The organism is Streptomyces sp. R41, from assembly GCF_041053055.1.
GTDB lineage: Bacteria > Actinomycetota > Actinomycetes > Streptomycetales > Streptomycetaceae > Streptomyces.
The window spans coordinates 1,361,209-1,476,551 of the sequence record NZ_CP163443.1; the positions used below are offsets into that span (position 1 = coordinate 1,361,209).

84 protein-coding genes, 4 pseudogenes and 1 riboswitch (1 of these 89 running past the window's edge) are annotated in these 115,343 nt (G+C 71.3%); of the genes and pseudogenes, 28 read left to right on the forward strand and 60 right to left on the reverse strand.

Going from position 1 to position 115,343, the window contains the following annotated elements; all coding sequences use genetic code 11:
* A complete protein-coding gene (locus AB5J53_RS06570) occupies positions 1 to 543 on the reverse strand; it encodes a GNAT family N-acetyltransferase (protein ID WP_369244666.1) in 543 nt (180 codons plus the stop codon).
* 70 nt (positions 544 to 613) lie between these two features.
* Between AB5J53_RS06570 and AB5J53_RS06575 the strand changes: the two genes are divergently transcribed.
* The 3 genes from AB5J53_RS06575 (at position 614) to AB5J53_RS06585 (ending at position 4,654) form a co-directional block, all read left to right on the forward strand.
* Entirely contained in the window at positions 614 to 1,000 is a 387-nt protein-coding gene (locus tag AB5J53_RS06575; protein WP_369244667.1) for a VOC family protein, read from the forward strand.
* A 260-nt stretch (positions 1,001 to 1,260) separates the two neighbouring features.
* Positions 1,261 to 4,335: a BTAD domain-containing putative transcriptional regulator gene (locus tag AB5J53_RS06580; RefSeq protein ID WP_369244668.1), complete on the forward strand. Its 3,075-nt coding sequence runs from the start codon at positions 1,261 to 1,263 to the stop codon at positions 4,333 to 4,335.
* Positions 4,336 to 4,495: 160 nt separating this feature from the next.
* The gene (locus AB5J53_RS06585; RefSeq protein WP_369244669.1) at positions 4,496 to 4,654 is read left to right on the forward strand and encodes a hypothetical protein; all 159 of its coding nucleotides are present in this window, start codon (positions 4,496 to 4,498) and stop codon (positions 4,652 to 4,654) included.
* 100 nt (positions 4,655 to 4,754) lie between these two features.
* On the opposite strand, the gene AB5J53_RS06590 is transcribed toward AB5J53_RS06585, so the two are convergent.
* From AB5J53_RS06590 to fabG, 18 genes are all read right to left on the reverse strand, one after another.
* Positions 4,755 to 6,605: a BTAD domain-containing putative transcriptional regulator gene (locus tag AB5J53_RS06590; RefSeq protein WP_369244670.1), complete on the reverse strand. Its 1,851-nt coding sequence runs from the start codon at positions 6,603 to 6,605 to the stop codon at positions 4,755 to 4,757.
* A 109-nt stretch (positions 6,606 to 6,714) separates the two neighbouring features.
* Positions 6,715 to 9,630: an amino acid adenylation domain-containing protein gene (locus tag AB5J53_RS06595; RefSeq protein WP_369244671.1), complete on the reverse strand. Its 2,916-nt coding sequence runs from the start codon at positions 9,628 to 9,630 to the stop codon at positions 6,715 to 6,717.
* Positions 9,627 to 20,561 (reverse strand): amino acid adenylation domain-containing protein, encoded by a 10,935-nt coding sequence (locus tag AB5J53_RS06600; protein WP_369244672.1) that lies wholly within the window; start codon positions 20,559 to 20,561, stop codon positions 9,627 to 9,629. The genes AB5J53_RS06595 and AB5J53_RS06600 overlap by 4 nt, the downstream gene beginning before the upstream one ends.
* 72 nt (positions 20,562 to 20,633) lie before the next feature.
* Positions 20,634 to 20,849, reverse strand: a complete 216-nt coding sequence (locus AB5J53_RS06605; RefSeq protein WP_369244673.1) for an MbtH family protein — start codon at positions 20,847 to 20,849, stop codon at positions 20,634 to 20,636.
* A gap of 241 nt (positions 20,850 to 21,090) precedes the next feature.
* Complete coding sequence (locus AB5J53_RS06610) at positions 21,091 to 23,580, reverse strand: FtsX-like permease family protein (RefSeq protein WP_369244674.1); 2,490 nt, start codon at positions 23,578 to 23,580, stop codon at positions 21,091 to 21,093.
* Positions 23,580 to 24,350 (reverse strand): ABC transporter ATP-binding protein, encoded by a 771-nt coding sequence (locus tag AB5J53_RS06615; RefSeq protein WP_369244675.1) that lies wholly within the window; start codon positions 24,348 to 24,350, stop codon positions 23,580 to 23,582. Before AB5J53_RS06615 ends, AB5J53_RS06610 begins: the two co-directional genes overlap by 1 nt.
* The gene (locus tag AB5J53_RS06620; RefSeq protein ID WP_369244676.1) at positions 24,343 to 25,683 is read right to left on the reverse strand and encodes an MFS transporter; all 1,341 of its coding nucleotides are present in this window, start codon (positions 25,681 to 25,683) and stop codon (positions 24,343 to 24,345) included. The genes AB5J53_RS06615 and AB5J53_RS06620 overlap by 8 nt, the downstream gene beginning before the upstream one ends.
* Complete coding sequence (locus tag AB5J53_RS06625) at positions 25,680 to 26,606, reverse strand: ornithine carbamoyltransferase (RefSeq protein ID WP_369244677.1); 927 nt, start codon at positions 26,604 to 26,606, stop codon at positions 25,680 to 25,682. Before AB5J53_RS06625 ends, AB5J53_RS06620 begins: the two co-directional genes overlap by 4 nt.
* A gap of 45 nt (positions 26,607 to 26,651) precedes the next feature.
* The gene (locus tag AB5J53_RS06630; RefSeq protein WP_369244678.1) at positions 26,652 to 31,514 is read right to left on the reverse strand and encodes an amino acid adenylation domain-containing protein; all 4,863 of its coding nucleotides are present in this window, start codon (positions 31,512 to 31,514) and stop codon (positions 26,652 to 26,654) included.
* A gap of 83 nt (positions 31,515 to 31,597) precedes the next feature.
* Positions 31,598 to 32,614, reverse strand: a complete 1,017-nt coding sequence (gene sbnB, locus AB5J53_RS06635; protein ID WP_369244679.1) for a 2,3-diaminopropionate biosynthesis protein SbnB — start codon at positions 32,612 to 32,614, stop codon at positions 31,598 to 31,600.
* On the reverse strand, positions 32,608 to 33,624 hold the full coding sequence (gene sbnA, locus AB5J53_RS06640; protein WP_369244680.1) for a 2,3-diaminopropionate biosynthesis protein SbnA: 1,017 nt from the start codon (positions 33,622 to 33,624) through the stop codon (positions 32,608 to 32,610). The genes sbnB and sbnA overlap by 7 nt, the downstream gene beginning before the upstream one ends.
* 46 nt (positions 33,625 to 33,670) lie before the next feature.
* Entirely contained in the window at positions 33,671 to 35,095 is a 1,425-nt protein-coding gene (locus AB5J53_RS06645) for a condensation domain-containing protein (protein ID WP_369244681.1), read from the reverse strand.
* Positions 35,096 to 35,097: 2 nt separating this feature from the next.
* Positions 35,098 to 35,358, reverse strand: a complete 261-nt coding sequence (locus AB5J53_RS06650) for an acyl carrier protein (RefSeq protein ID WP_369244682.1) — start codon at positions 35,356 to 35,358, stop codon at positions 35,098 to 35,100.
* A 51-nt stretch (positions 35,359 to 35,409) separates the two neighbouring features.
* The gene (locus AB5J53_RS06655; protein ID WP_369244683.1) at positions 35,410 to 36,411 is read right to left on the reverse strand and encodes a beta-ketoacyl-ACP synthase III; all 1,002 of its coding nucleotides are present in this window, start codon (positions 36,409 to 36,411) and stop codon (positions 35,410 to 35,412) included.
* Between the two features lie 7 nt (positions 36,412 to 36,418).
* Positions 36,419 to 37,411: a TauD/TfdA family dioxygenase gene (locus tag AB5J53_RS06660; RefSeq protein WP_369244684.1), complete on the reverse strand. Its 993-nt coding sequence runs from the start codon at positions 37,409 to 37,411 to the stop codon at positions 36,419 to 36,421.
* Positions 37,412 to 37,426: 15 nt separating this feature from the next.
* The gene (locus AB5J53_RS06665; protein WP_369244685.1) at positions 37,427 to 38,362 is read right to left on the reverse strand and encodes a TauD/TfdA family dioxygenase; all 936 of its coding nucleotides are present in this window, start codon (positions 38,360 to 38,362) and stop codon (positions 37,427 to 37,429) included.
* Positions 38,359 to 39,156: a thioesterase II family protein gene (locus AB5J53_RS06670; RefSeq protein ID WP_369244686.1), complete on the reverse strand. Its 798-nt coding sequence runs from the start codon at positions 39,154 to 39,156 to the stop codon at positions 38,359 to 38,361. Before AB5J53_RS06670 ends, AB5J53_RS06665 begins: the two co-directional genes overlap by 4 nt.
* Entirely contained in the window at positions 39,153 to 39,905 is a 753-nt protein-coding gene (fabG, locus tag AB5J53_RS06675; protein WP_369244687.1) for a 3-oxoacyl-[acyl-carrier-protein] reductase, read from the reverse strand. The genes AB5J53_RS06670 and fabG overlap by 4 nt, the downstream gene beginning before the upstream one ends.
* Positions 39,906 to 40,078: 173 nt before the next feature.
* Here fabG and AB5J53_RS06680 point away from each other — a divergent pair, with 173 nt between their 5' ends.
* Entirely contained in the window at positions 40,079 to 40,843 is a 765-nt protein-coding gene (locus AB5J53_RS06680) for a VOC family protein (RefSeq protein WP_369244688.1), read from the forward strand.
* On the opposite strand, the gene AB5J53_RS06685 is transcribed toward AB5J53_RS06680, so the two are convergent.
* From AB5J53_RS06685 to AB5J53_RS06700, 4 genes are all read right to left on the reverse strand, one after another.
* Positions 40,840 to 41,367, reverse strand: a complete 528-nt coding sequence (locus AB5J53_RS06685) for a cupin domain-containing protein (protein WP_369244689.1) — start codon at positions 41,365 to 41,367, stop codon at positions 40,840 to 40,842. The genes AB5J53_RS06680 and AB5J53_RS06685 overlap by 4 nt on opposite strands.
* A gap of 20 nt (positions 41,368 to 41,387) precedes the next feature.
* A complete protein-coding gene (locus tag AB5J53_RS06690; RefSeq protein WP_369244690.1) occupies positions 41,388 to 43,964 on the reverse strand; it encodes a cellulosome protein in 2,577 nt (858 codons plus the stop codon).
* 93 nt (positions 43,965 to 44,057) lie between these two features.
* A complete protein-coding gene (locus tag AB5J53_RS06695; protein ID WP_369244691.1) occupies positions 44,058 to 44,705 on the reverse strand; it encodes a MarR family winged helix-turn-helix transcriptional regulator in 648 nt (215 codons plus the stop codon).
* A complete protein-coding gene (locus AB5J53_RS06700) occupies positions 44,702 to 46,345 on the reverse strand; it encodes an FUSC family protein (RefSeq protein ID WP_369244692.1) in 1,644 nt (547 codons plus the stop codon). Before AB5J53_RS06700 ends, AB5J53_RS06695 begins: the two co-directional genes overlap by 4 nt.
* A 190-nt stretch (positions 46,346 to 46,535) precedes the next feature.
* On the opposite strand from AB5J53_RS06700, the gene AB5J53_RS06705 reads away from it, so the two are divergent.
* From AB5J53_RS06705 to AB5J53_RS06720, 4 genes are all read left to right on the forward strand, one after another.
* Positions 46,536 to 47,081 (forward strand): DUF5134 domain-containing protein, encoded by a 546-nt coding sequence (locus tag AB5J53_RS06705; RefSeq protein WP_369244693.1) that lies wholly within the window; start codon positions 46,536 to 46,538, stop codon positions 47,079 to 47,081.
* A 133-nt stretch (positions 47,082 to 47,214) separates the two neighbouring features.
* Positions 47,215 to 48,150: a M56 family metallopeptidase gene (locus tag AB5J53_RS06710; RefSeq protein WP_369244694.1), complete on the forward strand. Its 936-nt coding sequence runs from the start codon at positions 47,215 to 47,217 to the stop codon at positions 48,148 to 48,150.
* Positions 48,151 to 48,733: 583 nt separating this feature from the next.
* Positions 48,734 to 49,402, forward strand: coding sequence for a phosphatase PAP2 family protein (locus AB5J53_RS06715; protein WP_369244695.1), 669 nt, complete (start codon positions 48,734 to 48,736; stop codon positions 49,400 to 49,402).
* A gap of 32 nt (positions 49,403 to 49,434) precedes the next feature.
* On the forward strand, positions 49,435 to 50,133 hold the full coding sequence (locus tag AB5J53_RS06720) for an HAD family hydrolase (protein WP_369244696.1): 699 nt from the start codon (positions 49,435 to 49,437) through the stop codon (positions 50,131 to 50,133).
* 21 nt (positions 50,134 to 50,154) lie between these two features.
* Here AB5J53_RS06720 and AB5J53_RS06725 read toward each other — a convergent pair whose 3' ends face one another.
* A complete protein-coding gene (locus AB5J53_RS06725; protein ID WP_369244697.1) occupies positions 50,155 to 50,400 on the reverse strand; it encodes a DUF2630 family protein in 246 nt (81 codons plus the stop codon).
* 237 nt (positions 50,401 to 50,637) lie between these two features.
* Here AB5J53_RS06725 and AB5J53_RS06730 point away from each other — a divergent pair, with 237 nt between their 5' ends.
* Entirely contained in the window at positions 50,638 to 51,417 is a 780-nt protein-coding gene (locus AB5J53_RS06730; protein ID WP_369244698.1) for a TetR/AcrR family transcriptional regulator, read from the forward strand.
* On the opposite strand, the gene AB5J53_RS06735 is transcribed toward AB5J53_RS06730, so the two are convergent.
* Positions 51,405 to 52,907 (reverse strand): LVIVD repeat-containing protein, encoded by a 1,503-nt coding sequence (locus AB5J53_RS06735; RefSeq protein WP_369244699.1) that lies wholly within the window; start codon positions 52,905 to 52,907, stop codon positions 51,405 to 51,407. The genes AB5J53_RS06730 and AB5J53_RS06735 overlap by 13 nt on opposite strands.
* Positions 52,908 to 53,100: 193 nt before the next feature.
* Between AB5J53_RS06735 and AB5J53_RS06740 the strand changes: the two genes are divergently transcribed.
* A complete protein-coding gene (locus AB5J53_RS06740; RefSeq protein ID WP_369244700.1) occupies positions 53,101 to 53,751 on the forward strand; it encodes a DUF305 domain-containing protein in 651 nt (216 codons plus the stop codon).
* A gap of 9 nt (positions 53,752 to 53,760) precedes the next feature.
* On the opposite strand, the gene AB5J53_RS06745 is transcribed toward AB5J53_RS06740, so the two are convergent.
* Positions 53,761 to 54,225, reverse strand: coding sequence for a DUF6214 family protein (locus tag AB5J53_RS06745; protein ID WP_369252088.1), 465 nt, complete (start codon positions 54,223 to 54,225; stop codon positions 53,761 to 53,763).
* Between the two features lie 213 nt (positions 54,226 to 54,438).
* Between AB5J53_RS06745 and AB5J53_RS06750 the strand changes: the two genes are divergently transcribed.
* Positions 54,439 to 55,788 (forward strand): FAD-dependent oxidoreductase, encoded by a 1,350-nt coding sequence (locus AB5J53_RS06750; RefSeq protein WP_369244701.1) that lies wholly within the window; start codon positions 54,439 to 54,441, stop codon positions 55,786 to 55,788.
* Positions 55,789 to 55,917: 129 nt separating this feature from the next.
* Positions 55,918 to 57,273: a nucleobase:cation symporter-2 family protein gene (locus AB5J53_RS06755; RefSeq protein ID WP_369244702.1), complete on the forward strand. Its 1,356-nt coding sequence runs from the start codon at positions 55,918 to 55,920 to the stop codon at positions 57,271 to 57,273.
* Here the strand turns inward: AB5J53_RS06755 and AB5J53_RS06760 are convergent.
* The 11 genes and pseudogenes from AB5J53_RS06760 to AB5J53_RS06810 all read right to left on the reverse strand — a co-directional run.
* Positions 57,265 to 57,381, reverse strand: a pseudogene (locus tag AB5J53_RS06760) (transcriptional regulator); the annotation flags it as partial. The gene AB5J53_RS06755 and the pseudogene AB5J53_RS06760 sit on opposite strands and share 9 nt — an antisense overlap.
* 33 nt (positions 57,382 to 57,414) lie before the next feature.
* Positions 57,415 to 58,353, reverse strand: coding sequence for an L-tyrosine/L-tryptophan isonitrile synthase family protein (locus AB5J53_RS06765; RefSeq protein ID WP_369244703.1), 939 nt, complete (start codon positions 58,351 to 58,353; stop codon positions 57,415 to 57,417).
* A gap of 80 nt (positions 58,354 to 58,433) precedes the next feature.
* Positions 58,434 to 59,633, reverse strand: coding sequence for a cytochrome P450 (locus AB5J53_RS06770; protein ID WP_369252090.1), 1,200 nt, complete (start codon positions 59,631 to 59,633; stop codon positions 58,434 to 58,436).
* A gap of 48 nt (positions 59,634 to 59,681) precedes the next feature.
* On the reverse strand, positions 59,682 to 61,508 hold the full coding sequence (gene asnB, locus AB5J53_RS06775; RefSeq protein WP_369244704.1) for an asparagine synthase (glutamine-hydrolyzing): 1,827 nt from the start codon (positions 61,506 to 61,508) through the stop codon (positions 59,682 to 59,684).
* Positions 61,509 to 61,793: 285 nt separating this feature from the next.
* Positions 61,794 to 63,284: an MFS transporter gene (locus AB5J53_RS06780; RefSeq protein ID WP_369244705.1), complete on the reverse strand. Its 1,491-nt coding sequence runs from the start codon at positions 63,282 to 63,284 to the stop codon at positions 61,794 to 61,796.
* Between the two features lie 3 nt (positions 63,285 to 63,287).
* Positions 63,288 to 64,133, reverse strand: coding sequence for an ABC transporter ATP-binding protein (locus tag AB5J53_RS06785; protein ID WP_369244706.1), 846 nt, complete (start codon positions 64,131 to 64,133; stop codon positions 63,288 to 63,290).
* Positions 64,130 to 65,149, reverse strand: coding sequence for a FecCD family ABC transporter permease (locus AB5J53_RS06790; protein WP_369252092.1), 1,020 nt, complete (start codon positions 65,147 to 65,149; stop codon positions 64,130 to 64,132). The genes AB5J53_RS06785 and AB5J53_RS06790 overlap by 4 nt, the downstream gene beginning before the upstream one ends.
* A 74-nt stretch (positions 65,150 to 65,223) precedes the next feature.
* The gene (locus AB5J53_RS06795) at positions 65,224 to 66,303 is read right to left on the reverse strand and encodes an ABC transporter substrate-binding protein (protein WP_369244707.1); all 1,080 of its coding nucleotides are present in this window, start codon (positions 66,301 to 66,303) and stop codon (positions 65,224 to 65,226) included.
* Positions 66,304 to 66,478: 175 nt separating this feature from the next.
* On the reverse strand, positions 66,479 to 67,102 hold the full coding sequence (locus AB5J53_RS06800) for a sigma-70 family RNA polymerase sigma factor (RefSeq protein WP_369244708.1): 624 nt from the start codon (positions 67,100 to 67,102) through the stop codon (positions 66,479 to 66,481).
* A gap of 132 nt (positions 67,103 to 67,234) precedes the next feature.
* Positions 67,235 to 67,930: a hypothetical protein gene (locus AB5J53_RS06805; RefSeq protein ID WP_369244709.1), complete on the reverse strand. Its 696-nt coding sequence runs from the start codon at positions 67,928 to 67,930 to the stop codon at positions 67,235 to 67,237.
* A 159-nt stretch (positions 67,931 to 68,089) separates the two neighbouring features.
* Positions 68,090 to 69,082 (reverse strand): GlxA family transcriptional regulator, encoded by a 993-nt coding sequence (locus tag AB5J53_RS06810; protein ID WP_369244710.1) that lies wholly within the window; start codon positions 69,080 to 69,082, stop codon positions 68,090 to 68,092.
* 149 nt (positions 69,083 to 69,231) lie between these two features.
* On the opposite strand from AB5J53_RS06810, the gene AB5J53_RS06815 reads away from it, so the two are divergent.
* On the forward strand, positions 69,232 to 69,822 hold the full coding sequence (locus AB5J53_RS06815) for a cysteine hydrolase family protein (RefSeq protein WP_369244711.1): 591 nt from the start codon (positions 69,232 to 69,234) through the stop codon (positions 69,820 to 69,822).
* Positions 69,823 to 69,947: 125 nt separating this feature from the next.
* Here the strand turns inward: AB5J53_RS06815 and AB5J53_RS06820 are convergent, their stop codons facing one another.
* Positions 69,948 to 70,253, reverse strand: a complete 306-nt coding sequence (locus AB5J53_RS06820; RefSeq protein ID WP_369244712.1) for a hypothetical protein — start codon at positions 70,251 to 70,253, stop codon at positions 69,948 to 69,950.
* A gap of 406 nt (positions 70,254 to 70,659) precedes the next feature.
* Here AB5J53_RS06820 and AB5J53_RS06825 point away from each other — a divergent pair, with 406 nt between their 5' ends.
* Entirely contained in the window at positions 70,660 to 71,067 is a 408-nt protein-coding gene (locus AB5J53_RS06825) for a hypothetical protein (RefSeq protein WP_369244713.1), read from the forward strand.
* 14 nt (positions 71,068 to 71,081) lie between these two features.
* Here AB5J53_RS06825 and AB5J53_RS06830 read toward each other — a convergent pair whose 3' ends face one another.
* The 4 genes and pseudogenes from AB5J53_RS06830 to AB5J53_RS06845 all read right to left on the reverse strand — a co-directional run bounded on the left by AB5J53_RS06830 (position 71,082) and on the right by AB5J53_RS06845 (position 75,393).
* Positions 71,082 to 71,600, reverse strand: a complete 519-nt coding sequence (locus tag AB5J53_RS06830) for a copper chaperone PCu(A)C (protein ID WP_369244714.1) — start codon at positions 71,598 to 71,600, stop codon at positions 71,082 to 71,084.
* Positions 71,597 to 73,886, reverse strand: a pseudogene (locus AB5J53_RS06835) (heavy metal translocating P-type ATPase). Before AB5J53_RS06835 ends, AB5J53_RS06830 begins: the two are co-directional and overlap by 4 nt.
* Entirely contained in the window at positions 73,883 to 74,128 is a 246-nt protein-coding gene (locus tag AB5J53_RS06840) for a hypothetical protein (RefSeq protein ID WP_369252093.1), read from the reverse strand. The pseudogene AB5J53_RS06835 and the gene AB5J53_RS06840 overlap by 4 nt, the downstream one beginning before the upstream one ends.
* Positions 74,129 to 74,223: 95 nt before the next feature.
* Positions 74,224 to 75,393 (reverse strand): RNA-guided endonuclease InsQ/TnpB family protein, encoded by a 1,170-nt coding sequence (locus AB5J53_RS06845; protein WP_369244715.1) that lies wholly within the window; start codon positions 75,391 to 75,393, stop codon positions 74,224 to 74,226.
* Between the two features lie 11 nt (positions 75,394 to 75,404).
* Between AB5J53_RS06845 and AB5J53_RS06850 the strand changes: the two are divergent.
* Positions 75,405 to 75,581: pseudogene (locus AB5J53_RS06850) on the forward strand (transposase); the annotation flags it as partial.
* A gap of 169 nt (positions 75,582 to 75,750) precedes the next feature.
* Positions 75,751 to 76,092: a hypothetical protein gene (locus AB5J53_RS06855; RefSeq protein WP_369244716.1), complete on the forward strand. Its 342-nt coding sequence runs from the start codon at positions 75,751 to 75,753 to the stop codon at positions 76,090 to 76,092.
* Here the strand turns inward: AB5J53_RS06855 and efeB are convergent.
* Together efeB and efeU are read right to left on the reverse strand one after the other, a co-directional pair.
* Entirely contained in the window at positions 76,023 to 77,300 is a 1,278-nt protein-coding gene (gene efeB, locus AB5J53_RS06860) for an iron uptake transporter deferrochelatase/peroxidase subunit (RefSeq protein WP_369244717.1), read from the reverse strand. The genes AB5J53_RS06855 and efeB overlap by 70 nt on opposite strands.
* Positions 77,301 to 77,373: 73 nt before the next feature.
* On the reverse strand, positions 77,374 to 79,506 hold the full coding sequence (gene efeU, locus AB5J53_RS06865; RefSeq protein ID WP_369252094.1) for an iron uptake transporter permease EfeU: 2,133 nt from the start codon (positions 79,504 to 79,506) through the stop codon (positions 77,374 to 77,376).
* Positions 79,507 to 79,951: 445 nt separating this feature from the next.
* Between efeU and AB5J53_RS06870 the strand changes: the two genes are divergently transcribed.
* Positions 79,952 to 81,847, forward strand: coding sequence for a phosphatidylglycerol lysyltransferase domain-containing protein (locus AB5J53_RS06870; protein ID WP_369244718.1), 1,896 nt, complete (start codon positions 79,952 to 79,954; stop codon positions 81,845 to 81,847).
* On the opposite strand, the pseudogene tatA reads toward AB5J53_RS06870, so the two are convergent.
* The 3 genes and pseudogenes from tatA to AB5J53_RS06885 all read right to left on the reverse strand — a co-directional run.
* A pseudogene (gene tatA, locus AB5J53_RS06875) lies at positions 81,756 to 81,968 on the reverse strand (Sec-independent protein translocase subunit TatA); the annotation flags it as partial. The gene AB5J53_RS06870 and the pseudogene tatA sit on opposite strands and share 92 nt — an antisense overlap.
* A 90-nt stretch (positions 81,969 to 82,058) precedes the next feature.
* Positions 82,059 to 84,683, reverse strand: a complete 2,625-nt coding sequence (gene mgtA / locus AB5J53_RS06880) for a magnesium-translocating P-type ATPase (RefSeq protein ID WP_369252096.1) — start codon at positions 84,681 to 84,683, stop codon at positions 82,059 to 82,061.
* A gap of 43 nt (positions 84,684 to 84,726) precedes the next feature.
* On the reverse strand, positions 84,727 to 85,113 hold the full coding sequence (locus AB5J53_RS06885; RefSeq protein WP_369244719.1) for an ArsR/SmtB family transcription factor: 387 nt from the start codon (positions 85,111 to 85,113) through the stop codon (positions 84,727 to 84,729).
* A 230-nt stretch (positions 85,114 to 85,343) separates the two neighbouring features.
* Between AB5J53_RS06885 and AB5J53_RS06890 the strand changes: the two genes are divergently transcribed.
* Positions 85,344 to 87,401 (forward strand): HEAT repeat domain-containing protein, encoded by a 2,058-nt coding sequence (locus AB5J53_RS06890; protein WP_369244720.1) that lies wholly within the window; start codon positions 85,344 to 85,346, stop codon positions 87,399 to 87,401.
* Positions 87,402 to 87,610: 209 nt separating this feature from the next.
* Here AB5J53_RS06890 and AB5J53_RS06895 read toward each other — a convergent pair whose 3' ends face one another.
* The gene (locus tag AB5J53_RS06895) at positions 87,611 to 88,516 is read right to left on the reverse strand and encodes a nuclease (RefSeq protein ID WP_369244721.1); all 906 of its coding nucleotides are present in this window, start codon (positions 88,514 to 88,516) and stop codon (positions 87,611 to 87,613) included.
* Positions 88,517 to 89,592: 1,076 nt separating this feature from the next.
* Complete coding sequence (locus AB5J53_RS06900; protein ID WP_369244722.1) at positions 89,593 to 90,171, reverse strand: hypothetical protein; 579 nt, start codon at positions 90,169 to 90,171, stop codon at positions 89,593 to 89,595.
* 272 nt (positions 90,172 to 90,443) lie between these two features.
* On the opposite strand from AB5J53_RS06900, the gene AB5J53_RS06905 reads away from it, so the two are divergent.
* The 4 genes from AB5J53_RS06905 (at position 90,444) to AB5J53_RS06920 (ending at position 94,464) form a co-directional block, all read left to right on the forward strand.
* Positions 90,444 to 91,529 carry a WD40/YVTN/BNR-like repeat-containing protein gene (locus tag AB5J53_RS06905; protein ID WP_369244723.1) on the forward strand — a complete coding sequence of 362 codons (1,086 nt, stop codon included), beginning with the start codon at positions 90,444 to 90,446 and terminating at the stop codon, positions 91,527 to 91,529.
* 183 nt (positions 91,530 to 91,712) lie between these two features.
* Positions 91,713 to 92,390: a uracil-DNA glycosylase gene (locus tag AB5J53_RS06910; RefSeq protein WP_369244724.1), complete on the forward strand. Its 678-nt coding sequence runs from the start codon at positions 91,713 to 91,715 to the stop codon at positions 92,388 to 92,390.
* A complete protein-coding gene (locus tag AB5J53_RS06915) occupies positions 92,387 to 93,373 on the forward strand; it encodes an N-acetylglucosamine kinase (RefSeq protein ID WP_369244725.1) in 987 nt (328 codons plus the stop codon). Before AB5J53_RS06910 ends, AB5J53_RS06915 begins: the two co-directional genes overlap by 4 nt.
* Positions 93,374 to 93,540: 167 nt before the next feature.
* Entirely contained in the window at positions 93,541 to 94,464 is a 924-nt protein-coding gene (locus tag AB5J53_RS06920; RefSeq protein WP_369244726.1) for a sirohydrochlorin chelatase, read from the forward strand.
* An 86-nt stretch (positions 94,465 to 94,550) separates the two neighbouring features.
* Here the strand turns inward: AB5J53_RS06920 and AB5J53_RS06925 are convergent, their stop codons facing one another.
* The 3 genes from AB5J53_RS06925 to AB5J53_RS06935 form a co-directional block, all read right to left on the reverse strand.
* Positions 94,551 to 95,597 (reverse strand): lactonase family protein, encoded by a 1,047-nt coding sequence (locus AB5J53_RS06925; protein ID WP_369244727.1) that lies wholly within the window; start codon positions 95,595 to 95,597, stop codon positions 94,551 to 94,553.
* Between the two features lie 114 nt (positions 95,598 to 95,711).
* A complete protein-coding gene (locus AB5J53_RS06930) occupies positions 95,712 to 97,085 on the reverse strand; it encodes a nitric oxide synthase oxygenase (RefSeq protein WP_369244728.1) in 1,374 nt (457 codons plus the stop codon).
* Between the two features lie 182 nt (positions 97,086 to 97,267).
* A complete protein-coding gene (locus tag AB5J53_RS06935; RefSeq protein ID WP_369244729.1) occupies positions 97,268 to 98,761 on the reverse strand; it encodes an FUSC family protein in 1,494 nt (497 codons plus the stop codon).
* A gap of 240 nt (positions 98,762 to 99,001) precedes the next feature.
* On the opposite strand from AB5J53_RS06935, the gene AB5J53_RS06940 reads away from it, so the two are divergent.
* The 3 genes from AB5J53_RS06940 to AB5J53_RS06950 are packed head-to-tail and all read left to right on the forward strand — an operon-like array spanning position 99,002 to position 103,402.
* On the forward strand, positions 99,002 to 99,478 hold the full coding sequence (locus AB5J53_RS06940) for an Lrp/AsnC family transcriptional regulator (RefSeq protein WP_369244730.1): 477 nt from the start codon (positions 99,002 to 99,004) through the stop codon (positions 99,476 to 99,478).
* Between the two features lie 45 nt (positions 99,479 to 99,523).
* Positions 99,524 to 100,219 (forward strand): HAD family hydrolase, encoded by a 696-nt coding sequence (locus AB5J53_RS06945; protein WP_369244731.1) that lies wholly within the window; start codon positions 99,524 to 99,526, stop codon positions 100,217 to 100,219.
* Between the two features lie 30 nt (positions 100,220 to 100,249).
* A complete protein-coding gene (locus tag AB5J53_RS06950) occupies positions 100,250 to 103,402 on the forward strand; it encodes a carboxyl transferase domain-containing protein (protein ID WP_369244732.1) in 3,153 nt (1,050 codons plus the stop codon).
* A 165-nt stretch (positions 103,403 to 103,567) separates the two neighbouring features.
* On the opposite strand, the gene AB5J53_RS06955 is transcribed toward AB5J53_RS06950, so the two are convergent.
* From AB5J53_RS06955 to AB5J53_RS06975, 5 genes are all read right to left on the reverse strand, one after another.
* Complete coding sequence (locus AB5J53_RS06955; RefSeq protein ID WP_369244733.1) at positions 103,568 to 104,500, reverse strand: NADP-dependent oxidoreductase; 933 nt, start codon at positions 104,498 to 104,500, stop codon at positions 103,568 to 103,570.
* A gap of 68 nt (positions 104,501 to 104,568) precedes the next feature.
* The gene (locus tag AB5J53_RS06960; RefSeq protein ID WP_369244734.1) at positions 104,569 to 105,753 is read right to left on the reverse strand and encodes an XdhC family protein; all 1,185 of its coding nucleotides are present in this window, start codon (positions 105,751 to 105,753) and stop codon (positions 104,569 to 104,571) included.
* A complete protein-coding gene (locus AB5J53_RS06965) occupies positions 105,746 to 107,869 on the reverse strand; it encodes a xanthine dehydrogenase family protein molybdopterin-binding subunit (protein WP_369244735.1) in 2,124 nt (707 codons plus the stop codon). Before AB5J53_RS06965 ends, AB5J53_RS06960 begins: the two co-directional genes overlap by 8 nt.
* Complete coding sequence (locus tag AB5J53_RS06970) at positions 107,866 to 108,858, reverse strand: xanthine dehydrogenase family protein subunit M (RefSeq protein WP_369244736.1); 993 nt, start codon at positions 108,856 to 108,858, stop codon at positions 107,866 to 107,868. The genes AB5J53_RS06965 and AB5J53_RS06970 overlap by 4 nt, the downstream gene beginning before the upstream one ends.
* Positions 108,855 to 109,433 (reverse strand): (2Fe-2S)-binding protein, encoded by a 579-nt coding sequence (locus tag AB5J53_RS06975; protein ID WP_369244737.1) that lies wholly within the window; start codon positions 109,431 to 109,433, stop codon positions 108,855 to 108,857. The genes AB5J53_RS06970 and AB5J53_RS06975 overlap by 4 nt, the downstream gene beginning before the upstream one ends.
* 241 nt (positions 109,434 to 109,674) lie before the next feature.
* Between AB5J53_RS06975 and AB5J53_RS06980 the strand changes: the two genes are divergently transcribed.
* Positions 109,675 to 110,334 carry a TetR/AcrR family transcriptional regulator gene (locus tag AB5J53_RS06980; RefSeq protein WP_369244738.1) on the forward strand — a complete coding sequence of 220 codons (660 nt, stop codon included), beginning with the start codon at positions 109,675 to 109,677 and terminating at the stop codon, positions 110,332 to 110,334.
* Positions 110,335 to 110,397: 63 nt separating this feature from the next.
* On the opposite strand, the gene AB5J53_RS06985 is transcribed toward AB5J53_RS06980, so the two are convergent.
* From AB5J53_RS06985 to AB5J53_RS06995, 3 genes are all read right to left on the reverse strand, one after another.
* Positions 110,398 to 111,027: a dihydrofolate reductase family protein gene (locus AB5J53_RS06985; protein WP_369244739.1), complete on the reverse strand. Its 630-nt coding sequence runs from the start codon at positions 111,025 to 111,027 to the stop codon at positions 110,398 to 110,400.
* Between the two features lie 145 nt (positions 111,028 to 111,172).
* Positions 111,173 to 112,138 (reverse strand): aldo/keto reductase, encoded by a 966-nt coding sequence (locus AB5J53_RS06990; protein WP_369252098.1) that lies wholly within the window; start codon positions 112,136 to 112,138, stop codon positions 111,173 to 111,175.
* Positions 112,139 to 112,342: 204 nt separating this feature from the next.
* Positions 112,343 to 113,707 (reverse strand): FAD-dependent oxidoreductase, encoded by a 1,365-nt coding sequence (locus AB5J53_RS06995; protein ID WP_369244740.1) that lies wholly within the window; start codon positions 113,705 to 113,707, stop codon positions 112,343 to 112,345.
* 281 nt (positions 113,708 to 113,988) lie between these two features.
* On the opposite strand from AB5J53_RS06995, the gene AB5J53_RS07000 reads away from it, so the two are divergent.
* A complete protein-coding gene (locus AB5J53_RS07000) occupies positions 113,989 to 114,807 on the forward strand; it encodes a DUF2182 domain-containing protein (protein ID WP_369244741.1) in 819 nt (272 codons plus the stop codon).
* 296 nt (positions 114,808 to 115,103) lie between these two features.
* Positions 115,104 to 115,277, forward strand: a riboswitch (cyclic di-AMP (ydaO/yuaA leader).
* Positions 115,278 to 115,285: 8 nt separating this feature from the next.
* A protein-coding gene (locus tag AB5J53_RS07005; RefSeq protein WP_369244742.1) for a C40 family peptidase crosses the window boundary here: on the forward strand, positions 115,286 to 115,343 show its 5' end (the start). Its footprint extends 1,190 nt past the window's final position; 58 of the gene's 1,248 nt are visible here — the first part of the coding sequence; the start codon lies at positions 115,286 to 115,288; its stop codon lies off the right edge, out of view.

The following is a 115,343-nucleotide window of genomic DNA, read 5'->3' on the forward strand; positions in this document are numbered from 1 at the left end:
TCACGCCAGCGGCTTGACCAGCAGCTCGAACTGCAGGTCGTCGCGCTGCGGAATGCCGAAGCGCTCGTCGCCGTACGGGAAGGGCGTCATCTTTCCCGTACGGCGGTAGCCGCGCCGCTCGTACCAGGCGATGAGGTCGTCGCGTACGGAGATCACGGTCATGCACATCTCCGCGACACCCCAGATCTCCCGCGCGTGCCGCTCCGCCTCCGCGATGATCACCTTGCCCAGGCCCCCGCCCTGCAGCGTGGGGCTGACCGCGAACATGCCGAAGTAGGCGTGGTCGCCGCGGTGCTCGAGCTGGCAGCAGGCGACGACCGCGCCGTCCCGCTCCACCGTCAGCAGTCGGCTGTCGGGCGAATTGATGACGGCGAGCACGCCCTCGGGGTCGGTCCGCTGCCCTTCGAGGATGTCCGCCTCCGTGGTCCAGCCGGTGCGGCTGGAGTCTCCGCGGTACGCCGACTCGATCAACGCGACCAGGGCGTCCACATCGGAGTCGGTGGCATCGCGGAAGGTCAGTCCGGTGGAAGCGGCGGTGTCCATGGAGCGTTTCTCCGTTCGGTGGCGCGGCTCGGGCACCGACGAGCGTAACCCTCCCCTAGGCTCCGGCTGCATGGTGCATGTACTGAGCAGCCGGACCCTCCTGCGCCCCACCGACCCGGAGCGCTCCCGGACCTTCTACGGCGAACAGCTGGGCCTGGCCGTCTACCGCGAGTTCGGCACGGGCCCCGAGCGCGGGACCGTCTACTTCCTCGGCGGCGGCTTCCTGGAGGTCGCGGGCCGCTCCGAGACGCCGCCCTCCCCCGCGCTCAAGCTGTGGCTCCAGGTCGCGGACGTGACGGCTGCGCACGAAGAGCTGACGGCCGCCGGTGTCGAGGTGCTGCGGCCGCCGGTGAAGGAGCCGTGGGGGCTGATCGAGATGTGGATCGCGGACCCGGACGGGACCGAGATCGTGATCGTGGAGATCCCCGCCGAACACCCGCTGCGCTACCGCCCCTGAGGGCATCTCCAAAAGGATTGAACTCTGTTCAGGAAAAGCTGAGCCTTGTTCAGGAATCGACTTTCGCCCGGATTATTGAGCCGCAAACAAAGCCCTTAACTCAACATCAACCTTACTGACGCGTATTCAGAAACAACCAAATCCAGCCCTTCCGCTGGAATTAACAATTCCACATCCAGTGGTGCATAGAATGGATCAACCATGGCCCGTCACGGGGCACCCGCGAGCTCCGGCAGGGACTTCGGAGCAGGGGAGGGCAAGTGGAGAAGCCGCTGCGCTTCAAGATTCTCGGTCCGCTGAGCGTGCTCGCGGACGACGGACAGGTGAAGGTGGGCGGGCCGCGCCACCGGACCATTCTGGCACTGTTGTTGCTGAATCCGGAGAGGACCGTATCGGTCGACAAGCTGGTCGACGCGGTCTGGGGAGACCAACCGCCCGCCACGGCACGTACACAGGTATCGATTTGCATAGCCGCCTTGCGCAAATCATTCAGGAAAGCTGGAATCGCCGAGGAAGTCATCGTCACGGCCCATCCGGGATATCTGCTGCGCGCCAGTGGACATCTGCTGGACAGCCTCGAATTCTCGGCGCTCGTCTCCGCTGCCGAGCGCGCCGTGCAGGAGAAGCGGCTGTCCGATGCTGCCCGGCACTACGCCGAGGCGTTGCGGCTGTGGCACGGTCCCGCGCTGGCGGGCGTGACCGGAGCGGCGGTGGAGGACGAGGCGCGGCGTCTGGAGGAGTTACGTCTCAACACCTATGACGACGCGATCGCCGTCGAGCTGGAACTCGGCCATCACCAGAGAATCATTCCGGAACTCGATGCCACGGTGCGCGCGCACCCCATGCGTGAGCGCACCCGGCACCATCTGATCACCGCGCAGTACCGTTCCGGCCGCCGTGCCGAGGCCATGGAAACGTTCCGCCTCGGGCGCCGCCTGTTCATCGATGAGCTCGGCCTCGAACCGGGCCCCGCTCTACGCGAGTTGCACGACGCGATCCTGCACGACGACGTATCTCCGGCCGCGGGCGAGCGGGGGCCGTCCGCCGCGGAGCACGAGCAACCGCGGGATCCGGTGGGCAAGCCCTTCGAACTTCCCCCGGACGTACCGGGATTCACCGGACGTGTACGGGAAATGGCACTGCTGGACGCCCTGCTCGAGCGCACCGACGAGGTGCGCGGGCCGACGGCCGGGCTCATCACCGGAGTCGGCGGACTGGGCAAGACCTGCCTGGCCGTGCACTGGGCGCACAGCGTCTCCGAACACTTCCCCGACGGTCACCTCTTCGCCGACCTCCGCGGATACGACGAGAACCACGAGCCGGCCCCGGTCGGCGAGGTCCTCGGCCGGTTCCTGCGCTCGCTGGGTGTACCGGGCGACCGGATCCCGGTCGGTCTCGAGGAGCGGGCCTCGCTGTATCGCAGCATCCTGGCCGAGCGGCGGGTGCTCGTGGTCCTCGACAATGTGCATTCCTACCCGCACATCGTGCCGCTGCTGCCGAGCAGCCCCGGCTGCTGTGTGCTGATCACCAGCCGGGAGCAGCTCGCCGAGCTGGTCGCCTGGCCGCCGCAGTGCCGGGTGCAGCTGGGCCGGCTGACCGGACCCGAGGCGGTGGAGCTGCTCGGCCGCATCGTCGGTGAGCGGCGCGTCGCCGACGATCCCGCGTCCGTCGCCCGGGTCGCGGAGCTGTGCGACCGACTGCCGCTGGCCCTCAGGATCGCCGGGGCGCGACTCGCCGCCAAGCCGCACTGGACGGTGGCGCGGCTCGTCTCCCTGCTCAGCGACGAGCGCCGCCGGCTGGACGAGCTGAGCGAAGGCGAGTCACAGGTCAGGGCGGGCTTCGCGCTGAGCTATCGGTGCCTGAGCGACGAAGCGGCCCGGCTCTACCGGCTCCTCGGGCTCCTGGAGGTACCGGACTTCGCGCCCTGGCTGGGCGCCGCGCTCGTCGACGCGGATCCCGCGACGGCGGAGCGGCTCCTGGAGCAACTGGTCGACGCCCAGTTCCTGGACGTGACCGGCGCGGACGCGATGGGCCGGCCGCGCTACCGCTTCCAGAACCTCTTGCGGCTGTACGCCCACGAGCGCGCCCACGGCGAGGAGTCCGAGCAGGAGCGGCGGACCGCCCGTGAACGGGTCTTCCGCAGCGCGCTGTCCCTGGCGGAACTGGCCCACCGGCGCTTCTACGGGGGTGACTTCAGCGTCCTGCACGGCACGACCCCGCGCCGCCCGCTGCCCGACGACGTCGCCACAGATCTCGCGGCCCGGCCGCTGCGGTGGCTGGAGGCGGAGCGGCTCACCCTGTCCGCGCTGGTGGAGCAGGCGGCGGAGCTCGGTCTGGACGAACTGGCCTGGGATCTCACCATGTCCACGGTGGTGCTCTTCGAGACCCGTGACCACACCGACGACTGGCGTGCCTGCGCGGAGCGCGCCCTCGCCGCGACGCGGGCCGCCGGGAACGTCCGGGGGCAGGGCGCGATGCTGCACATCCTGGGTGCGCTGGAGATGCGGCTGCGGAGGTTCCCGGAGGCCGACGAGTGCTTCGCCGCCGCGCTGGCGCTGCACACACGGGCCGGGGAGCGGCACGGGCGGGCGCTGGTGCTGCGCAGCATGGCGATGATCGACGAGATGCGCGGCGAGCTGACGAGAGCGATGAGCCGCAGCACCGAGGCACTGGAGGTCTTCCGCGAGGTGGGTGACCTCTCCTCGGAGGCCCATGTGCTCAACAACATGGCGCAGATCGAGCTCGACCGCGGTCATGTCGACCGGGCGGCCGAGCTGGGCCGGGAGTCCGTCCGGGTCGCCGAGGCCATCGGTGACGGCGGCTCGCGCAGTGTCGCGCTCGCCACCCACCGGCTGGGCCGGGTGCTGCTGGCCCAGGGCCGTTTCGCGCGGGCCGAGGAGGCCCTGCTGCGCATGGTGCGGATCGTGCAGGACAACGCCGACATGCTGGGGCTCGCGCACGGGCTGCTGGCGCTCGGGGAGGTACGGCTCGGGGCGGACCGCCCGGAGCAGGCCCGGATGACGTTGACGCAGGCCCTCGACGCGGCGGAGCAGGTCAGCAATCCGCTGGTCGAGGGGAAGATCAAGCTGGTGCTGGGCGAGGCCTGCGGGAAGTGCGGTCACCGTGCCCGCGCGCTGCGGTATCTGGCGGAGGCCCGGGACTGCTTCGCCCGTATCGATGTGAAGCCCTGGCTGGAGCGAGTCGACCGCGCCCTCGAAGCGCTGGGCTCCGAAAGGGCTCCGGCACTTCCGGCGCAGACGTCCACCGCGGGCGGGTCACCGGATCGTGCGAGCACGGCGCGGGCTGCGGCCGCGACGTCGGGACGACGCCGCTGAGGGGTGCGGCGGCAGGCCGGACTGCCGGCGGAGTGCGGGACGAAGGCGGATCGATAGTGGCCCGAAGCCGCATGTCTCTAGTTTCGATTGCGAACGAAGGGGACGGCGCCGGGCGCTTTCCCCTCACCCGCACCCGCTACGGCAAGACTCGGGAGTCGCAATGCAGAACATCTGGAGCACGACGGCCAGGCAGATAGTGATGGTCTGGATCATCGCGCTCTGCGCGCTCGGCGCGGCAGGTTCCCTGGCCGCCGCCTCCACCGGCGCCGGCCCGGCCAGCACGACGGTCGTCAGCCCCGACGAGGAGGACTGGCACTGAGGTACCCGCCGTCGACTGACCGGTCCGGCTCCGCTGCTGCGGAGCCGGACCTGTGTCGGCCCGATTCAGGCCGGATGTGGAGCCGTTGGCAACGCTGTCATCAGTGCGCCGCGGTGGACCGTTCCCGTTCGCGATGTGCACTCGCGAGGGATTCGGCGAAGAGCAGCACCAGTTCGTGGAAGCGGTACAGCGGACGGCCGAGGCGGTCGACGCCGCAGATGTCGAGCAGCGCCGCGTCCACCAGGTGCTCCAGGCTCTCCTCCGCCGCGGACTCGGGCTCGGCGAGATGCCGGGCAGCGCGCTGGGCGGGGAACGGCTCCGTGCCGATCCCCGCCAGGCGGACGAGCGTACGCCCGGCCTGTCTCGGCAGCTGCCGCAGCGACGGGAGCAGCGCGCGACGCAACTCCAGCCCTCCGTAAGAGAGTTCGCGCAGCCGCTGCTCGGGATCGGCGAGCCGGGAGGCCAGCCAGGAGACCGGCCAGTGCGAGCGCGCGGCCAGTCGGCTGCCCGCTATGCGCACCGCGAGCGGCAGTCCTCCGCAGTAGGTGAGCACCTCGTTCGTGGCGTCGGGCTCGGCGAGCAGCCGCCTGCGGCCGACTCCGGCCGCCAGCAACTCATACGACGTGTCCCGCTCGAAGGGGGTGAGGACGGTGGTGCGTGCCTGGGCCACCCGGGTCAGCCTCGCCCGTCCGGTGATCAGGACGGCGGCCGCGGCGGACCCCGGCAGCAGCAGGTCCAGCTCCCGGCTGTCGACAGCGCCGTCGAGGACCACGAGCAACCGCCTGCGCGCCGTGCGGGTGCGGTAGCGGCGGATCAGTTCGTCGAGGTCGGCGGTGCGCCCCGTGCCGTCGACCGGTGCGCCCAGGGCGCGCAGCAGGACCGTCAGGACCTCCCCCAGCTTCTTGGGGCGGCCGTCGGGGTGGGCCAGTTCGGCGAAGAGCTGGCCGTCGGGGAAGTGCGCGGCGCTGCGGTGCGCGGCCCGTACCGCGAGGGCGGTCTTACCGACCCCCGCCATGCCGGTCACGAGCAGGGCACGCGGCCCGTCACCCTTGCGCGATTCGGCCAACTGCTCGCACAGCGCGGCCAGTTCCTCCTCGCGCCCGATGAAGTCCTCGATGTCCGGAGGCAGTGTCGCCGGACGAGGCTCGTAGGGATCGCGCGGATCGCCGTCGCCGTACGACGCGGAGACCACCGTACGGGCCGGGGCTCCCTTCTTCGTGCCGAGGCTGCCCACGAGGACGGCCTGGTAGGTGGCGCCGAGGGCTTCGCCGGGCTCGATGCCCAGCTGCTCGTCGAGCACTTTGCGGCCCTCGTGGTACGTGTGCAGCGCGTCGGCCTGCTGGCCGCAGCGGTAGAAGGCCGTCATGAGCTGGGCGCGCAGCTTCTCGCGCAGCGGGAACTCGGCGACCAGGCCGGTCAGTTCGGCGGTCAGCTGCTCGTGCCGGCCGAGCTCCAGATCGGCCTCGACGCGGCTTTCCAGGGCGTGCAGCCGCAGCTCTTCGAGGCGGGCCAGCTCGGCGCCCGCCAGGTACTCCGTCACATTGCCGAGCGCGGCGCCCCGCCACAGCCCGAGCGCCCGGCTCAGCTGGGTGCTGGCCTCCAGATGGCGCCCGCGGCCGAGCGCCGTGCGCCCCTCCCGGTCCAGCTGCTCGAACTCCAGGAGGTCGACCGTGCTGTGCGGCGCCCGCAGGACGTACCCCGGCGGGCGCCGGTCGATCTCGACTTCGTCGCCCAGCAGTTTGCGCAGGCGCGACATGTAGGTGTAGATCTGCGCTCCGGCCGTGGCGGGCGGCTCCCACCCCCACAGCATGGAGCTCAACCGTTCGTCGGACACGACGCGCCCCCGGGCGAGCAGCAGGCTCGCGAGGACCGTGTGCACTTTGGATCCGGACAGTGCGATTCTTTCGCCACCCTTGCGGGCTTCCACCGGGCCGAGGACTTGGAAGTCCATTCGGCACCCCCCGTTCTGACATCTGCGGAACTTGGCTCGGTGGAGAAACTATGAAGGACCGTTATTCCTGCGTTATCCGTCGCCTTCTTTGGCTGGCCGGTGCCTTGCGCTAGGCGGAGATGATCCTTCCGAGCGCGGCGGCGACGGCCCGGTGGAGCTCCTTGCCGTTGTCCGAATTCGTCATCACCACACAGCCGGTACCGGACCGCAGCCGCACCGAGGTGAGCGCGCGGAAGCCGGCGGTCTGTCCGCCGTGGCCGAACTCGGGCTCCCCCGGCGTGCCGTCGACCACCGTGCCCAGACCGTAGAAACTGCCGGGAAACGCCTCCGTGAGCATGACGCCCGCGAGCCGCGCGGACAACAGCTCGGACAGGCCTTGGTGGGCGCGGCGCAGCGCCCCGGCGAAGACGGCCAGGTCGGCGGGCGTGGACCACAGACCGCTGCCCGCCCGCACCGGACGCACCCGGTGGCCGCCGGACAGTTCACGTCCGTGCTGGTCGTGTCCGGCCGCGGCGTCCGGTGCGCCGGGTGCCCCGAAGCCGCTGTCCCGCATGCCCAGCGGCTCGAACACCAGCTCCTGGAGGGCCTTGTCGAAGTCCTGCCCTGTGATGTCGGTCAGGAGCTGTTCCACGACCGCCCACTGGGCGCCGTCCTTGCGGAACAGTGAGCCCGGCTCGTGCTCCGCCCGGATCTCGTCCAGGATGCGGGAGAGGTCCGGCATGGCCTCGTCGGGACGCCACCAGGTGGCCTGGGCGCCCGCGAGGCCCGAGGTGTTGGTCAGGCACTGGCGCAGCGTGACGGGCCGCCCGCCGGCCGCCCTGGGCAGCGCACGGCCGATGAGGAGGCCGTCCAGGTCCGCGTCGAGGTCGAGGACGCCGCGGTCGACGAGCCGCAGCGCCGCGTACGCCGTGAGGTGCTTGCTGATCGAGCCCGCCTGGAACCGGGTGCGCAGGGTCACCGGCGCGCCCGTGTCGGCGGAGCGGACTCCGTGGGCGTGGACGCCGACGGGTTCGCCGTCCCGCACGAGGGCGATGGCGGCGCCCGGGATCCGGTGCTCCGCCATGACCCGTTCGATATCGGCCGCGGAGAGGGGTTCGGTGGCGACTGTCGTCATCGTCGTCGTCTTTCCCGTGGGTGTGGTCGTTCCCGCTGGGTCGAGTGCCCTCGCGAGGTCCTCGATCGTGCCGTTGTCCAGGAGCATGCGCAGGGTGATGCCGAGGCCCGCGCGGCGGGCCGCCGCGAGGACATGGACGATCCGCATGGAATCGGCCCCGAGATCGGCCAGCCGGTCCCGGACGCCCACGTCCGGGACGCCCAGCACCTCGGTACAGACGTCCGCCAGGAGCTGTTCGGTCGGCGTGCGGGGCGCGACGTACGCCCGGTCGGCGATCAGCGCGGACCGGCCGGGGGCCGGGAGCGCCTTGCGGTCGATCTTTCCGGCCGCGCTGAGCGGCAGTTCGTCGAGGAGGACGAAGGCGGCGGGCACCATGTACGCGGGCAGTTCCGCCGCGAGCCCGCCGCGCAACGCCTCCTGGTCAGGGCCCGAAGCGCGGTCCACCGCGACGTACGCGGCGAGCCACTTCTCGCCGCCGGCGTCCTCACGGACCACGACGACGGCGTCCCGCACGCCCTCCCGGCTCAGCAACCGCTCCTCGATCTCGCCGAGTTCGATGCGATAGCCGCGGATCTTGACCTGGTGGTCCTCCCGGCCCAGGTACTCCAGTTCGCCGTCCGCGCGGTATCGGGCGAGGTCGCCGGTCCGGTACATGCGGGAGCCGGGCGCCCCGCCGAACGGCTCGGGCAGGAACCGATCGGCCGTGAGCGCGGGGCGCCCCACATAGCCCCGGGCCACACCGGCGCCGCCCAGATACAGTTCGCCCACCACACCTACCGGGACGGGCTGCAGCGCCGGATCGAGCACATAGGCCCGCATGTTGTGGATCGGCCGGCCGATCGGCACGGTGTCCACGTCGGGCTCGACCTCCCAGCCGGTGGCCCAGATGGTCGTCTCCGTCGGCCCGTACAGGTCGACGAGTCGGTCCACCTGCCCGTGCAACTCCCGGGCGAGGGGGAGCGGGCACGCTTCGCCGGTCGTGATCGCGGTGACCGGGCGGTGCTCGAACCCCGCCGCCCTGAGCAGCTTCCAGCCGGCCGGGGTGGCCTGGACATGGGTGACCTCGCGGCCGTCGATCAGCCCCAGCAAGGCCCCTGAATCACCCGTCTCCTCGTCACCGGCGAGCACGACCCGGCCTCCGGTGATCAGGGGCAGGTACAGCTCGGCGGCGGAGATGTCGAACGACAGCGAGGTGGCCGCCAGCCAGATGTGTTCGGGTCCGGCCCCGAATCGCTCCCGCATCGAGAACAGCAGGTTCAGCAGCGAGCGGTGCGCGATCTGCACGCCCTTGGGGCGGCCGGTGGATCCGGAGGTGAAGAGCGTGTACGCGAGACTGTGCTGCAGCCCGTCCGGCGCACCGAGGTCCGGCGCGGAGTCCGGCTGCCGCGCGATCGCCTCCCGCTCGCGTTCCACATCGAGGAGTACGCCGTCGTAGTCGTTCGGCGGATCGGCATGCGTGCGTACGCCGCCGTCGAGGGGTGCCCCGCCGAGGCCGGGGCCATCGAGGGGTACGTCCCCGGCGTCGCCGGCGATCCGCTGCGCCAGCTCCGTCTCCGTCACCACCAGCCGGGCGCCCGCCGCGCGCAGCATGTAGCCGAGCCGCTCGCGCGGCAGCGCCGGGTCCAGGGGCAGGTGGGAGCCGCCGGCCTTCCAGATGCCGAGCAGTACGGGCAGTAGACCGCGGCGGCGGCGCAGCAGCACGCCGACCACCGATTCGGGTCCGACGCCCGCCGCTCGCAGCCGGTGCGCGACACGGTTGGCCCGGCGGTCGAGTTCGCCGTACGTCAGTGTCCCGTCCGCCGCCTCGACGGCCACGTCGTCCGGGCGGGCGGCGGCGGTGTCCGCGAACACTTCGTGGACGCGGCGCGGTCCTTGTCGGGGTTGGCTCGTTCCCGGTCGGGGATTGCTCATTCCCACTCCACCTCGGTGTCGTTCCAGTCCTGGAGGATCTGCGTGCGCTCCGCCTCCGGGACGACCGTCGCCTGCGCGTCACCGTCCGGGCCGACGGCCATGGCCTCCAGCACGGCCCGGTACATTCCGGCGAGCCGTTCGGCGTTGGCCCGGCTCAGTCCGGTGCTGATCGCGCGCAGGACGAGCCGTCCCGGCACATTGGCGAGGGACAGCGTGAACTCGTTCGAGCTGTCGCCCGCTCCCGCCTGTACGTCGACCGTGCCGGTGTCGACCTGGTGGAAGTCCTGGTAGCGGAACATGACGTCGAACAACCGGCGGCCGCCCGCGAGCCGCTGCACGGCGGGCAGCGGATGGCGCCGGTGCCCGTACACCTCGGCCTCGCGGTCGAAGACCTGTCGGACGAGTTCGCCCCAGGTGCGGGCGCCCCGCCGATGGGCGAACGGCAGTGTGTTGAGGTACATGCCGTACACCCGCTCGACGCCTGGCACTTCGGGCCGCGCGCTGTACAACACGCCCGTGTGGAAGGCCTCTTCGTGCGTGAGGGTGCTCAGCACCTTCAGATGCGCGGCCAGCAGCACCGCTTTGAAGGAAGTCCCCGTCTCCGCGGCCAGCGCCCGCAGCGCGGGTTCGATGTCGCGGAACTCCACCGAGAGCTTGAAGTCCTCACGCGGCAGACCGAGCCCGGTGCCCCAGTCCGCCGGCAGGCTCCACGGAGCGTGTTGTTCGACGATCCGCCGCCAGTACGCGCGGTCCTTCTCGGAGTCCAGCGAGGCGAGTTCGGCCGCGATGAAGTCCGCATACCGCACAGGCGCTGGCTGCGGGGTCTCCGGCTCCTCCCCCACCGCATTGGCGTGGTACAGCCCCAGCACCTCCATCAGCAGGGACTGCTGGCTCCAGCCTTCGGTGATGGCGTGGCAGTGCGTGAACCCGAGGTGCCAGGCCTCGTCCGACTCGACGAGCGCGGAGATCCGCAGCAGCGGCGCCCGTTTCAGATCGAACAGCTCGCCGCGCTCCCGTGCGATGTGGGCCCGCCGCGCCTCCTCGAACTCCTCCGCGGAGCTGCCCCGCAGATCCCGTACGACGACTGAGGCGTCGGCCGTCGCGTGCACGAGCTGGAGCGGCACCTCGAAATCCTCCAGCTCGATGGAGGTACGCAGCATCTCGTGCCGCTCCACGACCGTGCGTGCCGCATGGGCCAGCGCGTCCTCGTCGAAGGGCCGTCCGTCCTTGATCCGGAACGTCGACGTGTTGTGGTACTTGTTCAGGCCGTCGTCGGCCAGCATCTCCAGCACCATGCCGAGCTGGACCTGCGAGAGGGGGTAGGCGTCGACGACGTCCTCGGGCAGGGAGTCCCGGACGCGTGCGGAGACCAGCGCGAAGGGTGCCACGGCCGTGGGCGCCGACCGGTCCACCTCGTCCGTGCCGCCGTCGGCGCCGAGCGCCGTCGCGAGTCCTGCCACGGTCCGGTGGCGGAACACATCACTGACCGCCGCCTCGAAGCCTTCGACGCGCAGGGCACCCACCAGGGCGATCGCCTTGATGGAGTGCCCGCCGAGATCGAAGAAGTTGTCCTCGACACCGACCTTGTCCAGACCCAGGACCTGACCCCAGATCGCGGCGATGCTCTCCTCGGTCTCCGAGCGGGGGGCGACGTACGTGTCCGTGGTGGTGGCCTCCGCGTCCGGCAGGGCACGCCGGTCCAGCTTGCCGTTCGCCGTCAGCGGGATCCTGTCCAGGGCGACGAACACGGAGGGGATCATGTATTCGGGGAGCGTGCCGTTCAGCCACTCCCCGAGGGCGTCCGGGTCACCGCCGACGATGTAGGCCACCAGGCGCTGGTCGTCGGTGACGGTCACGGCCGCGTCCGACACGCCCGGGTGAGTGGTCAACGCCGCCCGGATCTCGCCGAGTTCGATGCGATAGCCGCGCACCTTCACCTGATCGTCGATACGGCCGACGAACTCCACCGCACCGTCGGCACGCCACCGCACCAGGTCACCGGTGCGATACATCCGGGCTCCCGGCTCACCGTACGGGTCGGGCAGGAACCTCTCCGCCGTCCGTATCGGATCACCGACATAGCCGCGCGCCACGCCGGCGCCGCCGACGTACAACTCCCCTACGACACCGACCGGGACGAGCTGACGGCGTGCGTCCAGCACGCGCATCGTCATGTTCGGCAGCGAATGTCCGATCGGGACCACGCCCTCGTGAGCCTCCCGGACCGGGAAGACACAGGTGCCGACGGTCGCCTCGGTCGGGCCGTACTCGTTCAGGAGTCGTCCGGCGCCGAGCAGCCGGCGCCAGCGCTCGACAAGGGCTCCGGGAAGCGCCTCACCCGCCACCACGATCCGCGTGGTCAGCTCCCTGATCTGATCGTCGCCCAACTGGCCGCCGATCACCTCGAGATGACCCGGCGTCAGCTTCAAGAAGGAGAACGGGCCGGCCTCCACCAGCGCCTGACCCAGCTCGGTCAGCTCACCGTCGAACAGCCACACCCGCTGCCCGGCAGCCAGCGGCGCCCACACATTCGGCACCACCAGATCGAACGCCACCGACGAGAACACCGGAGCACCGCCCGAACCACAGGACGCCAACTCCTTTACAGCCCAGTCCACATGGTTCGCGAGACTGCGATGTGTGACCTGCACACCCTTCGGCCGACCCGTCGAACCCGACGTGAAGATCGTGTACGCCAGGGAGTCCAGGTCCACCGGCTCCAGCGGCCCCGCCGCTGCCGGGTGGTCCCCATCCGCTCGTACGACCTCCACGGTGAAGCGGTCCGCGTACTCGGCCGACGTCACCGCCACCGACACCCCGGCGTCCGCCAGCATGCCCCCGATGCGCTCCCTCGGCAGTACCGGGTCAAGAGGCACATAGCCGGCACCGGCCCGCCACACCGCCAGCAACGCCACCACCAGGTCCACCGAACGGTCCAGCAGCACCGCCACGGAGGATTCCGGACCCACGCCCGTGTCGCGCAAGCGTTGCGCCAGGCGATTCGCCCGGTCCTCCAGCTCGCCGAACGTCAGGCGAAGCCCCTTCGCCTCCACCGCCACCGCACCCGGCGACTCGGCCGCCCGCTCCGCGATCAGCTCCGGCACCGGCACCTCACGTACCGGTGTCGCTGTGTCATTCCACAACGAGAGCATCAACTCCCGCTCACCACTGGGCAGATACGTGGACTCCGCGCCCCCGTCCACGTCCTGGACCATGGCTTCCAGGACCGCCCGGTACATCGACGCCAGCCGGTCGACGGCAGCCGGGGTGAGGCGGCGGGGATCGGCCGTGAGGAGCAGACCGCTCGCGCGGGCCGCTATGGCGAGGCCGAACTCGGTCGCGCCCTCGCCCATGCCGGAGTCGGCGTCGACGATGTCGGACTCGGCCTGGGCGTCCTGGAGGTCGAGGTAGCTGAAGCGGACGTCCAACAAGCGGGATTCGTCGGCCAGTTCGCGCTGCATCACGGGCATCGGGAAGCGGCGGTGGGGCCAGAGGGCCGCTTCCTGGTCGTAGACCTGGCGGACTAGTTCGCGCCAAGTGCGGGCGCCGCGCCGGAAGGCGAACGGCACGGTGTTGAGGTACATGCCGTACACGCGTTCCGCGCCCAGGATCTCCGGGCGACCGCTGCAGACGAGGCCGGTGTGGAAGGCCTCCTCCGGGGTGAGCAGGCTCATCACCTTCAGATGAGCCGCGTGCAGCACGGCCTTCAGCGAGGTGCCGGTGTCGCTCGCGGCGGCGCGCAACGCCGGCGCGAGGTCGGCGAGCGGAACGCGGACGGTGTGCGCCGGGCGGGGCGTCTCGTCACCGCTCCATCCGGAGGGCAGTTCGAACTTGGCGTGGCCCTCGATGACACCACGCCAGTAGCCGCGGTCCTCGTCCGAATCCAGGGAGGCCCGCTCGGCCGCCACGAAGTCCGCGTACCGCACGGCGGGCGCCTCGGGCGCGGGCAGCGACTCGCCGGCCCGCACCCGTAGGTAGCCCTCCACGATCTCGCTGAGCAGCGAACGGTGGCTCCACCCCTCGGTGATGGGGTGGCAGACGCTGACCGACAGCCACCAGGCCTCGTCCGACTCCACGAGGGCCGAAATCCTCAGCAAGGGCGGGCGCTCCAGGTCGAAGGTGGCGGCGCGCTCCTCGACGACATGCTCGCGACGAGCGGCCGCCTGGCTCCGCTCGTCCTGCCCCCGCAGATCGTGCACGGTGACCGGAATCTCCGCGCTCGGGTGGATGAGCTGCAGCGGTACGGAGTAGCCCTCCAGCGCGAACGACGCCCGCAGCATCTCGTGACGCTTCACCAGCGCCCGCGCCGCCTGCTCCAGCGCATCGGTGTCGAAGGCCCGGCCGTCCCTGATCCGGAACGTGGTGGTGTTGTGGTACTTGTTCAGGCCGTCGTCGGCCAGCATCTCCACCAGCATGCCGAGCTGCACCTGGGCCAGCGGGAAGGCGTCGGCCAGCCCCTCGGGGAGCCTCGCCCTGTCCTCCTGCGAGATCAGGGCGAAGGGTGCCACGACGGAGGGATCCGCCTCGGGCGTACCGGCACTCGCGCCGAGCGCCGTCGCGAGTCCTGCCACGGTCCGGTGGCGGAACACATCGCCGACGGCTGCCTCGAAGCCTTCGGCGCGCAGGGCACCCACCAGGGCGATCGCCTTGATGGAGTGCCCGCCGAGATCGAAGAAGTTGTCCTCGACACCGACGTTGTCCAGACCCAGGACCTGACCCCAGACGGCGGCGATCTTCTCCTCTGTCTCGGTGCGGGGTGCGATGTACGAGTCCGTGGTGGTGGCTTCCGGGTCCGGCAGGGCGCGCCGGTCCAGCTTGCCGTTCGCGGTCAGCGGGATGCTGTCCAGCTCGATGAAGAGGGACGGCACCATGTAATCGGGCAGCATCGGCGCCAGCGCATCACGCAAGCCTTCGCCGCCACCTACGACGTAAGCCACCAGGCGCTGGTCGTCGGTGACGATCACGGCCGCGTCCGACACGCCCGGGTGAGTGGTCAACGCCGCCCGGATCTCGCCGAGTTCGATGCGATAGCCGCGCACCTTCACCTGATCGTCGATACGGCCGACGAACTCCACTGCACCGTCGGCACGCCACCGCACCAGGTCACCGGTGCGATACATCCGGGCTCCCGGCTCACCGTACGGGTCGGGCAGGAACCTCTCCGCCGTCCGTATCGGATCACCGACATAGCCGCGCGCCACGCCGGCGCCGCCGACATACAACTCCCCCAGGACCCCGACCGGGACGGGCAGTTGGCGCGCGTCCAGCACGCGCATGGTCATGTTCGGCAGCGGGCGCCCGATGGGCACGACACCCTCGTGGGCCTCCTCGATCGGGAAGACACAGGTGCCGACGGTCGCCTCGGTCGGGCCGTACTCATTCCACAGACGGCCATCGCCCAGGAGCCGGCGCCAGCGCTCGACAAGGGCTCCGGGGAGCGCCTCGCCCGCCACCACGATCCGCGTGGTCATCTCCCTGATCTGCTCGTCGCCCAACTGTCCTCCGATCACCTCGAGATGACCCGGCGTCAGCTTCAGGAAGGAGAACGGGCCGGCCTCCACCAGCGCCTGACCCAGCTCGGTCAGCTCACCGTCGAACAGCCACACCCGCTGCCCGGCAGCCAGCGGCGCCCACACATTCGGCACCACCAGATCGAACGCCACCGACGAGAACACCGGAGCACCGCCCGAACCACAGGACGCCAACTCCTTTACAGCCCAGTCCACATGGTTCGCGAGACTGCGATGTGTGACCTGCACACCCTTCGGCCGCCCCGTCGAACCCGACGTGAAGATCGTGTACGCCAGGGAGTCCAGGTCCACCGGCAGCGACAGCAGGTCCGCCTCCGGGTGATCCTCGTCCACCCGTACGACATCCACGGTGAAGCGGTCCGCATACTCGGCCGACGTCACCGCCACCGACACCCCGGCGTCCGCCAGCATGCCCGCGATGCGCTCCTTCGGCAGCACGGGGTCCAACGGCACGAATCCGGCACCGGCCCGCCACACCGCCAGCAACGCCACCACCAGATCCGCCGAGCGGTCCAGCAGCACGGCCACCGACGACTCGGCGCGTACACCTCGCGAACGCAGCACGCCCGCAAGGCGGTTGGCCCGGGCGTCCAGTTCACTGAAGGTCAGGCGGACGCCGCCCGCCTCGACCGCCACCGCACCCGGCGACTCGGCCGCCCGCTCCGCGATCAGCTCCGGCACCGACACCTCACGTACGGAGGCGGCCGTGTCGTTCCAGGAGGACAGCACCAACTCCCGTTCGCCGCCCGGCAGGACCGCCTGCTCGGCGTCGCCGTCCGCGTCCGCGGCCATGGATTCGAGGACCGAGCGGTACATGGAAGCGAGCCGGTCGACGCCCGCGCGGCCGATGACGTGCCGGTTGGCGGTGATCACCATGAAGCCGGCGCGGGTCGAGACGCCGAGCAGGAACTCGGTGGGGCTGTCGTCGATGGTCGCAGCGTAGTCGATCAGGTCCTGGTCGACCTGGCGGAAGTTCTGGTAGCTGAAGCGGACGTCCACGAGGCGTTCGCCGACGCCGAATTCGCGTTGCATGGCGCCGAGCGGGTAGCGGCGGTGCGGCCAGACCTCGATCTCCTGGTCGAAGACCTGGCGGACGAGTGCGCGCCAGGTGCGGGCGCCGCGCCGGAAGGCGAAGGGCAGGGGGTTGAGGTAGACGCCGTGGACGCGTTCGGCGCCGACGGCCTCCGGGCGGGCGTTGGTGACCAGGCCGGTGCGGAAGGTCTCCTCGGGGGTGAGCCGGCTCATCACCTTCAGGTGGGCGGCGTGCAGCACGCTCTTGATGGGGACCTGGGCCTCGCTCGCCAGGGCGCGCAGCCCGGCTTCGAGGTCGTGGTACGGGACCCAGGCGCGGTGCAGGCCACGGGGTGTGGTGAGCGGGTCGTCGCCCCATCCGGCGGGCGGTACGAACTTGGGGTGGTCCTCGACGATGCCGCGCCAGTAGTCGCGGTCCTCGCCGGAGTCGAGGGATTTCAGCTCGGCCGCCACGAAGTCCGCGTAGCGCACGGCTGCGGGTTCGGGCTCCTGGAGCGGCTGCCCGTCACGCAAGGCGCGGTAGGTGGTGACGAGTTCCATCAGGAGGGAGTGATGGCTCCAGCCCTCCAGGACCGCGTGGCACTCGGTGAGGGTGAGCCACCAGCTGCCGTCGTTGCGGGTGTGCGCGGTGAAGCGGATCAGCGGGGGCCGGGTCAGGTCGAAGAGTTCGGCGCGTTCCTCGGTCATGAAGGCGCGCAGGGACTGTTCGGCCGCTTCGGCGTCGAGGGCGGTCAAGTCTCGTGTACGGACGGGCGAGTCGACCTGCGACGGGTCGTGGACCAACTGCAGCGGCACCGAGTACCCGTCCAGCGCGAACGAGGTGCGCAGGATCTCGTGGCGGCCGATGACGACCTGCACGGCCTGCTGAAGTGCCTCGGCGACGAAGGGTTTTTCGTCGAGGATCCGGAAGCAGGTCGAGTTGTGGTAGTGGTTGCGGCCGTCGTCGGCGAGCATCTCCACGACCATGCCGAGCTGCACCTGGGCGAGCGGGTAGGCATCGACGACGCCCTCCGGCAGGCGCGCGCGGTCCTCGTCCGTGAGGAGGGCGAAGGGTGCGACGCCCGGTTCCGGGCGGGCGGGGGCCGGGCGTCCGGTGAGGAACTCGACGAGCTCGGCCGGTGTGCGGTGCGCGAAGACGTCGCGGACTGTCACGTCGTACTCGGCGTCGCGCAGCGCGGCCGCCAGGGCGACGGCGCGAAGCGAGTCGCCGCCCAGGTCGAAGAAGCTGTCCGTCACGCCGACCCGGCCGACGCCGAGGACCTCGCGCCAGACCTCGGTCATCCGCTCCTCGGCGGCCGTGCGCGGAGCCACTTGGGTCCGCCCGACGGTGAGCGCGCCCCGGTCCGGCGCGGGCAGAGCGGCCTGGTCGAGCTTGCCGTTGACGGTGAGCGGGATCTTGCCGAGGGCCAGGAAGGCGGTGGGGATCATGTAGGCGGGCAGCGTGCGGGCCAACAGGGCGCGCAGTTCGCTGGGGGCCACGACGGCCTCGCCCGCGAGGACGACGTAGGCGACGAGCCGCTTGTCTCCGGGGGTGTCCTCGCGAGCGACGACGACCGCGTCGCGCACCAGCGGGTGGGCCGTCAACGCGGCCTTGATCTCCCCGAGTTCGATGCGGTGGCCGCGGATCTTGACCTGGTGGTCGATGCGGCCGAGGTAGTCGAGACCTCCGTCGAGGCGTCGGCGCGCGAGGTCGCCGCTGCGGTAGAGGCGGGAGCCGGGCGGGCCGTACGGGTCGGGTACGAACCGCTCGGCGGTGAGCCGTGGGCGGCCCAGATACATGCGGGCGACACCGGGGCCGCCGACATGGATCTCGCCGGGGACGCCGACGGGCACCAATTCGCCGTGCGTGCCGAGGAGTTGCACCTGGAGGTCGTGCAGCGGAACGCCCACGTCATTGCCGTGGTCGGCCTCGAGGTCGGCGTCGGTGACCGGATGGTAGGTGGTGTGTACGGTGGTCTCGGTGATGCCGTACATGTTGACCAGCGCCGTCCGGTCGAGTCCTCGGCGTGCGACCCACGGGCGCAGGGCCGGCATGTCGAGGCGTTCGCCGCCGAACGTGACGACGCGCAGGGCGAGTTCGTCGATCAGCGGGTGACCGTCGGCGGCGAGGGCGACCAGGCCTCGGAACCCGGACGGGGTCTGGTTCAGGACGGTCACGCGCTCGGTGGCGAGCAGGCGCAGGAAGTCCTCCGGGGACCGGGCGGTGTCCGGGGGTACGACGACCAGGCGGCCTCCGTACAGCAGGGCGCCCCAGAGCTCCCACACCGACATGTCGAAGGCGTAGGAGTGGAAGAGTGTCCACGCGTCGTGCTCGTCGAAGCCGTAGTGCTCCTCGGTGACGGTGAACAGGCGCAGCACATTGGCGTGGGTGAGGCCGACGCCCTTGGGGCGGCCGGTGGAACCCGAGGTGTAGATGGTGTAGATCAGGTCGTCGGGGCGGACGCCGGAGGCGGGGGCGGTGGTGGGCGCGGCGGCCAGAGCGGCGATGTCTCGCTCTCCGTCCAGGTTCACCAGGCGGCCGTCGTGGGCAGCGGCGAGGTGCTCGGCGTGGGCGTCCGAGGTGACGACGATCCGGGCGCCGGCGTCCTTGAGGGTGTAGGCCAGGCGCTCCGCCGGATGTTCGGGGTCCAGCGGGAGGTAGGCCGCGCCGGACTTGAGGACGCCGATCAGGGTGGGGACGAGGTCGATGCCCCGGTCCAGACTGACGGCGACCAACTCTCCCGGTCCTGCGCCGAGTTCGCGCAGATGGTGGGCGAGCCGGTTGGCGCGGGCGTCGAGTTCGGCGTAGCTGAGCCGCTGTCCGCCGAAGACGACCGCCGTCGCGTCCGGGGCGGCGGCGGCCCGCTCCTCGAAGAGTTCGTGGACGCAGCGGTCCGGTGCCGGGAAAAGGCGCGGCACGGGCGCGAGGACGGCCAGGTCGGTGTCGTCCAGCAGATCGAGCAGCGACAGGGCGCGATCCGGGTCGGTGGCGGCGGACTCCAGCAGGCGCACGTAGTGGCGGGCGAGCCGCTCGGCCGTGGCGCGGTCGTAGAGCGCGGTGCTGTATTCCAGCGTGCCGTGCACGGAGCCGTCCGCCCGCTCGCCCAGCTGGAGGGTGAGGTCGAAGCGGGAGACGCGGGAGGTGGCGCGCAGCGGTTCGGCGGTCACTCCTGGGAGCCGGAACGCCGCGGTGCGCTCTTGGTGCAGGGTGAAGGCGACCTGGCACAGCGGGGTGCGGGACATGTCGCGTTCGGGCTGGAGCTCGTCGACCAGCCGGGCGAAGGGATACTCCTGGTGGTCGAAGGCGTCCAGGACCGTGGCGCGGGCACTGTCGAGCAGGGTGCGGAACGAGGGGTCGCCCTGCCAGCGGCCGCGTAGCACCAGGGTGTTGATGGCGTAGCCGACGAGCTGTTCCAGTTCGGGGCGGCCGCGCCCGGACACGACGGTGCCGACGGGGATGTCGGTGCGTCCGGTGTACCGGGCCAGCAGCGCCTGGTAGCCGGTGAGCAGGGTCGTGAACAGGGTGGCGCCGTGCGCGGAGCCGAGGGCGCGCAGCCGTTCGGTGAGCTCGGCGGGGAGGGTGACGGGCACGGCGTCGCCCGCCCAGCTGCGGGTAGCCGGGCGGGGCCGGTCGGCCGGCACCTCCAGGGGCGTGATGCCCTCCAACTGTTCGCGCCAGTAGGCGAGATGGGGGTCGAGGGTGCCGTCGGCGAGGCGGGAGCGCTGCCAGGCCGCATAGTCGGCGTACTGGAAGTCGATCGGGGGGAGCGGATCGGACCTGCCTGCCGCGAACTCCTCGTACAGAGCGGCGAGTTCGCCGAGCAGCAGGCCGACGGACCATTCGTCACAGGCCACGTGGTGCAGCACCACGGCCAGGATGTGGTCGTCGTCCGCGAGGCGGATCAGCCGGGCGCGCAGCGGCCGGCCCCGCTCCAGGTCGAAGGGGCGGCCGGGTTCGGCCTCGGCCAGACTCAGTGCCTGCCGCTCCCGCTCCGCCGCGTCGGCCAGCTCCGTCAGATCGTCCACCGGGAGGTCGAACGTACCGGGCGGGTCGATGAGTTGGACCGGCTGCGCGCCGTCGAGACGGTAGCGGGTGCGCAGGATCTCGTGCCGGGAGTGCAGCGCCTCGAAGCCGCGGCGCAGCACGCCCGCGTCGAGCGGTCCCCGCAGCCGCAGGACGACCGGGACGCTGTACTCCCAGCTGTCCGGGTCGAGGCGACTGAGGAACCACATCTGCTGCTGGCCGTGGGAGAGGGCCAGCGGGCCGTCCCGGTCCGCCCGCCGCAGTGCGGCGCGCCGCCCCCTGCGGGCACCGGCGAGCCGGGCGCGCACCAGTTCCTCGCGCTGATCCCCGGCTTCCTGGCCCGTACGAACTCCGCCCGTGCTCATGCTGAGCGCTCCTCCCCCACCGTGTGCTTCTCGGTTTCCGGCCGTAGTGCTGTGTGCGTGCGCGTGCGCTTGTTACGCGGTGGCCTGCTCCATACGGCGGCGCAGGCTCGCCGGGCGCAGGTCCGTCCAGACCTCCTCGATGCGGTCCAGGCACTCCTGCCGGGTCCCCTCGGTGCCTTCCGCGTGCCAGCCCGCGGGCAGGTCCCGGTCCGCGGCCCAGAGGGAGTACTGCTCCTCGTCGTTGAGCACCACCCGGTACACGCGGTCGTCGGTCTGCTCGTCAGCCATGTCGGCTCTCCCTCTCGGAGGTCTGTTCGGACAGCGGACCGGGATACGAACCCGGATCCGCCGTCAGCTTCCGGTGGGGGCCTATACCGGGCCTCTACGCGAACTGTCGGACGCGTCCAAGGCGTGTAGGGGCACAAAGAAGCGCGCGACCCGGTCCCCACGGGGGGAGGGACCAGGCCGCGCGCGGTCTTTCGGCAGGGCGTTCGCGTTTACGCGCGGGCACCCGACCAGTTGGACGATGTCATTCGCGGGCGCCGACCAGTTGGACGATCCGGGAGCGCAGCGCCGCCGATACCGGGAGCACCGTGCCGATGACGGCGAGCACCGTGGAGACGGCGGCGATGCCGACGACCACGAGCCAGGGCGCCACGATCGGGGTCGTACCGAAGAGCTGGAGCAGTGCCGCCCACAGGGCCGCGATGTTCACCGCGGACGCGAGCAGGGCGAGGACGATGCCGATGCCGGCCACCAGCAGCGATTCGGCGACGAAGAACCGTACGACCTGCTTGGGGGTGGCCCCCGCCAGACGGAGCACGGCCAGGTCGCGGCGCCGGTCGGAGGTCGCCATGAGCAGGGTGTTGAGGATCGCGATGAAGCAGAACAGCACGACGATCACGGCGGTGGAGCGCTGCCGCACTTCGATCAGGTGACGGGCGTACGCGCTCTCCGAGGCGACCAGCTCGTCGCGGGTCAGGAAGCGCGCCCCCGTGCCCTGGACGGCCTTCGCGATGGCCGCGGTGGCGGCTGCTTTGTCCGTACCGGGATCGAGGGTGATGTAGGCGCGGCGGGCGAGGCCGTCGCGGGCGTAGGCGGCGGACGGGGCGAAGCGTTCCGGAAGGTACGCGACGTCCTCGCCGCGCATGGCCTTGTAGACCGCCGCGACCTTCAGTGTGGCTTCCTCGCCGTCGCCGAGCAGGATCTTCTGCGTGGTGCCGGCGTCCCAGCCCCACAGGTCGGGGGCGGCGATGCTGTTGTCGTCGAGTTTGTCGAGGGAGCCCTGGGTGATGCTGAGGTCCATGGTCCGCTTGAGCGCGGAGGTGTCCACGACCATGCCGTCGTTCTCGTCGTAGCGGTCCTCGTCACGGGTGTAGACGGTGGTGAGGAGGGGCGCCGCGATCTGCACGCCGTCGATCTTCTGGACCCGGTCGACGACTTCGGGGCTGATGCCCGGGGTGCCGTCGGGGGCGAGCGCGTACTCGGAGGCGACCTGGTTGCGCAGTCCGTGGTCGCGGGCCGCGCCGAGCGAGTCGGTGGCGGCGAGCAGGGACAGGGCGAGGCCCACGGTGAGCAGGATGGGTGCCGCGGTGGCGGCGGTGCGCCTGCGTGAGGTGAGCACGCTCTCGCGGACGAGCATCGCGGTGGGCCCGGCGGAGTTGCGGAAGGGCCACATCAGCAGGCGGGCCAGCGGGCCGATGGCGAGAGGGGCGATGACGGCGGCGGCCAGCACCGGGACCAGCAGTTCGGTGACGTAGGTGTTGGGCGAGAGGATCGTGGCCGGTTTGCCGACCGCGATCCACGCGGCGAGTCCCACGCCGCCGCCGACGCCGAGGGCGCCGATCAGCAGGCGGCCCGGCGTCATACCGGAGTCGTCGACCGCGGCCTCGCGCAGTGCCTCGACGGGCCGTACCCGTCCGGCGCGGTGCGCGGCGGCGGCCGCTCCGCACAGCGCCACCAGCACACCGACGAGGAACGCGCCGGCCAGCGGGGCGGTCACCGTCCAGTGCAGTGAGGGCGTGACGCGGAACCAGGGCGGCGAGATGTCGAGGTCGATGAGCATGTCGGTGAGCAACTGCGCCCCGTACAGGCCGAGAGCCGTACCGAGCGCTGAGGCCAGGGTGCCCACGAGCAGGGCCTCGCCGCGGACCATGCGGCGGACCTGCTTGGGAGTGGCGCCGACGGTGCGCAGCAGGGCGACCTCGCGGCGTCGCTGGATGACGGCGAAGGCGAAGGTGGACGCCACGACGAAGACGGAGGTGGTGCCCGCGACGGACGCCATCACCGGGACCAGCGTGATGGTGTTGTCGAGGGTCTCCCGGTCCTCGGCCTCGCTGGCGTCGGCCTTGTGCCGGTCGTCGCCGGTGAGGACCTCGGCGCCCTTGCCGACGGCGCCGCGCACCTGGTCGATCGGGCCGAGCGCCACCAGGGCCTGGATGCGCGGGGAGATACGGGCGGCCTCGGCGTCGCCGAAGAACACCGCGTTCTCCCAGTCGACCGGGGCGACCGTGCCGGACACCGTGTACGTGGCGACTCCGGCGGCGGTCATCACGGTGACCTTCTCGCCGGTGTGCGCCTGGTCGGAGGGGACGACGATCTCCCGGTCCCCGGAGGGCTGTTGACCGCTCGTCAGCTTGTAGCCACCGAAGCGCGCGACCGCCCAGGGGTGGCCGACCTGGTTCTTCGGGCCGTCGTGGAGCTGGGCGTAGAAGGCCCGGTCGACGACGGTCTCTCCGGTGGCCGAGACCCGGTTCAGCAGGTCCTGCGACACACCCTCGGCCTCGGGCAGCGAGCGGACGCCGAGGTCGTGGTGGGCGGGGTCCCAGTCGGGGTCGGTCGGCAGCACCACGGCCGAGGCCTGGGCGAACCGCTCGGGCGGGCGGTCGGGCAGATCGAGCATCGTCATCAGCAGGACGCCCATCGCGGCGACCTGCGCGACTCCGAGCACGAGCGCCACGATGGTGCCGAGGAACGACACCCAGCGCGCCCGGAGGGTCTGCAAGGCGATGCCGAGCACTACGACACCGCCAGATCGGTCATGCGAGCGGCGACCGCCTCGGCTGTCGGCGTGGTCAGCTCGCCGACCAGCGCGCCGTCGGCGAGGAACACCACGCGGTCCGCGTACGCGGCGACGTTCGGGTCGTGCGTGACCATCACGATGGTGGTGGGCTCGTCGAGCTCGGGATCGTCGGCGCCCTGGCCGCCTGTCACCGGGCTGCCCACCAACTTCCGCAGCACTTCGAGCAGTTCGCGGCCGGTGGTGATGTCGAGCGCGCCGGTGGGCTCGTCGGCGAAGAGTACGGCGGGACGCGTGACGAGCGCGCGGGCCACCGCCACCCGCTGCTGCTGACCGCCGGAGAGCTGGCTCGGCCGCTTGCCGGCCTGGTCCTCGAGGCCGACCTGGGCGAGCGCCCGCAGCACGGTCTGCCGACCGGGCTTGCGGCCGGCCAGCCGCAGCGGCAGCCCGACGTTCTGTGCGGCGGTCAGGGAGGGCAGCAGGTTGAACGCCTGGAAGACGAATCCGGTGGACTCCCTGCGAAACTCGGTCAGTTGGGTCTCGTTCAGGCCGCCTATGTCGGTGCCGTCGATGAACACCCGCCCGGACGTGGGCCGGTCGAGTCCGGCGGCACACTGCAGCAGCGTGGACTTGCCGGATCCCGAGGGTCCCATCACGGCCGTGAAGCTGCCGCGGGGGAAGGACAGGTCGACCTCGCGCAGCGCGCTGACCGCGCCACTGCCCGAGCCATAGGTCTTGGTGAGCGACTCCAGCCGCACTGCGTCATCCATCGATTCTCCGTAGCGTCATGGTGGTGGGGGGACCGGCCGTCAGCTCCCGCTGAGGTCCGGACGCCTCGTCCTGGGCGCTCCGGTCTTCGAGCTCCGCCCCGGGGCGGGTGAACACGACGGTCGCCACCACGGCGAGCAGGGCCATCACTCCGGATGCGATGGCCAGTGTCCCGCGCGTACCGACACCTTCGAGGAGGTAGCCAGTGCCGAGCGCGCCGAGCGAACTCGCCCCGGAGACAAGGAGCATGACGACGCTGCCGACCCTCCCCTGCATGGCGTCCGGCGTGATGCGCACCTGATGGGACATACCGGAGACCGTAACAGCGGCTCCTATATGCGACGTTATGAAGAAGAGAATCCCAAGTGTCACAGGATGCAAGAGAAATACAGTTCCGGGCATGATCAGAGCCCAGGCGACATGCGCGTACATCATCACGCGCCGCATCGGCAGCCGCCTGCTCAACCACCCGCCGGTGAAGGCTCCCAGAAGTCCTCCGACACTGCCGGCCGCCATGATCAGGCCGACCGTGCTCGCGGGTCTGCCCTGCTCCCTGACCAGCACGGCGACGGTGAGGATGAGCCCCTGGAAGACCAGGTTGCTGCCCGCGATGATGAGCAACGCCGAGCGGAAGTAGGCGCGTTGCCACACCCAGCGCAGTCCGCTGGAGATCTCCTCCCGCATTCCCCGGGCGCTCTTGGTCTTGCCGGAACGCTTGTTGTGGGGGATCCGCAGCCGGGCGAGTGTCAGCAGGGACATCAAGTACAGCCCGGTGCTGGACAGGAACGGCACCCAGGCCGACAGGCCGAACAGCACACCGCTCGCCGGGTGCCCGACGAAGTTCACGGCCCGGGAGCGCGCCTCGTTCTGCGCCATCGCGGTGGACACCTGCTGGGGCGGTACGACCCCGCGCACGGCGGCCCGTTCGGACAGCTGGTAGAAGACGGTGAGGCTGCCCTGGACGAAGGCGACGATCGCAATGTGCCAGACGCGCACCTCGTCCCCGGCGAGCGAGACGGCGACCGACCCGATGGCCAGTGCCCGGCCCGCCACGCACACGAGCATCACCCGCCGTCTGTCCCAGCGGTCCACCAGCACACCGGCGGGCAACTGCATGACCAGCATGGGCAGCAGCGCGGCGAAGCCGACCAGGCCCGCGGCGCTCTTCGACCCGGTGTGCCAGAGCACCAGCAGGGTGAAGGCCATGGTGGAGGAGCGTTCCGCCATGACCGACAGCGCGGAACCGCCCCACAGCAGCCGGAAGCGCCCGTTGCTGCGCAGCGGTGGCAGCTTCTCCTCGCCGTCGTCCCGCGCCTCAAGTTCCGTACTGGTCATCGTCCGTCCGCCCAGCACCACTCCAGGACCGCCATCGCGCTGTGCAGCTTGTGCGTGGCCTGCGTGAAGGCGATGCTCGCCGGCCCGTCGAGGATCTCGGCGGTGACCTCCTCGCCGCGGTGGGCGGGCAGGTCGTGCAGGAAGACGGCCTTCGGGCTGGCCTCCCACAGCGCCCGGGTGACCTGGAACGGCGCGAAGACCTCGCGCCAGTCCTCGGTCGGCTTGCTGGTGCCGGTGGTCTGCCATCGCGTGGTGTAGACGGCGTCGAGGTCGGCGGGCAGCGCGGTCATGTCGTGCCGCTCGACCACCTTCGCCCCACTGCGGACCGCCTGCTCCGCCGCCCGGGCGAGAACCTCGGGCGCGACCCCGTAGCCGGGCGGCGTGCGCAGCTCCAGCTCGGTGCCGGGGAACCGGGTGAGGGCCAGCGCGAGAGCGGCGGCGCTGTTGTTGCCCTCGCCGACGTACAGCAGCCGCAGGCCGTCCACCCGCCCGAAGTGCCCTTGCAGTGTGGTCAGATCGGTGAGCGCCTGGGTCGGATGCTCCTCGGCGCTCATCGCGTTGACCACCGACATGTGCCCGGCGGCCGCCCAGGTCCGCAGCTCCGCGGTGGCGTCGGCGGTCCGGGCCACCAGCAGGTCCAGCATCCCGGCGAGCACCCGCCCGGTGTCCTCGCTGGTCTCACCGGTGTTGGTCTGCAGATCACCGGGCCCGAACGTCACTGTCTGCGCGCCCAGGCGCAGCGCGCCGGCCGTGAACGCGGTACGGGTCCGGGTCGACGTACGCCGGAAGTAGACCCCGACGACGGCGCCGTCCAGTGTCTTCGCCCGCGCTCCCGAGGCGAATTCGACGCCTCTCGCCACGATGCCGCGCAGCTCGCCGTCGGTCAGGTCGGTGATGGAGATGAGGTGTCGCGCGGATCCCATGGCGATGGGTTCCCTTCTTGTGGGCCTGGTGATGGTGCAGTGGGCTCAGCGGGCGTCGGTCAGGAGCGCGTCGATCTCGGCTCGCACCCGGTCCTCGATCTCCACGGCGAGCTGCGCCACGGTGGGGCGTTCGAAGGCGACCCGCACCGGCAGATCGAGGTCGTACTCCGTCTGCAGTCGCGAGATCAGCCGTACGGCGAGGATGGAGTGTCCGCCGAGATCGAAGAAGTTGTCCTCGACGCCGACCTTGTCCAGGCCCAGGACCTGACCCCAGATGGCCGCGATGCTCTCCTCGATCTCGCTGCGTGGCGCGATGTACGTGTCCGCGGCGCCGGCCTCCGGATCCGGCAGGGCGCGCCGGTCCAGCTTGCCGTTCGCCGTCAGCGGGATGCTGTCCAGCTCGATGAACGTGGACGGGATCATGTACTCGGGCAGCACGGGCCCCAGAGCGTCGCGAAGGTCGTCGACGCCACCGACGACGAAGGCGACAAGTCGCTGGTCGTCGGTCACGATCACGGCCGCGTCGGAGACCTTCGGGTGGGCGGTCAACGCGGCCCGGATCTCACCGGGTTCGATGCGATAGCCGCGCACCTTCACCTGGTCGTCGATGCGGCCCAGGAACTCCACGGCGCCGTCGGCGCGCCAGCGCGCCAGATCACCGGTCCGATAGATCCGGGCGCCTGGCTCGCCGTGCGGATCGGGCACGAACCGCTCCGCCGAGCGCGCCGCGTGACCGGTGTAGCCGCGCGCGACGCCGACGCCACCGACGTACAACTCCCCCACGACGCCCACCGGGACCGGACGCAGCTCGGCGTCCAGGACCCGCATGTGGACGTTGGGCAGGGGGCGGCCGATGGGTACCACACCGTCGTACGACGTCTCGACCGGGAAGACACAGGTGCCGACGGTCGCCTCGGTCGGGCCGTACTCGTTGAATATCCGCCCGTCGCCGAGGAGTTGACGCCAGCGCTCCACCAGAGCGCCAGGCAGCGCCTCGCCCGCGACCACGATCCGTGTCGTGAGCCCGCGAATCTGCTCGTCGCCCAACTGACTTCCGATGACGTCCAAGTGACCTGGTGTCAGCTTCAGGAATGAGAACGGGCCTGCCTCCGACAGCGCCTTCCCCAGCTCCGTCAGCTCACCGTCGAAGAGCCACACCCGCTGCCCGGCCGCCAGCGGCGCCCACACATTCGGCACCACCAGGTCGAAGGCGACAGACGAGAACACCGGCGCGCCGCCCGATCCGCAGGAGGCCAACTCCTTGACAGCCCAATCGACATGGTTGGCGAGACCGCGGTGCGTGACCTGCACACCCTTCGGCCGACCCGTCGAACCCGAAGTGAAGATCGTGTACGCCAGTGAGTCCAGGTCCACCGGCGCCGGCGGCCCCGCCTCGGGGTGATCCTCATCGGCACGTACGACATCGACCGCGAAGCGGTCGGCATACGCCGCCGAGGTCACCGCCACCGACACCCCGGCGTCCGCCAGCATTCCCTCCACCCGCTCACGCGGCAGCACCGGGTCGAGCGGCACATACCCGGCACCCGCCCGCCATACCGCCAGCAACGCCACCACCAGATCCACCGAACGGTCCAGCAAGACCGCCACCGAGGACTCGGCAGCCACACCCCGCGAACGCAGCACGCCCGCAAGGCGATCGGAACGCGCCACCAGTTCACCGAACGTCAGCCGGACGCCCTCCGCCTCGATCGCCACCGCATCGGGCGACTCGACCGCCCGCTCAGCGATCAGCTCCGGCACCGACACCTCACGCACCGGCGTCACCGTGTCGTTCCACGCCTTGAGCAGGCGGCGTTCCTTGACGGAGGTGATGTCGACGGCAGAGAGGGAGGCATCCGCGTCGGCGGCGACCGCTTCGAGGAGTTGGACGAAGTGGTGGGCCAGACGCTCGACGGTGTCATGGTCGAAGAGGGCCGTGGCGTATTCGAAGGCGCCGATCAGGGAGCCGTCGGACTGCCGCCAGACGAAGAGGGTGAGGTCGGTCTTGGCGACGCGCCAGGCGCCCTGGAAGGCGTCCATGAGGACGTCGTCTGCGGCCACCGAGGTCTCGCCCTCGTCCTGGAGGTCGAAGGCGACCTGGTAGAGCGGGGTGCGCGAGAGGTCACGGTTGGGCTGTAGCTCGTCCACCAGGCGTTCGAAGGGCAGTTCCTGGTGGGCGAAGCCGGCCATGGCCGTGGCCCGGACCCGCTGAAGCAGCTCGGCGAAGGTGGGATCGCCGGTCAGATCGCAGCGCATCACCAGGGAGTTGAGGAAGAAGCCGACCGTGCCCTGAGTCTCCGGGCGGGTCCGGCCCGTCACCGGGCTGCCGATGCCGAAGTCGTCCTGGCCGCTGTAACGCCCGAGCAGCGCGCCGAAGGCGGCGAGCAGGGTCACGTACGGGGTAGCGCCGTGCCGGCGTCCGATGCCGGTGAGGGCGTCGGCGAGTGACGCGGGCACGGAGAACCTGACGCCGGAGCCGTGCGCGTCGCGCTGCGCGGGCCGGGGGCGGTCGGTGGGGAGCCTGAGTTCCGGCAGGCCTGCGAGGGCCTGCTTCCAGTGGTCCAGTTCGCGCGACGACGAGATGTCGGAGGCGTGGGCCGCCTGCCAGGACGCGAAGTCGGCGTACTGCACCGGAAGTTGGTCGAGTTCGGGGGTACGGCCCTCGGTCGCCGCGGCGCACAGTTCGCGCAGCTCGCGGTCGAGGACGACGGTCGACCAGCCGTCGGTGGCGATGTGATGGGCCGTCACCAGCAGGACGGGTCCGCCCTTCGGGACGCGGACCAGGAACGCTCGCCACAGCGGGCCGTCCGTGAGGTCGAAGCCACGGGCGAACTGCTCGCCGAACAGCCGCTCCAGGTGCGCCTCGGAGGCGTCCTCGACACGGAGCTCGACGGTGCCCGGCGCGACGACCACCTGGCGGGGTTCCTCGCCCTCGACGACGTACCGGGTGCGCAGCGACTCGTGCCGGGCCTCCAGCGCGTCGAGGGCGGACTGCACGACGTCGCGCGTGGTGCCGACGGGCAGTCGCAGGAAGAACGGGGCCACCCACTCGGGGCTGCCCGGGTGCATGCGGTCAAGGAACCACAGCCGGTGCTGGCCGAAGGAGAGCGGCAGCGGCTCGTCGCGGCCGACCGGCGTCACGCCCGGTAGGGCGGGACGGGCGTCCTCCAGGAGCTTGGCCTGCGCCTCGACCGTGAACGCGCCGAACAGGCCGCGCAGTTGGATGTCGTCACCGGACGCCTTGCGCAGGGCGTCGGCGAGCCGGGTGAGGACGAGGGAGGAGCCGCCGAGCGCGAAGAAGTCGTCGTGCGCGCCGACCTGTTCGACCTGCAGGAGCTGCTCCCACACCTGGGCGACGAGCCGCTCGGCGGGGGTGCGCGGTGCGATGTACTCGGCGCTGTGTGTCTGCTCGAGGACCGGGTCGGGCAGCGCGCCGCGGTCCACCTTGCCGCTGCTGGTCAGCGGAAAGGCGTCCAGCGGCACGAAGAGCGAGGGGATCATCGGCTCGGGCAGCCGGCCGCGCAGGAAGGTGCGCAGCTCGTCCCGGGGGATGCGGCGGCCCGTCGTCAGATACGCGACGAGCCGCTTGCCCTCCCCGACGACGCGGGCGTCGACGACGGCACCCCGTACATCGGGGTGGGCGTTCAACGCGGCCTCCACCTCCGCCGGTTCGATGCGCACCCCGTTGACCTTGACCTGGTGGTCGGCGCGGCCGAGGAAGTCCAGGGAGCCGTCGGAACGCCACCGCACCAGGTCGCCGGTGCGGTACATACGGCTGCCCGCGGTGCCGTGCGGGTCCGGCAGGAAGCGCTCGGCTGTCTGTCCGGGACGGCCCGCGTAGCCGCGCGCCGTGCCCTCGCCCGCCGCGTACAGCTCCCCCACGACGCCGATCGGCACCGGGTCGAACTCGGTGTCGAGGACGTAGACGCGCATGTGGTCCATGGGCCGTCCGATGGGGACCGCCTCGGTGTGCAGCTCGGGGTCGAAGAGCTGGGCGGTGACGTCGATGGAGCACTCGGTGGGGCCGTAGGTGTTCCAGACCCGGGCGCCGCCCGGTTCGGCGAGGCGACGGCAGAGTTCGCCGTCCAGCGGCTCGCCCGCCGAGCACACCAGACGCAGCTCCGCGCAGTCCGCCCAGCGGGACTCGGCGACCAGCAGGCGCAGCACGGACGGCACGCCCTGGAGGACGGTGACGCCCGAGCCTGCGACCGTTGCGACCAGCAGGGCGGGGTCGGCCTCGGCACCCGTCGGTGCCATGACGACCGTGGCGCCCGCGGCGAGCGGCGTGAACAGCTCCCAGGCGGCGGCGTCGAAGGTGAGCACCGTCTTCTGGAGCACCCGGTCCGCGGCCGTCAGCCCTTGGTTGCCGAGCGACCAGGCGACGCGGCCCGCGATGCCTCCGTGCTGCACGAGCACGCCCTTGGGACGCCCGGTGGAGCCCGAGGTGTAGGTGAGGTAGGCGGCGTGGTCTGCGGAGACCTCCACGCGCGGTGCCGTATCGGGGAGTCCGGCGAGGGTGTCGGCCTCCTGGTCGAGGACCACGACGCCGCCGGGCAGCAGCTCCTCGAACGCGTCGGCGTCGGCGGCGGTCGTCACCACCGTGCCCGCGCCGCTGTCGGCGACCACCCAGGCCGTACGCTCCTGCGGATGTCCGGCGTCCAGCGGCACATAGGCCGCGCCCGCCTTCCAGACGCCGAGCAGCGCCGCGACCAGGTCGTGGCCGCGCGGCAGGCAGACGACGACCCGGTCCTCCGCGCCGACGCCGCGGGCCGCGAGGAGGTGCGCGATCCGGTTGGCGCGCCGGTCGAGCGCTTCGTAGCTCAGCGGCCCCTGGGCGCCGTCGACCGCGACGGCGAGCGGAGTCGACACGGCCTGGTGGGCGATGAGTTCGTGCAGCGGGACTGTCATCTCTTCTCCAGGGAAGGTCATCACGTACGGCGGTGCGGCGGCCCCGCGCGGCAAGGGCGGGTCTGCGCGGCGACGGCGGGCTGCTACGCGGCGGACGCCGGCAGGAAGTCCGCGATGTCGGCGCCCAGGCCGCCGGCGCGGGCCCGGTCCCGTACGAAGCGGGCGAGTGCGAGGTCGAGGACGCCGAGCCCGAAGGGCGAGTACACGAGCGGCCTGCCGGGGCGCGGGTCGAGCGTCGCGGTGCCGCGCAGCAGCGCGCCGATGCTCGCGTCGATGAACTCCCGTCCGCCGGTGGCGAGTTCGGCGAGGTGCACCGAGGTGTTCTCGCGGCACACGTGGTCGGGGTCGTCGACGACATTGTGAGCGCCGAGCACAGCACGGACCGTCAGATCGCGCAGCGAGACGTGCAGCACGACCGTGCCGGGCGGGCAGGCGTCGAGCCCGGTGTGCGGGGTCGCGGCGGTGGTGGCGATGGACACCAGGTCGTGTGCGGCCAGCGCCTCGTCGAGCGTGGCGCAGTGGCGCACGGTGGCCGACGGCAGCAGCCGCGCGTTGTCCTGCGTGAACCGCCTGGCCCGCTCGGGGTCCGTGTCGTACACGGTGAGCCGGTCGAGGCCGGGGTGTTCGACGGCGAGGAAGCGCAGCACCTCGCGGTTGATGACGCCGCAGCCGATGAGCGTGACCCCGGAAGGCCTGCGGCCGCCGAGCAGCATGCGGGCGCCGACGGCGGCCGAGGCGGCGGTGCGCTGCGCCGAGATGAGGGAGCCCTCGATGAGCGCCTCGGGCTGCCCGTTGCGCAGGTTGTTGAGCAGGATCGCGGCGCTGGCGCGCTGCACTCCGGAGGCGATGTTGCCGGGGAAGGAAGCGATCCACTTCATCCCGGCGATGTCGTCCTCGCCGCCTTCCGCGCTGCCGCCGAGGTATCCGGGCAGGCCGATGATGCGGTCCCGGGGCCGGTCGGGAAAGCGCAGGAAGACGGAGTGCGGCAGGCTGGTGCGGCCCTCGTCGTGGCGCCGGTAGGCGTCGGCGACGAGGTCGACGACCTCCTTCTCGCGCCCTTCGAGGAGCCCCGCGACCGTCTGGTGGCCGATGATCAGCATGTTCCCACCGCCATGGTGTGCTCCGGTTCCTTCCACAGGTGGCTCACCTCGCCGAACTGGCGGCGCACCCATTCGTCGTCGTAGATCGTGTCGAGATAGCGGTCGCCGCGGTCCGGGAAGATCAGCACGCAGGTGCTGCCCGCCGGTATGCGGTCCGCGAATTTGCGCAGTGCGGTGGTGACGGCGCCCGACGAGCCGCCCGCGAGGATCGCCTCGCGCTGCGTCAGGGTCCGGCAGCCGACCACGCAGTCGAGGTCCGAGACCAGCACCACCTCGTCGGCGAGCGTGGGGTCGAAGAGTGCCGGGCGGACGGCCGCGCCGTGCCCGGGCAGCAGCCGCGGCCCCGGCGGACCGCCGAACAGCACGCTGCCGAGCGCGTCGACGCCGACCAGCGTCGTGGACAGGCCCCGCTCGCGGATGTACTCGGCACAGCCGGTCATGGTTCCGCCGGTGCCGGTGGCGCAGAACAGGTAGTCCACCTGGTCGTCCAGCGCCTCGGCGATCTCCCGCATGGTCCGGGTGTGCGCCCTCGGGTTGAGCGGATTCGCGTACTGGTTGGGCCAGTACGCGCCGGGCAGGGCGGCCACCAACTCCCGTACCCGGGCGAGCCGGGCCGGCAGATAGGCGCCGGTGTCCGGGTCGGGTTCGGTGACCATGTCGACGGTGACCTCGTACGCCCGCAGGATCGCCAGGTTCTGCCGGGTGGTCTTGGGATCGACCACACAGATGAAGTCGATCCCGTAGTAGCGGCAGATCTGCGCGATCCCGATGGCCAGGTTGCCCGAGCTGGACTCCACGACCGTGGACCGGCCCGGGATCAGCTCGCCGCCCCGGATCCGGCCCAGGAGCATGGACAGCGCGGACCGGTCCTTGACGCTGCCGCCCGGGTTGAACCCTTCGAGCTTGGCGAGGACCCGGGAGGGGAAGCGGGGCAGCAGACCGCCCAGCTCCACCAGATGTGTGTCGCCGATGGCGTCGAGGATGCCGTCGAGCACCGGTCGTGGCGTCATGACCGCAGGCTCCTGCCGGGTTCGTGGTCCATCACGAGGTGGTCGGTCACGGAGTGCCGCCGGGTCCGCCGCTGCCGAGGGCGAGGAGCGCCCGGCGTTCCGCGTCGTCGGTCAGCGGGATCCGGGAGACGCGCTGGTCGGGATCGTCCGCGGCCGCCTCGACGAAGCGGACGAAGAGGTCGAACAGCCGCTCCGCGGTGGCCCGTTCGAACATGTCCGTGTCGTAGCGCAGGGCCACCGTCAGCCCGTACACGTCGCGGGTGATCTCCAGGGAGAGGTCGCACTGGCCTTCCAGATGCGGGATCTCCAGATACGTCGTCTCGATGCCCGCCACGGTCATCGGCTCGCCCGAGGCGGCGCCGCCCATGCCGGGCCCGAACCGGTCGGTGGCGACCATCGTCACCGAGATCCGGTACAGCGGGCCGGCCGTGGCCGCGTCGCGGGCGACCAGCGGGTACGGGTAGGAAACACGCGCGGTCGCCTGCCGGACCCGGTCTGCCGCCCGGTCCATCGCGTCCGCGAGGGTGGTCTCCCGGTCGAACCGGCCGCGGATGAGCACCGGGTTCACGAAGTAGCCCACGACCTCGGCGGCGGACGAGCGCCGTGTGGACGCCGGGCAGGCGAGCAGGAAATCGCTCTGGCCGCCCCAGCGGTGCAGCAGCGCCTGGAAGGCACCGAGCGTGAGGGCGAACGGGGAGACCCCGCGCCGGGCGGCGGTGCGCAGCACCTTGACCGAGAGCCGGTCGGGCAGCCGGCGCAGCAGGCTCGCGCCGGCCTGCGAGGAGACGGCGGGGCGGGGCCGGTCGGTGGGCAGTTCGGCGGCCTGCGCACCGGCGGCCTCCTCCTGCCAGAACTCCGCCTGCCGCTTGCCGCGCGAGGAATCGAGGAGCACCTGCTCCCGCTCCACGAAGTCGTCGTAGGCGACGGGGAGCGGTTCCCAGCCGGGCTGCTCCTCGCCGGTCGCGAAGGCCTCGTACGCCTGGAGCAGGTCGCGCCACAGCAGCCACTGCGAGAAGGCGTCAGTGGCGATGTGGTGGGTGACGACGAGTGCCACGGCGTCGTCGCGGCGGCGCAGCAGTACGGCGCGGAAGGGGCCCTCGGTGTCCAGTCGGAAGGGCCGTCGCACCTCGGCCTTCACGAGCTCGTCGAGCTCCTCGTCCGTGGCGTCCGGCACGTCTTGGACCCTCAACTCGCCGAGTGCGCCGACCTCTTGGACGATGCGGCAGGGCTGTCCGTCGGTCTCCGTGTAACGGGAGCGCAGCATCGGGTGGCGGTTCGTCAGGGCGCGTACGGCGCGGCCGAGGATCTCCGGGTCCGGCGCGGGCGTCATCCGGGCCCCGCCGGCGAGGTTGTACGTCGCGCTGTCGGGGGCCAGGCGCTGCAGCAGCCACAGCCCTTCCTGGCCCACCGACAGCGGGAGCGGTGTGTCGAGGACGGTTTCCACCGTCCGCCCCCCGTGGTGAAGTTCCACCGTCAGACCTCCGCTTTCGCCGTGGCGAGGAAGGCGACGACGTCCCGCACGCGCAGCAGGTCGGCGACCGTCTCGTCGGGCACCGAGAGGCTGTAGTTCTTCTCGACGGCCGCCAGCAGGTCGACCCGCGTGAGCGAGTCCATGCCGAGCTCCTCGAAGCTGGAGTCGGCGTCGATGTCGCCCTCCAGGTCGGGGGCGGTGCGCTGGACGAGGGCGATGACCTCGGCGGTCAGGGCGGCGGTGGTCAACTCGTGCGTGGTCATGTGAGGTTCCGTCTCTCGGGTAAAGGGCGTGTGGATGGGAGTGGGGCCCGGTCAGGGCATGCGGACGACTTGACCCGCGTAGGTGAGCCCGGCGCCGAAGCCGAGCAGCAGCACGTGGTCGCCCGGGGTGGAGCGGCCGCTGTCGTAGAGGCGGCTGAGCGCGAGCGGCACCGAGGCGGCGGAGGTGTTGCCGGTGTCGACGACGTCGTTCACGACGCGCTCGGGCGGCAGCTCCAGCTCCCGGGTGAGCGTCTTGATGATGCGGTTGTTGGCCTGGTGCGGCACGAACCAGTCGATGTCCCCCATGGTGATCCCGGCCGCCGCGCAGGCGCGGTGGGCGACGTCCGGCATGGTCGCGGTGGACCACTTGTAGACGAGCGGACCGTTCATGGCGACGTACTCACGCCCGTCGGGCCGCTCGGTGAGGCCGAGGACGCTGTGCCGGGCGCCGTCGCTGCCCCACACCGCGGGGCCGATGCCGGTGTGCTCGGAGCGCGAGACGACCGCGGCGCCGGCGCCGTCGCCGAAGATGACGAAGGTGTCGGGGTCGTTCGGGTCGATCCAGTCACTGGTGCGTTCCGCGCCGACCACGAGGACGTGGCGCGCCTCGCCGAGCCGCACGGCATTGGAGGCCATCGCCATCGAGTAGGTGAAGCCCGCGCACACGGCGTTCAGGTCGTACGCGCCCGAGTTGGGCAGTCCGATACGGCTGGCCACCTCCGGGGCGATGCCCGGCATACGGCGCTTGCGGGTCGCGGTGGCGACGACGGTCAGGTCGACCTCCGCGGGGTCGATGTCGGCCATGACGAGGGCCTTCTCGCCCGCGGCGACCGACATGGTGACCAGGTCCTCGGCCTCGCTCGCGTGATGCCGGGTCTTGATCCCGGTCCGCTGCTCGATCCACTCGGGGGAGACCGTCGTGAGCGGCGACAGCTCCTCGTTGGACAGCAGCCGGGTGGGCCGGTAGGCGGCGATGCCGGTGATCCGGGACCCATGGGTCGGCGGGGTCAGATAGGTCTCCAACGGGGCCTTCTCAGCCTCGGGTTGTGACATGACGTCCTCAACTTCCCCCGTCCGACGCGGCGTCGGACGGCTCGGCCATGGCCACGGCGATCCGCCGGGGCCCGGTGAACGGCTCGCGCGCGTGCGCGGTGAGCATGTTGTCGACGATCAGCACGTCGTCGCGCTGCCAGTCGAAGCGGACGGAGCCCGCCCGGTAGACGGCGCGCAGATGGTCCGTCACCTCGTCCGGGATGGCTCCGCCGTCGCCGTAGTAGGTGTTGGTGGGCAGGTCCTCGTCGGGGAAGATCGCCCGCAGTCCGGCGCCGACCTCCTCGGCCACGGTGGTGACGTGGAAGAAGGTGGCGTGGTTGAACCAGACGCGTTCGCCGGTCACGGGGTGGCGGTGCACGGCCGCGCGGTTCGCGGTGGTGCGCAGTCCGCCGTCGGGCCGCCACTCGGCGACGATGTCCCGCTCCTTGCAGTACGCGATCACGGCGTCCTGGTCCGTGGTGTTGAACGCCTCCTGCCAGGGCACGCCGAAGCCGGTGTGGAAGTTGCGCACGACCTGCCAGCCGCGCCGCTCGAACTCCTCGCGCACGTCCGGGTCGAGGGCGGCCAGCACGCGCCGGGTGTCGGCGAGCGGGGTGGCGCCCTCGGTGGTGGGCGGCTCGGCGCAGTAGAAGTACAGGACGCCGGGCCACACGGCCTGGTAGGAGTTCTCGTTGTGCAGGAAGATCTCCTCGCCCTGCGGGTAGTCGGTCGAGGTGTAGACCTGCCCCTTGATGGTGCTGCGGGGCGAGGAGCGTTCCGCGTACGCCAGCGGCGGCGTGCCGGAGAAGGCGCGCACCACGGCGTCGAAACCGTCGACTCCGCCGATGGCGTAGCCGCGCAGCAGGACGGCGCCCCGCTGGATGAGCAACTGGCGCAGCTCGTCACGGTGTTCGGCGACGTCGTCGAGGACGGACGCGCCCTCGGCGGCGGCGCGGTGCAGCGCGGGTGCCGTGCCGGTGCCGGCCCAGCCGGGCAGCACCTCTTCTTCAGTGGTCGTCATCGTGGAACCCCCGGCTCAGTCGGACATCGCGACGAGGACCCGGCGGTCACCGGTGAACGGCCGTCGCCCGTGGGCCAGCAGCACGTTGTCGATGAGCAGCAGATCGCCGCGGCGCCAGTCGACGTCGACGGCGACGGACAGGCCCCGGTCGCGGATCTGGGTGACGTACTCGGCGGGGATGGGGCTTCCGTCGGCGAACTTCACCATCTGCGGCAGCTCGTCCTCAGGGAGGATCGCGGCGAGTTCGGCGGCGGTGTCGTCACCGAGCCCGGCGGGGTGCCACTGGTCGGCCTGGTTGAACCAGACCTCGACGCCCGTGACCGGGTGCCGGGTGGTGGACGGGCGCACCGACTCGACACGCAGGCTGCCGTCGCGGCGCCAGGTCCACTCGGCGCCGGTGCCGGTCAGGAACTCCTCGACGTCGGCGCGCTCCTTGGTCTCGAAGGTGTCCTGCCAGCTCTTGCCGAGGCCGTACCCGTCATGCAGGTTCTGCACGTAGCGCACCCCGCCCGCGAAGGCCTCGCGCACCTCGTCGTCGAGCGCGGCCAGCCAGCGGGCGGCGTCGGTGACCGGGGTCGCGCCGCCACCGCCGGGCGTCACCTCGCAGTAGAAGGCGAGCCGGGTCGGCCAGGCGTGGGCGTAGCTCATCTCGTTGTGCATCGAGATGGTGTACTCCTGCGGGTACTCCGTGGACGTGTACACATTGCCGCCGACCTTGGTGCGCGGCGAGTTGCCGTGGACGTACGCCAGTCGGTGCGGCAGCAGCCGGTCGAGCGCCTTGTCGAGCGCCTCGGGCGTGATGCCGAACCCGCGGAAGACCAGGCCCTTCTCGCGGACGAGGAGGTCGTCCAGGCCGGGGTCGAGGGTGTCGATCCGGGCGAGCAGTTCGTCGGCGCCGCCACCGTCCGCGGCCTCGATCTCCAGCGGCGCCCAGGTCTCGGTGTTGGTCATGGAGCTGTCCTCGCAGTCGTGACGGTCGGGTGGGCGAATGCGGCGGCCCCGAAACGGGACGGGTCGAGCCGCGCGGCGATGTCCGCGGTCAGCTCGGCCTCCCGCGGGGCCAGGTAGAAGTGGTCGCCGGGGAACGACCGCAGGTCGAAGCCGCCGGTGGTCAACTCGGCCCAGGCCGTGACGTGTTCGACGTGGCAGCCGGGATCGGCGAGACCGATGTACGCGGTGACCGGGGCCCGCAGCTGTGGCGGGGGCTCGGGGGCGTAGGTCTCGATGAGGCGGTAGTCGCTGCGCAGCACGGGCAGCAGCAGTTCGCGCAGTTCGGGTACGCCGTAGGGGTCGCCGCCGAGGGTGCCGAGCCGTCGGACCGAGGCGAGCAGGACGTCGTCGGCGGCCCGGTGCAGGGCAGTGCGGGGCGCGCGGTTCGGGGCGCCCCGCGCGGACAGGAACGCGTGCACGGGCCCGGGGCCGGTCTCTTCGAGGCGGGCGGCGACCTCGTAGGCCACGGCTGCGCCCATGCTGTGCCCGAACAGCGCGAGCGGCACGTCCCGGTACCCGGCCAGTGCCCCGGCGACCGAGTCGGCGAGCTCGTCCATGGACTCGACACACGGCTCGGCCATCCGCTCCTGGCGTCCGGGGTAGCGCACGGCGAGCAGTTCGACATCGCCCGGCAGCCGGATCGACCAGCCGTGGAAGAGCTGGGCATTGCCGCCGGCATGCGGGAAGCACACCAGCCGCACCCGGGGGGTCCGCGCCGCGGGATAGCGGCGGAACCACAGGTCGTCCGAGGTCACAGGGCCATGCCTCCGTCGACGCGCAGCACCTGGCCGGTCATGTACGCGGCCTGCGGGGAGACCAGGAACGAGGCGAGGGCGGCGACCTCGTCGGCCTGCCCGAACCGTCCCAGCGGAATACGGGTGAGCGCGCCCTTCACGACGTCCTCGGGCAGTCCCGCGACCATCTCGGTCTCGATGAATCCGGGGGCGACGGCGTTGGCCCGTATCCCGTAGCGTCCGGCCTCCTTGGCCAGCGACAGGGTGAGGCCGATGATGCCCGCCTTGGACGCCGAGTAGTTGGCCTGGCCCGCGTTGCCCGCGACCCCGGCGACCGAGGAGAGGGTGACGACGGCTCCCGCACGCTCGCGGATCATCGGCCGGATGACGGAGCGCAGCAGGTTGTACGTGCCGCTCAGGTTGGTCCCTACGACGGAGTGCCAGTCCTCGTCACCCATGAGGGCGAGTGGCCGGTCCCGGGTGATGCCCGCGGACGTCACCACGGCGTCGGGGGTGCCGAGCTCCGCCTCCACCGCGGTGACGAACTCCTGAACCTCCTGGCGGACGGCGACGTCCACCCGGCTGACCAGCGCCCGGCGCCCCGCGTCCTCGATCTCCTTCTGCACGAGCTGGGCCGCCGCCTCGTCCGACCGGTAGCAGATCGCGACATCGAAACCGTCCTGCGCCAGTCGTACGGCGACGGAACGTCCGATGCCCCGCGACCCCCCGGTCACCACCGCCACCCGTGCCGCGCTGCCTTCCCGTCCCATGTCCGAGCCCCCTCATTCGTTCGAGTGAGTCGAGCGTGGGTTCGGTCGCTATATGGGGCCTATACGGTGTCCAGCACGGCCTTCCGAGGACGGGTGCCGAGCCCGGCGCCCGGATGGCCGGTGCGGCAGCCCGGGCTTAGCGTTCTGAGGGGGCTCGCTGCGGAAGGAACGCCATGAAGCTCGACAGGCCGGTGACCGGCGGACCCTGCTGGACCGAGCTCGGGACCAGCGATCTCGAGGCGGCCAAGCGGTTCTACGCCGATCTGTTCGGCTGGCGCTCGGAGACGGATCCGCGCCAGGAGGCAGGCGGCTACACGGTGGCGCACCTCGGTGACGCCGCGGTCGCGGCGATCACACCGCTGTACCAGGACTCACAGCCGGTCGCCTGGAACGTGTCGTTCGCCGTGGCCGACGCGGACGCCGCCGCGGAAGCCGTGACGGCGGCCGGCGGCACGGTGGTCCTCGGCCCGATGGACGTGTTCGACGTGGGCCGCTTCGCGGTGGCGTTCGACCCGGGCGGCGCGGCCTTCCAGCTGTGGCAGGCGCGGGCCTTCCCCGGTGCGGGGCTGTTCAACGCTCCCGGCGCACTTGGCTGGGTGGAGCTGATGACCCGCGCCCCGGACCGGGTCAAGGAGTTCTACACGACGGTGTTCGGCTGGACCGTGACCGCCTCGGAGCATTACCCGCAGTGGGGCATCGACGGTGCCGACTTCGGCGGCATGGTGACGATGGACGACAAGTTTCCGCACGAGGTGCCGTCGCACTGGCTGCCGTACTTCGCCGTCGAGGACGTGGACGCCACGGCGAACGCCGCCGTCCAGGCGGGCGGTCACATGCTCATGGAGCCGACCTCCGTGCCGGAGGGCCCGCGCATCGCCGTCCTGCGGGACCCGCAGGGGGCGGCCTTCGGAGTGCATGTGGCGGGCGAGGAGGGCTAGGGCAATGGCCCACCGGGACGCATCGGGGTGAGCTGGTGGATGCCGTGGCGTGACCGTACCTCCGCGATCGCGGCCACGTCGGGCGGTCCCGGGGCGTCGAGGATCTCGGCGATCTCCTGGATGTAGTGCTCGTGGCCGGCCGGCGCGGCGAGGAAGAGCATCCGGGCGGGTGTGGAACCCGGGTTGGCGAAACCGTGCGGGCAGCCCGAGGGGACGTACATCATGCTGCCCGGGCCGCCCCGCACGACCTTCTGCCCGCTGCCGGCCTCCCAGGTCTGCCAGTCCCCGGTCGTCCTGACCCGCGGCTCGAAGGCCAGCAGATCGAGTTCGCCGTCGAGTATGTAGAACAGTTCCTCGGCTTCGTCGTGGTAATGCGCGCCCACGTCGAACCCGGGCTGGACCTCGGCCTCGAACACCGACCACAGGGCCGAGCGTTCGGCCCCCACCTTGAGCGTCATCCCGGACGAGCCCATCCGGCGGCCGGATCCGGGCGGCAGCACCAGTCCATCGGTCATGGCGCCCATCGTGACCCGGAAGCGGGGCCTCAGGAAGGGTTTCGAGCCAGTGGTGTCACCGCCACCCGATCGATGACGGGGGCGTGTGCGGAGCGCTGCCGGTGATCGTCCCGGTCCTGGCTCCGGTTCGTGAAGGTGAGGGTGTTGGCCCCCTCTTTCAGCGTCACCGGGACGGTGAGGTCGCGGAAGTCGTTGAAGTGGAAGGTGGTGGGGAAGAGGACGCGGCGCACCGGCTCCGAGTTGACGGAGATGTCCGCGTGGCGGCAGACCGGGTCCGGGTTGTAGTGGGTGGCGGGAGCCTGCTCACCGTTGGAGTAGCGGATGGTGAGGGCGTGCCGCCCGGTGTGCGCGGCCGTGACGGTGAGAGTCAGCGCGTTGGCGGCTCCCCCGCCGATGCCGTCGACCGCCTTCCCGCCAGTGGCGAAAGTATGGGCGCCGGTCACCTTCGCATTCCCCGTCACGGTGCCTTCCTCGGCGGCGTACGCGATCGTCCGCAGGCACCCCTCTCCCGGTGCCACCAGCAGTCGGTCCAGGACGAGTCGGCGCGAAGTGGCCGTGACCGTCAGCTTGTTGATGCCGCCGACCAGGAACAGCGGAGTCCGGCCCAGCCGCCCCACCTTCTCCCCGTTGACGGTCAATATGCCCTCTCCATCGCCCAGTTGCTCCACCGTCACGGTCGCCTCGCCGTCGGCCGCCGCGTGTACCCAGAACGTGGCGGTGCCTGAGTGGGGCAGCACGGCGGCACCCGGCCCCGAGGCCCCGCGGTGCGCACAGCTCACGTGCGCACCGCCGCCGAGCACCGCGTACTCGGCCTCGTACAGCGCGGGAGCCGTCACCCGCTCGTCCCGCAGTGCCAGATCGAGCTTGTCGATGATCGCGTCGCCCTTGGTGACGCCGAGGTCGGGGTCCTGCGCGGCGAGCGTGATCGTGTGCCTGCCCGCGGTCAGCCGCACCTGGGTGTCGGTGTGGCCCCACACCGCCCACTTGTAGCCGAGCGGAAGCCGCAGCTCCTGCGGGTCCGCCCCGTCGACGCGCAGAAAGACGTTGGTGGGGCCCTGTTCCTTGACCAGGTCGTCGAGGTTGCAGGAGTTGGCGAAGACGCTCAGGTCGTACGTCCCGTCCTGGGGGACCTCGACGGCGAAGGCGAGGACTCCGTCCGAACCGGTGCGCAGACCGCCGATGTGGTAGGTGCTAGAGGAGGCGAACTTGTCGACGTCCGAGGGCGAACCCTCGGGTCCGTTCCTCGAGTAACCGCCGCCCGTGTACGTGGCGTTCTCGGCCGCGTACGTCGCCCGCCAGCCCACCGACGGCGGTGTGAGCACCGCGCCGTGGCCACCGGGCGAGAGGATGACCTCGTAGCCGGACATCTCGTGGAGGTTGGTCAGCGACAAGGTCACCTTCCCGTCCACGACGGGCAGTTCGCGGTCCTGGAGCCGCAACGGCTGGGCGGACACGCCGACTTGTCCGGTCCACGGGATCTCGTGGAGCCGCACGTGCACCGCGTCACCGAAGACCTCCGCCGGGACCTGCGCGAAGACGATGTCCGCGGCGCCGCTCCCGCCGCCGAACAGCAGTCGGGCCTGCCGCTTGTCCCGGTCGAGCGCGGCGACACCCTGGAGGGTGTACTGGACGTTGGGCCGGGGCGCGGTCACCCGGACCGTGTGACCGGTCATCCGGCCGTAGGCGTTGAACAGCCACCACTGACCGTTGCCCTTGTTCGCCTCGACCGCCGAGTCGTTGAGGTTGCCGTCGATGTTCCAGTACGCCATGTCGGCGTCGATCTTCGACTCCTCGATGGCGGAGATCCACTGGACGATCTGTCCCGGCACGGACAAGTGGTAGTTGTGCGCGTACTCGTTGATGTTCACGGGGAGCGGGCCGATCCCCAACTCACGTTCCATCCGGCGGTACTTGGCGACGTTGGTGCGGATCGCGGCGGGGGTGGAGAGCTCGTGCCAGGTGATCACGTCCGGGAGCACGCCGTGGGCCTTGGCGAACTCCAGGAAGCCCTTGACCTCTTCGTACAGGATGCTGGTGTTGGGGCCCGCGACGCGCGCGTCCGGGTCGAGGCGCTTGATGAGCCGGACGGCGTCCTTCCAGGCGGCGAAGTAGTACCGCGGGTCGGTGCGCCAGGAGATCCCGTTGTAGCTCCATTCCTGGGTGCCGAACATGTTGCCTTCGGGCTCGTTGAACGGCACATACACCACATGGGACTTGTAGTCGCCCATCGCCAGCACCTGCCGGACCTGCTTCTCGATCAGCGTCATGAAGCCGGCGAGCCGCTCCTCGCCCGTGACACCCGGCCACTGGTAGGGGAAGCCACGGTAGATGTCGGACATGTAGACGTAGACGTCCTTGCCTCCGCAGTCGACGAAGGGCGGCAGGATGTCGAGCACGTCGGCGCCGGGGTGCTGGATGCCGTTCTGGGCCTTGGTGGAAACCGTGCGGACGTACATGCCCTCGACGACATTGCGGCTGGGCACGCCGTCGCCGTACAGGCCATAGAGAGTGCCGCTCGCGCCGCCGTGGAAGGGTCCGGTGTCGGTTCCCAGGTCGATGGTGAGCGTCACTCCGTGCCCCTCCCCCGAGGCCTCGATGTCCCTCAAGACCCCGCTCGTCCGACATTTCGTACGGCGGCCGGGGTGCCGAACCGGCCTGCTTGAACGTAGAAGTGGCGCTCACCTCATGTCAACGGTGCGTCACCGCGGCAGTCCCAGTCGGCCTTCCAACTGACCGAGCAACTCGCCCAGCAACTCGGCGAGTTCACGCTGTCGGCCACGATCGATCCCGGACAGGACCGTCGTCTCGTAGGCGAGTTGCTCAGGGAGGATGCCGTCGACGAGTTCGCGCCCCTCGTCGGTGAGCCGGACATGCGCGACCCGGCGGTCACGGGTGTCACCGCGCCGCTCGACCAGGCCACGCTCGGTCAGCTGCTTGAGCCGCTTGGTGACGGCGGCACCGGAGGAGAAGGTCTCGCGGGCGATCTCGCTGGGCGTCAGCTCGTGTCCGGTGCGCCGCAGGGTGCCGAGGACGTCGAACTCTGGCCGGGTGAGCCCGGCCCGGCGCAGCGGGGCGTCCTCGGCCTGCTGCAGGAGCGCGGCACAGCGGTTGACGCGGCCGATGACCTCCATGGGCCCGGTGTCGAGATCGGGACGCACCGTGTGCCACTGCCGCACGACGGCGGCCACGGTGTCTCCGGGCGCGGCCCGTCCGGCGGGAGCGCTCTCGGTCCCGGCCCGTCCGGTCGGGGTGGCGTCCGTCTCCGCCCGCCCGGCAGGGGCGCCCTTTGCCTCGCCCCGTCCGGCGGAGGTGCCGTCCGTCTCCGCCCGCCCATCCGCTGTCGTCATGCCTGTGCGCCCTCCACAGAGTGCAGTCCCTGCCGTCGTACCGTCGCCGCGAGCGTACGGTGTCCGACCTGCTCCGCCCGCATGACCCGCTCTTCCGGCAGGGCGCGCTGCCACCATTCGCCGGCCGCGGCGTCGGCGGTGGCGCGCAGGTCGACGACGGCGGCGGCCAGGCCCCGTCGGGCGGTCTCCAGGGCGCCGGGCTCCGGACGCCCTGCGGCCAGCGTCGCGTCGGCGTGACCGCGGGCGCGCTCCACCGCCAAGAGGGCGTGCTCGATGCGGTCGCCGGCCCGCCGGTTGGTGACGGCGATCGCGGCGACGAAGCCGACCAGCGCGCCCACGAGGGTGTCCACGACGCGGTCGGTGATCAGTTCGCCGGACTGCTGGACCCGTGCGAACTCGGTGATCAGCAGGGCCATCGGGGTGACACAGATGCTGCCCAGCCAGTAGTTGCGGCCGATCAGCGCCTCGGCACCGAAGTTGAAGGCGAGGCAGCACAGCACGAGGACCGTCTGGTTGAGGTGGGCGAGCGGGGCGACGGCCGCGAAGACCAGTACGCCGACGAGGTTGCCGACGACGCGCTGGACGCCACGGCTCCAGGTCAGGGTGACGTTGGCCTGGTAGAGCGAGGCGGCGGTGACCAGCGCCCAGTAGGGGCGGCCGACACCGAGCGCGAGCGAGACATATCCGGCCAGGGCGCAGCCGAGCGCGGTGCGCAGGGCGATGGGTGCGAGGGGGCCGAGCCGGCGCAGCAGCGGCCGTTCACCGAAGGCGAGCGCGGCCTCCACGCCGAGGAGTTCGTCGGCGGTGTCCGCGAGGTCGTCGGGACGCGGCACGGGTCCGGTGCCGCGCAGCTGCCGGGCCCATCCGCGCAGTCGCTCGGGCTCCGTGTCGGCGGGCGCGGCGAGTGCGACCTCGGCGCGCACCACGAGCCGTTCGAGTGCGCGCCGGGGCGCGGAGCGGGCTCCGGTGGACAGCAGCGACTGCCAGGCACCGTGCACGGCGGCGGCCGCGGCGGCGCGGGCACGGGCGTTCTCCGGTGTCTCGACGTATGCCGCCGCGGCGTTCAGGGCGTGCGCGGTGGCGCGCCGCTCCGGCCCGTGCGGACGGACGAGCCCGGGGGCCATGCCGACGATCCAGGCCCAGGCTCCGGCCGCGGCGCCGAGCGCGAGATGCCCCGGCACCTGGGCGAGGGTCTGCGGAGCGAACAGGGAGGCGGAGGAGATGAAGGCGAGGACCACATGGCCGGGCGGACCGATGCGCGTGGCGTCGCACAGCGCCTTCTGGACGGCGGCGAGGAGCGCACCGACCGTGACCAGTACGACGGCGTCCGTGGTGAGCGAAGCCGTGACGAGGGCGACGGCGAGACCGCCGAGCATGCCGAGCACCACCCAGGCGAGCGCGCGGGCCCGGGCGGCGTACGGACGGTTGTGGGCGTAGAGCGCACAGAGCGACCCGGCCATCGTGTACATCGCCAGGTCCAGCCGGCCGAGCGCCAGGAGCGTCAGATTCGGCGGAGCGACCGCGACGACGACGCTCAGCGCGGGCTTGAACCAGATGTCGGAGGGCCGGCCGAGGCGCAGCACGCCGGCCAGCGGGAGGCGCTGTACACGTGGGGGGAGGGGACTGGTCGCACTACTCATGCCCATAACCTTAGCAGGTGTTTTACTTATAAAATATCTCGCGGGTCACATTCCCCACCTGCGGTGCACCCCCGCACGCTCCCCCGCGTACACCCTTGCGCTTGCTTGCGCACCGGCCGGCCCGGGCATGCCCTGACCGACTGTCCACCGACTGTCCGATGTCCGACATCGTCGAGCGGGGAGGTACGCGGTGCACGGACCGGCTTCACCCGGCTGGCTGCTCGTGGTGCTGTGCGCGGCGACCGGGGCCTACTGCCTGCTGCGGATGCGCAGCCCCGTGGAAGAACAGCGCCGCACCGCGGGCGGCGAGGCGCTCATGGGCTTCGGCATGGCGGCGATGGCCGTACCCGCCGCGGTGGCCACCCCGCCACGCTGGGCCTGGCTCGCCTACGCCGCCGTCTTCGGCGCCACCGCCGTACGCGCCCTGTGGACGTCCCGCACGAGTCCGCACCACCTCCACCACCTGATGGGCGCCGTGGCGATGGCCTACATGGCGGGCGTGATGGCCGCCTCCCCGGGACACCACCACGGCGACTCCGGAGTCCCCCTGCTGACCGGCGCTCTCCTCCTCTACTTCACCGGCTACGTCCTCCGCTCCGGCGTCCGTCTGCTCCCCCTGGCAGCCGCCACGCCCGAAGGCCCCCGCACCCTCGGCTGGGGCGACCGCCCCGAACTCTCCCAGGCCTGCCGCCTGTCCATGGGGATTGCGATGCTGGCGATGCTGGTCACGCTCTGAGACCGGGCCGCAGGGATTCGAGCCGTGCGGCGGTACGCGTTCGAGCCTTGGGTGCTGTACGAAACCGTGGCGTACGTCACTTGGTGTCGCAGCCCGTATCCAGCGGCGACGCAGCGCTCATAGGCTTCACCCCATGATGGTCCCCGCGGCACTGTTGCTGCTCGGCGCCCTGGCCGCCGTGGTCGCTCCGCGGCTGCTTGCCCTGGCGGACTGGCCGGACCGTGAACCGGTGGTCGCTCTGTGGGTGTGGCAGTGCGTGGTGGCGGCCGTTCTGCTGTGCTGCGTGTTGTCGATGACGCTGAGCGCGGCCGCCGCGTGGGTGGCGGTGCGGGGCCATGTGTTCGGCCCGGCTCCGCGCTCGGTCGTGGACGCCTACGCGCTGAGCACGGGCGGCGCTTGGGCGGCGACGACCGCCGTGGCACTCGCGTGCGGGGGCGCGTGGACCGCGGCGATGCTGGCCCGTGAGGTCGTACGGGCCCGGGCGCGCCGTCGGCAGCGGCGGGCCGAACTCCTCGTGCGTGCCCCGCTGTTGCCCGGTGAGGAGCCCGGACCGGATCGGCTGGTGGTCCTGGAGGGAGAGCGCCCGGACGCCTGGTGGCTGCCGGGTACGGCACCCCAACTCGTCATCACCACGGCCGCGTTGCGCCGGCTCAAGGGCCGTCAGCTGGATGCCGTGCTCGCCCATGAGCAGGGGCACGCGCGGGCCCGGCACGACTGGCTGCTGCACTGTTCGGCCGCGCTGGCCACGGGCTTTCCGCAGGTGCCGGTGTTCGCCGCGTTCCGCGGCGAGATGCACCGCCTGGTCGAACTCGCCGCCGACGACATGGCGTCGCGCCGCTTCGGCCGCCTCACCATCGCCCTCGCGCTGGTGGAACTCAACGAGGACCGGGGCGTGTTCGGCCCCTGCCCCACCCCGGACGCCCACGTCCCGCAGCGCGTCCACCGCCTTCTCACTCCCCCGGACCGGCTCACGGCGGCACGGCGGCTGCGCCTGACGGCGGCGGGCGCGCTGGTGCCGGTGTTTCCGGTGCTGGTGGCGTTCGTGCCGGGGTTGCGGGCGCTGGGCTAGGCGCTGCTGCGATCCGGCCCGGCCCGGCCCGGCCCGCCTCGCCCGCCTGCGGGTCGGTGGGGGGTCGGGGCCGTGCCGGTACATCCGCCCGTCGCCGGTGGATCAGACGTTGGGTTGTGGGGAGCCGTTTCCAGATCCGGGCGTAAGCGACGGGCATTCGATGTACCGGCACGGCCCCTTCCGTGCGTTCGCGGCTGCGGGTGCGTGGGGGTCCACGTACGGACCCTTCCGTGTGTTCGCGGGTGCGGGTGCGTGGGGCATCCGGCACCGACCCATCCGTACCTCGACCAGCCGCGCCCGCGTGGGGCAGGTGGCACGGACCCGTCCGTACCTCGACCAGCCGCGCGCGCATGGGGCATCCGGCACCGACCCATCCGTACCTCGACCAGCCGCGCGCGCATGGGGCATCCGGCACCGACCCATCCGTACCTCGACCAGCCGCGCCCGCGTGGGGCAGGTGGCACGGACCCGTCCGTGCGTCGGCGAGCCGCGTGTGCGTGGGCTTGCGGCACTGACCGGTTCGCCGCCAGGTCGGTGCGCCGAGGTTGGCCTCCCGTGCGTCGAGTCGGCGAGGATCATCTCCATGCACTTCCCGCCCTACCCGCCGGGTCCGCGCATCTCGGCCCTCGTCGTGGCGGCTCTCGCCGTGCCGTCCGTGCTGCTTCTCCTGCTGGTCGCGTTCTCCTGGCAGCCGCTGCTCACCCTCGACGGCGACATCGCCCGCACCACACACACCTGGGCGGTCGACCAGCCAGGCGTCACCCATGTGTTCCGGATCCTGACGGACTGGGTGTGGGACCCCTGGACGATGCGCGCCGTATGTGCCGCCGCCGTGGTCTGGCTGGTGTGGATCCACTCGGCATGGTGGCTCGCCCTATGGGTGGTGGCCACATGTGCGCTAGGCACAGGGGTGCAGCAGGGACTGAAGTCGGCGGTCGGCCGCGAGCGCCCGGTCTGGCCCGACCCCGTGGACTCCGCCCACTACGCGGCCTTCCCCTCCGGCCACGCCCTGACGGCCACAGTGGTGTGCGGGCTGCTGCTTTGGCTGCTGTTCCTGTACGGCGCCGGGCGCACCCTGCGGCGTACTGCACTGGGCCTGGCCGTGGTCTCCGTCGTGGGCGTCGGTCTGACGCGTGTCTGGCTCGGCGTGCACTGGCCGTCGGACGTCGTGGGCGGCTGGCTCTTCGGCGCGCTGATCGTGGCGCTGGCGGTGGCTTCGTACGAACGATGGTCCGGCGCCAGGCGTTCTTGACCGGCATCGGCCGCGCCACGAAGGATCACCCCATGACGACCAAAGGCGTCCTCTTCGACTTCTCCGGAACCCTCTTTCGTATCGAGTCCACCGATTCATGGCTGCGCGCGGTGCTGGACGAGTCCGAACTCACCCTTCCCGAACCGGAGTTGACCCGGGCGGCGCAGGCCCTGGAAGCCGCCGGCGCACTTCCGGGCGGAGCCTTTCCGTCACAGCCGCTGCCGGACGACCTCGCCGAAGTCTGGAAGGTCCGCGACGAGTCCGCCGAGCTGCACCGGGCCGCGTACACCGGCGCCTCCCGTCAGGTCCCGCTGCCCGACCCTCGGCTCCACGACGCGCTGTACGACCGCCATATGGCGCCGGCCGCCTGGAGTCCCTACCCCGACGCGGCCGACGTGCTGGGCACGCTGCGCGAGCGCGGGGTCGCGGTCGGTGTGGTCAGCAACATCGGCTGGGATCTGCGGCCCGTCTTCCGCGAGCACGGCCTCGACCCGTACATCGGCGCGTACGTGCTGTCGTACGAGCACGGCATCCAGAAACCGGACCCGCGGCTGTTCAGGGCCGCCTGCGACGCGCTCGGGGTCGCCCCCGAGGACACGCTGATGGTGGGTGACGACCGCCGGGCGGACGGCGGTGCCGCGGCCCTGGGGTGCGGGGTGCACTTCGTGGACCATCTGCCGGTGACGCACCGCCCGGACGGACTGCGGCCGGTCCTCGACCTGATCGGCTGAGGCCCCCTCCCCTGTGCGCCTTCAGCCCTGATAGTCCTCGACCTGCGACGACGGGCGGACGCGCGCCTCGTCCGGGTTCTCGCCGAACTCGGACTTCGCGCGCCGCTGGCGCAGCAGGTCCCAGCACTGATCGAGCGCGCGCTCCAGCTCTCCGAGCCGTTCTTGTTCGGTTTCGCTGTCGATCTGCCCGGACGCCAGGGCGTCGCGCAGTCGTCGCTCGTCGTCCACCATCGTCGTGATCCTGGCCAGGATCTGCTCTTGATCCATGTCCGTACGCCTCCTCGGGGACTCCAGGCCACTGTAAGGAGGACTCGGTGGCTCTGCGAGACGTATCGGCCGCCGAAAGTAGCCTCAGCACACCATTTGGGCGTATTGCGCGCCCACCCTGGACGATCCCCCGCGTCGCCCAGGGCGGACGGCAGCCCGAAGCCGACCCTTAAAGGGTCTCGGCCCGAACGCGTTGAGTATAGTTGGCTGGCAGCCAGTCAACGCAGGAGTTACAGCATGTCCCCGCGCAGCGCCTCGGTCAATGAAGAGTTGCGGCGGCGTTCCCGGGAGCGGCTGTTGCAGGCCGCGGTGGAGCTGGTGAGCGAGCGTGGCTACGAGGCGACGACGCTCGGCGACATCGCGGATCGCGCGGGATCGGCCCGTGGACTGGTGTCGTACTACTTCCCCGGCAAACGCCAGCTCCTGCAGTCCGCCGTGCACCGGCTGATGCACCGCACGCTGGAGGAGGCGCTGGAACGCGAGCCGCGTACCGAGGACGGCCGGGAGCGGATGGCGCGGACCATCGACGCGATCCTGGGGCTGGCCGGGAGCCAGCCCGTGCTGATGCGCCAGCACATGGCCGGGCTGCTGCAGGCCGAGGGCTTCGTGCAGTGCCCGGAGCAGCAGCGGCTCGCGCAGCTGCTGCGGGACACAGTCGCCGGGCACGGCTCGCCGGACGCCGCCACCGACTACCCGATGCTGCGCGCGGTGCTCATGGGCGCGGTGTACGCGGCCCTGGTGCCCGGCGTGCCGATGCCGATCCCCACACTGCGGGCCGAGCTGTTCAAGCGCTACCACCTCGACTGGGAGATGGGTGTCCCGCCGGACACCGAGGTGCCCGGCGGGACCTGCGAGACGGATCTGTCACGGTTCTTCACGACCGACCGCCTGCCCGACGATCAGCCCGATCGGACCGCCGCTCAGCCCGAAGAGACCGTCGCTCAGCCCGTTCGGCCCGGCGATCTGCCCAGTCAGCCCGACGGTCGGTCCGATCAGCCCGACGATCAGTCGAAGTAGTCCGGCTGCGTCTGGACGTTGAGCTCGCGCAGATGGACCCACTTCGCCGGATCCGTGCGCCTGTCGCTGAGCTTCAGTACGTCGAAGCCCTTGGCGATGTCGTTCGAGTAGATGTAGCCGTTGTAGTAGTACGCCGACCACGAGCCGCCGATCTGCAGCGTGTCGGTGGACAGCGGGCCGCGCTCGAAGTAGGCGATCTCCTTCGGGTTGGCCGAGTCGGTGAAGTCCCAGACGGAGACGCCGCCCTGGTACCAGGCCTGGACCATGAGGTCCTTGCCCTTGACCGGGATCAGCGAGCCGTTGTGGGCCACGCAGTTCTCGGTGTCCGCCTGGTGGCGGGGAATCTTGTAGTAGCTCTTGAAGACGAGCTTGCGGTTGTCGCCCTTGCCAACGATGTCGTAGATGCCGTCGGCACCGCGGTTCGGGCCGATCGCCGCGTTGCAGGTGGCCGCGCCGCCGCCGCCCAACTCGTCGGTGAACACGACCTTGTTGGCCTTCTGGTTGAAGGTCGCCGAGTGCCAGAACGCGAAGTTCACGTTGTCCTCGACCTGGTCGATGACCTTCGGGTGCTCCGGATCCTTGATGGAGAACAGGATGCCGTCGCCCATGCAGGCGCCCGCGGCCAGGTCCTTGGACGGCAGGACCGTGATGTCGTGGCAGCCGGTGGTCTTGGAGACGCCCGGGTTGGTGGGCGCGCCCGGGTTGCCGCCGCCGTCCGGACCCTCGCCGGGGAAGAGGACGGGGAAGTTCACAACTGCCGCTTCCTCAGGGGCGTTGCGCGGCACCTTGATGACCGAGATGCCGTCGTGCGGGGGCTGGCAGTCGGGGAAGGTGGCGCTCGGCGAGTACGAGGAGACGTAGATGTAGACGTCTTTGCGCTCCGGCACCAGCGAGTGGGTGTGCGAGCCGCACGCGGTCTCGACGGCGGCCACGTACTTGGGGTTCGCCTTGTCGCTGATGTCGAAGATCTTCATGCCCTCCCACGACGACTTCTCGGTCGCGGGCTGCGAGGTGCTGTTGCAGGAGTTGTCGCTGCGCGAGGAGTCGGTGGACAGGAAGAGCAGGTTGCCGGAGACGGAGACGTCGTTCTGCGAGCCGGGGCAGAGCACCTGCGCGACGGTCTTGGGCGCCTTCGGATTGCTGATGTCGAAGATGCGGAAGCCGTCGTAGTTGCCGGCGAACGCGTACTTGCCCTGGAAGGCCAGGTCCGAATTGAGGCCGGTGAAGGCCTCCTTGGGGACATTGGCGAGGTGTTCGATGTTGTCGGAGTGGACGATCTCGTCCTTGCCGGGTATCTCACCGCTCGCTATCGCCGCCTTCGCCTCGGCGGCGTCGCTCTTGGAGACCTGCTCCTGCGCGGCGGGACTGTCCCCGGGATCGGGGGTCGCGGCCGCCGGGCCGGCCGTGAGCAGCGTGGCCAGGAGTCCGGCCGCGGCCGCGGCAACTCCCAGACGTCTGCGCCGCGTTCGGGGGTCGTTCAACAGGATCACTGTGTCCTCCCTTGTAGCCGTTCGCAGTCGAACGGTTCACGGACCCCTGAAGTATCGTCCGTCCCATCGGGAGATCAACAGATGGCAACGTACTCGTAATGAACGTTTTTGATCAGTCACGTGCGGAAGCGTGCTAGGACGGTCATCAACACCCTTGAGGTGTCCGCCCCTTCGTGTGCCACAGGAGGTCGCTGTGCTTGTTCGCCGTACGGCCCGTGCGTCCCTGGTCGCGGTGTCGCTGTTGGTCGCCGCGCTCGCTCTCGGGGGATGTGACTCCGGCTCCGAGACCAAGTCCGGGAAGGCGAGCGGGCCTTCGGTGATCGCACCCGGCAAGCCCGGCGAGGCGGCCGAGACACTCTCGGCCCAGGACGCCGCGAAACAGCGGGCCGACGACGACTCCCCCAACTCGGCGGACTTCGCGTACGCGCGGATGATGATCGAGCACCACACGCAGGCCCTGGAGATGACCGAACTCGCCCCGAAACAGGCCGAGTCGGGCCAGGTGAAGCGGCTCGCCGCGCGGATCGCGGCCGCGCAGGGTCCGGAGATCACCACCATGAAGAGCTGGCTGAAGACACACGACGGCGAGCAGGCCGGCACGGACCACGAGCACGGGACGATGCCCGGCATGGCGACGGAGGCCCAGCTCAAGAAGTTGCGCGCGGCGAAGGGCAAGACGTTCGACGAGCTGTTCCTGAAGCTGATGATCACACATCACGACGGGGCGATCACCATGGCCACGGATGTGAAGGCCCAGGGCAACAACATCCAGATCGAGGAGATGGCCGACGATGTGATCGCTCAGCAGACGAGCGAGATCACGCGGATGCGCGAGATGTCGTAACCACCGTACTCAGCGTCTTGCGTGACGGGGTGCCAGGAATCCCGCGTCGCGTGCCCCGGCGATCAGTCTGAGCGATTGACGCCGACTGTGACCGGTGGCGTACATGACCGCGCGGACCGGGTCGACGCCCCCTTCCTGCGCCGCGCGGTACTCCTCCGCGACCAGCCACCGCCCCTCGACGCCACGCGGCCATGGGGGCCGGGCGCGGCGCCCCGGCCCTTCCTCCGGCTCGCACGACGGGGCAGTCGGCTCGCCGCACGCCCCGAAGAGCGGTTCCTCGATCCAGTCGGCCAGCACCGCGAGGTCGTCGAGGGAGAGCGGCGGCTGGGCCCGTACATCCTCGATCGACACGCCCGCCTCGGACACCACGACGAGCAGGTCGACCTGGGCGCCGTCGTCGAAGGCCAGCCGGGCGTAGAACCACGACGTGGCGCCTTCCTGCTCCTGCACTTCCCACGCGGGCCACACGGACACCGCACCGTCCGCGGGGCAGCGATCGGCCAGATCAAGAAAGGATGCTTCTAGCACACGCGGAACGTAACCGCATGATCACACTCCATACGAACGGACACGCACACGCGCGTCGCGGACCACACCCTGTCAGCGGAGCATCGGCGGTGCGATGCTGGAATCAACAGCGATCTCCTGTCAGCGTTCTCCGTGATCCCTCGGGTAAGGAGTTCGGCCGTGCTGCATGTCGCCGTCGTAGGCTCGGGACCCAGCGGGGTCTACAGCGCACAGAGTCTCGTCCAGCAGAGCCAGGAGCCCGGCGTCCGGGTGGACGTCCTGGACCGGCTGCCATGTCCGTACGGCCTGGTGCGTTATGGCGTGGCGCCCGACCACGAGAAGATCAAGTCGCTGCAGAACAATCTGCGGGCGGTGCTCGAGGACGAGCGGGTGCGGTTCCTGGGCGGGGTCGAGGTCGGCCCGGGCGGGGTGCCGGTGGCCCGGCTGCGGGAGCTGTACCACGCGGTGGTCTACTGCGTGGGCGCCGCCACCGACCGCCACCTCGGAGTGCCAGGCGAGGAGCTGCCCGGCAGCTGGTCGGCGACCGAGTTCGTGTCCTGGTACAGCGCGCACCCCGACTCCGTGGCCGACGGATTCATCCTCGGCGCACGGTCGGCCGTGGTCATCGGCGTCGGCAACGTGGCCGTCGACGTGACCCGGATGCTGGCCCGCGGCGCGGCCGAGCTGAGCCCCACCGACATGCCGCAGGCGGCGCTCACCGCGCTGGCCGCGAGCAAGGTGACGGAGGTCAGCATGGTCGGGCGGCGCGGCCCTTCGCAGGCCCGTTTCACCACCAAGGAGCTGCGCGAGCTGGGCGCGCTGCCGGACACAGAAGTCGTGGTGGACCCTGAGGAGTTGGCTCTCGATCCGGCCTATCTGGACCCGTCGGACCTGCCCGCCGCCCAGCGCCGCAATGTGGAGGTGCTGCGGGGATGGGCCGCCGCGCCGCCGCAGGGCCGTCCGCGACGGATCCGGCTGCGCTTCTTCCTGCGCCCCGTCGAACTGCTCCCCGACGGGGGCCGTGTGGGTGCGGTCCGCTTCGAGCGGACGGTGCCGGACGGACAGGGCGGGGTGACGGGCACGGGGCGGTACGAGGACATCGAGGCGCAGCTGGTGCTGCGCTCGGTCGGCTATCGCGGGGTGCCGATCGAAGGGCTGCCGTTCGATGCCGACCGCGGCACGGTGCCGAATCTGGCGGGGCGGATACTGCGGGACGGCACGATCTCCCCGGGCGAGTATGTGGCGGGCTGGATCAAGCGCGGCCCGACGGGTGTCATCGGCACCAACCGGCCGTGCGCGAAGGAGACGGTGACCTCACTCCTGGAGGACGCCGCCGGCCTCGTACGGCGGGACGTGCCCGAGGACCCGCTCGCGGCGCTGCGGGCGGAGGGGCTGAGGCCGGTCGAGTGGGCCGGATGGCAGGCGATCGAGCGGGCCGAGGCGGAGCTCGGAGCCTCGTTCGGCCGTGGTGTGGTCAAGCTTCCGGACTGGGAGTCGCTGCTGGCGGCGGCGCGGACGGCGCCTTCTTAGCAGAGTCGCGCGGCGTCCTGTGGGCATGACACCTGACGGCAACACACCGGAAATCAACAAACTGTTCAAGCCCCATACGGTCTCGTGCTGTCGAACAGTCCGTCCCCACCCGCCGCTCCAGGAGTGCCCATGGCGACCGCAGCACCCGTGCATCCCGTCGACGAGGTCCCACCCGTACGCCAACTGGCCGCCTTCGGGCTGCAGCACGTACTCGCGATGTACGCGGGCGCGGTGGCCGTTCCGCTGATCGTGGGCGGTGCGATGAAGCTGTCGCCCGCCGATCTGGCGTATCTGATCACCGCGGATCTGCTGGTGTGCGGGACCGCGACACTGATCCAGTGCGTGGGTTTCTGGCGTTTCGGGGTGCGGCTGCCGATCATGCAGGGATGCACCTTCGCGGCCGTGTCGCCGATGGTGCTCATCGGGACGACGGGAGGCGGACTGCCCGCGATCTACGGGTCGGTGATCGTCGCGGGCCTCGCGATCGTCCTGCTGGCCCCGGTCTTCGGGAAGCTGCTCCGCTTCTTCCCGCCGCTCGTCACGGGCACGGTGATTCTGATCATCGGTGTCTCGCTGCTGCCGGTGGCGGGCAACTGGGCGGCCGGCGGCGTGGGCGCGAAGGACTTCGGCGAGCCGAAGAACCTGGCGCTCGCGGCCTTCGTGCTGGCCGTGGTGCTGGGTGTGCAGCGATTCGCTCCTGCCTTCCTGAGCCGGATCGCGGTGCTGATCGGCATCGCCGTGGGCCTCGCGGTCGCCGTCCCCTTCGGGTTCACGGACTTCGGCGGGGTCGGGGACGCCGACTGGGTCGGGATCAGCACGCCGTTCCACTTCGGGGCACCGTCGTTCCACGCCTCCGCGATCATCTCGATGCTGGTCGTGGCGCTGGTGACGATGACCGAGACGACCGGTGACTTCATCGCGGTGGGCCAGATGACCGACCGGCCGATCCAGCCGCGTACGCTCGCGGACGGTCTGCGCGCCGACGGCCTGTCGACGGTCCTCGGCGGTGTGTTCAACACCTTCCCGTACACGGCGTTCGCGCAGAACGTGGGCCTCGTCGGGATGACCCGGGTGCGCAGCCGCTGGGTGGTCGCCGCGGCGGGCGGCATCCTCGTGCTGCTCGGCCTGCTGCCCAAGTTGGGCGCGGTCGTGGCAGCCATTCCGGCGCCGGTCCTTGGCGGCGCGGGTCTGGTGATGTTCGGAACGGTCGCCGCGAGCGGTCTGCGCACCCTTTCCGAGGTGGACTTCAAGGGCAACAACAACCTGACGGTGGTGGCCGTTTCGCTCGCGGTGGGCATGCTGCCGGTCGGGGTGCCGACGGTCTACGAGAAGTTCCCCGACTGGTTCCAGACGGTGATGAACAGCGGGATCAGCGCGGGCTGCCTGACCGCGATCGTACTGAACCTGCTCTTCAACCATCTGCCGGGCAAGGCGAGTTCGACCGGGGTCGGCGCCGAGCCGGAGACCAGCGCCGCGTCAGCTTGAGCCCAGGCGGGCGGCCTGGTCGGCGGCGGCGCCGAGGGCGCTGTCGAGAAGGTCGGGGAAGAGATCGTCCAGGTCGTCCGTGCGCAGGGTGTTCATCTTGGCCGTGCCCGTGCGCCTTGAGCATCCGGCCCCGGACCCGGGTCAGGTCTCCTCGAAGTGGCTGGGCCGGTCGTCCCGGTGGATCAGGCGGCCCCGCCGCTCGGCCGCGGCGCGGGGCATCAGGGTCCAGGTGCCGTCGGCGCGGCGCAGGGCCGCCGAGTGCCATGGGGTGGTCCAGGCGTCTGCCGCGTCGAGGAGGCGGATGCCGAACTTGGGGGCGCCGATGAGCTGGGGGTGGATGGACAGGCGTATGGAGCGGGGGTGGTGGTGGGCGATCAGATCGCCCCAGGCCCTGCTGCGCTGGATGACTCCGTACGCGCGTGTGCGGCACTCGCGCTGCAGGGCGGACCGGGTGCCGGTGAAGTCGGCGGTGTCCTCGACGAGGAAGCGGGTGATGCCCCGGTAGAGGGCGAGGGTGGGGGCGTCGGCGCGGACCTCTGTGCGCAGGGCGTCCAGGGTGGGGGCGTAGCGGTCGTGGACGTGAGCGCGTTTGGCGTCGTGGGGCAGGTCGCCGAGCACGTCGCGCAGGTCGAAGACGGACAGTCTGTGCAGGCCCGACGTCCGTGTCAGCGCGCGCAGTTCGTCGGTGTAGGCGTCTATGTGATCGTCGGGGACACGGATGAGGTCGCCGAAGACATGGCCGTCGGAGCAGATGACGATGCGGGCGCCGGGCGCATGGATCCTCCCGATGTCCGCGCACAGGGCGTCGAGGAAACCGAGGGAGAGTCGTTCGCCCTGGTCGGGCAGGTGGCCCAGGACCTTGGCGGGGTTCGGGGACTTGCAGGGGAAGCCGGGCAGGGTGAACACGACGGGGGCGCCTTGGCGTACGAAGGCGTCGATCTGGCGCAGTTGATGCTGGAACGCCTCCGCGGGCGCGGGTATCGGGTCGGTCGTGCGGTGGTGCGGGAGCAGCAGTTCCAGGATCGAGACGCTGGTGCTGGAGCTCGTGGGGGTGGTGTCCGGCGCGGTCGTCGACGGCACGGCGTTCCTCCGGGAGGCATGCGGGCATGGCGGCATGGCGCCGCGGTGGTCGGGGCCGGGCGCCTTCGGGTGAGCGGGGGTCAGAGGCGTCGGTCGTAGCCGACGGGCAGGCGGTCGGTGCCCCGGCCGAGGACGGCCGGGATCCATTCGAGGTCCTCGTCCTGGACGGCCAGGCACAGACCGGGCAGCCGGGTGAGGAGCGTGCCGAGGGCGATCTGGAGTTTGGCGCGGGCGAGGGCGGCGCCGGGGCAGAAGTGGATGCCGTGACCGAAGGCCAGGTGCGGGTTCGGCGAGCGGTCGAGGTCGAGGGTCTCGGGGTCCTTGAAGCGGCGCGGGTCGCGGTTGGCGGCGCACAGGGAGACGATCACGGAGTCGCCGGCCGGGACCTCGGTGCCGTGCAGGTCGCTGTCCTTGCCGAAGAAGCGCCAGGTGGTGAGCTCGAAGGCGCTGTCGTAGCGGAGCAGTTCCTCGACCGCGCGCGGCAGCAGCTCCGGTTCGTCGCGCAGGCGGACCAGCTGGTCGGGATGGCGGAGCAGGGCGATCAGGGCGGTGGTGATCTGGTTGGTGACCGGCTCCTGGCCCGCGACGAGGAGCTGGAAGATCATGGAGTCCAGCTCCTTCTGGGTCAGTTCGCGGCGGTCGCGGGCCACCACGAGACGGCTGAGCAGGTCGTCGTCCCAGTGCTCGCGCTTGTGGGCGACGACCTCGGCTATGTAGCTCTGCAGGCCGTGCAGCCGGGCCTCGTACCGCGGACGTCCCGGGTCGGTCGGGCCGACCGGCTGGACGACTTTGCCCCAGTCGCGGTCGAAGCGTGCCGCCAACTCCGCGGGCAGTCCGATGACTTCGGCCAGGACCTGGAAGGGGAAGCGCGCGGCGAAGCCGGCGACGAGGTCGGCGGGGCCGGCGGCGGGCAGGGCATCGACAAGACGGTCTGCCAACTCCTGCATGCGGGATCGCAGTTGTTCGACGCGACGCGGTGCGAAGGCGTCTGACACGAAGCGCCGCATGCGGGTGTGCCGGGGCGGGTCCTGATGCAGGAGGTGGACCTGGAGCTGGGAGTGCTGGGGTTCCGGCATGATCGAGGCGCGGGCCCGCCAGCGGTCGTTGCCCAGGTCGTGGTTCTTGCCGAGGCGGTCGTCACCCAGCGCGGCGTGGGCGGCCTCGTACCCGGTGACGAGCCAGGCCGTGACCCCGCTGGGGAAGAGCACGCGGTGGACGGGGCCGCCGTCGCGCATCCGCTCGTACAGGGGATAGGGGTCGCGCTTGTACGGGCAGCCCATGAGCGGGACAGGGGCGCACTGGGGTTCCTCAACAGTCAAGGTGGCTCCTCAGAGGGCGAGTTCGGGCTGGTAGTGCTCCAGCCACAGAGCGAGGTCGACGACGCGTTCGAGGCGGAGCCGGTGGCCCCACTCCAGCCGCTCGGGCGGGGTGTCGAGGCACGGCTTGATGCGGGTCTCGTCGGCCAGGGCACGCACGTGGGCGGTGGCGAGCGCGTCGCGGGCCATGTTCTGCAGGCCGCGGTTGTAGTCGGGGTGGTGGGTGGCCGGGTAGTGGTTCTTCGGCCGGTGCAGGACGGATTCGGGTGCGAGATGGTTGCCCGCCGCGCGCAGCAGGCTCTTCTCGCGGCCGTCGAAGCTCTTCAGGGCCCACGGGGCGGCGAAGGCGTACTCGACGAGCCGGTGGTCGCAGTACGGGACGCGGACCTCCAGGCCCTGCGCCATGCTCAACCGGTCCTTGCGATGCAGGAGTTGGCGCAGCCACCGGGTCAGGGACAGGTGCTGCATCTCGCGCTGCCGATGCTCGGCGGGCGACTCGCCGTCGAGGTGCGGTACGGCGGCCAGGGCGTCCCGGTAGGTGTCGTCGCGGAACTCTCCGATGCACAGGTCGAGTTCGGGGTTCAGCGGCATCGCGGCCTCGTCGCCGGTGACCAGCAGCCACGGGAAGGTACGGGTCGACAGCGCCTTGGGGTTGTGGAACCACGGGTAGCCGCCGAAGACTTCGTCCGCGGCCTCCCCCGACACGGCGACCGTGGAGTGACGCCGTATCTCCCCGAAGAGCAGATACAGCGAGGTGTCCATGTCGCCGACGCCGATCGGCGAGTCGCGGGCGACCACCACGGCCCTGCGGTGCTCGGGGTCGAGCAGGGCGAGCGGGTCGAGGACGACGGTGCTGTGGTCGGTGCCGATGAAGGCACCGGCTTCGACGGCGTACGGGGTGTCGTGGCCGGTGCGCAGCACGTCGCCGGTGAACCGCTCGGCCTGGTCGCTGTAGTCGACGGCGTACGAGCGGACGCGGGAGTCCGGGCCCTCGCGCCGCCGCAGTTCGTCGGCGAGCAGGGCGGTCAGGACGGTGGAGTCGATGCCGCCGGAGAGCAGACTGCACAGCGGTACGTCGGCCTCCAGCTGGCCGCGCGCGGCCGTGCTCACCAGGCTGCGCACACGCTCGACGGTCGCGTCCCGGTCGTCGACGTGAGCATGGGCGCGCAGCTGCCAGTAGCGGTGTTCGCGGATGCCGTCCCGGTCCAGGACGAGGAGGCCTCCTGGTTCGACCTCCCGTACCCCTGACCACACCGTCGGGCCGGTGTTGAAGAGCAGGCTGTACGCCTCCCGCAGGCCGTCCGCGTCCACCCTCGGCCGTATCTCGGGGTGGGCGAAGAGCGCCTTCGGCTCGGAGGCGAACGCCAGGCCCCCGTCGACGGCCGACCAGAACAGCGGCTTGACGCCGAGCCGGTCACGGACCAGCAGCAGCCGCTGCTCGCGTTCGTCCCAGACCGCGAAGGCGAACATGCCGTCCAGGTGGTCGGCGAGCCCCTCGCCCCATTCGGCATAGGCGCGCAGCACCACCTCGGTGTCGCTGCGTGTGCGGAAATCGTGTCCCAACTTCCGTAGTTCGCAACGGAGTTCGTGGTGGTTGTAGACCTCGCCGCTGTAGCTGAGGACGGTGGCCGGGGAGTCGGGGTGGTCGGTCATGGGCTGGACGCCGCCCGCGATGTCGATGACGGCGAGGCGCCTGTGGCCGATGGCTGCATGGCCGCCGAGCCAGACGCCCGAGGCATCGGGGCCGCGCGGGGCGAGGGCGGCCGTCATGGCCTCGATGACGGGGGCCTGGGTGCGGGCGTCGCTGTGGAAGGACACCCAGCCGGTGATTCCGCACATGGTGGGGACTGCTCCTTGGGTCAGTGGGTGGACGGTGGATGCCGGGTCCCGCCGTCTTCGGTGGACGGGATGCCGCGCCCGGCCGCCCTCGGTGGACGGGATGCCGCTGTCCCGCCGTCCTCGGTGGAAGTAATGCCGCGTTCGGCCGTCTTCGGTGGCAGTGACGCCGTGTCGGTCCGTCTTCGGTGGACGGCTGACGCCGTGCCGGGGGTCTGTGTTCAGTAGGCGGCGGGTGCCGCATCGGTGGTCTTCGGCGCGCGGCAAGTGCCGCAGCATCGGTGAGCTTCAGCGCGCGGCGGACGCCGCGCCGGTGGTCTTCTCGTGGCGCGGCCCGGGTGCGCGCCCGCGGCGGGCGGGCAGGGCGAGCAGGGGTACGGCGAGGCAGGCGGCGGCCGCGGCCAGTGCCAGTCCGGCGCGCACTCCGTCGCCAGGCCCGGCTCCGGCACCGGATTCGGAACCGGCCGCGGCGAGTCCGGCCCGTACGCCGTCACCGCCGGCCCCGGCCAGCCCCCAGGCCGCGGTGGCCAGCGCCGGGCCGAGCGTGAAGCCGAGGCTGCGGGCGAGCTGCACCGCGGAGCCGACGGTCGCGGCACGTTCGGGCGGGGCGGCGCCCATGACCAGGGCCTGGGTCGGGCCGCCGTTCAGCCCCATGCCGATGCCGGCCAGCGCCAGCCGCAAGGCCACCTCGGGCGGCGACCAGTCGTCACCCAGCGGGACGAGCAGCAGCAGCCCTGCGGCGGTGAGCGCGGCGCCCGTGACGGCCACGGGCCGGGCCCCGTACCGGTCGGCGAGCCGTCCGCCGACGGGCCCGGCCAACCCCATTCCCAGCGGGAAGGCGAGCACGGTCAGGCCCGTGCCGGTGGCACTGATTCCGTCGTCGCGCTGGAGGTGCAGGGCGACCACGTAGTGCATGGCGGCGAATCCGGCTGCCAGCGCAAGGACGGCGCCGTGCGCGGCGAACAGCCCCGACGCCCGAAGCGCGTCGGTCACCGGTCGGCCGCCGGGCCCGCGCAGCCACCACCACAGGGGTGGTACGGCGGCGATCACGAGCAACAGCCACGACGGTGTGCCGGGCGCCAGAGTCAGCGCCAGCAGCAACGCCGCCACTCCCGTGCCGACCAGCATCGCGTCGGCCAGCGAGCGCCTGTCGGGCCTGCGCGGCCTGCCGTCCCGGGGCATCGCCCGCCAAGCGACGGCCAGAGCCAGTACGCAGAAGGGGATCTTGACCAGGAACACCGCCCGCCAGCCCAGCTGGTCCAGCAGCAGTCCGCCGAGCGCGGGCCCGGTCACCGCGCCGAGCGGGCCGAGCGTTGCCGGCACGCTCATCGCCCGCCCACGCAGTCCCGGCCGTACCGAGCGGATCGCCAGCACGGGCATCAGCACGAACAGCAGCGCCCCGAACGCTCCTTGGGCGACCCGGGCAGCGATCAGCCAGGCCGCCCAGGGCGAGGCGGCAGCGAGCGCGCTGCACAGCGCGAAGCCCCCGGTCGCCGTCAGCAGCGCGGCCCGCAGCCCGGTCCCGTCCAGCCACCGGCCGACGGGCAACAGCAGGGCCACGACGGGCAGTTGGTATCCCAGCACCGCCCACTGCGCGGTCGCGTCGGACACGTGCAGGCCGCGGGAGATGTCCGCCAGCGCCACATTGACGATGTTCATGTCGAGCATCGCCACGAACGACAGCGCGCCCGCCACGGCCACCAGAAGCCAGCGGTCCTCGAACTCCGGCACGTGACCGGGCCGGAACTCGGGTATGTGACCTGGCCGTTCCTCCGTCACTCTTCACCCCTCCCCGTCGCGGGCGGGCTGCCGGACGCAAGCCCCCGTCCCACAAGTCGGTGAAGTACGGGCCTGAGTTCCCGGAGACCTGTGGTCGAAGGCGATCAGCGGGTCGCCCGTCAGCGGATGGTCCACCACGGCCGCCCGCACGCCGAACACCTCCGCCAGCAGAGCGGGGCTGAGCACCTCGCGCGGCGGACCGGAGGCGACCACGCTCCCCTCGTGCAGGACGTGCAGCCGGTGACATACCGCGGCCGCCGCGTTGAGGTCGTGCAGCGACACCAGGGTCGTACGGCGTTGGGCGCGCAGCAGGGCGAGCAGCTCCACCTGGTGCCGCATGTCGAGGTGGTTGGTCGGTTCGTCCAGGACCAGGACGTCCGGGTTCTGGGCGAACGCGCGAGCCAGCAGGACGCGTTGGCGTTCGCCGCCGGACAGCTCCGTGAAGCGTCGCCCGGTGCGGCCGTCCATGCCCACGTCGGCCAGGGCGCGCGCGACGATGTCCCGGTCGGTGGCGTTCTCCCCGGCGAACGCCCGCTTGTAGGGGGTGCGCCCCATCGCGACGACCTCGCGCACGGTCAACTCGAAGTCACCGCCCCGCTCTTGGGGCAGCGCGGCCACGTGCCGCGCCGTCCGGACGGGGGTGAGGTCCCGGAGGTCGGTGCCGGACAGCAGCACCCGTCCGGCGGTCGGCCGCAGATGCCGGTACACCGTGCGCAGCAGTGTGGACTTGCCGCTGCCGTTCGGTCCGATCAGTCCGGTGATCTCGCCCTCGGCGGCGACCAGATGAGCGCCCGACACGACCGTGCGGCCCGCGTACGCGACGTGCAGGTCCTCGATGTCGATCCTCAACTGCCGCTCCCCAGACGCCGGTCCAGCAGATACAGCAGCGCCGGGGCGCCGATCAGCGACGTGACGACCCCCACCGGCAGCTCCTGCGTGTCCATGGCCGTACGGCACACGATGTCGACGACGACGAGCAGCAGCGCGCCGAACAGCGCGGAGACCGGCAGTAGTCGGCGGTGGTCGCCGCCGACGAGCAGGCGGCAGGCGTGCGGGACCATCAGACCGACGAAGGCGATGGCACCGGAGACGGCGACCAGGACACCGGTCAGCACGCTGGTCACGAGGAACAGCTCCCGGCGCAGTCGTACGACGTCGATGCCGAGCCCGGCGGCCGTCTCGTCGCCCATGAGCAGGGCGTTGAGCCCGCGGGCGCGGGCCTGGAGCAGCAGCAGGGCGGCGGGCACGGTGATCGCGGGTACGGCGAGGAGTGGCCATGTCGCCCCGCTCAGGCTGCCCATGAGCCAGAACAGGACGCTGTGCGTCTGCTGCTCGTCTCCGGCCTGGAGGACGAGATAGCTGGTGAATCCGGAGAGGAACTGGCCGACCGCCACCCCGGCCAGGACCAGTCGCAGCGGCGCGAATCCACCGCCCCGCCGGGCCACCGCCCACACCAGGGCGAAGGTCAGCAGAGCACCCGCGAACGCCGCGCCGGACAGGCCGAGTCCGAGTGCCCCGCCCGCCCCGGCGCCGAGCACGATGGCGGCGACCGCGCCGAGCGAGGCACCGTTGGAGATGCCCAGCAGGTACGGGTCCGCGAGCGGGTTGCGGACGAGGGCCTGGACCGCCGTTCCCACCACGCCGAGCCCGGCGCCCACGAGGGCCGCCAACAGGGCGCGGGGGACGCGCAGTTGCCACACGATCAGGTCGTTGGTGCCCGGTCGCGGTGCTTCGCCCGACAGCCTCCGCCACACCACGCCCCACACCTCGCCGGGCGGGATGGACGTCGAGCCCCAGGACACGGCCGCCGTGAGGGCCGCGAGGAGCGCGACGGCGAGAACCGCCGTCAGGAGTCCGGCGGGCAGGGTTCGGGTCCCGGTGGTCCCGCGGCGGGGCTCGGCGGCCTTGCGGCGAGACGGCGAGAGCGCGGAGAACACGGCTAGTCGACCTTGCCGGGGTAGAGCGTCTTGGCGATCGCCTGGACCGTGTCGGCGTTGCCGACACCCGCGATGGTGGTCCGCTCCGAGCCGATCCGCAGGAAGTGACCCGCCTCGACCGCCTTCAGGCCCTTGGTGGCCGCATTGGTCTTCAGCCACTTCTCGGCCTCGTCGAACGCCTTCTTGTTCGCCGCCTCGCTGCCCCGGTCGCGCACGCCCAGCTGGATCCAGTCCGGGTTCTTGGCGATGACGTCCTCCCAGCCGACCTGCTTGTAGTCGCCGTCGCAGTCGGCGAAGACATTGCGGGCGCCGGCCAGGGTGATCACGGCATTGGCGACCTGACGGTTGCAGACGACCGTGGGCTGCTTGGTGCCGGCGTCGTAGTCGAAGAAGAAGTACGTGGGCCGCTTGCTGTCGGCCGTGTCGCCGACGGCGTCCCGCACCGCGTCCACCTTCTCCCGCATTCCCGCGACGAGTTCCTTCGCCTTGGCGCCCGTGCCGGTGACCGCGCCGAGCGAGGTGATGTCGTTCTCGACGGCGGAGAGGTCGGTGACCGGGCTCTTGCGGGTCGAGGCGCAGGCGGTGGACTTCAGGTAGATGTGTTCGATCCCGGCCGTCTTGTACTCGGCCTCGGTCGGCGCGTCGCCCATTCCGCCGCCCATGCCGCCCATCGACGCGAAGGTGTCGATGTAGAGATCGGCGCCTGAGCCGAGGAGTTTCTCCTTGGGGATCACCGTCCGGCCGAGGACCGGGACCCTCTGCGCCTGCGCGTCCAGTGCGGCGGGCAGGGTGCCCTTGCCGGGCGGGAAGCCGGTGCCGATCACCTTGTCCCCCGCGCCCAGTCTCAGCAGCAGTTCGAGGCTGGAGGCATTGCTGGTGACGATCTTCCTCGGGGCGGCGGAGAAGGCGGTCTTGGCGCCCATGCAGTCGGTGACGGTCACGGGGTAGCCGCCCGAGAGGGACTTCGCGGCCGTGTCGCCCGCCGTGTCCTTGTTCCCGTCGCCGCCGCCGTCATTGCCGCAGCCCGCCATGAGCAGGCCCAGCACCACGGCCGTCGTACCCCACCAGACGCGAGAACGCATCGAAACTCTCCAGGATCCACTCGGTTCACGGGCTGACCTCTGCCACCCGTGCCAGTAGTCGGCGCGGACTGCGGTTGAGTTCCTGGGAGTTGGACGCGGAGTGGGTCCTGACGAACGGGTGCCGGTGTTCCGCATCCACGGCGAACACCGGCACCCTTCCCGTCAGCAGTCCCTGTCAGGCGGCCAGCACGCTCGGCGCCTCGGCCTCGGCGAGCAGGGCGACCAGGGTCGCCCGGGCGCGCGCCACGCGGGAACGGACCGTCCCGATGGGACAGTCGCTGACCTCGGCGGCCTCCGCGTAGGGCAGCCCCATCAGCTGGGTGAGGACGAACGCCTCACGACGGTCGTCGGGCAGGGCGGCCAGCAGATCGAGAAGCGCGATGCCGTCGTCGAAGCCGGGCAGGCCGCACGGCTGCGCGAGCTCCACGGCCACCTGCCAGTCGCGGGTGTCACTCAGCCGCGGCCGGGCGGCCGCGTGCCGGAAGCTGTCGATCACCGCACGGCGTGCGATGGACAGCAGCCACGCACGGGCCGAGGAACGTCCCTCGAAACGGTGCAGGCTCCCGAGGGCCCGCAGGAACGTGTCCTGGGCCAGGTCGTCGGCGGCCTGAGGATCCGCCGACAGATGGGCGACGTAGCGCACGACGTCGCGGTGCAGGGCGCGTACGAAGCGTTCGACGGCATCCGGGTCGCCGCCGCGGGCGGCCAGCGCCCAGGCGGTTATCGACTCGTCGATCGATGCCGTGTGCTCGCTCTTCTCGCTTGTGACGCGCGAAACGGGCAGGGCAGAAGTGATCACCAGGTGTCCTTCTCGGGTCATCCGTGATCCGGACCGGCGCGAGAGCGCCGTGGTCCGGTGTGAGGTACGGCCGTACCAGGAGGTACGGCAGATGCCCGAAGCGCGCGCAGGCGCTTCGGGGAACCGGCTGTCTCAGGCGACAGCGGTCCCCACGGGCGGACCCCGAGAGGTGATCGCGTGAACGAGAAGAAGGCGCCGCGGCGCGCGGTCCGAGGAGCCGCGGTGTACGCGGATACGCGGACGGTGCGGCGGCGTGGGCAGCGCGAGCAGCAGCCGCAGTGGGGCGGCGAGGCGGCCGGCCACGGCCCGCAGGATGCGGAACGCGGCGCGCTCGCCGTACGCGAGCCAGAGGCCGCACAGCAGCGCGGCCAGCAGGTGGGCGGCGAGCATGCCGAACGAGGACATGCCGCTCGATTCGGACCCCAGGTGAGCCATGTCGCCAAAGCCCATGTTCCCTATGTGCGCCATATCCATGGAGTCCATATGCGTGGAACCCATGTGCATGGAGCCCATGTCGTGTCCCATGGAGCCCATCGACAGGCCACCCATGCCCATCGAGCCCGAGCCCGAACTCGCCGACTGCGCCAGCGAGAACGCCGAGTGGAGCGCGCCCTGGGCGACCACCACCACGGACACGATCAGCGGCAGCCCGCGCTCCCGGCCGGCCAGGCACCAGCCCGTGCCGCCCGTGACAACGGCTCCGCCGGCCATCGCCCACCAGGCCACCGAGGAACCGGACATCATCACGTGCCCCAGGGCGGCGAGCAGCACACAGACGGCCGCGAACATCGCGGCCCGTACTGTGCGAGAACACCACCCAGCGGTCATGACGGCCATCATCCTTGCATCCGAGGTTCGGTCGCCATGAGTGGGTACGGAAAACCGCCGGGTGTCCCGTCAAGCACGAACCAGTGATCCACATCACTGAACGGGGCTGGAACTCACCGCGATTCCCGGCCGACCCCTATGGCCGACCCCCAAAGGGGCTCAAGACGGGCCCGCCCGGAATCGACGTCGATACTCCGTCGGTGTCGTGTTGAGTTTTCGGCGGAACGCTCGGATGAGAGTGTCGGTGGTGCCGAACCCGCAGGTGGACGCGATGCGTTCGAGGGTGGCTTCGGTGGATTCGAGTTGGTTGCGTGCTCTTTCGACGCGGGCCGACTCGATGTAGGCACTTGGGGTCATGCCGAGTTCGGCCTTGAAGATCCGGGTGAGTTGCCGCTCGCTGACGTGGGCGTATGCGGCGAGGTCCGCGACGGTGAGCCGGTCGCCGATGTTGCCCATGATGTGGTGGCGGAGGTCTTCGATGCGCCGTGTCGTGGAGACGGGTTCGAGGGGAACGCTGAACTGACTCTGCCCACTCGGCCGTTTCAGGTACATCACGAGTTGCCGGGCGACGCGCAGCGCCATGGCCTCGCCGAAGTCGTCGGCGACGAGGGCGAGTGACAGGTCGAGGCAGGCGCTGATTCCCGCGCCGGTCCATACGTCGCCTTCGCGGATGAAGATCGGTTCGGCATCGACTTCGATCATTGGATGGTCGGCGGCGAGTTGTCGCGCGGTCGACCAGTGGGTGGTGGCGCGCTTGCCGTCGAGCAGTCCGGCGGCGGCGAGGATGTGTGCTCCGACGCAGACGGATGTGACCCTCCGTGTCCTGTCGGCGAGTGTCTTCACCCAGTTGACCACTGCGGGGTCGGTGAGGGCGCGCACGCGGCGCTGGCTGTCGACTTCGACCGAGCCGGGCACCAGGAGGGTGTCGATGCTTCTCGTGGACACCTCGTGGAAGGTGACGTCGGGGAGGACGCGTACCCCCGCGGAGGTGGTGACGGGGTCCATGGTCTCGGCGGCGAGGACGACGTGGTAGCCCGTCGCGTCATCGGTCTCCCGCTGCACGAGGGAGAACACTTCCGGTGGCCCGGTGACGTCGAGCAGGTCGACGCCCTCGAAGAGGACGATGACGACGAGTCGTTCGACGGTGCTCATGGGGTCCCCGCCTGGTCGGCAACAGCGATGTCCGGATCTGCATGTTAGATGACATTGCCGACACCCTCTGACGGGCCATAGCTTTCCAGGCGCAGCTCACCGCGCGGGTGGGCCACGAAACCTGGCACGAAACCTGAGGTGGTACTTCCATGGCTACGACGACTCTGCGCGAACTCAACGGCTTCGATGAGACGCCTGCGTCGCTTGCCGATTCGACCCTGATCCTGGTCGACTACCAGAACACCTACGTCGGCGGCGTGATGGAACTGGAGGGCTGGCAAGCCGCGCTCGACTCCGCAGCCGCGCTGCTGGGAAGGGCACGGGAGGCGGGCACGAAGGTCATCCACGTCATCAACGACGGCGGCGAAGGAACCCCGTACGACATCCGAGCGGAGATCGGCCAGATCCACCCTGCCGTAGCGCCGATCGAGAGCGAGCCCGTCGTCGTCAAGAAGGTCCCGAACGCGTTCGTCGACACCGACCTGGGCAAGCACGTCGACTCCGCCGGCAACAAGGACGTCATTGTCGCGGGGTTCATGACGCACATGTGCGTGACGTTCACCGTGGAGGGCGCGTTCCTGCGGGGAAACCGGCCCACGGTGGTCGCCGACGCTTGCGCGACGCGGCCTTTGCAGTCGGCCGGCACCGACCTGACCGCCGGCCAGATCCATCACAGCGCGCTCGCGACGATCGCCGACCTTTACGGGATCGTCGTCGCGTCCGGAAAATTCCTGGTCTGAGCGCCGGCGGCCGAGTGAGGATCAGGGCGTGGTTTGGGCTCGCCGTCCTCGTTGGGTGCGAAGGTGAGGGCCGCCACCCGAGAACGTCAGGTGGCGGCCCTCAGCCGTGCTCCGTCGTACCGCCTTCAGCCCAGCACAATCACTACGACGGAACCGTTGTCGAAGTAGTCGCGGTAGAAGTCTCCACGGTCGCCCCGGTGGCCGTAGCCATAGCCGTAGCCGTAGCCGTAGCCATAGCCGTTGTCACAGTCGTTCCACCAGCCACCACCGTAGCCACAGTGACGGTTGAAATCGTTGGAAACCTGGGTCGGGACGGCTGCCGTCGGGACGGCTGCCGAGGCCGTACCTGCTGCGCCGATCGCGGCACCCCCGGCCATGAGGACGCCGACGGCGGACACCGCGACGAGACGCCTCACGCGTTGTGCATTCATGGACTTACCTTCCTTCCACCCCCACGTGCGGTTTTCGATGCACGAGACGGATGGCCGCGGCCGCAGAGCGAGAAGTCCGGCGCGGTCGTAGGTGTTGCCGCCCGAGTACAAGAAGCAGGGCTCTCGTTCCCTGGTGAACAGGGATCACGCCAACGGTGGGCGTCCCCCGCGTTGCGGCTTTCACCTCTAAATGCTAGTCGCCCATCCATCGCACAGCATCCTGGACGAAATGAGCCAGGGGGCATCGCCCGCACCCCGGTCTGCCACCGCCGACTCGACACATGAGATGACCTGTGAGAGCGCTCCTTGGATCCCCCACAACCGGGTCGCACTCCTTCCTGCCTGACAAGCCCCGTACTAGCGTCGACGGGGCACAGCCCCATCCCTCCGCTCTCTCGGGGACGTCATGCTCCGGACCCAGGAACTCTTCGACAGCGTCACCACCGCAAGCCCCCTGGGCAACGAAGTCCTCGCCCGCGCCGTCGGCGCTCTCGCCGACTGTGAGCAGGCCGTCACGGCGTGTGCGGCGGGCATGCTCGCCGAGAAGGACGCCGACGAGCTGCGCACGGCGATCTGCCAGGACCTGGACTGCGCCGATGTCGTGGCCGCGACCCGGCGCGTCCTCACCCGCGGCAGCAGCCACGACCCCGCCCAGCTCACAGCACAGGTCGAGGCGTGCCGCATCGCCTGCGGGCGCAGCCACGACCTGTGCGCGCAGCACGCGCGGCACCACGAGCACTGCCGCATCTGCGCCGAGACCACGGCCGAAGCCGCCGCCGTCTGCCGGGACGTGCTGGCGGCCGTACGGTCATAGCTGCGGCCGTACGCTCACAGCGCGCCCTCGCCCGGGCGGACCACGACCGCCACGATCCTGATCCGCCCGCCGCGCTGGAAGTGCAAGGTGAACGGCACGAGATCGCCCGCGCGCCACCCCGCCCTGGACCGCACCTCCACATCCAGACCGTGCGGCGACATGGTGAGGCTGCCGCGGGCCGGCACGACGGCCGAGTCCACCGGGTCCCGGTACGCCACCCCGCCGCCCGTGGTGCGGTGACGCGAGAGCGTGATGTCGCCGTCCAGCGCGGACGAGGTGATGTCGACCAACCGGTCCTCCGCACCACCGGAGTTGGAGATCCGGAAGAACGCGGCGGTGTCCCGGGTGGCGCCGTACGGAAGGAAGACGCGCCCGGAGGTGACCTCGATCCGTGCCGGGCTGCCCGCGTTGCCTGAGCCGGCCCAGGTGGTCAGCCCGGCGAGGGCGAGGCTGCACGCGGCGACCGGCGCGAGCGCGGCGAGCAGGGTGTCGGTGAGCCGGCGGCGGGTGGGCCGCCAGAGGTGGTCGGTCATCGGTTGCGGCTCCGAGCGGGCGACGGCGTACGCCGGTGGGGCGACGACGGTCTGCGGCTTCGGGCGGGCATGGGCTGCCAGGCGCGCAGCCGCAGGCTGTTGCCGACCACCAGCAGCGAGCTCAAGGACATCGCCGCCGCGGCCACCATCGGGTTGAGGAGGCCCACCATGGCGAGCGGCACGGTCACGACGTTGTAGCCGAAGGCCCACAGGAGGTTGGCGCGGATCGTGCCCAGGGTGCGCCGGGCGAGTCGTACCGCATCCCCCAGCGCCTCGATGTCACCGCGCACCAGCGTCACGTCGGTGGCCCCGATCGCCGCGTCCGTGCCGCTGCCCATGGCGATGCCCACGTCGGCACCTGCCAGCGCCGCGGCGTCGTTCACACCGTCCCCGACGACCGCGACCCGAAGGCGGTCCGCCCTCAACTGCCGTACGAGATCGGCCTTGTCCTCGGGGGAACAGCGGGCGTGCACCTCGTCGATGCCGAGTGCGTCCGCGACCGCCCGGGCCGGCGCCTCCCGGTCCCCGGTGGCGAGCACCGGGCGCACACCGAGGCGCCGCAACCGGTCCACCGCCCGATAGCTCCCGGGACGTACGACGTCACCGACCTCGATCAGGGCCTCGGCCACCCCGTCCACCCGGACCAGTACGGGCGTGTGCGCGGCGGCCTCCGCCACCGGGAGCGCGTCGGCCAGGGCCGCGGGCAACTCGTCGTCCGGCGCCAGGACTTCGACCAGCCGGCCCTCGACCCGGCCGCGGACGCCCCGGCCCGGCAGGGCACGGAAGTCACCCGCGTCCGGCAGCGGCTGCGCGGGCAGGGACCGACGGGCGTACGAGGTGATCGCCCGCCCCAGTGGATGCTCCGAGCCCTGCTCCACCGCACCGGCCAGCCGCAGCACGGCGTCCCGCCCGAGCCCGTCCGGCGCGGCCGTGACGCGGGCGACGGTCATATGGCCGGAGGTGAGGGTGCCGGTCTTGTCCAGGACCACCGTGTCGATGTGCTGAAGAGCCTCCAGCGCCTGCGGACCGCTGACCAGCACGCCCAGTTGGGCACCGCGTCCGGTCGCGGCCATCAGGGCGGTCGGTGTCGCCAGGCCCAGCGCACAGGGGCAGGCCACGACGAGCACCGCGACGCACGCCGTGATGGCCGCCTGCGGATCGGCTCCGGCGCCGAGCCAGAAGCCGAGCACCGTGACCGCCAGCGCGAGCACGACGGGCACGAACACCCCGGCCACCGTGTCGGCCAGCCGCTGCGCCCGCGCCTTGCCGATCTGAGCCTCCGTCACCAGCCTGGTGATCCGTGCGAGTCGGGTGTCGGCGCCGATCGCCGTGGCGCGTACGAGCAGCAGCCCGCCGACGTTCACGGCCCCGCCGACGACCGCCGAACCCGGCCCGACCTCGACAGGCTCGCTCTCCCCGGTGACGAGGGACAGATCCACGGCCGAACTGCCGTCCACCCTCGCCGTCGGTGGCGACGCGCTCACCGGGCCGCACGACGAAGACCTGCCCCAGCCCCAACTCCTCGATGAGAACGGGCCGTTCGCCCCCGTCCTCGCGCACCGAGACTTCCTTGGCCGCGAGTTGAACCAGCGACCGCAGCGCCGCCCCGGTCCCCCGCCGCGCCCGCGCCTCCAGGAACCGTCCGGCCAGCACGAACAGCGGCACCCCGACCGCAGCCTCCAGATAGACGTGCGCCGTACCGTCCTGCGCGGACGGCAGCAGGCTGAACGGCATCCGCATCCCCGGCGCGCCCGCTCCCCCGAGGAACAGCGCGTACGCCGACCAGGAGAAGGACGCCACCACACCCAGCGAGACCAGCGTGTCCATGGTCGCCGTCGAATGCCGCAGTCCGCGCAACGCCCTTACGTGGAACGGCCAGGAGCTCCACACCGCGACCGGAGCGGCCAGCACGAAGCACAGCCATTGCCAGTTGCGGAACTGCAGGGCGGGCACCATGGAGAGCACGAGGACCGGCACGGCGAGCAGCGCGGTGACCAGGAGCCGTTCGCGGTCGTTCTCCGCGGCCTCCTCGGGGTCTCGCTCGCGAGGCGGCTCGGGCAGCGCGGCCGAGTACCCGGTCCGCTCGACGGTCGCGACGAGTTCGCCGGGGCGGACGTGCGGTGGATGGCTCACCCGGGCGGTCCCGGTGGCCAGGTTGACCGTCGCGGTGACCCCCTCCAGCTTGCCGAGCCGCTTCTCCACACGTCGCACGCACGCGGCGCAGGTCATGCAGCCGACGGTCAGGTCGGTGGTCACCCGGAGATCGGTGGCGGGTTCCGTGGTCATCGGTCGCCTCCCCCGTGCATGTCCTCCATGCCCCCTCCGCCGCCGCTTCCGCCGCCGCTCGCGCCGGGGCCGTGGATGCCGGGCGCGACCGGCCCGGCGGCGGCCCCGGCGGCGTACGACGCCGTGAAGATCAGGGCGAGCAGGAGGAGAAAGCCGCACAGGGCGGGCGGTGGACTGAGCTTCCGAGTCGTCACGCCCCAGGAGTCGGGCCGGTTGGGGCGGGGGTTCCGGGGCCGATGTATGGCGAGCGTCACGTCAACTTGACCCGGTCCTTAAGGACCGGGCTTGGAGGTAGGGCACCACTGGCTGCGGTGTGGCCTCCTCCGTCCAGACACCCTTATGGGGTGGCAGGGACGCGTGACTCACGCCCCGCAGTCCACGCAGCCTCGCCCTTGCGGGCGATGTTGTGGGAAGCGTTCTGGTCTGCGTGGGCAACGACCCCGCAGTTCCGGCAGGTGAACAGGGCCTGGCTTGCCCGGTTCTTCTTGTCGATGTGGCCGCACTCGCAGCACTGCTGCGAGGTGTAGGCGGGATCGACGAAGACCACGGGCACGCCGGCCCTGCGGGCCTTGTAGACGATGAAGTCTGCGAGCTGGGCGAAGGCCCAGGAGTGCAGTGCGACCCGTTGGGGCTTGCGGAGCCGTACCCTCTGCCGGATTCCCTTGAGTTCTTCCAGGGAGATTCCGGCCGAGGTGCGTTCAGCCTCGGCCACGATCGTCTTGGCGATGATGTGGTTGGTGTTGGCGGCGTGGCGCTGTTCGCGCCGGTTGCGCTTCTTCAACAGCCGCTTGGCGGACTTGGTGGCCTTGGCCTGCAACTTGCGGCGCAGGTCGAGTTGCCGCTTGCGGTGCCGGTTCAGGCCGCGCCCGGCTGCCTTGTGGCCGGTGGAGGTGGTGGCGATGTTGACGATGCCGAGGTCCACACCGATGAAGCCGTCCGGCTCGTAGGGATCGGCCTCGGGAACATCGCAGGTCGCGATCAGGTAGAACACACCGTCGCGTTCGATCAGATCCGATTCGCCCTGCCGGTGCTCTCGGAGCGTCTTGAGTGCGTCGGCGGAGCAGGCGAAGCGAATGTTCTTGATACGCCCGGAGGTTGTCCAGATCGAAACGGTCTGCGCGTCGTACTGCCAGCTCAAACACCGGTCGTCATACGGCTGCGCGGCCTCACGCCGGAAGGCGATCGGCTTGGACTCGGCCTTGACGCGACGCTTCGATCCCGGCCTGCCGAGGTTCCCGGCCTTGATGTTGGCCTTGAGTGTCGTGTAGGCGTCGCGAGTCTTCTTGATGACGTGCTGGGCGGCCTGCGCCCCCAGTCCCCGCGCCCGAAGTTCGCCGTAGGTGTGCTTGCGCAGCTCGTACTCACGTGGGACACCGCGCTCGAACGCCACCGCCGACACCCAGTTCGCGGCCTCGTTGACCGTGTGCAAGGTCGCGAGAAGCGCGGCGGCCTGCTCGGCCTCTGGTGTCAGCTTCACTTGCACGACGACCTTCACGGCCGTGATCATATCGTTGCTCTATGTCACCACGCGAGCCAAACCCCCATATCCGCAGGGGCCGTAGGGTCGTCCACACCCTCCACGCTCACTTGGTCTTCACACCCGAGTACCAGCGCGGGCCGTTCACCGACGAGGTCCTGCGACGCTGCGAGGAAGTCATGCGCGCCGTCTGCGCGGACTTCGAAACCGAACTGAAAGCGGCGGCGGGGCGATGCCACGATCAATCATCACTGTCAGAGCAGTCCAAAGAAGCGCTTCCTCCCGGCTCTGAAGAGCCGGGGTTCCGCGCTAGATCAAGCTGAAACCCACAGTGACCCTACATGTTGTAGGTTCTCACTCTGAGCCTCTTACGGATCGGGGGACCCCATGGAGGAACGTCACGCCGGACGCACGGGACGCGGGCCGGTGTCCGTGCTGGCTCTGCTCGTGCCGAGCCTCGGGATCGCCGCGGTGGGCGTGTACCACCTGTGCGGCTTCGATCTGCACGCCGTGCACGGGCGCCCGCACCTCGACGACGGACTGACCATGGCGGGCGTGATCATGGCCGTGGTGATGGCGGGCGCCGCCCTGGGTGATCTCCTCTGGTGGGCGGCGAAGCGCGACCGCCCGGTCGGGGACAACGGAGAGCCCTGCCCGCCTCACGCCTTGAGGAGCCCGCGGCCCAGCCAGTCGGAGTGGCCGCGCACACCCGGCAGGGCGAAGAAGTAGCCACCGCCGGTGGGGGTGATGTAGTCGACGAGCGGCTCGTCGATCAACCGCTCCTGCGTCGCCTCGAACTGGCGGACCACATCCTGCTGGTAGCAGCAGAAGAGCAGCCCCATGTCGAGGTTGCCCGCCTTGTCGATCCCCCGGTCGTAGTTGTAGCCCCGGCGCAGGATCCGCGTGGTGTCGGTCTTCGCCGTACGGGGGTTGGCGAGGCGGATATGGGCGTCGAGCGGGATCGCCTGGCCCTGGGGGTCCTTGGTGTAGCGCGGGATGTCCGTCTCACGCGCGCCGTCGAGCGGGGCTCCGGTGTCGCGGCGGCGGCCGATCATCTTCTCCTGCTCGGTGAGCGAGACCCGGTCCCAGAACTCCACCAGCATGCGGATGATCCGTACGACCTGGTAGCTGCCGCCGACCGCCCAGTCCGGTTCGCCCGCGGAGTCGGTGACCCAGACCAGCTTGTCCATCTCGCGGGCGGAGGCCGTGTCGGGGTTGGCGATGCCGTCCTTGAAGCCGAGGAAGTTGCGCTGCGCGCCGGTCGGCCGGGACGGGTTCTGAAAGCCGTCGACGCGCCACTTGATCTGCGTCGCGCCGCGCGTGTGGCGGGCGATGTCGCGCAGGGCGTGCAGCACGGTGTCGGAGTTCGCGGCGCACAGCTGGAGCGACAGGTCGCCGTGGCATTCGGCGGCGTCGAGATCGTCGTTGGGAAAGGTGCGCATCGGCTTGAGGTGGCGCGGTATGCGGTCGGCGAGCCCGTAGCGGTCGTCGAAGAGCGAGGCGCCGACGCCCACGGTGACGGTGAGGTCGTCGGCGGGCACGTCGGGACCGAGGAGACCGCTGTCGGACGGCGGGGCGCCGACGCCGAGGTCGGCCGGGGTGCCGCCGGCGGTGAGGAAGCGGGCCCGTTCGGTGATCGTGCGCAGCAGATCGGCGAGTTCGGCCCGGTTGTCGGCGATGACGTCGAAGGAGACGAAGGCTGCCGCCCTGGGCGCGGGTGTGGTGATGCCGGCCTGGTGGGCGCCGTGGAAGGCCACCTTGCCACCGCCGGTCGCTGCCGCCGCCGGGGTGGCACTCCCCGCGATCCCGGCCCCGGCGAGTCCGGCGCCCGCGAGCGCGGCCCCCGCCGCGCCCACGCCGAGCGCGGTCTTGGTGAACGTACGACGGCCGAAGGGGCAGCCGCCCTGCGGGGCTTGGTCCTGGCTCGGGGTGGTCATCGGGAGGGTCCTCTCCTGCGGGCGCGTGGTCCCGGTGCTGCGGTGGGGGTGATGGTCGGCGCTGACGGGCTGCTCACGCGGCCTTGCGGATCTCCAGGAGGTCCGGGATCGGGGCGAGTTCCTCCAGCAGCTGGCCGAGCGAGCCGTCCAGGCGCTGCCGGTCGGTCACGGACAGCTTGTCCAGCGGCGTCCAGGTGCCGTCCTTGGCCCGCTGGGCGAGCACCAGTTGCTCGGTGCGCTTCATCCAGGTGTCCACGGCCGGGGTGACCTTGGGGTTGCGCTTGTCGATCAACGGGCGTAGCAGGTCGAGCAGTTCGCGGGTGCCGTTGAGGTTGGCCTCCGTGGTGGCGAGCTCGGTGCCGCTGCCGTAGTCGGCGTTGCCGCTCAGTTCGCGGTGCAGGGTGTTCTCGAGGATCTCGTGGGTGCGCAGCGGCAGGTCGCCGGGTTCGAAGTCCTGCTTCGGGAAATCCTCGCGCAGCGCGGCGACGTCGGAGCTGAGCCGCTTGGCGTACGGCGCGAGGGCGGCGGCGGACTCGCCGTGCCACAGGCCGTATTCGATGCGGTGGAAGCCGGTGAAGGCCGGGTCCGTGACGCCTCCGGCGAGTCCGGCCGTACGGCCGTTGATCTTCGCGTCGAAGTCGGCGAACGTGCCGTAGGCGGCGCCGAGCGAGGCGTACTGCTGGTGCGCGGGCAGCCAGTCCTCACGGGCCTTGTCGAGCTTCTTGGCCTCGATGTCGCTCTGCAGGGTGCGCGTCTTGGTCAGCAGGTCGGCAAGTCCCTGGTCGACGTAACTGCGGTAGGCGGCCAGCGGCGCTGCGAGGTCCTTCTCCGAGACCGGCAGAACGGCCTGGGTGGTGCCGCCCGAACCGACCCGGACGGCGGCCGAGGTGACCGCCTTCCCGCCGTTGGGGACACAGCGCCAGGCGTACGAGCCGGTGCCGACGGTGGCGATCAGCGCGCGGGTGGTGCCGGGGGCGATGCCCTCGACCTCGCCGTAGACGGCGTTGCTGACCGGGTCGACCAGGTAGATCTCGGAGGTACGGCTGCCGCTGTTGCGCACCTGGAACGTCTGTCGGCCCGGCTTCGGCGCGGTGAATCCCTTGCCGCAGTCGGCCGCCACGACCTCGATGACCGGCGTGCCCGAGGCGGGCTTCCCGCCGCTCACCGAGATGGCCGCGCCGGCGATCAGGGCCGGGACGCAGAGGAGCGCCACGGGGATGGTCCAGCGCGGGATGCGGCGGGGGGCCTTGGGCTCGGTCTGCGCGGGCGTCGCGGGCTCGGACTTCGTGGTCGTGGGTGTGGGCCCGGAATGCGCGGTCGGGGGTGCCGGCTCGGACTGCGCCGTCGGGGGTGCGGGCTTCGCTCCTGCGGCCGGCTTCGCGGGGGCGGGAGCCGCGGCCCTTACGCCGCGTACGAAGAGCGTCATCACGACCGCCAGATAGACGACATGGGCGGAGATCTGCAGCCAGGTCATCTGCGGGGTGAGGTTGAGCGTTCCCTGGACGACAGTGACGTACCAGGAGCTCGCGTCGAGGTGAGCCGACAGGTCGAAGGCGTACGCCGTCCCGCCCGGCAGCAGGGTGGATTCCTGCAGATCGCGCATCCCGTACCCGAGGACGCCCGCGGCGATGACGATCAGCACGACGCCGGTGATCGTGAAGAATTTCGTGAGGTTGATGTGCAGGACGCGTCGGTACAGGGCCCAGCACAGCGCCGCGGCGATCAGCAGACCGGCGGCCGCACCGGCCAGGGGACCCGACGAACTGCCCGCGGCCTGCGCGGTGGTCCACAGGAACAGCGCGGTCTCCAGCCCCTCGCGCCCCACGGCGAGGAAGGAGGTGACGACCAGTACGCCCGCGCCCATGCCGAGTGCGGCGGTGACCTTCTCCTTGATCTCTCCGGAGAAGGTCCGGGCCGAGCGCCGCATCCAGAACACCATGGCGGTGACGAACACGACCGCGATCAGACTGAGCGTTCCCCCGAACGCCTCCTGGGCCTTCCCGGACAGGTTCGCCGAGGTGAAGGTCAGGATCGCGCCGAAGCTCATGGACAGCCCGATGGCGGCGGCAACGCCCGTCCACACGTGGGGCAGTCGGGAGCGACGGTCCGACCGGACGAGCGTGGCGACCAGCACCGAGACGATCAGCCCCGCTTCCAGTCCCTCACGAAGACCGATCAGAAAGCTGGGAAACACGTCGTCCCACACCACAGGCCTCTCCGAAGCAGCACGTTCACGGCCGGGCGGCCACAAACGCGGCTTAGTGTAGGCATGCCTAAGTAGCCGTCAACTCGGCAGGCAAATGCCCCTACATCGGACGGGTGATCCGCCGGAGCGGCGACAGCGCGCCGCGAGCCCTCCCTTCGGCCACCCGGCAGGGCACACCGGCAAGCCCCAGCCGAGCGGCCCTGACCTGCGGAAATGTCACGGTGGAGCAGCGACGCCGCGGGTGCGGAATTCAACATCGGGGGCGACTTCGCCGCACGGCGGCACAACTGACCCGGCCCTTCGGCCAGTCCGCGGGCGGGGCGATTCTTACCGCCCCCTTACCCCCTGACCTCGCGATAACCCTTCTTTTCCCTACACCATGTAGGGTTCCCGGCCTCTGTCCCCCACCGGTTCGCCCGGCCTCTCCCCAAGGTGATGCTCCACGGTGCCCGTACAACAGTCAGCGCTCCTCCCGGAACAGCGGAACCCGAAGTCGCGCCGGGCCGGCCGTCCGGCCACCGGCACACGGTTGCGCGCGGCCGCGTTCACCGTCTGGTACCTGCGACTGCTCGCGCTGCTCAACATCGTCGCGGTGGTCTCGCTGCCGTTCCGCGAAGAGGTGCACGAGCACAACGGAGGTGGGTTCTTCACCCCGTATCTGGCCACTGCCGGGCTGATCTCGGCGGCGCTGGCCCTGTTCCTCGCCGTGGTGATGCGGCGCCGCAAACGGGCCGCGTGGATCTTCAACCTGCTGCTGGCCGGCCCCCTCTTCGCGCTGTATGCCGCGGCGCTGACCCAGGAGCGGTATCAGCGGCACGGCTTCAACTGGATCTCGGCCCTGCTCACCGGCCTGTTCGTCGCCGCCCTCCTGCTCGGGCGCAAGGAGTTCCACGCCGTCGGGGACCGCTCCAACCCCCGACTGGCCCTGGCCGTCGGGGCCGGCGGTCTGCTGGTCAGCGCCACCCTCGGCACCCTGCTCGTGAGCGCCACCAACCGCGTGTCCGGGACTCCGCTGAGCGACCGGATCGCGTACACCCTGTTGCGCGGGGTCAGCGTCGGCCCGCTCGCCGACCACTTCGACAGCGTGGTCGCGCCCCGCTGGGTGGATGTCCTGGTCAACGTCCTGATGGCCGCGACCTTCCTCCTGGTGCTCTACGCGTGCTTCCGCTCGCCGCGCGGTCGCGAACTCCTGGGCCACGAGGACGAGTCGCGCCTGCGGGAGCTGCTCGCGCGGCATGGCGAACGGGACTCACTGGGGTACTTCGCGCTGCGTCGCGACAAGGCGGTGATGTGGTCCCCGAGCGGCAAGGCGGCCATCGCCTACCGGGTCGTCGGCGGCGTGACCCTGGCCTCCGGCGACCCGATCGGCGACCCCGAGGCCTGGCCCGGCGCGATCGAGGAATGGCTCAAAGAGGCGCGCCGGCACGCCTGGACGCCCGCGGTGATGGGCGCGAGCGAGGAGGCCGGCACCATCTACGCCCGGCACGGCCTGGACGCCCTGGAACTGGGTGACGAAGCCATCGTGGACCGGGCCGACTTCACGTTGGAGGGGCGCGCGATGCGGGGCGTGAGGCAGGCGCACAACCGGGTGCGCCGGGCCGGCTACACCGTCCGCATCCGGCGACACGCGGACCTACCCCAGGAGGAGATGGCCGCCGTGACGGACAAGGCGGACCACTGGCGCGACGGCGAGACCGAGCGCGGCTTCTCCATGGCGCTCGGACGGCTCGGCGACCCGGCCGACGGGCGCTGCGTCATGCTGGAGTGCCACGACAGTGAGGGCGAGCCGCGGGCCGTGCTGAGCTTCGTGCCGTGGGGCGAGCGGGGGCTGTCGCTGGACCTGATGCGCCGCGACCGCAACTCCGAGAACGGCCTCATGGAGTTCATGGTCATCGAACTGCTGCTGCGCGCCCAGGAGATCGGCGTCGAACGGGTGTCCCTGAACTTCGCCATGTTCCGGTCCGTCTTCGAACGCGGCACCCGGCTGGGCGCAGGACCCGTACTGCGCCTGTGGTGCTCGGTACTCACGTTCCTCTCGCGCTGGTGGCAGCTCGAGTCCCTCTACCGTGCCAACGCCAAGTACCGGCCCGTCTGGGAACCGCGCTACATCCTCTTCGAGAAGAGCAGCGACCTCCCCCGCATCGGCATCGCGGCAGCCCGCGCGGAGGGCTTCCTCGCCCCGCCCGCCCTGCCGCGCGCCGGGTTCAGTGTGCGGCGCCCGGGGCGTGTGTCGTCGGGTGAGGCGCGGTCGGCTCAGCAGCCGTCCGGACGACCGCCGGCGGCGCCTGCGGTGCCTCCGGCGCGGCGTTCTCGTCCTTCATCGCCTTCGCCTCGCTCTTGAGGATGCGCATCGACTTGCCGAGCGCCCGGGCGGTGTCGGGCAGCTTCTTCGAGCCGAACAGCACGACGAGCACGATCGCCACGATCAGCAGGTGCCAGGGTTCCAGTCCGTTGCGGAGCATCGCGCCCCCACCCTTCCTCGCATCGGTCGGGGGCGCGCCCGATCGGCCGCCGCCCCATGATGGTTGCTACTTTGCGCAACTGTACAACCATCAGATAGGTCGACAGCCCGTCCCTGGCGCCTTCCGGGCAGCCGTGAGCGCGGCGGCGTACAAGGTGAGAACCGCGGCGAGCAGCACGTAGTAGAGGGCCGGCAGCGCGGCCATGCCGAGGAGGGGGCCGAGTGGGGAGAGGGGGAGCAGAAGACCGGCGGTGGCGAGGGCGGCCGCGGCGCAGCTGATCGGGCCGGGGAGCCGGCCCTTCCCGGCCGTACGGCGGCCGATGCGCAGGAGCAGCATGACCAAGGCCTGGGTCATCAGGTTCTCGGTGAACCAGCCGGAATGGAACACCGTGGCGTCGTCCATGGTGTCCGGCCCGTTCAGGGCGAGCGCGAGAATCCCGAAGGTGGCCAGGTCGGCGACGGCGTTGAGCGCGCCGAAGCCCGTGATGAAGCGCAGGAAGGCGCGCGGCCGCAGCACGGTGGGGCGGCGCAGCGCGTCCGGCTGAGGTCGGTCGTACGCGAAGGCGAGCTGTGCCGCGTCGAAGCACAGGTTCTGCGCCAGAACCTGCGCCGGAAGCATCGGCAGGAAGGGCAGCAGCAGGCCCGCGGCGAGCATCGCGACGACATTGCCAAGGTTGGAGGAGAGCGTGCTGCGCAGATACGTGGCGATGGTGACGCTGCTGCGCCGTCCGGCCATGACCGCGTGCTCCATGGCGGTGAGGTCCTTCTCGGCGAGGACTACGTCGGCGCTCTCCCGGGCCACGTCCACGGCATCGCGCGGAGCGATCCCGACGTCGGCGGCGCGCAGCGCGGGCAGATCGTTGACGCCGTCGCCCAGGAACCCCACGGTGTGCCCGTCGGCCCGCAGAACGGCGGCGATCCGGGCCTTGTGCTCCGGGGTGCAGCGGGCGAAGACGGTCGTACGGCGGACGGTTTCGGCCAGTTCGGCGTCGGTGAGGGCGTCCACGCGGCCGGCCGCCACCGGCTCGCCGGGGTCGAGGCCCAGGTCGCGGCAGGCGCGCGACGCCGTGCCGGGGTGGTCGCCGGTGAGGATCTTGACGGCGATGCCCCGTTCGACGAGGGCCTTCAGCGCGTCGGCGGCGGTCGGGGTGAGCGCGTCGCGGAAGGTGAGGAGGCCGCGGAAGGCCAGGCCGCGTTCGTCGGCGGGTGTGTAGTCGCGGCTGCGGGCGGGGCGTTCGGCGGTGGCGACGGCGAGCACCCGCAGGCCGTCGTCGGCCTCGCGTGCGGCGAGGGCGAGCAGCCGCGCCCGCTCGGCCTCCTCCAGTACGCACCTCTCCAGTACGTCCTCGGCGGCGCCCTTGACCACGAGCGTGTGGACGCCGAGCCGCCGCGGGTGGCGCACGACGGCCGTGGCGAGGCGGCGCACCGGGTCGAAGGGCAGCGCCGCCACCCCGTCGTCCGGCTCCTCCTCCGGGGCGGTCGCTTCCAGTACCGCCTCGTCAAGGGCGTCCGGCGCGGGCAGTTCGGCCAGCTGGAGGGTCCACCAGGCGTTGACGGCGGCCCAGCGCAGGACGTCCGGGGCGTCCCGCCCCTCTCCGTCCAGGGCGCGGTGGACGACCGGCCGGTCCTGGGTGAGGGTGCCGGTCTTGTCCAGGCACAGCACGTCGACCGCACCGAGGTCGTGCAGCGCGGGCAGCCGTTTGACGATCACCTTGTGCGTACGGGCCAGCCGCGACGCACCGCGCGCCAGACACGTGGTGACGATGACCGGCAGCATCTCGGGTGTCAGCCCGACCGCTACCGCGACGGCGAACGGCAACGTCTCCACGCCCCGCCCGCGCAGCGCCGCGTCGGCCATCAGCACCAACGGCGGTGTGAGCAGCATGAACCGGATGAGCACCCAGGAGATGCCGTGCACGGAACGGTCGAAGGCACTGGCACTGGCGCCGGCATTGGCGCTCGGCTCGCGGTGCAAGGGCGAGTCGCTGTGGGCCGGGTCGCCGTAGGCCGAGGCGAGTCTCGTCCGTGGCCCGGTCGCGAGCACGACCGCGGTCGCGGTGCCGGTGGCCACACCGCTGCCCTGGAAGCAGAGCCGGCGCTGTGCGAAGAACCCGTCGTGCGAGAGGTTCCACGGGTCCGGGGCGTCGAGCGCTGCCTTGGCGACCGTCGCCGACTCGCCCGTCAGCGGGGCCTGCCGCACGGTCAGCCCGCTCGCACGCAGCAGCCGTACGTCGGCGGGGACCAGGTCCCCGGGACCCAGCCGGATCACATCGCCCGGCACCAACTCGCCGACCGGGATGTCCCGGACCCGCGGCATCCTGTCCGGGTCGGCGCGCCGCAGCACGGTCGCGGTGCCGGCGACCAGTTCGCGCAGCCCGGCCATGGACCGGTCGGCCCGGTGCTCGCCGGACGCGCGCAACGCGCAACTGACCACGACCAGACACAGGATGACGCAGGCCGTCCCCCAGGCCGTCACGGCCGTCGACACCAGCCCGAGGCAGAGCAGCACCACGGTGAAGGGGTCGCGCAGGCCGCGGACGAACAGGCGGGACCACGACTGCGCACGCCGGTCCGGAACCGTGTTCGCACCGAAGCGGGCCAGCCGCTCCGCCGCCTCTGCCTCGGTCAGTCCGCGCGGACCGGTGTCCAGGTACCGCAGCACCTGAAGAGAGGTCAGCACGGAGAGGTCCTGATGCGCTTCGTCGGCGGGCGACACGCTCCCGCGCGGGTGCTGCTGCCCGACCGTCGTCGCGGCGGTCTCAGACGCCAAGGCCACGGATGCGACGCGGCGACCCCTGCGCGGCACGGTCACTGGCGCGGCCGTTGCGGCCGGCGCGGTCCGTCAGCTGACCGACCATGAGCCGTACGACGGTCACCACGTCCGGATCGTCGACGAAGTAGACCTGCCGCCGGCCCTCGCGCCGGGACCGTACGAGACCGGCGAGTTTCAGCTTGGTCAGGTGCTGGCTCACCGCGGGCAGCGCCCCGCCGACCCGCTCCGCGAGCCCGGTCACATCGCTCTCGCCCTGCGCCAGCGCCCAGACGATGTGCAGCCGCGCCGAGGACGCGAGCAGCCCGAAGGCCGCGGCCGCCTCCGCCAGCACCTCGGCGGACGGATCCTCGAAGCCGCCGACCTCTGCCGCCACCGCTCTGTCCTCCCGTCCCGCTGTCCGACCGTCACGCCGAGCGGACCGTCTCGTACGACCGACCGCTTCGTACGACGGACGCCTCGTACGACCGACCGCCTCGTACGACCGACCCGATCGTCTCGGCCGAATCGCCCCAGTCTAGGGTGCCGCCGTCGGCGTCCCGGGCGTCACTGTCAGTGCCGTGGTGCACACTCGCGATCAGTTGCCTTACGCCTGGGGAGGACACCGTGTTCACGGGGATCGACGAGGTCGACTGGGCCTCGATGCAGCATGCCTACGGAAGTGCCGAAGACGTGCCGGAGTTGCTGCGGGGACTGGCCTCGCCGTGCCCCCAGGAGCGGGAGACCGCCCTCGACGGGATGTACGGGGCCGTGCACCACCAGGGCGATGTGTACGACTCGACACTCGCCTCCATCCCGTTTCTGTTCGCGCTCGTCGCACACGCCGAACTCCCCGACCGGGGCTGCATCGTGGAGCTGCTTGTCAGCATCGGCGGAGGGGATGCCGCGGACGGTTTCCCCCACGGCGAGGCCGACGACCTGATGGACGCCGACGAGGAGGAGGACGGTGCCGACGACAATTACGCGATGGCGCGGACCGCGATAAGGGCGGGCGCCGCGGTCTTCGTCGAACTGATCGCGGACCGGGATCCGCAGGTACGCCGCGCGGTGCCGAGCGCGCTCGTGCGGTTTCTCGACGAACCGGCACGCGTGCTCGGCCTGTTGAGGGAGCGACTCGACGTCGAGCAGGACGGCGGCGTCCGGATGGCACTGGCCGAGGGCCTCGGCCTGTTCGCGCGGCTGCACACCGAGTTCGCCGCTCCGGCGGTGGACTCCCTGGTGACGCTCTGCGCCGCCCCTGACGATCCGGGACTGAGGCTCGCCGCGCTGGGGCAACTCGCGGGCTGCGCACCCGATCGCCTGCCGGCCGACCTCGTTCCCACCGTCATCGCCCTCCTCCGGGCCAGGTCACAGCGCCCCCGGGTGCCGGACGAGCCCGAGCGGCCCGACACCGACACGCTCATCGGCCATCTGCGACGCCTGCGCCCGGCGGACGAGGAGGGCTCCCAGCTGTTGCGGACGCTCCACTCGGGGCTCGGCGGCCGCACCGCCGACCGGATCGCCCTGCTCGAGGGGCAGTTGACCAGCGCGGATCCGGCCGACCGGTGCAATGCCGTGTGGATGTCCGCGGGGCTGCTGCGCGAATGGCGCGCCGACTACGCGGAACCGGTCGCCCTCATAGGCGAGCAACTCGTCTCGGACGAGGAGCGGTTGCGCGATGCCGCGGTGTCCGTCCTGGAATCCCTCTTCACTCTGGCGGTCCCGGCCGCCGACCGCCTCGCCGCTCTCGTGGCGGCGGCCCCGGAGTCGTGGGGGCGCGGGACCCCGACGCTGGGCCGCCCACTGAAGGCCTTGGCCAGAGCCGGGGATACCCGGGCGGTTCCGGCGCTCGCCCAGGTGCTGGCAGAGCCCGTCGTGCCGAACGACGTCGGCCACGTGATCGAGTACCTGGGCCCGGCGGGCGAACAGCTGGCCCCACTGCTGCGCGAGCGGCTCCGCGATGTCCCCCTCGACTCCCCCGAAACGTACGACCGGGCCGCACCCCTGTTGGTCGCGCTCGGCAGGTTGCGCTACGACGCCGCCGTACCGGAGGTGCTGCGCCTCCTGCACGGCATGCCGGGCGAACTGCGGCGCCGCGACTGGCTCGTGCAGGCGCTCGCGCGGACGCTCGGGACGTTCGGGGCCGGCGCGCGCGAGGCGGTACCGGCGCTGCGCGAGCTGCTGGACAGCGAGTGCGCCGTCACGGCGGCCGACGCGCTCTGGTCGGTGGCGGGGGACGCCGACGCCGTACTTCCCGTGCTGCTGAGGGAGTTGGCGGCAGAGCGGGCGCCGGCCGGTCACCCCCGAGCCGCCGCCGAAGCTCTCGGCCGCCTGGGCCCGTTGGCCGCCCCCGCGCTCCCGGGCCTGCACCGCTTGGCCGCCTCCTCCGAGGTGTGGGAGCGGACGGCCGCCGCGTGTGCGCTGTGGGACATAGCCCGGGATCCGGAGCCGGTCCTCCCGGTGTTCCGCTCCGCCTGGCGGCAGAACGCGTACACCCGCGGCACCATCGCCACATGTCTCGCCCGGATGGGCAGCGCGGCCGCGCCCGCCCACGATCTGATCCGGGCTGAACTCACCGCGCCACGACGGCACCGAGCGCGTTCCGGCGGATACGGCAGCCACGACATCCTCGAGGACGAATCGCTCCTGCACACCTGCCGAGCGGCGCTGGACGCCATGCGGTAGCCACGGCTCGCGGACGCCCCAACGTCGGGCGGGGGCCCACACGCGGGCGTCACCCACCGCCTCCGTGAGGTCACGGTCAGCACCGCGCGCATGCGGCACGCGCCTTCATCACCAGCGGCAGCTGGGTTCACTGCGCCGTACCGGCGCCGACGCCGACCTTGCCGGAGGAGGGAAGTCACCGGCAGGGTCGGCCCCGCGTCGGTTCCGGCTCACTTCTCGTTGAAGATGATCTCTTCTGGCTGGCGGGTCATCTTCACGGTGTGGCCGTTGATGACCTCGACCACGTGCTGCAGACCGGTGATGAGCTTCGAGGGGTCGGACTGGATGCGAAACTCGTCCGCGGCGCCACCGAGGAAGGCGGGGAAGCAGGTCACCGACGAGTCTGCGGGGTTGAGTTCCAGGTAGTCCTTCAGCCGGCGGAACAGTTTGGGGAGGATGACCGCCCCGTCGTCGGCCGTGAGGGAGGACATACCGGTGATCTTGGCCCCCTTCATGGTCACGTCGGCGTCATCGGCCCACACCCCGGTCTTGGCCGCCCTCGCCGCCTGGGCGGCGGCGCTGAGGACGTCGCGCAGATAGACGGGCAGGCCCGCGTAGAAGGTCGGGTAGGCCAGACCGAGCGAGAGCAGGTGGAAGTTCGCAGTCCTCCTCAGCAGATCGTCGCTGACGCCGATCTCGTAGCCGCTGTACGCCGGTGCGGTGCGGCGGCCGACGAAGGCCACGCAACGGCCGAAGGTGTCGGTGCCGCGGGTGAGGATGAAGCCGGGCACGCTGGCGGGGGTGGTGGTGACGGTCTCGTCGTCGTGGCGCTCGACGCTGGTGAAACCGAGCCACTTCAGCAGTTCGTCCGCGGCCCGGTGCGCGAGCTTCAGCGGCTGGTGCTGCACGGATGCGCCCTGGCCGTAGTGGGTCTCCAGCGCATCAACACCTTCCAGTCGGATGCTGGCGTGGCCGTCCGCTGCGGGCAGGATCTTTTCGCACCCGGGTACGAGTTTCCAGTCGGCCACGTCGTCCGGGATGAACGGGACGGTGTCACCGTCCGGCTTGGCCTTTTCCGACACCTTGAACGAGCCTCTGATCAGCAGCATCGACATGGCGACCCCTATGACAGTCATCACTGTGTGCGTTCGGCGATTACTTACAGTACACAGGCGGGTGTGGTGTCACGGCCATCCCGCGCCCGAGTCCCCGACAGGGCCGGCAGCGACAGCACTCGCCCCCTGCCTGCGGAGGCCGCCACCGGTGTCCGCCCAGCGATCCTGCGGGCCGCCGCCCATTTCGACCAGAGGAGCCGCGCGCAGAATTGACCACGCGGTCCCGCAAATTGACGAAGCGTCAACCAGCACGGGGTGCGGCACCCGCGGAAGGGTTCCGCCCCCGCTCGAAGATCCAACGCTGACCGTACAGACCCGAGCCCGCCCCACGGAACACCCCCCGCGTCGGTGGGGAGGACGGAGCGGCCGTCGTCCCGTGCATCGTCTTCCCACGTCCCGGCCACGTGCTGATCCAGTCCGGCAACGGCGCGGACCTGACCCCAGCTCTTGCTCGACTCTGTTCTGTTGCATACAGCCACTCATATGTGGACAAAGAAGCAGGTCATCAGATGCACTGCCCAAACGGAGGCAACAACAGGACGGCGGGCCCGTTTTTGATGGTGTCCCGCCGAGTGGTGGCCCGTGCGCCCGAGGTATGGGGCCTGGAGACGCCCGTGCGCCCGAGGCATGCGGCCTGGAGAGGCATGGGGCGGAGACCCGCTCCGCCGGGGCGTGGGGTGGAGACACGTCTGCGCGTCCGATGCCGTGGACGCGCAGACGCGGTGCGGCACGGCGCGGGCCGGCGCTCAGATGTGCCGCACGGGAGAGGCCGGGTACCCGTCTTCGTGCCGGGTACCTGCGCCTCGGCGATGTTTCCTCGTGCGACCGGGTCAGGCGTTGCCCCGAAGTGGTCCCTCGGTCCCTCCATGCTCCCGGGCGCCCTTCCTCCTGCTCTTGCGCTCTGCGGCGGCTCTCCGAGGCCGGAGGCCGGGTCGGCGGCCGGCGGGCCGGAGTGGGCGAAGCCGCCGCAGAAGTTTCTCTCCGTCGTCCACCCCTCAGCGTCGCGCCGCGAGGCCGGGCCGGGCACGGGCCGACCGGCCCTGCCGAGGGCCCGGTCGGCCCGCGACGGGCTCCAGCGCGCACGACGGGACACCCCCTCAGCTAGTCATTCGTCCCCACAGGGGCCCGACCCGCTCCCACTCCTCGTCCCACCGCTCCATACGCCGCCGTTCCAGCCGGCCACGGAGGAGCCGTCCTCCGACGAAGGGCACGCCCGCGGCGCTCACGCCGACCAGGACGCCGACCAGGGAGGCCCGCAGCCGGGCCTGGGAGGCGGTGGCGGGCCTGGTGACGAGGCGGCCGTCGGGGTCGGTCCACACGGTTACCGCGGTGCCCGCGGTGGTGCCGGCGAACACCCTCGCCTGGCCCGCGTGCGGCGACCCGTCCGCCGCGGTCCAGCGCACCTTCGCCCACACGAGGTCACCGCCGGTTTCCGTGGCGCTCCCGTCCGGCGCGTCCTCGGTGAGCAGGGCCGGGACGGAGCGCCACTCGGCGCGCTGCTGGGCGAGACCGTGTTCCACGGTCTGCGTGGCCGCCAGCCCGGCGAACACGCCGCCGAGCACGGTGAGCGCCCAGGCGACGAGCACGATCCAGGCCTCCAGGGCATCACTGCGTCGCCGCAGCGGGTTGCGCCGCCACCGCCACAGCCACACCTTCGGACCACGGAATGCCGCCATCAATGGCATCCTCCTCACAACCGCGCCGACCCGCCACATCTCCCTCCCATACGCGCTCGGCCCACCCGATGCTCACGCGGTGCCCCGCGACTCCCGCGCCCCGGCTGCCCCGGCGCCCCGCGGCCGAGTCCGCTGACTCCTTGCGAGAAGCCCGGCCGGGGCCCCGACACCACCGCCCTGACCTGCGTGAACGCCGCGCGCAGGGGTGACTGTCAGTGGCTGGGTGCAGACTGGCCCGTGTCTGAGACAACGACGTCGCGGAGGTGGTCGGCATGGCCGACGTACTGCTCACCGTAGGCACTCGCAAGGGGCTCTTCATCGGTCGACGGCGCGGCGGCGCCTGGCAGTTCGACGAGAGTCCGTACTTCAACGCGCAGGCCGTGTACTCGGTCGCGATCGACACCCGGGGCGAGAGGCCGCGGCTGCTGGCCGGAGGGGACAGCGCGCACTGGGGCCCGTCCGTCTTCCACTCCGACGACCTGGGCCGGACGTGGACCGAACCGGCCAAGGCCGCCGTCAAGTTCCCCAAGGACACCGGCGCTTCGCTGGAGCGCGTGTGGCAGTTGCACCCGGCGGCCGCCGAACCGGACGTGGTGTACGCGGGCACGGAGCCGGCCGCGCTGTACCGCTCGGAGGACCGGGGCGAGTCCTTCGAGCTCGTCCGCCCGCTGTGGGAGCACCCCACCCGCTCACAGTGGGTGCCGGGCGGCGGCGGAGAGGGGCTGCACACCATCCTCACCGACCAGCGCGACCCGCGAGCCGTGACGGTCGCCGTCTCCACGGCCGGGGTGTTCCGCACCGACGACGGCGGCGCGAGCTGGGCTCCCTCCAACTCCGGTGTCTCCGCGGTGTTCCTGCCGGATCCGAACCCGGAGTTCGGCCAGTGCGTGCACAAGGTCGCGCGGGACGCGGCGAATCCGGACCGGCTGTATCTGCAGAACCACTGGGGGGTGTACCGCAGCGACGACGCGGGCGGGCAGTGGACCGACATCGGCGAGGGGCTGCCGTCCACCTTCGGGTTCGCGGTCGCCGCGCATCCGCACCGCGGCGACACGGCGTACGTCTTCCCGATCAACGCCGACGCGGACCGGGTCCCGGCCGAACGGCGATGTCGCGTCTTCCGCACGGCGGACGCGGGCAAGAGCTGGGAGCCGCTCAGCGCCGGGCTGCCCGCCGAGGATCACTACGGCACGGTGCTGCGCGACGCGCTGTGGACGGACGGCGCGAACCCGGCGGGCGTGTACTTCGGCAACCGCAACGGCGAGGTGTACGCGTCGGCCGACGACGGCGACAGCTGGCAGCAGCTGGCCTCCCACCTGCCGGACGTGTTGTGCGTACGCGCCGCGGTCGTCGCCTGAGGCCCGGAAGACGCCGGCAGACGCCATGTGGACTCCACCAGACCATTCGGAGGCTCCAACGGAGCATGAAACAGCGCACCTTGTCCCGGGGGCCGGCCGGTTCGTCAACGGATCGGTCATCCTCGGTCGCCCCACGGCCACCGGGTTGATCTCCGACGCCTGTACGGCAGTAGGGTGACGCCCGTGGCACCACGACCGTTGCATGAAATCGTCGAACCGGGCTGGGCGAAAGCCCTGGAACCCGTGGCCGGACGGATCGCCGAGATGGGCGACTTCCTGCGCGCGGAGATCGCCGCGGGACGCACTTATCTCCCGGCGGGGGCGAATGTCCTGCGGGCCTTCCAGCAGCCCTTCGACGAGGTACGCGTCCTCATCGTCGGGCAGGATCCGTATCCGACGCCGGGACACGCGGTGGGGCTGTCGTTCTCGGTCGCGCCGGACGTCCGTCCGCTGCCCGGCAGCCTTATCAACATCTTCCGCGAGCTCAACACCGACCTGGGGCTGTCCCAGCCGTCCAACGGCGACCTCACGCCGTGGACCCAGCAGGGCGTGCTCCTGCTCAACAGGGCGCTCACCACGGCTCCGCGCAGCCCGGCGGCGCATCGCGGCAAGGGCTGGGAAGAGGTCACCGAGCAGGCGATCCGGGCGCTGGCCGCGCGAGGGCGTCCGCTGGTGTCGATCCTGTGGGGCCGCGACGCCCGCAATCTGCGTCCCCTCCTCGGCGACCTGCCCTCGGTGGAGTCCGCGCATCCCTCGCCCATGTCGGCGGACCGCGGCTTCTTCGGCTCCCGCCCCTTCAGCCGCGCCAACGACCTGCTGGCCAGGCAGGGAGCCGAGCCGGTGGACTGGCGCCTGCCGTGACCTCCGGCGGTGCGCTGCCCGGTGTGCTGGCCGTGGACTCGGGAGGGTCGGGGCTGCGCGCGGTGCTCGCCGTGCGGGGGGAGGCCTTCGGTGCCCCCCTGGCCTCGAAGGAACCGGTCCGCACGGGTCCGCGCGGCATCGACGCCGGGCATCTGCTGGAGCAACTGCTGCCGATGGCCCGGCAGTTGATGGCCGAGGCAAGGGTCGACGGGCTCGGGGCCTTCGCCATCGGAGCCGCGGGCCTGGCCACGCTCGGCGACGAGCTGCGCGCCGAGCTTCCGTCGGCGCTGGAGCGTGAACTCGGCGTGCGGCGGCTCGCGTTGGCCGCCGACGCGGTGACCGCGTACACGGGTGCGCTCGGCCATCGGCCGGGCGCGGTGATCGCCGCGGGCACCGGCATGATCGCCATCGGCACCGATCTGACGAGCTGGCGCAGGGCCGACGGATGGGGCCATCTGCTCGGCGACTGCGGCGGCGGGGCATGGATCGGCCGCGCGGGTCTCGAGGCGGCCCTGCGGGCCTTCGACGGGCGCCGGGGCGGCTCGGCGGCGCTGCTGGTGCGCGCGGAGGAGATGTTCGGCCCGATATCGGAACTGCCGGGCACGTTGTACCCGCGCACCGACCGGCCCGCCGTCCTCGCCTCCTTCGCCCCCGAGGTGGCCGCCTGCGCCGGGAGCGATCCGGTGGCGGCGGACGTCCTGCGCGCGGCCGCCCGGCACATGGCCGAGTCCGCGGCCGCGGTCTGCCCGGTCGGCGGCGAGGCCCAAGTCGCCGCCACCGGGGGTCTGTTCAAGATGGGTGACGCCCTCCTCGTACCCCTGCGTGAGGAGCTGGCGCGGCACCTGCCGTACGCCCGGCAGGTGCCGGCCGCCGGTGACCCGTTGGACGGCGCCCTGCGCATCGCCGTCGACCTGGCGAAGGGCGAGCTCGTACTCCCTCGTGACCAGCGGATGTTGTACGTAGTGACTGAAAAGACGGATTGATCCGCCCTGTCGGACAAGTGCAGTTGACGCACGCCGCCGGACGGATGGTCCCTCCATACTGATCGTTTCTGATCCTTACGTAACTCATCAGACAAAAGCGGACGGATACCGCTCACCTGCACCCTCCCCGAACAGGGGAGCCCAAGAAGCCAGTAACATGCGGCGCCATGAGCTCCCCCACTGGGCCCGCGTCCGGCCTGCCAGTACGAATGCCGCGACCCCGCCAGCCCGGGCGGCACCGCCGTCCGGAACCCCTGGCGGCTCCCGAGGGCGCGCCCGCGCTCGTCCTCGCGGTGCCGGGCACCCCCAGCGCGGCCACGCGCAGCCTCGCCGAGGAGGTCGTGAGCATCGCGCGCTCCGAGCTCCCCGGCCTCGACGCCCGGATCGGGTACCTCGACGGGGACGACGCCGAGTTCCCCACGCTGCAGTCCGTGCTGACGCACGCCGCCGAGGAGCGGGTCGCGCGCTTCGAGCAGGCCCGCGCCGCCGGAGCGGACGTGTCCGAGCCCGACGGCCCCGTCGCCATCGTGGTGCCGCTGCTCGCCGGCCCGGACAACGCGCTGCTGCGCCGGGTCCGCCAGGCCGTCATGGACAGCCGTGTCGCGGCCGATCTGACCGATGTGCTCGGCCCGCACCCGCTGCTCGCCGAGGCGCTGCATGTGCGCCTGTCCGAGGCGGGTCTGGCCCGTGCCGACCGCGCCCGGCTGTTCACCGTGGCGACCGCCGCGGACGGCATCATCCTCGCCTCTGTGGGCGGCGAGGAGGCCGTGCAGGCGGCCGGGATCACCGGCATGCTGCTCGCCGCGCGGCTCGCCGTGCCGGTGATGGCGGCGGCGCTCGACGAGGAGGGCGCGATCGCGGCCACCGCCGAGCAGCTGCGCGGCTCGGGCTCCCAGCAGCTCGCGCTCGCGCCGTACCTGATCGGTCCGGAGCTCGACGCGGGGCTGCTCGACGCGGCCGCCAAGGAGGCGGGCTGCTCCGCCGCCGAGGCGCTCGGACCGTACCCGGCGATCGGCAAGCTCGCGCTGGCCAAGTACACGACGGCGCTGGGCATCGCCCCGCAGCAGCCTCAGGGCGCGCCGGTCCGCTAGCCGCCCGGCGCACCAGTACCAGGACGTCGACGGGGCCCGCTCCTCCGAGAGGAGCGGGCCCCGTCGGCGTACGACGCCGGCCGAGGTCAGCCGAAGACCACGCAGGACGCGGCCGGAGCCTCGACCGAGCCGCCCCGTCGTGGCATGCCCGTGTCCGGATCGACCACGAACCAGGTCACGTCGCCGGACCGCTCGTTCGCGGCGTACAGGTAACGGCCCGACGGGTCGAGGGCCAGCGCGCGCGGCCAGGTGCCGCCGCAGGGCACCGTGGCGATCAGCCGCAGCCCCTCGCCGACCGCGTCGGGCGTGAGCACGGAGACGACGTCCTGGCCCCGTGTGGCGGTCCATACGAAGCGGCCGTCGGGCGACACGACGATGCCCGAGGGGTACGCGTCGCCTTTCGGGACGCCCGACAGCACCGGTGTCTCGCCGACCGGACGCAGCCCGCCCTCGGCGGCGTCCCAGCGGCAGACCGTGACGGTGGGCGCGAGTTCGTTGAGGACGTACGCGTGTTCGCCGCGCGGATGGAAGGCGAGGTGGCGGGGCCCGGAGCCGGGGCGCAGCGCGATCTCCCGGTGCAGCGCGAGCGTTCCGCCGTCCAGCGCGCACACGCGTACGGAGTCCGTGCCGAGGTCGACGCTGACCGCCCAGCGGCCGCTCGGGTCGGGCTGGACCTGGTGGGCGTGCGGCCCCTGCTGGCGTGGGGTGTGCGGGCCCGAGCCGGTGTGCTGGAGCACGCTGGAGGCGGCACCCGCGAGCCCGCCGCCGGGGCGGACGGGCACGGCGGTGACGCTGCCGGAGCCGTAGTTGGCGGTCAGGACGTGTCCGGCGAAGACGCTGAGGTGCGTGGGGCCGCTGCCGCCTACCGGCACGGGCGCCCCGGTCAGTTCCGGCTTGTCGCCGCGCACACGGTACGCGGCCACCGCGCCGTCGGCCGTCTCGCTGACCGCGTAGAGCATGTCCCGCTCGGGCGACAGGGCGAGGTACGCGGGGTCGGGAACGCCGTCCACCGCGCTCAGGACGGTCAGCGCGCCGCTGCCCGGGTCCACGGCCGCGGTGAGGACACCGAGGCCTCCCGCCGCCGTGAACGAGCCGATGAACGCCCGTTGTTGCCGCCTGCCGCCGTCTGCCACTGCTGTCCCCTCTCGGTCCCGCGCCGTTCGGGGCGACGGTAGCAGTCGAAGATCGGCGGTCTAGACCAAGACGGCTGTCCGGGGACGGTGTCCTGGAGCGGTGTCCGACCGACCCTAGAGCAGGGCCGCGCCCCGCGCCCGTTCGAGTGCCTCCGGGTGGTGAACATACGCGGGGCGCCGCTCCACGGCCTCGTACGTGCGGTGGAAGACGGGGGTGGCGCTGCCGGAGATGGGCGGCACGATCCACGACCAGTCCGCGCCGACCCGGCGGCCCTTGCGCTCCTCGCGGCCGAGGTGGGCGAGGAAGCGCCGGGACTCGGTGTGGTGGTCGGTGACCGTGACGCCCGCGCGGTCGAAGGAGTGCAGGACGGAGCGGTTGAGTTCGACGAGCGCGCGGTCCTTCCACAGGGAGCGGTCGGTGCGGGTGTCGAGGCCGAGGTGGTCGGCGATGTAGGGCAGGAGGTCGTAGCGATCGGTGTCGGCGAGGTTGCGGGCGCCGATCTCCGTGCCCATGTACCAGCCGTTGAAGGGGGCCGCCGGGTAGCAGACGCCGCCGATCTCCAGGCACATGTTGGCGAGCGCCGGGACCGCGTGCCAGCGCAGTCCGAGCGCGCGCCACCAGGTGTACTCGGGGTGCGCGAGCTGCACTTCGAGCACCGCGTCGTCCGGCAGCGCGAACCAGCGGGGCTTGTCGTCGGCGCCCTGGATCACCAGCGGCAGTACGTCGAAGGGGGTGCCCGGGCCGCCGGGCCAGCCGAGCCGCTGGGCGAGCGCGGTGAGGCCCGCGTTGCGCGGGTCGCCGGTCACGCCGCCGTCCGGGCGGGCGTAGCCCGCGTACCGGACGAGCTGTTCGTTCCAGATCCTGGGACCGGGGCGGTCCGGCGCGTCGGGCGCGAAGACCGTGATCAGCGCCCGGATCCGGCCGTCGCGGGTCGCCTCCCGCAGATGGTCCGCCGACGCCTGCGCGACGTCCTCCGGGTCCCGCACGTCCCTGCGGTCCCGCACGCACAAGGAGTGCCAGTACAGCCGCCCTATGCACCGGTTGGCGTTGCGCCACGCGACGCGCGCGCCGAAGACGAGTTCCTCCGTGGTGTGCCGATACGTCCCCGTGTCCGCGATCTCCGCGCGCACGGCGGCGATCCGGCGGGCCGGGTCGCCGAGGCGCTCCTCGGTGTGCTGGAGGGTGAGGAACTCGGTGGCGGCGTGGAGGAGTTCGTGCGGGGCGGGTGCGCGGCCGGAGCGGTGCGCGCCGTGAGCCGCGGGGGTGCCGCCGCCGATCAGCTGTCCCCTGAGGCCCGGAGTCCGGGTCACGGCGTCGGCGCCGACCTGCGCGTACGGTGCCCTGGGGGACGTACCGTCCCGCCCGCGGCCGGCCGGAACCCGGTCCAGCCAGCCGCCCGGTCCTTCGCCCCCGAAGGCCGGGCACCCCGCGTCCGCGTCGTCGGCCCAGCGCTCTGCGCGTCCGGTTCTGCGAGGGAAGTCCCGCATGGTGCCACCCCCAAGCGAATCGGCCCGCGGGCCGCTCCCGCACGGCCCGCGGGTTCCGTGCGTCTGATAGCCGCGGGGTTACCCGGCAGGTGCGGTGATCCACCCTCTAGGTGGCCGGTAAAAGCGCCTCATTCCGGCACCTGGTGTCCAGGCGCCGACGTCAGACGCTCGGCGCGGAAGCGTCAGGCGCTCATCAGCCGTGAGCCGCGCAGGGGCGTGGCCAGCGCGACGAGCGCGCGCTCCAGGCCGTGGAGGTGGGCGAGCGCCTGCTCGGCGCCGGGGTGGTGGCCCTGGGCGGCCTGATGGGCCGTGAGGGCGCGTTCCGGCACGGCGCCGACCAGGGTCTCCACCGCCGTCTCGACGCGTCGGCATGCGGCGGTGAGGCGGGCGTCGTGCGAGGCGTCCGGGTCGGCGGCGACGGCCGCGAGACCGCGTGCCTCGCGGGCGCAGTCGTCGAGCAGGGCGAGGACCTGGCGGGCCCTGGCCTTGCGCGCCCGCATCGGGTTGAGCGGATGCACCAGGGGCGCGAGCGCCATGCGTACGCGCCCCAGAAGTGCTTCGAGCTCCGCCGCGCGCGGCGCGGGGTCGGCCCGGTCGTCGCCGGCGAGCCTCCTGGCCGCCGCCGCGGTGCAGCCGTGCACCGCGTGCAGCGCCCGCCCGACCCACCGGTCGGTGACCGCGTGTGTGGTGATGGGCAGGATCAGCGCGACGGCGAGCGCGGCGCCGAGCGCGCCGACGCCGGTCTCGGCGAGCCGGAGGCCGAGCAGCCCGGGGTGCAGCACGCCGAGCAGCCCGTACAGCAGGCCCGCCATCACGGTGACGAAGAACATCATCCAGCTGTACGAGGGCGCGGCCGTGTAGAAGATCCCGAAGACGCAGACCGCGACGAGCGCGGCGGTGGGTGCCGGGGCACCGTGCAGCGGTACGGCGATCAGCAGGCCGGCCACGATGCCGGTGACCGTGCCGACGACGCGCCGGAAGCCGCGGATGAGTGTCTCTCCGCGCGAGGCGGTGTTCACGAAGATCCACCAGGCGGTGCCGACGGCCCAGTACCAGCGGTCGTGCGAGAGCAACTGGCCCGCGGAGAGGGCGAAGGCGCAGGCGGCCGTGGCCTGGAACGCCTGGCGGGTCGCGGGGCGCGCGAGCCCGCGTCCGTCGAGCGGCGCCGGCGCCGGCGCGGCGGGCAGCGGGGTGCGCCGCTCGATGCACCACGCGCCGAAGCGCACCACCGAGGACGCCGCCAGCGACAGAGCGAGGGCCGCGTACAGCTGCGGGAGCTGGCCGGGGACGGCGTGCAGGAACTGCGTGGTGAAGAACATCATGAACGCGAAGATGCCGAGCGCATGCCCGCGCGGACCCCAGCGGCGGGCGTACACCCCGCAGAAGATCACCGCGAGCCAGGTCCCGTCGCGCAGCGGCGGCATCCCGTGCAGGGCGGTCGCGAGCGCGAGGACCGGAAGGCCCACCACGGGCAGCAGGGCGGTGGTGAGGGCCTGGCCGCGCACGGTCGGGTCGCCGACCGTGAACAGCGCGAGGAGCGCCGCGAGCCCGCCCGTGATGGACGCGGGAAGTGAGAGCCCGGCCAGCTCGGACAAAGTCACCGCGAGGCCTATGCCGAGGACCGCCCGCAGCGAGACCCGCAGCCGGAACAGTCCCGGATCCGGAGCCATGAACATCTTCTTCACCGTCGGCGGCCCGCCCCCATTTCGCTCTTGAACTTCGTGGTCCGAGGACCTCGACACATGCGTATGGCGCCGCGGGTCCGGTACGGCGTCCTTGCCGTCCGGCGCTGCGCAGCGCCATCAATACAGACAAGGTAAGCGGGAGACGGGAAATGGCTCAACAGGCTCGGTCATGGCTGAGCCATTGGTACAGTCAGAGGTGATCCCCTCACGCGGCAGGGAGGCCAACGGACCATGGCCGTGGACAAGCTCGACACCCGCATCCTTCGGCTGCTGCTGGAGCAGCCGCGCACCAGCGTGCGCGAGTACGCCCGCATTCTCGGCGTCGCCCGCGGCACCCTCCAGGCCCGCCTCGACCGGCTGGAGCGGGACGGCGTGATCACCGGGAGCGGCCCGTCCCTGTCCCCCGCGGCCCTCGGCCACCCCGTCCTCGCCTTTGTGCACATCGAGGTCACACAGGGCCATCTCGACGACGTGGGCGACGCGCTCGCCGCCGTACCGGAGATCATCGAGGCGTTCTCGATCACCGGCGGCGGCGATCTGATCACCCGGGTCGTGGCACGCGACAACGCGCACCTGGAGGACGTGATCCAGGCACTGATCAGTCTGCCGGGCGTCGTTCGCACCCGCTCCGAGGTGGCCCTGCGCGAGCGCGTCCCGCACCGGGTGCTGCCGCTGGTGGAGTCGATCGGGCGGGCCTCGAAGAGCTGACCGGCGACGCGCGGCCGGCCATGGCCCCTTGGCATCCTTGACCCCATGAGCACTCTCGGCGCCACTTCGGTCATCTTCGATCTCGACGGAACGCTCGTGGACAGCGAGCCGAACTACTTCGAAGCGGGGCGGCAGACACTCGCCGGGCAGGGCATCACGGACTTCACCTGGGCCGACCACGAGCAGTACGTCGGCATCAGCACCCAGGAGACGCTCGCGCTCTGGAGGGAGCGCTACGGCCTGACGGCCCCGCTCGACAGCCTGCTCGCCGACACGAACCGCCGCTATCTGGAGCTGGCCCGCGCCTGCACGCAGGTGTATCCGGAGATGCGGAAGTTCGTGGAACGGCTGGCCGCCGAGGGCGTCCCGATGGCCGTGGCCTCGGGTTCCTCGCCCGAGGCCATCGAGGCGATCCTGGCGGGCACGGGTCTCGCCTCCCATCTGACGACCGTCGTCTCGGCCGACGAGGTCACGCGGGGCAAGCCCGCCCCCGATGTCTTCCTCGAAGCGGCGCGCCGCCTGGGCGCCACCCCGGCGGACTGCGTGGTCCTGGAGGACGCCGCGCCGGGCGCCGCCGCCGCGCACACGGCCGGGATGCGCTGCATCGCGATCCCGTACGTCGCCGCGCAGGCCGACGACCCCATATTCGCGACGGCCGGGCTGCTGCTGCGCGGCGGCCAGGCCGAATTCACCGCGCAGTCCGCCTACGACTGGCTCGCGAGCTCGGCTCGGGCATCCTGAACTTCCACAACGTCCAGGGAAGAGGGGCTCATGGGTGCTGCCGCCGTACTCGTCGCCAATCGCGGGGAGATCGCCGTACGCGTGCTGCGCGCCGCCTCCGAGCTCGGGCTGCGCACGGTGGCCGTGTACGCGGACGGGGACGACTCGCATGCCCAACGGGCCGACGAGGCCGTGCCGTTGAAGGACTACCTCGACGCGGACGCGCTCGTGACCGCCGCACGGAACACCGGCTGCGCGTTCCTGCACCCCGGGTACGGGTTTCTGAGCGAGGACGCCGCCTTCGCTCGGCGCTGCGCCGCGGCCGGGATCACCTTCGTGGGGCCCTCCCCCGAAGTCCTGGACCTGTTCGGCGACAAGGCACGCGCGCGTGCGTTCGCCGTGGAGCTCGAGGTGCCCGTCCTGCCGGGGACGGACGGTGCCACCACGCTCGACGACGCACGGGAGTTCCTGGCGGGCGGCCCGGTGATGATCAAGGCGGTCGGCGGGGGCGGCGGACGCGGTGTGCGGGTGGTGCGTTCCGACCGGGAGCTGGCCGAGGCGTGGGAACGGTGCCGCTCGGAGGCCCGACAGGAATTTGGACGCGGCGAGTTGTACGTCGAGCGGCTGATGGAGGGTGCCCGGCACATCGAGGTGCAGATCGTCGGCGACGCGACAGGCGCCGTCACGCACCTCTGGGAGCGGGACTGCAGCGCCCAGCGGCGCCACCAGAAGCTGATCGAGATCGCCCCGGCTCCCGAACTGGCCGATTCCACAAGGGAAAAGCTGCTGTCCGCCGCCCTGCGGATGGCCCGCGCCACGCGCTACGCGGGGCTCGGCACCTTCGAATTCCTCGTCCAGGAACAGGGCGAGGATTTCCACTTCATCGAGGCCAATCCGCGGCTCCAGGTGGAGCACACGGTCACCGAGGAGGTGACGGGCGTCGACCTGGTCGCCGTACAACTGCGGCTGGCCGCGGGCGAGACGCTGGAGGCGCTGGGGCTCGCCGGACCCCCGCAGGCGCCCCGTGGGTTCGCCGTCCAGACCCGGGTCAACGCCGAGGTCACGTCCGCCGACGGGACAGTGCGGCCGTCGGCCGGGCGCCTCACGCGATTCGACGTGCCGACGGGGCCAGGCATGCGCGTCGACACGGCGATGCGTGCCGGGACCCAAGTGGACGTCCGCTTCGACTCGTTGCTCGCCAAGGTCATCGCCCATGTACCGCACGACTTCGCCGCCGCGTGCGAACGTGCCCGTCGCGCGCTCGGCGAATTCGAGATCGAGGGCGTACGCACCGGAATTTCCTTGCTGCGCTCTGTTCTTGACCGACCTGGGTTCTGGCGGCACACCGGCTTCGTCGAGGAGCACTTGGCGGAGTTGCTGCCTGAAGACGACCAGCCCGTGTTGGTCGAGGGGACGGTGTCCGCGCCGATGAGCGGCACGGTCGTCTCCATCGCGGTCGCGCCCGGTGAACCGGTGGGCGCCGGGGAGCAGTTGCTGGTCCTGGAGGCCATGAAGATGGAGCACGTCATACGTGCTCCGGTCTCCGGTGTCGTACGCGCCCTGCACACACGCGTCGGCGACACGGTGGGCGAAGGTCGTCCTCTGCTGGCGCTGGACGAGAGAAGCGGCACGACCACCGAGGCGCGCACCGACGAGACGCCGGACCTGGACGCCGTGCGCCCCGATCTGGCCGAGGCCGTGCGCCGTCATGCCGTCGGCCTGGACGAGAGCCGCCCCGAGGCCGTCGCGAAGCGCCACGCCATCGGACGTCGCACCGCCCGCGAGAACATCCAGGACCTGTGCGACGAGGGAACCTTCGCCGAGTTCGGCGCCCTGGCGATCGCCGCCCAGCGACAGCGGCGCACGCTGGACGACTTGATCCGTTCGACTCCGGCGGACGGCATGGTCACCGGCACCGGGCGCGTGGGCGGCGCGCCGTGCGTGGCGATGTCGTACGACTACACGGTGCTCGCGGGTACGCAGGGGCTGCAGAACCACCGCAAGACCGACCGGATGCTGGCGCTGGCGGAGGAACGGCGGCTGCCGGTCGTGCTGTTCGCCGAGGGCGGCGGCGGTCGCCCGGGAGACACGGACACCACCTCCATCGCCGGACTGGACGTGACCACCTTCCAGCGGATGGGACGGCTCAGCGGCCTCGTACCTCTGGTCGGCATCGCCTCCGGCCGCTGCTTCGCGGGCAACGCGGCGCTGCTCGGCTGCTGCGACGTCGTCATCGCGACTCCGGACGCCTCGATCGGCATGGGCGGCCCCGCGATGATCGAGGGCGGTGGCCTGGGCGTGTACCGCCCCGAGGAGGTCGGTCCGCTGTCGGTCCAAGTACCCAACGGGGTCGTGGACTTGGCGGTGCCCGACGAGGCGGAGGCGGTCCGGGTCGCGCGCCAGTACCTGTCGTACTTCCAAGGCACACAGGCCACTTGGGAGGCCCCGGACCAGCGGCTGCTCCGGCATGTCGTCCCGGAGAACCGGCGTCGTGCGTACGACATGCGCACCGCCGTCGAGACGCTGGCGGACAGCGGATCGGTGCTGGAGCTCCGACAGGTCTTCGGAACCGGGGTGTTGACCTGCCTCGTCCGCATCGAGGGCCGCCCGCTGGGGCTTGTCGCCAGCAACCCCGCCCACCTGGGTGGCGCCGTCGACCGCGACGCCGCGGACAAGACCGCCCGCTTCCTACAGCTCTGCGACGCCTTCGGACTCCCGGTCGTCTCGCTCTGCGACACTCCGGGTTTCATGGTGGGGCCGGACGCCGAACGCACCGCCACGGTACGGCACTTCGCCCGCCTCTTCGTGACCGGCGCGAACCTCCGCGTGCCTCTCGTCGGCCTCGTCCTGCGCAAGGCGTACGGCCTCGGCGCCATGGCCATGCTGGGCGGCTCCACCCGCGCCCCCTTGGCCACCGCCGCCTGGCCGAGTGGCGAGTTCGGCGGCATGGGCCTGGAGGGCGCGGTCCGCCTCGGCTACCGCAAGGAGCTGGCGGCGATCACCGATCCCGAGGAGCGCGAGCGGGCCTTCGAGGCGCGAGTGGCCGAGCTGTACGAACACGGGAAGGCGGTCAACGCGGCGTCGGCGCTGGAGATCGACGCGGTGATCGATCCGGCGGAGTCGCGCGCGTGGATTCTGGCGGCGCTGGACGGAGGCCCGGACCTCCCTGAGGAGCGCGGGCGCTCATTCATCGACACGTGGTGAGGCGCCGGCGAGCACGCCGCCCAGGCTCACGACACCCTCGCTCACGCCCGCTGCTCAGGCCCCGTCGCTCACGCCCCACGTTCACGGCACCCTCGCTCACGCCCCACGTTCACGGCACCCTCGCTCACGCCCCGTCGCTCACGCGCGCTGCTCAGGCCCCCTCGCTCACGACACCCGGAGCACGATCTTCCCGAGCCGGTGACCCTCCTCCAGCGCCGTGTACGCCTGGGCGGTCTCGGCCAGCGGCATCACGCGCTCGACCCGCGGTACCAGCTTGCCGTCGTCGACCAGTCGGGTCAGCTCGTCGAGGCCGGCCCGGTCGGGCTCGACGACGAAGAACACCCCGCCCACCTTCGAGGGGTCCGGCGGAGCGACGATGCTCACCAGCGCACCACCCGGGCGCAGCACCTGCCAGGAGCGGTCCTGGGTGTCGCCGCCGACGGTGTCGAAGACCAGGTCCATGTCCTTGACGTGCTCCTCGAAGCGTTCGGTGCGGTAGTCGACGACCTGCTCGGCACCCAGCTCGCGTACGAAGTCCGCGGCCTCGGCGGAGGCCGTCGCGATCACGGAGGCGCCCAGCGCGGCCGCCAGCTGCACGGCGACGGAACCGACACCGCCCGAGCCGCCGTGCACCAGCACGCGGGAGCCGGGGCGCAGCCCGCCGTGCCCGACCAGACCTTGCCAGGCCGTCAGCCCAGCCAGCGGCAGGGCCGCCGTACGGTCGTGGTCGAGCCGCCGCGGCTTGGCGGCCAGCACGGCCGCGGGGACGGCGACGTACTCGGCGGCCGCTCCGTCCCTGGTGAACGGGATCAGCCCGTACAGCTCGTCGCCAACCTCCCAGTCGGTCACCCCAGGTCCCAGCCGGGCGACGATCCCGGAGACCTCCTTGGAGGGGATGATCGGCGTGCGCGGACTGCCGCTGCCGTCGAAGCTGTCGGTCCAGGTCGCGTCCCAGCCCAGCTCACCCAACGTGATCGACGCCGAGCGCACGGCGAGCAGCACTTCCCCCGCGTCCGCCTCGGGACGCGGTGCGACCTCGTACGTCAGCTGCTCCGGCCCGCCGCGACGGTGACCGCGTACCGCATGCATGGTGCTCATATCGACCTCCAGCTCCGAGTCCTCAGCCGTACCTCCAGACTGCGGTGCGCAGCGTCATTCGGCATGCGTCATCCGACTGCGGCCGCCGACACCGTCACCCGGTCGTGGTGGATCGGCGTCCGCGAGCCGGTCAGCGGCATGCCCGATCCGCCCCGCCGGGCCGCGACGATCTCCGCCGCGATCGACAGGGCGGTCTCCTCGGGGGTACGGGCGCCGAGGTCGAGGCCGATGGGTGAGCGCAGGCGGGCCAGCTCTCGCTCCGTGACCCCCACTTCGCGCAGTCGGCGGTTGCGGTCCTCGTGCGTGCGACGGGAGCCCATCGCGCCGACGAAGGCGACCGGCAGGCGCAGCGCCGTCTCCAGGAGGGGCACGTCGAACTTGGCGTCGTGGGTGAGCACGCACAGGACGGTGCGGTGGTCGGTCTCGGTGCGCCGGAGGTAGCGGTCCGGCCAGTCGATCACGATGTCGTCGGCCTCGGGGAAGCGGACGCGCGTGGCGAAGACGGCACGGGCGTCGCACACGGTCACGTGGTAGCCGAGGAACTTGCCCGCCCGTACCAGCGCCGCCGCGAAGTCCACGGCACCGAAGACGATCATCCTGGGCGGCGGCACGCTCGACTCGACGAACAGCGTCACGCCGCCCGGGCAGCCCGATCCGTCCTCGGCGATCTCGACGGTGCCGGTGCGCCCCGCGTCCAGCATCGCGCGGGCCCCCGATGCGGCGCTCCGGCCCAGCTCCGAGCGATCGACGAGACCGCCGTCGTACGAGGCGCCGAGGCCCCCTTCGTACGACGTGTACGACCCGTCGGCGTGAACCAGCAGCGCCCTGCCCAGCAGTTCGCCCGGCCCCCGGGCCACCCGGGCGAGAGCCACCGTCTCACCCCGGGCAGCGGCGGCCAGCCATGCCGTGAACACGGGCGTGTCCGTACGCACGGAAGTGGCCGTCCGCACCGGTGTGACCAGCACCTCGATGACCCCGCCGCAGGTCAGGCCCACCGCGAAGGCATCCTCGTCGCTGTAGCCGAACCGTTCGATGACCGTCGCGCCGTCTTGGAGGGCCTGGACGCACAGGTCGTACACCGCTCCTTCTACGCAGCCGCCGGAGACCGAGCCGATGGCCGTTCCGTGGCTGTCGACGGCGAGGGCGGCGCCGGGACCGCGCGGTGCGCTGCCGCCGACGGCCACAACGGTGGCGACGGCGAAGTCCCGGCCCTCCCCGACCCACCGGTTCAGCTCGTCGGCGATGTCAAGCACCCCGGGCTCCCTCGGCCGCCCGCAGGACGCGATCGGGCCGGATCGGCAGGTTCCGGTGGCGTACGCCGGTCGCGTGCCAGACCGCGTTGGCGATCGCCGCCGCGGCCCCGACGACTCCGATCTCGCCGATGCCCTTGATCCCGACCGGGTCGTCGGGGTCCGGGTCGTCCACCCAGTCCGCCTCGATGGCCGGTACGTCGGCGTGCGCGGCGAAGTGGTAGCCCGCGAGGTCGGCGCCGACATGGCCGCCGGAGGCCTGGTCTCTGACCGCCTCCTCGTGCAGGGCCATGGACAGGCCCCACGTCATGGCGCCGATGAACTGGCCGCGCGCGGTGAGCGGGTTGACGATCCGGCCCGCCGCGAAGATGCCGAGCATGCGCCGCACGCGCACCTCCCCGGTGGTGACGTCCACGGCGACCTCGGCGAACTGCGCCCCGAAGGTGTGCCGTTCCTTCTGCGCCAGCGCGCCGATGGCCGCGGAGGTGTCCGACCGCGCTGTGATCCCCTCGGGCGGAATGGCCCCGCCGGGGACCAGGCGCTCCCGCAGTTCGCGCGCCGCGGCGATGATCGCCCAGGCCCAGGAGCGGGTTCCCATCGAGCCGCCGGCGATGATCGCCGGCCCGAAGTCGCTGTCCGCGATCCGCATCCGGATGCGCCCGGGTTCCACGTCCAGCGCGTCGGCGGCGACCTGGGTCAGCGCCGTCCTCGCGCCGGTCCCGATGTCCATCGCGGTGACCCGTACGGTGAAGGTGCCGTCCGCCTCCGCCGTCACGGCCGCCGTGGAGGGAGCGGACAGCGTGGGGAACGCGGCCGCGGCCACGCCGGTACCGAGCAGCCGGCGCCCGTCGCGGCGGATCCCGGGACGCGGATCGCGGTCCGCCCAGCCGAACCTGCGGGCGCCCTCCTCGAAGCAGGCGCGGAGATTGCGGCTGCTGAACGGCAGCCCGGACAGGGGGCCCACGGTCGGTTCGTTGCGCAGGCGCAGCTCGATCGGATCGATGCCGGACTTCTCGGCGAGTTCGTCGAACGCCGACTCCAGCGCGAACGAGCCCGGCGCCTCGCCCGGGGCGCGCATCCAGGTCGGGGTCGGCACATCGAGCCGTACGGCACGGGTGACCGTGTGGTGCGCGTCCGCGTCGTACACCGGACGCCCGAAATCGGCGCTGCGCTCGATGAATTCGAACACGGTCGAGGTCAGGCACTCCGCCTGGTGGTCCAGCGCACGCAGCCGCCCGTCGGCGTCGGCGCCGAGCCTGACACGCTGCGCGGTGGGACTTCGGTAGCCGACGAGCGAGAACATCTGACGGCGGGTCAGTACGACCCTGACCGGGCGGTGCAGGACGGTCGCCGCCATCACCGCGAGTACCGAGTGCGGGCGGGTCCCCTTGGATCCGAAGGCGCCGCCCACGTGTTCGGACCGCACTCGCACCGAGTCCGGATCGAGCGAGAACAGCTTCGCGAGCTCGTCCGCCACGAACTTGCTGCCCTGGTTGGAGTCGATGACGTCGAGCCGGCCGCCGTCCCAGCGCGCCGTCGCCGCGTGCGGCTCCATCGGGCTGTGGTGCTCTTCCGGCGTGGTGTACTCGGCGTCCACGACCACGGCGGACGCCGCGAGTTCGGCCTCCAGGTCGCCCTTCCGCGCTTCCGAGCCCTCCGGTGTGTACATCCCCGGGCGCCCCGCGAAGAACGCGACGTCGTGCGGCTCCTCGTCGTACTCGACCACGAGCGCCTCGGCCGCTTCCCTGGCCTGCTCGGGTGTTTCGGCGACGACCAGCGCCACCGGCCAGCCGACGTACGGGATCCGGTCGTGCTGGAAGAGCTGAAGAGCCGGGTCGGGCTGTCCGAGCGGGTTCGTATAGTTCGGCTCCAGCCGCGGTGCGTTCCCGTGGTGCAGGACGGTCAGAACGCCGGGCATGCCCAGCACGGGGGCGTCCTGCACCGAGCGGACGCGGCCGCGGGCCACGGTGGACAACACCAGCCAGCCGTGGGCGAGTTCGGGGTGCGGGACCTCCCCGGCGTAGCGGGCAGCTCCGGTGACCTTGGCGAGGCCCTCCACACGGGTGTGTGCGGTGCCGACAGCCTTCGCCGCCGCGGAGGTTCCGGTGGACGTGGTCATCGGGCGGCCTCCTCGGCGAGTTCGGTCAGCACGGCCACGACGAGGTTGCGCATCAGCGGCACCTTGTATCGGTTGTGGGGCAGGGGTCGGGCGGCCGCCAGTTCGGCGTCCGCGGCGGTGGCGAACGCCTCGGCGCTCACCGGACCACCGGTCAGCGCCCGCTCGGCTTCCCTGGCCCGCCACGGCCGGGACGCCACCGCCCCGAAGGCGAGCCGCACTTCGCGTACGACGCCGTCCTGGACGTCGAGAGCGGCGGCGATAGAGCCGATGGCGAAGGCGTACGAGGCTCGCTCGCGCACCTTCCGGTACCGCGAGTGTGCGGCGACCGGTGCCGGCGGCAGCGTGACGCCGGTGATCAGCGCGCCGGGCGGCAGCGCGGTCTCCAGGTGCGGGGTGTCGCCTACGGGCAGATAGAAGTCGGCGAGCGGCAACTCGCCCGGCCCGTCCACCGTTTCGTACGAGACGACGGCGTCGAAGGCGGTGAGGGCGACCGCCATGTCCGAGGGGTGGGTGGCCACACAGTGCTCGGAGGCTCCGAGGACGGCGTGGTTGTGGTGCTCGCCCTCGATGGCGGGACAACCGCTGCCGGGGGAACGCTTGTTGCAGGGTTTCGCCAGGTCGGTGAAGTAGCCGCAGCGGGTGCGCTGGAGCAGATTCCCGCCGACCGTTGCCATGTTGCGCAGCTGACCGGAGGCTCCGGCCAGGACGGCCTGCGCCAAGGCCGGGTAGTGGCGGCGTACTTCGGGATGGGCGGCGAGATCGCTGTTGGTGACGGTCGCTCCGATACGCAGACCACTGTCCGCAGTGAACTCGATCCGGTCGAGGGGCAGTTCGCGTACGTCGACGAGCCGGGTCGGCCTCTCCACGCCGGCCTTCATCAGATCGACGAGGTTGGTGCCCCCGCCGAGGAAGCGCGCGTCGGGGTCGTCGCCGAGCAGCGCGAGCGCGCCGGAGACGTCGAGGACGCGTTCGTAGCCGAATTCCCTCATGCCGCCGCCTCCTTGGTGTCTTCCCCGGCCTCGGCGACCTGAGCCTCTGCCGCTCGCGCCACCGCCTGGACGATCGACACATACGCGCCACAGCGGCACAGGTTGCCGCTCATCCGCTCGCGAATCTCCTCGGCGGTGAGCGGAGGCACTCCCGCTTCGGGCCGGACATCGGCGGTCACGGCGCTCGGCCAGCCCGCCGCATGCTCCTCGATCACCCCGAGGGCCGAACAGATCTGGCCAGGCGTGCAGTAACCGCACTGGTACCCGTCGAGATCGAGGAACGCCTGCTGCACCGGATGCAGCCGCTCACCGTCCGCCACACCTTCGATGGTGGTGATCGCGCGTCCCTCGGCGGCGACCGCGAGCTGCAGACAGGACACCGTCCTGCGGCCGTCGAGCAGCACCGTACAGGCGCCGCATTGTCCCTGGTCACAGCCCTTCTTGGTACCGGTCAGATCGAGCTGCTCGCGCAGGGCGTCGAGCAGGGTGGTGCGGTGGTCGACGGGCAGCGTGTACTTCTCACCATTGATGTTCAAAGTGATGGCGCTGTACGTGGATGAGGGGGCTGGGGCCATGATCAGCCTTCTTTCGCGGCGCGGTGCGCGTCGAAGTCGAAGTCGAAGGGAAGTTCGTCGCGGCTTCAAAACCTGCCCGGTGCGCGAGAATGCCGGTCGGCGATCGGTTCCGGCCATGCACACGGAGCGGGACAGCCACTAGAGTGAGCTCTAAACGGACAACTGTCCGCTACCAATGAACCTAACGGACAGCTGTCCGCTTAGCAAGAGCGGCCTGGCCGTGATTCAGGAAGGAGGACGAGTGGACTCGGAGAAGGACGCGCCGCTGCGCTCGGACGCGCAGCGGAATCGCGAGCGCATCCTCGAAGTAGCCCTGGTGGAGCTGACGAACTCGGCGGACGCCCCGCTCAGCGCGATCGCGAAGAAGGCGGGCGTCGGGCAGGGCACGTTCTACCGCAACTTCCCCAACCGCGAGGCCCTCGTCCTGGAGGTCTACCGCCACGAGGTGCAGCAGGTCGCGGACACCGCGGCCCAGCTGCTCAAGACCCGCACACCGGACCGGGCGCTACGGGAGTGGATGGACCGGCTCGCCCAGTACGGCATGGCCAAGGCCGGCCTGGCCGACGCATTGCGCTCGCCCACCGTGACGCGCGGCACCCTGACCCAACTGGGACACGGCTCGGTGCGCTCGGCCGTCACGCTCCTCCTCGAGGCGAACGAGGAGGCCGGCACCATCCGCCCGGGAGTGACCCTGGACGACTTCATGCTCGCCATCGCCGGGCTCTGGCAGCTCGACCCGCACGCCGACTGGCAGCCGCGCGCCGCACGGCTTCTGGACATCGTGATGGACGGACTGCGCGCGGGGGCCCCCGCGTCGGGCGGGACGGAGGCACAGCGGTCGGGCGAGGGGGGCGCGCCCGCGTCTGGCCGTCCGCACAAGAGTGCCGCCCGAGAAGGCTGAGCCGGCCCCTTTCGAGGAAGGCCTCCGCGACCTCGAGGAAGCCTCAGCGAGTCGAGGGAAGCCTCAGCGACGCACCAGCCGGGCGTGCGCGACGGCGGGCGAGCCGACCAGCTCGGCGACCCGGTAGCCGTCGATCCCGTCCCCCAGGTTGTCCAACAGGCGCTCACCGCTGCCGAGGAGTTCCGGGACGATGGCCAGGTGCAGCTCGTCGATCAGCCCGGCGCGCAGATACTGCTGGACGGTGGCCGGCCCTCCGCCGATGCGCACGTCCTTGCCCGCCGCCGCCTCGAACGCCCGCCGCAGCACCGTCTCGATGGGCTCGTCGGTGAAGTGGAACGTGGTCCCGCCCTCCATCGGCAGCGACGGCCGCGGGTGGTGCGTGTGCACGAACACGTCGTTGTGGTACGGCGGGTTGTCGCCCCACCAGCCCTTCCACGACTCGTCCTGCCACGGCCCGCGCTGCGGCCCGAACATATTGCGGCCCATGATCGTGGCGCCGATGTTCTCCTCGCTCCGCTCGACGAATTCGACGTCGATCCCGCTCTTGCCGTCGGCGCGGTCCCGCATCGCGGCGAACATCCACTCGTGCATGCCCTCGAAGCCCTCGCCGAGGGGGTGCTCCAGACGCTGATGGGGGCCGGCGGCGAAGCCGTCCAGCGAGATCGTGAGGTTGTGTACGCGCAGCTTGGGCATGGCCGGGCTCCTGGGGTTCGTCGTTTCCCGCTCTCACCCATGCGTCGAACAGGACGCACCTGGATCGACAGCTTCTCCCGGAAATCTCGAGATCCCACCTGACCGGGCCAGGCCGCGGCTCCCACGGATCGGCGGCTCCTTGGGATCAGGAGTAGAAGTTGCGCTGCCACCGGTGCTTGGCCAGCACGGCGAGCTGGTCGGCGGTGAGCGGCCGTCCGTCACTCAGGGCCGTGTTGCGCTCCACGTTGCCAACGGTGCGCATGCCGGGGATGACGGTGGAGACCGCCGGCGAACTCAGGACGAACCGCAGCGCGGTCTCGGCGATCTCGTCGTGGGCGATGCCGAGGTCGGCGACGATAGCGGCCACCCGCCGCTCGACCTGTGCCGGGCGGTCACCGCGGAAGTAACGGTTGCGGAAGTCGCCCTCCGGGAACGTCGTACCGGCGGTGATCCGTCCGGTGAGGCCCCCCTCGTCCAGCGCCACCCGCACGATGACACCGACGCCGTTCTCCACACAGGCGGGCAGCAGCGCGTCCGCCGGGGCCTGGTCGAAGACGTTGTAGATGACCTGCACACAGTCGACGGCGCCGCTGCGGACGAGTGCGAGGGCGTTGTCCGGCTGGTGATCGTTGATGGACACACCGAAGAGCCGGATCTTCCCCTCCTGCTTCAGCTGCGCGATCGTCTCCAGCCAGTCGCCCCGGCCGACCCAGTCGTCGCTCCAGACGTGGAACTGCAGGACGTCGAAGTGGTCGAGGCCGCCGGCGCGCAGACTGGTGTCCAGGCTGTCGCGGATGTGCTCGCCGGGAAACGCCTCGGCCGGGTCCAGCCCGTCGGGCGCCGGCCACCTACGGTTCTTCGGCGGCACTTTGGTCGCGACGAGCACCTCGTTGCCGGCCCTCTCACGCACGACCCGGCCGACGATCCGCTCACTTTCGCCGTAGCCGCGTGCGGTGTCGATGAAGTTCACGCCACGATCGATGGCGCGGTGCAGGGCACGTACGGATTCGTCCTCCGAGGCGCCGACCCAGGCGGATTCACCGATCCCCCACGCCCCGTAACCGATCTCGGACACCGACACCCCACTGCGTCCCAGCTCTCGGTAGCGCACCCTCACCCTCCGCTTCGTCACGCCCGCGTCCCGGCCACTGGAGCCGAGGCGTCCGCCGGAAATCATGTTGACCATAGGCGAGTTGGGCGGTCGGGGTCAGGTGGGTTTTCGAGTGCCCGCCGAGTTCATCCGCAGGTGGATCAATGGCTGACAGCCCCCCTCAGCCATTGATCCACCCCTCCCTCTCGGGAGGAACTGTCAGGCCTACGCGCCGCTGGCGTCGAGCATGTCCTCGCGCTCGACGATCTTCACGCGCTCGCGGCCCTGCGGCTCGCCAAGGGCCTTCTCCGCGGCGTCCAGCCGGTGCCAGCCCTCCCACGTGGTGAAACGGACGTTGCGCTCGCCGAGGAACGCGTCCACGGCCTCGGGGGCGGGCGAAGCGGGGGTGTGCAGACGGCCGTTCGCGTGGTCGTCCAGCAGACTGGCGACCGTCTCGTTGGCATCGCCCTTGGTGTGGCCGATGAGGCCCACGGGGCCGCGCCGGATCCAGCCGGTGACGTACGTCGACTGCAGGTGCTCGCCGTTCTCCTCGATCACCCGGCCACCCTGGTCGGGGACGGTGCCCGACTCGACGTCCCAGGGCAGCTTGGGCAGTTCGTCGGACAGGTAACCCACGGCGCGGTAGACCGCGGTGACGTCCCAGTCCTTGAACTCACCGGTGCCCTTGACGTTGCCCGTGCCGTCGAGGGCGGTGCGCTCGGTGCGCAGGCCGACGACCTTGCCGTCCTCGCCGAGGATCTCGGACGGCGACTCGAAGAAGTGCAGGAACAGCTTGTGCGGGCGGTCGCCGACATCGCGGATGGCCCAGTTCTCCAGGGTCTTGGCGACCATGTCGGCCTGCTTGTTGCCCCGCCGGGTCGCGATCGAGCCGTCGTCGTAGTCGATGTCCTCGGGGTCGACGATGACCTCGATGTTCGGGGAGTGGTCGAGCTCCCGCAGCTCCATCGGGCTGAACTTCGCCTGCGCCGGGCCTCGGCGGCCGAAGACATGGACCTCCAGGGCCTTGTTGGCCTTCAGGCCGTCGTGGACGTTCGGCGGGATCTCGGTCGACAGCAGTTCGTCCGCGGTCTTGGCGAGGATGCGCGCCACGTCGAGCGCGACATTGCCGACGCCGAGGACGGCGACCTTCTCCGCCTCGAGCGGCCAGGTCCGGGGCACGTCCGGGTGACCGTCGTACCAGGAGACGAAGTCGGCCGCCCCGTACGAGCCGTCGAGGTCGATGCCGGGTATGTCGAGTGCCCGGTCGGCCGTCGCACCTGTGGAGAAGATCACCGCGTCGTAGAAGGCGCGCAGATCGTCCAGGTTGATGTCCCCCGGGTAGTCGACATTGCCGAAGAGGCGGATCTGGGGCTTGTCGAGCACCTGGTGCAGGGCCGTGACGATGCCCTTGATGCGGGGGTGGTCGGGGGCGACGCCGTAGCGGATCAGGCCGAACGGAGCCGGCATCCTCTCGAAGAGGTCGATCGACACGCCTGGCTCGACAGCCGCCGCGGATTTCAGCAACGCGTCGGCGGCGTAGATCCCGGCGGGGCCGGCTCCGACAATGGCTACCCGCAGGGGGCGAGGCATGTTCTGGTTCCCTTCGAGCGGTGACAGGCGTACTCGCCGGGAAGCCTAAGCTAAGGCAAACCTAAGTCAGTAGTCGGGCTGGACCTATGACCTCATAAGGCCACCTTATGAGTCGGCTTCGACGGCACGGCGTTCCCGCGCAGACGCCTCGCCCGGGCCGACGGACGGCGTGCCTCAGCGGTGGGCGAGCCTCCATTCCCCCCGTTCTCGCAGGTGGGCCAGGTTCCTCCTGGCAGAGCCGCTGACGCGCGATCGGCCTCCTTCTGTGATGACCTGGAATCGTGTTCCGTGACCGGGCATCCCTCTCCGCGCCCATGCGGCCGGGCAACCTACTCCCCGCCCGGACGATGACCGTCGCCTGGTCCCTCATGCTGCTGCCGGCCCTCCTCGCGTGGCTCGTCGTGGTGGAGCAGGCCGACGGTATGGAGATGGAGCCGGGAACGATGGGCCTCGACCTGCCGCTGTTCCTGCTCCTCTGGGTGATCATGATGATCGCCATGATGTTCCCGTCCCTGGCACCGGTGGCCATCACCTGGGCCCGGGCCATCGGCCGTCAGTCGTCCGGTACGGCCCGCGCGGCCCGGATCACCCAGTTCGCGGGCGGATACCTCATCGCGTGGGCGGTGTTCGGTCTCTGCGTATACGGGAGCCTCATCGCGACCGGCGACCTCGTCGACGGCCGGCCCGAAGCCGGGCGCTGGATCGGCGCCGGAGCCTTCCTGCTCGCCGGACTCCACCAGTTCAGTCCGCTGAAGAACATCTGTCTGCGCCACTGCCGAAGCCCCGTGGACCAGCTCGTACGCCATGCCGACTACCGGCCTGGGGCACGCGACCTGCGCGTCGGGGCCCACCATGGGCTCTACTGCGTGGGCTGCTGCTGGGGGCTCATGATCGTCCTCATCCCGCTGGGCACCATGAACATCGCGGCGATGGCAGGACTTGCGACCGTGATCTTCATCGAGAAGTTGTGGCGGCTCGGACCGGTGTTCAGCACCGTGGTCGGCGTCGTGTTCCTGGTCCTGGCCGCACTGGCTCCGTTCCAGAGCTGGCTACTGCCAGGACTGCAACATCCCGGTCCGTCGATGCAGCCGATGACCTGACTGCTCACCTCATGCGGTGAGTCGGCGGTCGCAGCCGAGATGAGCTGTCATGCGCCGTTGACCTCCTGGGCCAGTCGGCGGGCTCGCAGCAGGCGGACCAGGTCAGCGGGTACGGCCGGGGTCGCGGTCCAGCTTTTCGCCGCCGGTCCATGCCAACGATGTGAGCCGGGCGGCCAGTACGACGAAGGTCACAAATACATATCGGACACTTCGCACTTCAACCTTCACACGAGGCACACAAATTGGCTAGGTTGACGGCAGACCGCAAGACTCCCTCCGGCGAACCTCGCCGGGTCGCGCGGCCTCCGCCGAATCCGGTGCGCCCCCGTGGCAGCCGGAGCCGGGGACCCAACCGAACTTGGGGTGAATCGGCCCAACCGCCCAGCAGGGCAAGGGCCGTAGGGCATACCTTCCGGAACCGTCCGCCCGAACCCGACAGCTAACTCGGTAGGCGGAACACGGAAGGAGTGCGTCTCCCATGGCGCCGGAACGAACCCCGCGCCCTGGAGGCATCGGCCTCCCCGGCATGCGCGACT

Excerpts from the sequence above, each read along its gene's own strand:
- AB5J53_RS06665 (WP_369244685.1), bottom strand. The coding sequence starts at position 38,362 with ATGACCAACACCGAGACCTGGGCGCCGCTGGAGATCGAGGCCGCGGAC.
- AB5J53_RS06630 (WP_369244678.1), bottom strand. The coding sequence starts at position 31,514 with ATGACAGTCCCGCTGCACGAACTCATCGCCCACCAGGCCGTGTCGACT.
- AB5J53_RS06795 (WP_369244707.1), bottom strand. The coding sequence starts at position 66,303 with ATGCGTTCTCGCGTCTGGTGGGGTACGACGGCCGTGGTGCTGGGCCTG.
- AB5J53_RS06710 (WP_369244694.1), top strand. The coding sequence starts at position 47,215 with ATGATGGTCCCCGCGGCACTGTTGCTGCTCGGCGCCCTGGCCGCCGTG.
- AB5J53_RS06820 (WP_369244712.1), bottom strand. The coding sequence starts at position 70,253 with ATGAATGCACAACGCGTGAGGCGTCTCGTCGCGGTGTCCGCCGTCGGC.
- AB5J53_RS06730 (WP_369244698.1), top strand. The coding sequence starts at position 50,638 with ATGTCCCCGCGCAGCGCCTCGGTCAATGAAGAGTTGCGGCGGCGTTCC.
- AB5J53_RS06615 (WP_369244675.1), bottom strand. The coding sequence starts at position 24,350 with ATGGATGACGCAGTGCGGCTGGAGTCGCTCACCAAGACCTATGGCTCG.
- AB5J53_RS06625 (WP_369244677.1), bottom strand. The coding sequence starts at position 26,606 with ATGGGATCCGCGCGACACCTCATCTCCATCACCGACCTGACCGACGGC.
- AB5J53_RS06895 (WP_369244721.1), bottom strand. The coding sequence starts at position 88,516 with ATGACTGTCATAGGGGTCGCCATGTCGATGCTGCTGATCAGAGGCTCG.
- AB5J53_RS06720 (WP_369244696.1), top strand. The coding sequence starts at position 49,435 with ATGACGACCAAAGGCGTCCTCTTCGACTTCTCCGGAACCCTCTTTCGT.
- AB5J53_RS06855 (WP_369244716.1), top strand. The coding sequence starts at position 75,751 with ATGGAGGAACGTCACGCCGGACGCACGGGACGCGGGCCGGTGTCCGTG.
- AB5J53_RS06810 (WP_369244710.1), bottom strand. The coding sequence starts at position 69,082 with ATGAGCACCGTCGAACGACTCGTCGTCATCGTCCTCTTCGAGGGCGTC.
- AB5J53_RS06995 (WP_369244740.1), bottom strand. The coding sequence starts at position 113,707 with ATGCCTCGCCCCCTGCGGGTAGCCATTGTCGGAGCCGGCCCCGCCGGG.
- AB5J53_RS06595 (WP_369244671.1), bottom strand. The coding sequence starts at position 9,630 with ATGAGCAATCCCCGACCGGGAACGAGCCAACCCCGACAAGGACCGCGC.
- AB5J53_RS06585 (WP_369244669.1), top strand. The coding sequence starts at position 4,496 with ATGCAGAACATCTGGAGCACGACGGCCAGGCAGATAGTGATGGTCTGG.
- AB5J53_RS06830 (WP_369244714.1), bottom strand. The coding sequence starts at position 71,600 with ATGACCGACCACCTCTGGCGGCCCACCCGCCGCCGGCTCACCGACACC.
- AB5J53_RS06965 (WP_369244735.1), bottom strand. The coding sequence starts at position 107,869 with ATGACCACGTCCACCGGAACCTCCGCGGCGGCGAAGGCTGTCGGCACC.
- AB5J53_RS06755 (WP_369244702.1), top strand. The coding sequence starts at position 55,918 with ATGGCGACCGCAGCACCCGTGCATCCCGTCGACGAGGTCCCACCCGTA.
- AB5J53_RS06805 (WP_369244709.1), bottom strand. The coding sequence starts at position 67,930 with ATGACCGCTGGGTGGTGTTCTCGCACAGTACGGGCCGCGATGTTCGCG.
- AB5J53_RS06950 (WP_369244732.1), top strand. The coding sequence starts at position 100,250 with ATGGGTGCTGCCGCCGTACTCGTCGCCAATCGCGGGGAGATCGCCGTA.
- AB5J53_RS06955 (WP_369244733.1), bottom strand. The coding sequence starts at position 104,500 with ATGAGCACCATGCATGCGGTACGCGGTCACCGTCGCGGCGGGCCGGAG.
- AB5J53_RS06620 (WP_369244676.1), bottom strand. The coding sequence starts at position 25,683 with ATGACCAGTACGGAACTTGAGGCGCGGGACGACGGCGAGGAGAAGCTG.
- fabG (WP_369244687.1), bottom strand. The coding sequence starts at position 39,905 with ATGGGACGGGAAGGCAGCGCGGCACGGGTGGCGGTGGTGACCGGGGGG.
- AB5J53_RS06825 (WP_369244713.1), top strand. The coding sequence starts at position 70,660 with ATGCTCCGGACCCAGGAACTCTTCGACAGCGTCACCACCGCAAGCCCC.
- AB5J53_RS06655 (WP_369244683.1), bottom strand. The coding sequence starts at position 36,411 with ATGTCACAACCCGAGGCTGAGAAGGCCCCGTTGGAGACCTATCTGACC.
- AB5J53_RS06600 (WP_369244672.1), bottom strand. The coding sequence starts at position 20,561 with ATGAGCACGGGCGGAGTTCGTACGGGCCAGGAAGCCGGGGATCAGCGC.
- AB5J53_RS06680 (WP_369244688.1), top strand. The coding sequence starts at position 40,079 with ATGAAGCTCGACAGGCCGGTGACCGGCGGACCCTGCTGGACCGAGCTC.
- AB5J53_RS06770 (WP_369252090.1), bottom strand. The coding sequence starts at position 59,633 with ATGGGCTGCCCGTACAAGCGCGACCCCTATCCCCTGTACGAGCGGATG.
- AB5J53_RS06975 (WP_369244737.1), bottom strand. The coding sequence starts at position 109,433 with ATGGCCCCAGCCCCCTCATCCACGTACAGCGCCATCACTTTGAACATC.
- asnB (WP_369244704.1), bottom strand. The coding sequence starts at position 61,508 with ATGTGCGGAATCACCGGCTGGGTGTCCTTCCACAGCGACGCCCGCACC.
- AB5J53_RS06920 (WP_369244726.1), top strand. The coding sequence starts at position 93,541 with ATGAGCTCCCCCACTGGGCCCGCGTCCGGCCTGCCAGTACGAATGCCG.
- AB5J53_RS06715 (WP_369244695.1), top strand. The coding sequence starts at position 48,734 with ATGCACTTCCCGCCCTACCCGCCGGGTCCGCGCATCTCGGCCCTCGTC.
- AB5J53_RS06605 (WP_369244673.1), bottom strand. The coding sequence starts at position 20,849 with ATGGCTGACGAGCAGACCGACGACCGCGTGTACCGGGTGGTGCTCAAC.
- AB5J53_RS06900 (WP_369244722.1), bottom strand. The coding sequence starts at position 90,171 with ATGGCGGCATTCCGTGGTCCGAAGGTGTGGCTGTGGCGGTGGCGGCGC.
- AB5J53_RS06685 (WP_369244689.1), bottom strand. The coding sequence starts at position 41,367 with ATGGGCGCCATGACCGATGGACTGGTGCTGCCGCCCGGATCCGGCCGC.
- AB5J53_RS06590 (WP_369244670.1), bottom strand. The coding sequence starts at position 6,605 with ATGGACTTCCAAGTCCTCGGCCCGGTGGAAGCCCGCAAGGGTGGCGAA.
- AB5J53_RS06570 (WP_369244666.1), bottom strand. The coding sequence starts at position 543 with ATGGACACCGCCGCTTCCACCGGACTGACCTTCCGCGATGCCACCGAC.
- AB5J53_RS06970 (WP_369244736.1), bottom strand. The coding sequence starts at position 108,858 with ATGAGGGAATTCGGCTACGAACGCGTCCTCGACGTCTCCGGCGCGCTC.
- AB5J53_RS06845 (WP_369244715.1), bottom strand. The coding sequence starts at position 75,393 with ATGATCACGGCCGTGAAGGTCGTCGTGCAAGTGAAGCTGACACCAGAG.
- AB5J53_RS06650 (WP_369244682.1), bottom strand. The coding sequence starts at position 35,358 with ATGACCACGCACGAGTTGACCACCGCCGCCCTGACCGCCGAGGTCATC.
- AB5J53_RS06695 (WP_369244691.1), bottom strand. The coding sequence starts at position 44,705 with ATGACGACAGCGGATGGGCGGGCGGAGACGGACGGCACCTCCGCCGGA.
- AB5J53_RS06815 (WP_369244711.1), top strand. The coding sequence starts at position 69,232 with ATGGCTACGACGACTCTGCGCGAACTCAACGGCTTCGATGAGACGCCT.
- AB5J53_RS06945 (WP_369244731.1), top strand. The coding sequence starts at position 99,524 with ATGAGCACTCTCGGCGCCACTTCGGTCATCTTCGATCTCGACGGAACG.
- AB5J53_RS06940 (WP_369244730.1), top strand. The coding sequence starts at position 99,002 with ATGGCCGTGGACAAGCTCGACACCCGCATCCTTCGGCTGCTGCTGGAG.
- AB5J53_RS06575 (WP_369244667.1), top strand. The coding sequence starts at position 614 with ATGGTGCATGTACTGAGCAGCCGGACCCTCCTGCGCCCCACCGACCCG.
- AB5J53_RS06930 (WP_369244728.1), bottom strand. The coding sequence starts at position 97,085 with ATGCGGGACTTCCCTCGCAGAACCGGACGCGCAGAGCGCTGGGCCGAC.
- AB5J53_RS06660 (WP_369244684.1), bottom strand. The coding sequence starts at position 37,411 with ATGACGACCACTGAAGAAGAGGTGCTGCCCGGCTGGGCCGGCACCGGC.
- efeB (WP_369244717.1), bottom strand. The coding sequence starts at position 77,300 with ATGACCACCCCGAGCCAGGACCAAGCCCCGCAGGGCGGCTGCCCCTTC.
- AB5J53_RS06935 (WP_369244729.1), bottom strand. The coding sequence starts at position 98,761 with ATGTTCATGGCTCCGGATCCGGGACTGTTCCGGCTGCGGGTCTCGCTG.
- sbnA (WP_369244680.1), bottom strand. The coding sequence starts at position 33,624 with ATGACGCCACGACCGGTGCTCGACGGCATCCTCGACGCCATCGGCGAC.
- sbnB (WP_369244679.1), bottom strand. The coding sequence starts at position 32,614 with ATGCTGATCATCGGCCACCAGACGGTCGCGGGGCTCCTCGAAGGGCGC.
- AB5J53_RS06700 (WP_369244692.1), bottom strand. The coding sequence starts at position 46,345 with ATGAGTAGTGCGACCAGTCCCCTCCCCCCACGTGTACAGCGCCTCCCG.
- AB5J53_RS06905 (WP_369244723.1), top strand. The coding sequence starts at position 90,444 with ATGGCCGACGTACTGCTCACCGTAGGCACTCGCAAGGGGCTCTTCATC.
- AB5J53_RS06725 (WP_369244697.1), bottom strand. The coding sequence starts at position 50,400 with ATGGATCAAGAGCAGATCCTGGCCAGGATCACGACGATGGTGGACGAC.
- AB5J53_RS06985 (WP_369244739.1), bottom strand. The coding sequence starts at position 111,027 with ATGCCCAAGCTGCGCGTACACAACCTCACGATCTCGCTGGACGGCTTC.